Here is a 115,343-nt window from a genome sequence, read left to right on the forward strand (position 1 = left end):
CATAAAGCAGGCGTAATTTATACGGCTTCTCTGGGTTTTTAGTGTCTTCCGGGTAGGTAAATAAACCACCACGGCTAAGCACACGGTGTACATCGCCGACCATAGCGGCAATCCAACGCATGTTGAAGTTGCGACCACGCGGCCCGGTTTCACCGGCCAAGAGATCGGCAATATAGTTTTGCATCGCCGGCTGCCAGTGGCGCTGGTTTGACGTGTTAATGGCGAACTCTTTGGTGTGCTCAGGCACCTTGGCAAAGTCTTGCGTCAGCAAGAAGGTGCCTTGGGTTTTGTCCAGGGTATAAATACGTGTACCTTGGCCCGTGGTCAGCGCCAACATGGTCGATGGACCGTATAGCACATAACCTGCTGCCACTTGCTGGTCACCCTTTTGCAGGAAGATATTGGGATCCGCCGGATCCGCATCTTTGGGCGCGCGCATCACAGAGAAAATGGTGCCAACCAGTGAATTGATATCAATGTTTGATGAGCCATCGAGCGGATCAAATGCGACTATGTATTCCGCGTCCGGATTACCCGCAACCGTGCCTGGCTCTTCTTCCGAGGCAATGGCCTTCACATAACCAGACTCTAAAAGGATGTCTTTCAACAGCTGGTTGGAAAGTACGTCCAGTTTCTTTTGCGTTTCGCCCTGGATGTTCTCATCCAAGGTTGAACCAAGTACACCAGAAAGAGCACCTTGGCCAACACGGAAAGAGATTTCTTTACAGGCCGCTAAAATAGTACGGATAAGTGAAAGTAGGTCATGTGGGCAACCATCTTCAAGCAAGACTGGGGGGAGTCGTCGCATCTTAATTGTTCCTAAGTTTTATGGGGTCTACACGACATTTTAAAGTGAGAGCATGTCGTCTAGATTACGCTGTCTATTTATCGCTTTGTGGTTGTAGATTGTATACATCGGGATATACTCAATGCTGATTAATTCCACACCCAAGCAACGATACCAATAACAACAAAAGTGAGAATCATGCCAACTACGCAGATAATACGAATAGCACTGTTTCTTTTGTTCTTGCCTATGATAACCCAAGCGCAGGCAGCAATTAAGTCTATCAGCCAATTTACTCAAAATATGAGCAAGTATCCGGGCTATTTTACCTTCTACTATGCCAATGATGAGGGCAAACTTTATCTCGAAGTGGATAAGTTGAAGGCCCCCTTCCTGTTACAGCAAAGCTTACCCTATGGCGTGGGCTCCAATGATATAGGCTTAGACCGTGGCCAGTTGGGTAATACTTATTTGGCGCAGTTCGAGCGCATGGGCAACAAGGTGATGTTGCGCGCCTTGAACACCTACTACCGTGCCTCAAGCAGCAATAGTGCCGAGCAGCAAAGTGTTAATGAGGCCTTTGCCTCCAGTATTTTATATGGTTTGAAGTGCAGGCCAGCACGGATACTCGCGTACTGGTGGATTACACCCCTTATTTGTTAAGCGATGTGCACGGTGTTAGTCGTACCCTGGCGGCGCGCAAACAGGGTAACTTTAGTGTCGACACCAGCCGCAGTGCGGTGTTTATGGCGCGCAGCAAGTCATTTGTGAAAAATACCGAGCTGGAAGCGGTTATCACCTTTACCGGCACCAAGCCCGGCGAATTCGTTAAGCAGGTTAGCGCCGACCCTTACGCAATGAGCGTAAATATGCACCATTCCTTAATTGCCTTACCGGATGATAAATACCAGCCGCGAGCATTCCATCCGCAGTCTGGTTATTGGAGCGTAGAACACAAGGACTACTCGGCACCTTTGGGTGAGAGCATGCTGGTGCGTTATATTCCCCGCCATCGCCTGGCCAAAAAGCATCCTAACCAGGCTCTCAGTGAGCCGGTGAAACCCATTATTTATTACCTGGACCCGGGCGTGCCCGAGCCGGTGCGCACCGCTTTGCTTGACGGTGCCAAATGGTGGAATAACGCGTTTGAAAAAGCCGGCTATAAAAATGCCTTTCAGGTGAAAATGCTGCCCGAGCATGCCGACCCCATGGATGTACGCTTTAACGTCATTCAATGGGTCCATCGCGCCACCCGCGGCTGGTCATACGGAGGTTCGGTGATAGACCCGCGCACTGGCGAAATCATCAAGGGCCATGTGACCCTGGGGTCGCTGCGGGTACGCCAGGATATCCTGATTGCCGAAGCCTTGGCGGCTCCTTATAAAAAGGGTGATGAAGTTACCGCCGAGTTGCAGGCCATGGCGCTGGACCGCATTCGTCAGCTCAGCGCCCATGAAATTGGTCATACCCTGGGGATCGCCCATAACTTTGCCGCTTCACCTCAAGCACGGGCCTCGGTAATGGATTACCCTCATCCGTTAGTCAGCCTGGACGAGCAGGGAGTGCTGGATACATCGAAAGGCTATGCCAAGGGTATGGGCGTGTGGGATGAGCAGGTGATCAAATATGGTTATGGCGACTTCAGCCGCCAAAACGAAGCTCAAGCCCTGGCCAAGATCCTTGCCGAAAATAAAGAGCTAGGCCTCGAGTTTATTTCCGACAGAGACGCCCGTGCGCAGGGCGGTGCCCACCCTAGCGGCCATTTGTGGGATAACGGCGATAACCCAAGTGCCGAATTGGAACGCGTGATGAAGGTGCGAGCGAAAGCCCTGGCCCGTTTTGGTGTTGAGAATATCAAATCCGGCACCTCCTTATCTCAGCTTGAAGAAGTACTGGTACCCCTGTATTTGTTCCACCGCTATCAGGTGGAAGCCGCGGTCAAGCTGATCGCCGGTGTGGATTACAGCTACGAGGTACGCGGTAAAGAGCAGGTGCAGGGCGCGCAAGTGGTCGATGCCAACGTGCAGCGCCAGGCCTTGGCAGCGCTGTTGCTTACCTTAGATGCCAAAGAGCTGGTGGTACCCGAGTCGATTTTGGCCTTGATCCCGCCTAAAGCCTATGGCGAATACAGCACCCGTGAAAGCATAGTGGGTCGCACCGGTATTACCTTGGATGCCTTAGCTTTGCCTGAGGTGGCGGCAAATCACAGCTTGAGCCTGCTGTTACACCCGGAGCGCGTTAATCGCTTGGCACAACAGGGCGCCCGCTCCGAGCAAGCGTATAACCTAGATGTATTACTTGATACCCTGGTGAAGCGGGTATTCGACAACAACCATGGCAATGCCATGGAGGCAAAAGTGCAACACCGTATTCAATGGTTGACGGCGCAGCACTTCGCAACCCTGGTTGCCAGCGACAAGGTGGCGCCGGAGGTGCAGGCTCAGTTTAAATTTTACCTGCAGCGTGTGGCCGAGGATTACAGACAAAACAAGCTGCTAGGAAGCGTCAGCTCTGGGGAAAGCGCCTTTAAACAACATCTGGCCGATGCCATTAATCACTTTCTGGAAAACGGTCAATGGCAACAAAGCTTTAAGCCATTACCTTTACCGCCGGGCTCGCCTATTTAGGGAGACCCTAGGTAGATTGGTCAGGCTAAATTTGGCATCATATAAGGCCGCGCGATACTCACCTATTGCGCGGCCTTATTATTTAGCCCGAGTGCGGGTTAAGAACTTAGCTACCACGACACATATAATTCGCTCAAGACTGATATGTCTAGCCAGATAGCAGCCCAGGTTCGGGCTATTTAGGAAGTCATTATGCACATACATATTCTCGGCATTTGCGGCACCTTTATGGGCGGCATTGCGGCGATAGCCAAGGCGTTGGGCCACCATGTCACCGGCTCGGATCAAAACGTGTATCCGCCGATGAGCACACAGCTGGAAGAATTGGGCATTGAACTGGTGCAGGGCTACGATCCCGCGCAGTTAGAGCCGGCACCCGACGTGGTGGTGATTGGTAATGCCATGAGTCGTGGCAACCCTTGTGTTGAGTATGTGCTGGAAAAAGGCCTGCGCTATACCTCGGGACCTGAATGGCTAAAAGACCATATCTTGCGTGATAGTTGGGTATTAGCGGTGGCGGGGACCCATGGTAAAACCACCACCGCCAGTATGCTGGCCTGGGTGTTGGAATACGCCGGTCTTAAACCGGGCTTCTTAATTGGTGGTGTCGTACAGAATTTTGGGATCTCGGCGCGCGTGGGCGAAACCCCGTTTTTCGTTATCGAAGCCGATGAATACGACACGGCATTTTTCGACAAGCGCAGTAAGTTTGTTCACTACCTGCCAAGAACGCTGATCCTCAATAACCTGGAATTTGATCATGCGGACATTTTTGCCGATTTAGGAGCCATACAGACTCAGTTCCACCATTTACTGCGTACCCTGCCGGGCTCGGGCAAGGCGATTTACCCCAGCGATGATCAGGCTCTGGTCGAGGTGATCAATAAGGGCTTTTGGAGTGAACAAGAAGTCTTAGGCGCCGCGCAATGGGATTATCAGCTACTTAAGGCCGATGGCAGTGAATTTACCGTATTGTTTGCCGGTGAGCCACAAGGCGTGGTGCGTTGGCAGGCCATTGGCGAGCATAATGTTAAGAACGCCCTGATGACGATAGCCGCCGCACGCCATGTGGGTATTCCGGTGGCAACCAGCATCGCTGCGCTGGCGGAGTTTATCTCGCCAAAGCGCCGTATGGAGCACAAGGGTGAGGTGGCGGGTGTCAACGTCTATGACGACTTTGCCCATCACCCCACGGCCATTGCCACCACCTTAGCGGGTTTGCGTGCCAAGGTGGGTGATGAGTCAATTATTGCGGTGCTTGAGCCGCGTTCGAACACCATGAAGATGGGCGTGCATCAGGATACCTTACTGGACTCCCTGGCTGAGGCCGATCAGGTGTTTTTATTCGAGCCTCCCGAGCTGGGCTGGTCATTGCAAGCGCGTGCCGAGCAGGCTGGTGCCCGTTGTTTGGCAGATATGGACGCCCTGGTGGACGAGATAGTGGCTGCCGCCGCCAAGGGGAGTCATATACTGATTATGAGTAACGGTGGCTTTGGCGGCATTCATCAGAAGCTACTCGATGCCTTGGCACAAAAGGAAACATCATGAGTACATTCAAAGAACCTATCACTCTTGCCTTTAGCGGCGCCTCCGGCGCCCCATACGGTCTGCGATTATTGCAGGTGTTGATTGAGCAGGGCCACCAGGTGTTTGTGTTGATCTCCAGCGCTGCCCGGGTGGTGTTTGACACCGAATCCGGCATTAAGCTGTCGGGTAATGAAGAGAAAGCCACGCAGCAGCTGAGCGAGCTGGTTCATGCCCAAGACGGTCAACTTAAAGTATTCGGTAAGGACAACTGGTTTAGCCCGGTGGCGTCGGGCTCCGCCGCGCCGAAAAAAATGGTGGTCTGCCCGTGCAGTGCCGGCACCGTCTCGGCCATCGCTACCGGCGCCTCGGATAACCTGATGGAGCGCGCCGCTGATGTGGTGATTAAAGAACGCGGACAGCTGATTTTAGTACCCAGAGAAACCCCTTTTAGCGAAATTCACCTGGAAAACATGCTTAAACTGGCGCGCATGGGCGTCACCATTATGCCGGCGGCTCCGGGCTTTTATCATCAACCCGAGTCGATAGCCGATCTGGTCGACTTTATGGTAGCCCGTATTCTCGATCATCTCGGGATAGCGCAAACACTTACCTCGCGTTGGGGTTATGGAGAGCAAAAATAAATGACCATTGCATTGAATATTCAAGGGTTAAAAAAGACCTATAAAAACGGCGTTGAAGCCGTCAAAGGCATTGATTTACAAGTTCAGCAGGGCGACTTCTTTGCCCTGCTAGGCCCCAATGGGGCGGGCAAGTCCACCACCATAGGGGTGATCTCATCCCTGGTGAATAAAACGGCGGGCAAGGTGGAGGTCTTCGGTCATGATATCGATACCGACCTGGAAGCGGCTAAGTCGGAACTGGGCTTGGTCCCGCAGGAGTTTAACTTTAGCCAGTTTGAAACCCTGCAACAGATTTTAGTCAACCAGGCGGGCTATTATGGCGTGCCTCGTGCCGAAGCCCATAAACGCGCCGATAAGTACCTGGCACAGCTTGGTCTGTTAGACAAAAAAGACAAGGCCGCGCGCACCCTTTCCGGGGGGATGAAGCGTCGCCTGATGATCGCCCGTGCCCTGATGCACGAGCCCAAGTTGTTGATCCTCGACGAGCCAACCGCCGGTGTCGATATCGAATTGCGCCGCTCCATGTGGGATTTCTTACGTGAAATCAACAAACAAGGCGTGACCATTATCCTGACCACGCACTACCTTGAAGAAGCCGAGTTGCTGTGTAAAAACATCGCCATTATCGACCATGGCACCATAGTGGAGCACACCACCATCAAAGCCCTGCTGGCCAAGCTGGATAAGGAAACCTTTGTGCTCGATTTAAAACAACCGGTGCAACCGGTGAGTCTGGACGGCTATCAGTTTGCCCTGACCGACGAGCATACCTTGGAGGTTGAAGTAGCCAAGTCACAGGGCCTTAATGGTGTATTTAGTGCCTTGAGTGAGCAGGGGAATACGGTGCTAAGCATGCGTAACAAGGCAAACCGTTTAGAAGAGTTGTTCGTTGGCTTGTTAAATCAAGGGCGAGGGGAGTAAGCATGTTGAAATATGGCGTTGCGCTAAAAAGTATTTGGATCAAAGAGTGTATTCGGTTCTTGCGAATTTGGGTGCAAACCCTGGTACCCCCGGCAATCACCATGACCTTGTATTTCGTTATTTTTGGCAGCCTGATCGGCTCGCGTATCGGCGAGATGGGCGGTTTTAGTTATATGGAGTTTATCGTTCCGGGTCTTATTATGATGTCGGTGATCACTAACTCCTACTCTAATGTTGCCTCAAGCTTCTATTCCACCAAGTTCCAAAAGAGCATCGAAGAGCTGCTGGTGGCACCGGTGCCGAATTACATCATAGTGCTGGGTTACATGGGCGGTGGCATGGCACGCGGTATGCTGGTGGGCTTAATTGTGACCCTGGTATCGCTGTTTTTTGTGGATATCCAAATTCATAATATCTTCGTAATTGTGGCGACTGTGATCCTCACCTCGGCGGTGTTTGCCCTGGGGGGTTTGATCAACGCCGTGTATGCCAATAGCTTTGATGATATCAGTATTATCCCCACCTTTGTGCTGACACCGCTCACCTATTTAGGCGGCGTGTTTTATTCCATCTCACTCTTGCCTGAATTTTGGCAAGGGGTGTCGCAGATCAACCCCATTATCTACATGGTCAATGCCTTCCGTTTCGGCTTTTTAGGGGTGTCTGATGTGAACATCTGGTTCGCCTTTAGTGTGCTACTGGTATTTATCACAGTGTTATTTACGGTCGCACTGACATTAATTCGCAAGGGTGTGGGGCTGCGTCACTGATGAGCGAAGCAAATTCAAGAGCCATAGTTTCTAACCAGCCAAGCCTGCATGAAAAGCTTGATGAAGTGGTTAATAAGCACCTGACGGCGGAGTTTAAAAAGCCTATCGCCGCACATACACAAGCGGCCTTTGATGAGGTGAATGCCAAGGTGCAGGCCTTTAATGGCCCCATCATCCTCGACTCCTGCTGCGGCGTCGGGGAGAGTACCGCCAATTTGGCTAAGCTGCACCCGCAAGCCCTAGTGATCGGCATAGACAAGTCTGCGCATCGTTTAGATAAGCATGATGTGCAATATCGCCAGGACGAAAATGGTCAGTATATGCTGGTGCAAGCGGATCTGAACGACTTTTGGCGCCTGGCGGTACAGGCAAAATGGCAGCCAACACACCATTACTTGTTGTATCCAAACCCCTGGCCCAAGGCCAAGCATTTGCAACGACGCTGGCATGGCGCCGCGGTGTTCCCAAGCATAGTGCAGCTAGGTGGTCGGCTTGAACTACGTAGCAACTGGGATATTTACGTGCGTGAGTTTGCCCGCGCTCTGCAATTGGCGGGACACCCTACTGGGGTCAGTGAATATGCCAGTGACACAGCCATTACCCCGTTCGAACGTAAGTATTGGGCCAGTGGTCAACAAAGCTATCGTTTGGTGGTGCAACTGTAGTTATCAGGGCGCGCGGGAGTGTGAGCCTGTGGCGCCCATATCATTGCCATTTATAGTGAAAATGTCGCAAAAAGTTCATGCAAGGTTCTTAAATTTGACCAAAGCTGCAAGACTTTCTAAGGTGATTGCTATAAAGTGAGCGCAAGTAAATTGAACCGCTTGTAGCGATCCGTCATCGCCCTATACCAGTTCAGTGAATTGGTATCCAAGCCAACCCAATTAGGTATGTCATGAGTGATAAGCGTTTTGCCGTAGCATCAGAGCAAAGCTTGATGCGCGTCTTTACGGTGCCAGAGGCACCGGACTCAACGCTCAGCAAAATAGAAGCCGAAATCTCCAGTAACCTGGCCGGTTTTCTGAATGAGAACATCGCTGCGGTGGAAAAGCCGCTGCATGAAATTGAGCGCGATTTCGAATCGGCGCACATCCCCGAAGAACCTATGTTTGTCAGCGCTCACGCTCAGGACATCATGGATAAGCTGGTGGCGCATTCGGTGCACACCGCGGCCCCAAGCTTTATTGGTCATATGACCTCGGCGCTGCCACACTTTGTGTTGCCGCTTTCAAAGCTGATGGTGGGCTTAAACCAGAATCTGGTAAAAATTGAAACCTCTAAGGCCTTTACGCCTTTGGAGCGTCAGGTTATCGGCATGCTGCATCATATGGCCTATGGCCGTAAACAGGGGTTTTACGATAAGTGGATGCACAGTGCCAAGACCTCGCTCGGTGCCTTCTGCTCAGGCGGGACTGTGGCTAATATCACGGCGCTGTGGATCGCCCGTAACCGTTTACTCAAACCCGAGGGTGACTTTAAAGGCATAGGCGCTCAAGGCCTGGTAGCGGCCATGTTCCACTATGGTTATAAGGGTCTGGCGGTACTGGTGTCGGAGCGAGGCCACTATTCTCTGGGTAAGTCGGCAGATTTGCTCGGTATAGGTCGCGATCACTTTATTTCCATTCCCACCGACAAAGACAACAAGGTGGATGTCGAGGCCATGCGCAAAGAAGCACAGGCGCTGCAGGCCCAAGGAATTAAGGTGATGGCCATAGTCGGTGTAGCGGGGACCACGGAAACCGGGAATATCGACCCACTCAATGAGATGGCCGATTTGGCGGCGGAAATAGACTGTCACTTCCATGTTGATGCGGCCTGGGGCGGCGCGACCTTGTTGTCGCAAAATGCCCGCCACCTGTTGGCCGGTATCGAACGTGCCGACTCCATCACCATAGATGCACATAAACAAATGTATGTGCCAATGGGAGCCGGTATCGTGCTGTTTAAAGACCCCAGCGCCACCGATGCCATCGAGCATCACGCCGAGTATATCTTGCGTAAGGGCTCGAAAGACTTGGGCAGCCATACCCTGGAAGGAAGTCGTCCTGGCATGGCGATGCTGGTGCATGCCTGCTTGCGCATTATTGGCCGTAAGGGCTATGAAATGCTGATCGACAAGAGTTTGGACAAGGCCCGTTACTTTGCCGATTTAATTAAGGCGGAGCCGGACTTTGAACTGATCTCCGAGCCCGAATTGTGTTTGCTGACCTATCGCTACGTGCCAGAGGCCATCAAGACGCGCTTAAAAAGCGCCGATGAGCAAACCAAGCTGGATATCTATGCGGCGCTTAACCGCTTTACCGCCAGTATGCAGAAGCGTCAGCGTGAAGCCGGGCGCTCATTCGTCTCGCGGACCCGCTTAACACCGCCCGAGTATGGTTATCAGCCGACCGTGGTATTTCGTGTGGTATTGGCTAACCCATTAACTTCGAAAGATATACTTCAAGATATCCTGGCGGAGCAGCGTGAGTTGGCCTTGTCCGATCCCATGTATAAGAAATACCTGGCGAAATACTTAACCTGAGGTTTGGGTAAGGGGTGAGCTAACTTATTGTTTTTTTAAAGTTCACTATAAATACCCCCTTGTCTAGCCAGAGAGTTTTAGGGATAACCAGGCGAATTTACGCACTAATAGCTGGCTATTGGTAGTGAATTCAACGCCGTTAGCGCCAAAACTGGCTGCTAGAAAGGCATTAGCTATCCGAAGCTCAGGTTACTTATAACTGCTCACAAAAGTTGAGTAAATCGCGCAGCAGGGCTTTACGAATGGAGTCCTGCTCGCATAATAGCTCATGCCTCGCACCTAGGTAGGATTTTAATACCGCCTTGTGCTGCGCATGTACATAGTCTTGATAGGGCGAGGTATCGACCACGCTATCCTCCTGCGCCGCGGCAATAAACAAGGGCACCGGGCACTGACTCTGCCTGAGTTGAGCGATTGCCTTAAAGGCCGCATCCAGCCACTTATAGGTCACACCACCGAGCTGTAACTCCGGGCTTTGCTGATACAGGGCACGAAAACGCCGGTAACGCTCCTCGCTGTGAGTTAATTCATTTTCGTTAAATGGTACCGCCGCATAAGGGCCGTGCCCGGGCACATAGCCCTCGCCCTTAGTAAAGGTGCAGACCGAGCTGGCCCACAACTTGGCAAGCCAGGGGGCTGTTGAACCCGTGTTTATTTGCAACATGGGCGCACTTAAAAAGAGCCCGGCAAACTGCTCTGGGTGAGTGCAAACATAGTCCAGGGCAATGGCGCCGCCCATGGAGTGACCGAGCAGGATTTTTTTGCCCTGCCACTGAGGGTTCACTACCTCGGTGATAAACTGGTGCAGATCTGATTTATAGTCATCAAAGTGGCCGACATAGCCCTTGTGCACATCGGCGAGATGGCGGTAAGAGCGCCCCTGACCCTGATGGTCGACAATAAACACGGCGATATTGTTACGCGCCAACTCCCACAGCAACTCCTGATATTTTTGTGCCGCCTCGATGCGTCCCGAGCTGATCACTATGGCGTAATCGGCGCGATAGGGCAGATGATAGGCATAAAACAACTTGCCGTGCTTGGTTTCCAAAAAGCCTGAGCTCATCTCCTGGTGCCAAAAATGGGCGATGGCGTCATCGTTTTTATGGAGCAGGGCTTCGCTGGAATAAAACATTCAGTATTAAGTCGTAGGTAGCTTGATGGTGGCTACTAAACCACCTTGTGGATGATTTTGCAATACCAGCTCCCCCTGATGCGCGGCGATGGCTTTGGCGGCTATGGCCAAGCCCAGACCCGTGCCGCCGCTGTTGCGGGCTCGGGCACTGCCAACGCGATAGAAGGGCTCGGTAATATGGGCGAGCTCTTGCTCGGCAACGCCGGGTCCATCATCGCGAATGCTGAGTTGCCATTGTTGCTGCTCGTGTTTGAGCGTCACCTCGATATGGCTGTTGGCGTACTTAATGGCGTTGCGCAGCAAGTTTTCACAGGCGCTGGCCAACAGCATGGCATCGACTCGCAACAAGGGCTGATCCGGCAGTGAGGGTAAACTCAGGGTTTTGTCTTGCGACCTAGCCTCAAATTCGGCATCGGTAAAGACCGGGGTAAAGAGTTGCGCCGGTGACATCAGTTCGGTTTGCAGGCTTTGTTGGCGATTTTCCAAACGCGACAGGGTGAGAATGCGCTCTATCATCAGGTCTAATAATTGCGCTTCTTTTTCAATACGTTGTAACTGCACTAGCGTGTCTTTGTCGGCCTTGTCCTGGGCGATGGCGCAGGCGAGGGATAAACGCGTTAACGGTGAGCGCAGCTCATGGGAAATATCCCCGAGCAAGGTTCTTTGGGTATTGACCAGGGTTTCCAGGCGCTGCGCCATGGCATTGAATTCACGGGCGAGAATGCCAATTTCATCGCTTCGTTGCGCGGCCAGGGTGACACGGCTGTCGAGTTGCCCTTCGGCAATGGCCCGAGCGCTAAAGCGCAGCGAATTCAGTGGACCAATCAGGGTGCGGGTAAAGAGAAAGCTCAGCAATAAGGAGGCGCCAATGGCGACCGTGACCTTAAGCCAGTGCGGGAGCAACTTGAGACGCACAAACCAGGGTAGGGTGCGTTCTGGGCGCAGCTCATAAAGCTGGTACTGACCATCGGGCAGGTTGATTAGCAGCGGCCCCAGGGCGTGGAAATGCTCGTTAAAAATCATTTGCGGTGCCATATCGGGACGAAAGTTTAACAGGCTTAAATCCACCGCTTCGCCGGCATTAAAATTACTGTAAGCCAGGTCCTTGTCCGGCGAATATAAATACAGCTTGCGTTTTTTTAAGCGTCCCAGGTTGATCACCTCCTGCGCCGAGTGCTGATGCTTTTTTGCCGAGCGCTCAACCGCGTGACCCAGGCGCTTAAAATAGTGGGCATCGCTGCCTTGCAAGGGCTCGTAGCTGAGATCGCTGAAGCTGACCGAGCTCAGTGCAGCCATAAGTATGATGGTGGCCGCGAAGGTCAGCCAAAACCACAGAAAAATTTTTACATAGAGCTTGTTAACGGGATTACTCACTTAGGCATCTCCGATCAATACATAACCGGCACCGCGAACGGTGCGGATACGCTCGTTCTCTACATGTTCTGCTATTTTTTTGCGCAGATTACTGACATGCATATCGATGGAGCGATCATAGGGGGCTAGGCGGCGGCCTAAAACCTGTTCGCTGATCTGCTCTTTGCTGATCACCGCACCAGGCTCTTGCAGCAACAGATGTAAAATAGCAAACTCGGTACCGGTCAGGCTAAGGGGTTGTCCCTGTGCGCTGGCGCTGCGACTTTGCATGCAGATATTCAGGTTGGCAAATTCCAGCTCTTGTCGCGGTTGGCTGTTATTTATATGTTCTATGCGGCGGGTGATCGCCTTAATACGCGCGATCAGCTCGCGATGATTAAAGGGTTTAGGAATATAGTCGTCGGCGCCTAGCTCTAGGCCAAAGATGCGGTCGAAATCATCGCCTTTGGCGGTCAGCATGATCACCGGCACTAGGGACGTGGCACGCAGTTGTTTTAGTACTTCAAAGCCGTCCAGTTTTGGCAGCATGACATCGAGCAGGATCAGGTCGTGCCTGTTTTCCAAGGCCAGTGCTAGGCCTTGTTCGCCATCGTGGGCGCACTCTACCTCAAAGCCTTGCGAGTGAATATATTCACTCAGCATGGATGCCAGTTCAATGTCGTCGTCTATTAATAAAACCTTCATCGCCAATCTCAAAAACACGGGTTCTCAGTTCATACTAACTGATTGACTGTTTACAGCGCGACACCTTTACACAACCTTTACGTGCCCCTGACACTGCTTTGCGTAGCGCTTGCTAGAGTAAATAACGCACCCAGTTCACAACCAAGGACAACGTAGGAGTCCGTTATGAAATTAAATAAGTTACTTACAGTCGCCGTTATTTCTATCACCTTAGCGTCCACCGCCGCATTGGCCGGGCAAGGGGGTCACCACAAGCATGGTGAGCGCGGTATGCTTAGCGAGCGCATGATTGCACACCTACAGCTGAGCGAGCAGCAGCAAACGCAAATCAAAGCCATTATGGAAGCTAACAAACAGCTTAAGCCGCAACGAGGCTCACGCCACGAGAGTTATCAGGCCTTGCAAGCGCTGACCAATACCAGTGAAAGTTTTGATGAGCAGGCGGCCCGTGAAATCATTCAAACGCAGCAGAGCAAGCAAATGGAGCGCAAAATTGCGCATCTAAAAACCAAGCATCAGGTGTGGAATATCCTCACCGAAGAGCAGCAGCAAAAGTTTGCGCAAATGAAAGCAAAGCATAAAGAGCGTCGTGGTCATAAACGCGACAGCGACAAATAAGAAGGCTCGCTAAAGTCTTAACCGCAGCGTATCTCTGCGCAGCATTAATCAAGGGGGGAGTTTTCTCCCTTTTTTTGCCTAATGATCAGCTTGATATGGGGTGTAGTAGGCTAAGAGTGAACTTGTGTGAGAACACAGCAGAGATAAAACGTGAACAGCAGATAAAAAAGACGCGACCATATAGGTCGCGCTGACGGAATTTTCCAGCATCCTGCCGGTATTGAAGCAAGTTCAATTCCCTGTAATCACCGTGGTGATTAAGCCGCAACATGGCTGTTGCGGTGTCGTCCCTGTCCCCTTTTTCCTGTGACAACCTGTCGTACGGCATAGTGCTTCGCATGTAGTTAGCATTTTGAATTACTAAGCCGCTTTGGTTCTCTCCCCCACATCCTGTGATGCCTGCTTCCAGCTGGCGTTCCTTAGGCGAACCAATGCCTGCGTCCCCTTGCACATCCAGTGCCTGAGCATCCTGCTCTTTTTCCTTGCTCTTGGTTACAGTCCCTTGCGCCGTGCTTCCTGCCGCTAACCTTCCTGGTGCTGAGCACCTCCTGTACTCAAATCCCGGCAATCCCTGCTGTGGTTTCCTTAACTTTTACGCTCGTATGCCCTTACAAGCGATGAAGTTAGTATAAGGGAAAGTTTTAACCTAGGTCAGCCAGATAAACTCATACTAAATTCTGTAAAACCATAGTGACAATAAACATTTCTATTAATAATCAAGATGTTACTGTATTTACTGTTCGTTTTTTTAGCAGTGATTACGGTGATAACCCGGTGAACTGTGCGATATGTCTTACAAAGTTTCGGGCCAACCGGGAAATTATTCTTATGGCTTACTGGTTTAGCACTGTACTTTTGCATCTTAAACAGTATGATGCTTTTGAGAATTATTTTTATTTAAATTAGGAGCCTTTGGTGAAAAAAGCACTAGGATTTGCATTGGCATCGGTTGTTTCAGTTCTGTCTACAGCGCCGGCATGGGCGGCTGAAACCGTGAATATTTACTCATTTCGCCAACCTTTTTTAATTGAACCTATTTTAGAGAAGTTTACGGCGCAAACCGGTATCGAAACCAAGGTCGTCTTTGCCAAAAAAGGTTTAATCGAGCGCTTAAAGCGTGAAGGCAAACACACCCAAGCAGACTTGGTGTTGACGTCAAACTTCAGTGCCTTAATGCAACTCGAAGATATGGCGCTAACACAGACCATCAGCAGCGAACAGGTTGACGCTAACATTCCTGCAGGCTTTCGCGATCCCAATGGCCAGTGGGTGGCGCTGACTAAGCGTGTTCGTAATGTGTATTCGGCAAAAGACAGAGTGGGTAAACTTGATAGCCTGCGTTATGAAGACCTCGCCACAGACGCATACGCCAACAAGGTTTGTATGCGCCCGGGTAAGCACCCTTATAACCTAGGCCTGGTGGCATCCATGATAGCCCACCACGGTGAAGCCGAAACGAAAAAGTGGCTCGAAGGCCTTAAGGCAAACCTGGCCCGCAAACCACAGGGTAATGATCGTGCTCAGGTTAAAGCGGTTAAGGAAGGTCTGTGCGACGTGGCCATAGGCAACAGCTATTATTTCGGCAAAATGATGCAGGATGAGCAGCAAAAGGCCTGGGCAGATGCCGTCTATATTAACTTCCCTAATCAGCAAGATAGGGGCGCTCATGTAAATGTCTCCGGCGTGGTACTAACCAAGCACTCGAAAAACAAGGAAAATGCCTTGAAACTGATCGAGTTTATGACCGACAATACGGCGCAAAATATGTATGCCTCCGTCAATATGGAATATCCGGTTAAGCCCGGTGTGCCCCTGTCCGAGCTCGTGGCATCTTGGGGTGAGTTTAAAGAAGACACGCTGCCGTTAGCGGAAATAAGCAAGCACCGTAGCGCTGCGTTACGACTTCTTGACGAGGTTAAATTCGACCTTTAACTGATTAGTTTCAATGCAGTTTAAATTTTCGCTGTCCTCATGGCAGCTGATTGCGTGGACGACAGGCTTAGGCCTGTCGTTGCCGTTAGGCTTCCTGATTTTTGAATCTCTGCAAAGCGACCCCCAGGTGTTTGCGCACCTGTGGAATACCGTGCTGTGGGATTATATTGGCAACACCATCCTCTTGATCCTCGGTGTGGCCTTATTAAGCTGCGTGATTGCGCTGCCACTGGGGTGGTTGGTGGCCTACTGTGATTTTCCCGGCAAAAAACTCTTTTCCTGGGCGCTGATGTTGCCCTTGGCCATGCCCACGTATCTGATTGCCTACGTGTATACCGACCTGTTTGACTACGCCGGACCGGTGCAAATTGCACTGCGCGATGCCTTTGGCTGGCAATCTCCCGACGACTATTGGTTTTTCGATATCCGTACTCTGGGCGGTGCCATTGTTATGCTGGCCTTGGTGTTGTACCCCTACTTGTTTTTGATATTTAAAACGGCATTAAAAGAGCAGTCGCATAAGCTGGTGCAGGCCGCCGAAATCATGGGCAACACCCCGGCACAGAGCTTTTTTAAGATCAGCCTGCCTTTAAGCCAGGGCGCCATTGCTGCGGCGGTGGCGCTGATCAGCATGGAAGCCATGGCCGATTTTGCCACCGTAAGCTACTTTGCCGTTAGCACCCTGACCACGGCGGTGTACGACACCTGGTTTGGTTATTATTCTTTGACCGCCGCGGCAAAAATCTCCGGCATCATGCTGCTAATCCTGTTTGTGGCTATCATTATCGAGCGTTATTCCCGTCGTAATCAGGCGGTGTTTGAGCGACAAACTCAGCTCGGTGAAGAGTCTTTATATCCGCTTACAGGCGCCAAGGCCTTTGCTGCCAGCGCCTTTGCCAGCCTAGTCCTGTTAGTCGCGTTCGTGGTTCCCGTGCTGGTGTTAGGCGGCTACGCCATTGATTATTTCGATCAGGCCTGGAACAGCGAGTTCTTCCTATATGCCTGGCAAAGCCTGAAAATTTCCGCCTTGGTCAGTGTCCTGGCCATTGTTTTGAGCCTGCTGGTGGTTTATTTCCAGCGCCTGACACCATCGCCTGCCAGTCTCTGGCCAGGGCGCCTGGCAAGCACTGGCTATGCGCTGCCGGGCACGGTATTGGCCATCGCCGTGTTGCTGCCGCTGACCACCTTGGAAGAGGGCGTTAACCAGTGGCTGGAACCCTATGATAAGGCGCCTGGGCTGTTTTTAAGCGGTACCCTGTTTGCGATTATTTTTGCTTACGTGGTGCGTTTTTATGCCATTGCCCATGGCAGTATAGAGTCGAGCTTTAGCCGCATTAGCCCCAGCTTGGATATGGCCAGTCAGTCCATGGGCCGCAGTGCGAGACAAACCCTGACCAGCGTACATATACCCATTCTCAAGCGAGGTATTTTAACCGCGGCGCTGCTGGTGTTTATCGAATGTATGAAAGAATTACCGGCGGCCTTGCTGCTACGCCCCTTTAACTTTGAAACTCTGGCAACCCATGTTTTTCAATATGTGAGCGATGAACAGCTTGAGCTGGCCTCGGTGGCGGCCTTATTTATCGTCGTTGTGGGTCTAATTCCGCTCTATTTTATTAACCGCTCGATGGAGCAAAAACACTGATGACGGCACAGCTTCACTTAGACAATATCAGCTTTAACTATGGCGAGCGTGCCGTGGTGGATAACCTGAGCCTGCATTTAGGCGATAATGAAATCCTTTGCCTGTTAGGGGCCAGTGGTTGTGGTAAAACCACCACCCTCAAGGCTATTGCCGGTTTGCTGCGCCCGCATCAAGGGGTCATTCGTCTCGGCGAGACCATCTTATGCGACGATAACCGCTTTGTTGCGCCTCAGCATCGTAATATGGGCATGATGTTTCAGGATTATGCTTTGTTTCCACATTTGAATGTGGCCGACAACATTGCCTTTGGCCTCAAAGCCATGACCCGGGTCAACAAGGCCAAAAGGGTTAAGGAAATGCTGGCGCTGGTCCATCTCGAAGATTGTGCCCACCGTTATCCTCATCAATTATCTGGTGGCCAACAGCAGCGGGTGGCCATCGCTCGAGCTCTGGCCTATAAGCCCAGTCTGCTGTTACTGGATGAGCCTTTTTCTAATATCGACCATCAGGTGCGTTTTCAATTGATCGCCGATATTCGTCGCATTATAAAAGACCAACAGGTGTCGGCGATTTTCGTTACCCACTCCAAGGAAGAAGCTTTTGCTTTTGCCGATACCCTGGCGGTGATGCACCAAGGGAAAATTGCCCAACAGGGGACACCGCAACAGTTGTTTCACCATCCGCGCTCTAAGGTGGTGGCCGAGTTCCTTGGCACGGGCTTATACCTGGATGCCCAAAAGCAGGATGACTATCATTTTGAAACCCAGTTTGGGGTGGTTAAATCGCAGCAAGCGGTTGAGGGCAGTGAGCAGGTGGGACAGTTGTATGTGCGCCCCCATGATCTGCAGCTTATTGCCGATGAAAGTGGCCCGGTGACCGTGTTGTCGAAGCGATTTGTTGGTACCGAGTATGTGTATCGGGTGCAGGTCTTTGGCCAAGAGCTTGAAGTGCCGGTCAAGCAACCTGAACAAGAGTTTTTGCCGGGACAAAAGCTATCGATTACAATTACATCACATGCGGTAAACTTTTTTACCGCCTAAGCGCCCAGGCCCGCACCGCAGGAGGGCACAATCCAAGAATAAAAACATAGGAACTTAAATGGCCAAAGCGCAATCCGGCGTGTGCGCGCAAGCTAACTTACATGGCTTGCACCTTTTTTTTAATGTCCTTGATGGCCATGATGAAACCCTTAAGGTTAAGCTTGCTCGGCTCATTGATGTGCAGGCTGAGTTTGAGGAGCGTTTCTCCGAAGCCATGGTCGCCAGTTTTGTCGCCATCGGTGCCCAGTATTGGCCGCTCTTACACCCCCAACGTACACCATCAACACTCACGAATTTTCCGCGCGTGAGTCACAGCGATCACAGTGTCGGTGTCCAGCCGTTCGATTTATTTGTGCAAATACGCTCGGACCGAGAAGATGTGAATCATCTCTTTGGCCAGCAAGTCCTGCAGTTGCTGGCGCCCGATGTGGAGCTGGTTGAAGAGATAAGTTGTTTTCGTTTTCTTGATGGTCGGGATTTTAATGGCTTTGTCTATGCCCCAGATACGCCTCATGGGCGGCAAAAAATGCTTACTGCTTTGGTGAGCGACGAGGATTATTTTGCCCACGGCAGCTATATCCATGTGCAGCGTTTTACCCATAACCTGGTGGCCTGGCAAGCGCTGAGCCAAGAGGAGCAGGAGTTCGTGATGGGGCGAACTCGCCTCGACAGTGAGCTGTTGATGCCACTTAATGCCAATAGTCATGCGGTATGCACCGAGTTAAAAGATGAAAAGGGCCAGCCGCTACTGTTACACCAGGGTATGCCCTTTGCGAGTATGAATAAGCAAGGTTTGTTATCGGTGACCTGTGCCGCCAGCGGCACCGCTTTTGGACAGATGCTCAATAGCCAGCTGGGGAATTATCTGCATTATGATGCCTGGCTCGACTTCACCCAGGCGGATATGGGCGCGGCCTTCTTTGCGCCCTCGGTGGATTTACTGAAACGTTTATAAAAGAGGTGATAGCCTCTTTTATACGTTGTCGAACAGTTTGCGCACGCGCTCCAAGGTAACATCAATTTCTGACACCTTCGCGGGGGCGATAAAGATGGTATCGTCACCGGCTATGGTGCCCAGTACGCCATCGGCCTTGCCCAGTGAGTCGAGCAGGCGGGCGATCAATTGCGCCGCACCAGGGCTGGTGTTGATGATGATCATCATTTCGTTGTGAACTATATCAATAACCAGTTGGCGTAGTGGTGACTTGGCGGTTGGAACGGCGAGTTCGGCCGGCAAACAGTATACCATTTCCTGCTTGGCATTGCGGGTTCGTACCGCACCAAATTTACTGAGCATGCGCGAAACCTTGCTTTGACTGATATTGTCAAAGCCTTGCTCCTTCAAGGCGTCGACAATCTCACCTTGTGAACCAAAGTTTTCTTCTTTAAGAATTGCCTTAAAGGCTTTTACCAAAGCTTCTTGTTTTTCTTGCGCTTGCATAATGTCATTCTTCTTTGCAAATTGTTGTCAATATTCTACCTAAGAAGTCAGTGTATTTCATCTTAGTAGGGTCTGTTGACCTTTGCTGTTTGTTTCTGCAGCAGTTTGTAGTGTATTTATACAAGGCGGCACATGTGTGGTGTAGTTATTCTACATGAACATGTAACAACACAGTAGAAATGCGCTACAAGCGCTGCCCTACGGGTTCATCTAAACGCATCCTGCTCTGTGTTACTCGCTATGTACATAGAATGACTATGCACCATAACGAGCGTGGTGACCAGAATGCGTTTAGATTGAACATAAAGTAAACCTCAAAGATAAACAGACCCTAGAATCTTTACAGTTAAGTTTACGACTATGGTCGAGATTATCCTCAAAATAACGCGGATTAATTTGTCTTTATGGCCTATTTTCATTATCTTTAGGGCCATCTTTAGGTCTGATGACCCAAATCTCACATAACCTAGTCTCGTTATTTACGGAGAATTAAAATGAAAGTTGCCGTTTTAGGTGCTGCCGGTGGTATCGGTCAAGCGCTATCTTTACTACTAAAAAATAGCCTTCCTGCTGGTTCTGAACTGTCTCTATACGACGTAGCGCCTGTTGTTCCAGGTGTTGCCGTAGACCTATCACACATCCCTACTGCGGTAGCAGTAAAAGGTTTTGGTAAAGACGACCTTGATGCAGCACTAAGCGGTTGTGACGTTGTTTTGATTCCTGCAGGTATGCCGCGTAAGCCAGGCATGGACCGTGCTGACCTATTCAACGTAAACGCGAGCATCATTCAGACGCTTGCTGAAGGCATCGTTAAAAACTGTCCTAAAGCCATGGTGGGTGTGATCACTAACCCGGTAAACGGCACTGTGCCAATCGTTGCTGAAGTATTCAAAAAAGCAGGCACTTATGACCCGGCGCGCGTTTTTGGTGTAACAACGCTTGACGTTATCCGTGCAGAAACTTTCGTTGCCGAGCTTAAAGGCCTGGACGTAAGCCAGGTTAAAGTTCCAGTGATCGGTGGTCACTCGGGCACAACTATTCTTCCTCTTCTTTCACAAGTGGAAGGCGCTACTTTCTCTGATGAGGAAATCGCAGCACTTACTACACGCATTCAAAACGCGGGTACTGAAGTTGTTGAAGCTAAAGCCGGTGGCGGTAGCGCAACACTTTCAATGGGTGCAGCGGCAGCCCGTTTCTGCCTGTCACTAGTGAAAGGCCTACAGGGTGAAGACGTAATCGAGTACGCCTACGTTGAAGGTAATGGTGAAGATGCACAATTCTTCGCACAGCCAGTACGTCTTGGTAAGAACGGTGTTGAAGAACTTCTTTCTTACGGTGAGCTAAGCGCGTTTGAGCAAAAAGCAAAAGACGACATGCTTGCAACTCTGAACAAAGACATCCAAGAAGGTGTCGACTTCATGAATAAATAAGCTGACGCCTCTGGGCCGTTAGCGGCATCCAAGGAGAGCATCTCTGCGGATGCAAGAGCCTCTACACATTTGTTGTAGGGGCTTTTTTTATGCTTTTTTACATACTTCTAACTGGTATGACCATTTATTGGTGGACGAAAAATACTTTCACTTTTGTCCATATCTTACATACTGAAGTGAATAAAAATGGCGGCGCATAGCAGCAATTTTGACAGTCTAAGGGGAATCTGATACCTTATCTGCACTTTTTGGTATGACCAATTTACCCGAAGCTAAAAATAACCATGTCATTAAAAGTCAAAGCAGCGAAACTTTCGGATGTGATCCTAGCGCAACTTGAGAACATGATTCTCGAGGGCTCGTTAGCTCCGGGTGAAAAATTACCACCGGAGCGTGAGCTCGCCAAACAGTTCGAAGTTTCTCGTCCTTCGCTGCGCGAAGCAATTCAAAAACTGGAAGCCAAAGGCTTAGTCACTCGCCGTCAGGGTGGGGGCACCTTTGTCAAAAACCAGTTGGAGGAAGGGTTAAGCGATCCGCTGTTTGAGCTGATCAGCAAGCACCCGGAATCGCAATTTGACTTACTTGAGTTTCGTCATGCCCTTGAAGGAATTGCGGCGTATTATGCGGCCTTGCGTGGTACCCAAACTGATTTTGACAAGGTCAAAGAAAGCTTCGAAAAAATCGCCCACGCAAGTGACGATCTGGCGGCGAAGGCCAAAGCCATCAATGCCTTTCATTTTTGCATTGCTGAAGCATCACACAATGTAGTGTTGCTGCACCTGGTGCGTGGCATGCAAGCCTTGCTGGAACAAAATGTCCTGCAGAACCTGCAGGTACTGATGAAGAAAACAGAGGTGTCTCAGCAACTTGCTGAGCATCGACAAGTGTTAATGGATGCCGTTATTGAAGGGCGTCCGGAGCAGGCACGTTTAGCCAGTAATGCCCACTTAGCCTTTATCGAAGAAGCATTATTGGAAGCCACCAAAGAGCACTCGCGCATCGAGCGCTCATTGCGACGTACCCGCACACAATAAAATTCGCTATAAGCCCCTGTGGAGCCATGCTCGCACGGGGGCTTTTTGGCATTTTAAATTCGTATTTTAAACATAAGGAAAACTCCATATGTCTGAAGTCAATAAAGTTGACGTAGACGCATTAGAAACCCAAGAGTGGTTACAAGCCCTTGAGTCGGTAGTGCGTGAAGAGGGCGTTGAGCGAGCGCAATTCATTCTTGAGCAAGTGCTAGAGCAGGCGCGTTTAGACGGTGTTGATATGCCAACCGGCACCACCACCAACTACGTTAATACCATCCCAGCAGATCAAGAACCTGCATACCCGGGTGATGTAAATATCGAGCGTCGTATCCGCTCTATCATCCGTTGGAACGCGATCATGATTGTTCTGCGTGCGTCTAAGAAGGATCTTGACTTAGGTGGACACATGGCGTCTTTCCAGTCGTCAGCGGCATTCTACGAAGTATGCTTTAACCACTTCTTCCGCGCTCCAAACGAACAAGATGGCGGTGATTTGGTTTATTATCAGGGCCATATTTCACCTGGTATCTATGCCCGTGCCTTCGTTGAAGGCCGTCTAACCGCTGAGCAACTAGACAACTTCCGTCAAGAAGTGGATGGCAAGGGTCTTCCTTCTTACCCGCACCCGAAATTGATGCCTGAATTCTGGCAGTTCCCAACCGTATCCATGGGTCTGGGTCCAATTGCATCTATCTATCAAGCACGTTTCCTGAAATACCTTGACGGTCGTGGTCTTAAAGACACGTCTAACCAGCGCGTATATGCATTCCTGGGTGACGGTGAGATGGATGAGCCAGAATCACGTGGTGCTATCTCTTTTGCCGCCCGCGAAGGATTAGACAACCTATGTTACCTAGTAAACTGTAACCTACAGCGCCTAGACGGCCCGGTAATGGGTAACGGCAAGATCATTCAAGAGCTTGAAGGTTTATTCAGAGGTGCAGGCTGGAACGTAATCAAGGTTGTGTGGGGCAGTGGTTGGGACAAGCTACTGGCTAAGGACACAACAGGTAAACTACTGCAGCTGATGAATGAGACGGTTGACGGTGACTACCAAACATACAAAGCCAAAGACGGTGCCTACGTCCGTGAGCATTTCTTCGGTCGTTACCCTGAGACTGCAGCCCTTGTAGCTGATATGACCGACGAAGAGATCTTCGCCCTTAAGCGCGGTGGTCATGAGCCGTCGAAACTATTCGCAGCGTTTAAATCAGCACAAGAAACCAAAGGTCGTCCAACTGTAATCCTTGCAAAAACCGTTAAAGGTTATGGCATGGGTGATGCTGCTGAAGGTAAGAACATCGCGCACCAAGTTAAGAAAATGGATATGACCCACGTAGCGCACCTACGTAGCCGTCTTGGCCTCGATGACTTGGTATCTGAAGATGATTTAGCAAATCTTCCGTACCTGACTCTGGAAGAAGGTTCGAAAGAGTACGAATACTTACACGCTCGTCGTAATGCCCTACATGGTTACACACCGCAGCGTCTTCCTAACTTTAGCGAAGAGCTGGTATTACCTCAGTTAGACGCATTCAAGCCACTGCTTGAAGAGCAAAAGCGTGAAGTTTCAACGACTATGTCTTTCGTACGCACCTTAAACGTACTTCTTAAAGACAAGGGCATTGGTAAAAACATCGTGCCAATCATTGCCGATGAAGCCCGTACCTTTGGTATGGAAGGTCTGTTCCGTCAAATCGGTATTTATAACCCGCGCGGCCAGAATTACAGTCCAGAAGACCGTGACATCGTTTCTTACTACAAAGAAGATCAGGGTGGTCAGGTACTGCAAGAAGGTATCAACGAGCTAGGCGCAATGTCATCCTGGGTTGCTGCGGCGACCTCATACAGCACCAACGATCTACCTATGATCCCATTCTATATCTACTACTCAATGTTTGGTTTCCAACGTGTAGGCGATATGGCGTGGATGGCCGGTGACCAACAAGCACGTGGCTTCCTTCTAGGTGCAACGGCTGGTCGTACAACCCTTAACGGTGAAGGACTGCAGCACGAAGATGGTCACAGCCACATTCTTGCAAACACGGTTCCTAACTGTATCTCTTACGACCCAACGTTTGGCTACGAAGTTGCTGTAATTATCGAAGATGGTATCCGTCGCATGTACGGTGAGAGCCAAGAAAATGTCTTCTACTACCTGACTCTGATGAACGAAAACTACCATCAGCCGGCGATGCCAGAAGGCGCCGAAGAAGGTATCCGTAAGGGTATCTACAAGCTAGAGAGCTATGCTGGCAGCAAAGGCCAGGTTCAGCTTCTAAGCTCAGGTACGATCATGAATGAAGTGCGTAAAGCGGCGCAAATCCTAAGCGACGAATTCGGCATTGCTTCAGATGTATTCTCGGTAACCTCATTCAACGAGATCACCCGTGATGCGCAAGATGCAGACCGTTACAACATGCTACACCCAGAAGCAGAGGCAAAAGTGCCTTATGTAACTTCTGTACTAGGTGATGCTCCTGCGATTGCCGCGACCGACTATATGAAGAACTATGCAGAGCAAATTCGTGCCTTTATCCCGGCTGAGTCTTACCGCGTACTAGGTACCGACGGTTACGGTCGTTCGGATAGCCGTGAAAACCTACGTCGTCACTTCGAAGTGAACGCAGGTTACGTGGTAGTTGCCGCACTGACTGAGCTGGCTAAACGTGGTGATGTTGAGAAGTCTGTAATTGCTGAAGCAATTAAGAAATTCAACATCGACGCCGACAAGATTAACCCGCTGTACGCTTAAGAGGTTAGCAATGACTATTGAAATTAAAGTTCCAGACATCGGCGGTGATGAGGTTGAAGTTACCGAGATTCTTGTTGCCGTTGGCGACAAGGTTGAAGTTGAACAATCGCTTATCACCGTAGAAGGCGACAAGGCTTCTATGGAAGTACCTGCAAGCGAAGCGGGTGTGGTTAAAGAGATTAAAATCGCCGAAGGCGATACGGTTTCAACCGGCACCTTGATCATGATCTTCGAAGGTGAGTCGGCGACAGCCGAAGCAGCGCCTGCACAAGAAAGTGCACCTGCCGCCTCTGCGGCTGGCAGCGCGGCTGCGAGCGAGAGCGTTGATATTAATGTACCTGATATCGGTGACGACGAAGTTGAAGTCACTGAAATCATGGTCAGCGTGGGTGACACGGTAGCAGAAGAGCAATCAATCCTGAGCGTTGAAGGCGACAAGGCTTCTATGGAAGTACCCGCACCACAAGCGGGTGTGGTAAAAGAAATCAAGGTCAACGTGGGCGACAAGGTGAAAACCGGCTCGCTAGTGTTTGTTTTTGAAACCGCCGGCTCAGTGCCTGCTGAAGCAGCTCCTGCGGCAGCGGCCGCACCTGCGCAAAGCGGTGGTGTTGAAATCAAAGAAGTGGTTGTGCCAGATATCGGCGGTGACGAAGTTGAAGTAACCGAGGTTATGGTAAGCGCCGGTGACAGCGTCTCAGAAGAGCAATCAATTCTGAGCGTTGAAGGCGACAAGGCTTCTATGGAAGTGCCGGCTCCTTTCGCCGGTACGGTAAAAGAAGTTAAAGTGAACGTGGGCGACAAGGTGAGCACCGGCTCTCTTATCTTCACCTTCGAAGTGCAAGGCTCAGCGCCAGCGGCTGCAAGTGCAGCTCCTGCTGCTACAGCAACGCCAGCCGCTGCACCAGCTCCTGCACAAAAAGCAGGTGGCCCGGCGCCGGCGAAGCGTGAAGACTTCGTTGAAAACAGTGACTATGCACATGCATCACCTGTGGTTCGTCGTCTGGCTCGTGAGTTCGGCATCAACCTGGCGAAAGTGAAAGGCACGGGTCGTAAGAACCGCGTTGTTAAAGAAGACGTGCAGAACTATGTCAAAGAGCTAGTGAAGCAGGTTGAGTCTGGCAATGCCGGTAAAGGCGGCAATGGCGCAGGTGTAGACCTGATCCCATGGCCAAAAGTGGACTTCAGCAAGTTTGGTGAAGTGGAAGAGAAGAAACTTTCACGTATCCAAAAACTATCGGGCGCAAATCTGCACCGTAACTGGGTGCATATCCCTCACGTAACCCAATACGATGAAGCGGATATCACTAGCCTGGAAGCCTTCCGTAAAGAGCAAAATGCCCTTGCCGAGAAGAAGAAACTAGGCGTGAAGATCACCCCACTCGTGTTCGTAATGAAAGCGGCAGCGAAAGCGTTGGAAGAATTCCCAACCTTTAACTCATCGCTATCGGAAGATGGTGAAAGCCTGATCTTGAAGAAATACGTGCACATTGGTATCGCCGTAGATACACCAAATGGTCTGGTTGTACCGGTAGTGCGTGATGTAAACAAAAAAGGCATCATTGAACTATCTCGCGAGCTAATGGAAATTTCTGCCAAAGCGCGCGATGGCAAGCTGACCTCTGCGGATATGCAGGGCGGCTGTTTCACCATCTCTAGCCTAGGAGGCATCGGTGGTACGGCATTTACACCTATCGTGAATGCGCCAGAAGTGGCCATTTTGGGTGTATCTAAGTCTGACTTTAAGCCGAAGTGGAATGGTAAAGAATTCGAGCCGCGCCTGATGGTGCCACTAAGCTGTTCATACGACCACCGTGTAATTGACGGTGCCTTGGCAGCACGCTTTACTGTGACCCTGGCGAATTACCTAAGCGATATTCGTAACTTGGTAATGTAAGCTAAATAGATATAGAACTTTAATCCCAGTAAACGGTTTTTACTGGGATTTTTTTACTTTGCAATGATACAATCTTTGCACAATTTTTGTGAGCAATGACCGTTTAATGAAATTATTCGTTATTGCTTCCCGTTCGGACAAAATAAGGTAATAGCATGAGCAACGAAATCAAAACACAAGTCGTTGTACTAGGCGGTGGTCCTGGTGGTTATTCTGCAGCTTTCCGTGCCGCAGACTTAGGTTTAGAAGTAACTCTAGTTGAGTCACGCAGCACTCTTGGTGGCGTGTGCTTGAACGTAGGTTGTATTCCATCTAAAGCACTACTTCACGTTGCTAAAGTTATTGATGACGCAAGCGAAATGGCGTCACACGGTGTTTCTTTCGGCAAGCCTGAAATCGACCTGGACAAAATCCGTGGTTGGAAAGACTCTGTAATCGGCCAGCTAACTGGTGGTCTAGACGGCATGGCGAAGATGCGTAAAGTGAAAGTAGTAAACGGCTACGGTAAATTCACTGGCAGCAACACCATTGACGTTGATGGCACCACTATCACCTTCGACAATGCTATTATCGCTGCGGGCTCTCAGCCTGTTAACCTACCTTTCATCCCAGAAGATGATCGTGTAATCGATTCAACCGGTGCGCTAGAGCTTAAAGACGTTCCTGAGAAACTACTTGTACTAGGTGGTGGTATCATTGGTCTTGAAATGGGTACGGTTTACCGTGCACTAGGTTCACAAATCGACGTTGTTGAGTTTGCTGATCAACTAGTACCTGCGGCTGATAAAGACGTTATCAAGATCTACACGCGCTACGTAAAAGACAAGTTCAACGTAATGCTTTCTACTAAGGTAGTGGGCGTTGAAGCGAAAGACGATGGTCTATATGTATCGTTCGAAGGTAAGAACGCACCGGCTGAGCCAGTACGTTACGACAAAGTACTTGTTGCTGTTGGCCGTACTCCTAACGGTAAGCTGCTTGACGCTGACAAAGCGGGCGTTAATGTTGATGAGCGTGGCTTTATCAACACCGACAAGCAAATGAAGACCAACGTTGACCACATCTATGCAATCGGTGACATCGTAGGTCAGCCTATGCTTGCGCACAAAGCGGTTCATGAAGGTCACGTTGCTGCCGAGGTTATCTCTGGTCAGAAGCACTTCTTCGATCCTAAGTGTATTCCTTCAATCGCCTACACAGACCCAGAAATTGCATGGGTGGGTGTAACCGAGAAAGAAGCGAAAGAGCAAGGCCTTAACATCGAAACTGCGGTATTCCCGTGGGCAGCATCGGGTCGTGCTATTGCTTCTGCACGTACCGAAGGTCAAACTAAGCTTATCTTCGATAAAGACAATGGCCGTATCATCGGTGGTGCCATGGTTGGTATCAATGCAGGTGAAATGCTGGGCGAAATCGGCCTAGCGGTTGAGATGGGTGCAGACGGTGAAGACCTGGCGCTAACCATCCACGCTCACCCGACTCTAAACGAGTCTATCGGTCTAGCTGCAGAAATCTTTGAAGGTTCAATCACTGACCTGCCAAACAAAAAAGCAGTTAAGAAGAAGTAAGCACTTTTTCTAAGTAATAAAAAACCCGGCCTAAGCCGGGTTTTTTGTTTTTATGCTTCGCTATGATTGCGAATTAAACTGCTAGTTCACATGCTCGGCCCTGGCCAACTGCCTTTTTGGCACAGATAAACCAGTTGCTGGCATGCTTGAACAAAATCACGGCCGTTACGCTCTGCAAGCATGGCATTCGTGAGCTGTTCACGCGAGAGTTTTGGCGTTACTTCTTGCAGCGCTTCGAAGGTGTCTAACACCCTGTCGGCGAGCCCTTTTCGGTACTGCTCGATGTGAGCGAGCCATACCGGCATATATTCGTGTCGTACCTTGGCGCCATCGAGCGCGCCTATTGGCTGATGCCCCTGACATGCTACTAAGGTGCAGCTTAGTGCCATAAAGCTATTTATTTTATCCATATGCTCACCATACCTGTGTAAGCGCTCATACTAGAGACTTCAAAATATAGTCGCTTTTTTGCCTGGGTGTCATTACACTTGATTACAAAGTGAGCGGTTGATCGTCTTTTAATCCGGGTTAGAACTTGGTTAATCCCCTCTATTATTCGCCTATGGGTCTGATACTGTATGGCTTTTTTTTAATCAAAGAGTGCGAGTAAGGGGGGAAAGAAAGGGCACACATCTTAGTAATTATTTTTTAGCGGCACTTAACGCGCCGCCATTTCATAGTAGACCACGTCCCAATCACCCAGGGGATCATGATGCACATAATTGCGAACATACTCCATGCCCAGCTTTTTCATAATGGCCACCGAGCCCAGGTTGTCTTGCTCGGCAATGGCGCAAAAGTGGCTCACCTCACTCTGCTCACGCAAAGCCTGCACCACGGCCGCTGCGGCTTCAATAGCATAGCCCTTGCCCCAGCTAATTTGTTTAAATCGCCAGCCGAGCTCTAGGTTATGCCACTGAGGCTGCTCGCTAAAAAATTGGTAGGGGCGCACTAAGATCCAGCCGAGAAAGCGCTGCTCGGTTTTTTCTGTGACCTGCCACAGGCCCCAACCTTTTTCCGGATTGAGGTATTTGCTCAGGCGCGGCAGGGCGATGTTATCTATGTCTTCCCGGGTGCTGGGTTTGCCGCCATTAATGTATCTCATCACCGCCGGGTCCTGGTCGAGCTCGAAGAGCAAGTCGCCATCGTCCAAGGTCATCTGGCGGTAGCTTAGACGTTCACTGTCGGGGATCTTGATCATGTTATTTACTCCTTGTTTGCTCTACAATACGCGCCCGAATCAAACCAAGGCATAAACCCAAGGCGGAACCAGGTGACCAATTCTGTATTAAAACTGCGGAACCAGCAAATTGCAATGGCACAGCGTGAGTTTAAAGCCCGTGGCAGTAAGCTCAGCCGCTGTGAGTCTTGCCTATTGGCCCAGCCTTTGTGTATTTGTGCCGGGGTTGAGCAGGTTCCTTGTGACGTCGCCGTGTGTATGCTGATGTACCACAACGAAAGCTTTAAGCCTTCCAATACCGGTCGCTTAATTGCCGATATCGTCCCAGATAATCATGCTTTTCGTTGGGATAGAACCGAGCCGGATCCCGCCTTGCTGGCGCTTATCACGGATCCCCAGTATCAGGCTTATGTGGTATTTCCAAGCGAAGGCATGGCGCCAGAGCGAGTGTGTAACCAGGTTCAGCGGCAGGGGGATAAAAAGCCTTTGTTTATTTTCCTTGATGGCACCTGGCGTGAAGCCAAGAAGATGGTGCGCAAGTCGCCCTACCTTGATGAACTGCCCATCTTATCCATCAGTCCAGAGAAGCTCTCGGATTATCGTTTACGCGTTGCACCGCATGCACACCAGTTGGGGACCGCCGAGGTGGCCATCATGGTGTTGCAATTGGCTGGTGAAACCGAAGCGGCAAAAAAATTAGAGCAGCATTTTGTCGCCTTTCGCGGAGCCTACCTAAAGGGCAAGCGCTCTAAGTTGAGTGACTAGTCATGGGATGCCTTTTTCCCTTTGCTATTGCGCCGCTTTTACGCCCGGCTTAAGTACCTAAACTGTTCATTTAGTGGCTTGATTTTGCTAGACTCGGTGTTCCTTTTGATTCCAGTAGGGATGCCTTCCCAGCATGAATGCACGTTTATGTTTATTAGCCTGTGCGGTCGCTCAAAGCTTGAGTGTTAGCGCCTTTGCAGATGAAAGCGAAATTGAACGAATTATTGTCACCGGTGACTTTAAAAACGAGTCTATTCAAGAGCTAAGCGCCAGTGCCAGCCTTTTCTCCAAGGCCGAAATTGCCACCCGTGACGCCAAATACCTTGATGAGTTGTTAAACCAGGCGGCCAACGTTAACTTTACCGCTGGGGCATCTCGTGGTCGTTTTGTGCAAGTGCGTGGCATAGGCCTGCGTTCGCAGTTTGTTGATCCCATTAATCCTTCTGTTGGCATGATCATCGACGGCATCAGCTATTCAGGCTTGGGTGGTGCGGCCATGCTGTTCGATATCGACCAGGTGGAAATCTACCGCGGCCCTCAGGGTACGCGTTTTGGCGCCGATGCCCTGGCCGGGATGATCCATATGGAAAGTGCCGATCCTTCCATGGAGCCAAGCCTTAAGGTCAAATTGGGGGCGGGTAACTATAACTCATGGGACGCCGGTGTGGCGGCGGCCTCCGGGCTTGGTGAGCAAAGCAGTGTGCGCGCCAGCTTCTATCAGAATAAATCCGATGGCTATATGAAAAATGCTTACCTGGATCGTGATGATACCCAGAATATTGACGAGCAGGTCGGACGCATCAAGTTCCACTCGCAACTAACCCAGCACTGGCGTGCCGAGTTTGTTGCCCACTTTATGGATATAGATAACGGTTATGATGCCTTTACCCTGGATAACAGCCGTACCAGCGTTGCGGATCAGCCGGGTAAAGACACTCAGGAAAGTAACGCCTTTGGTCTGAGTAATATCTACACTGGCTTTGACTTTGCCGATATCGCCTTGAATCTGGCCGCGTTAGATGCGGATATGCTCTATAGCTATGATGAGGACTGGGTATGTAATGATCCCGAGCAGCCGGGTGTGTGTCAGGCGGGCTTGCATCCTTGGGGTTACAGCTCAACCGACAGCTACGAGCGCGAGCGCCAAGATCACAGTGCCGAGCTGCGCTTTAGCTCAAAAGCAGGTAAATGGGTCGGTGGTTTGTATTATCAATCCCGTGATGTGGATTTGCTGCGTCAGTATACCTGGAATGACGGTGATTTCACCTCCAACTATGACAGCGACAACCTGGCCATTTATGGTCAAGTCGAAACGCCTATCAGCGATAAAACCAGTTTAGTCACCGGCTTGCGTGTTGAGCGTAACGAAGGTGACTATGTGGATGCCCATGGGGTCAGCGAAACGGTAGAAGATACCATGATTGGTGGTAAGGTCGCCCTTGAATACCAAGTGGTACCACGCACCATGATCTACACCAGCATCAGCCGTGGCTATAAGGCCGGTGGTATCAATGCCGAGGCCATTGCCAAGGCTAACGACGAAGGTTTAAGCCAGGATGCGGAGTTTTTCCTTAACCACCGTACCTTCGACCCAGAATACCTGTGGAATGCCGAATTTGGTGTTAAGGGCAGCTCTGCCGATCAACGCTTGAACCTTCGTATTACCGCTTTTTACATGTATCGTGACAATATCCAGCTTAAAGCCTGGAAAACCGAAAATCAGCAATTTGCCGGTTACTTCGACAATGGTAACAGTGGTGAAAACTATGGCCTTGAAATTGAAGGCGAGTACGCTTACTCACCGCGTTTAATCCTAAGTGGTAGCCTGGGTTTATTGGAAAGCGAAATTGATGGCTTTGTTACCGCCGATGGCGTTGATCAAACCGATAGGGAGCAGGCACAGGCGCCTAAATATCAATACGCCGTCAATGCCCGTTTTAACATTACCGATGCCTTGTTTGTGAATGTGGGCATGGAAGGTAAGGACGAATATTACTTCTCTAACAGCCATGACTCGCAAGCACCTAACGTTAATCTGGTAAATGCCAGCATTGGTTATCAGGCGGATTACTGGGGCTTAAACTTCTGGGTGCGTAATGCCCTGGATGAAGATACCTATACTCGCGGTTTTGAGTTTGGTAACAACCCGGTGAATGAATACGCCACGCAAACCTATGTTCAGTACGGTGAGCCGCGTGTGGCTGGGGTCAGCTTCACCTATGAATTGTAAGCTTTAGGGCTTATGGTTAATGAGACATAAAAAACGCGAGCTAAGGCTCGCGTTTTTTGTGTCCAAAAAAAGGAGTCATTATTTCAATAATGACTCTGTTAGTACCGGACGAATTTCTCTTACAAGGGCTTGGGCCAGCTTAGGAGAACCACAGACAATATTGCCGCTCTTATCGTGATTAGCACCACCGGCAAAGTCCATCACCAAACCACCCGCTTCTTTAACTAGCAGTTGACCGGCAGCGGTATCCCAAGGCTTTAGACCAATTTCGAAGAAGCCATCGACACGACCAGCAGCCACATAGGCCATATCCAGTGCAGCAGAGCCAGCGCGACGAATATCCGAGGTATGTACGAATAGTGCTTTGAATGCTTCCAGGTAGGCATCCATATGGTGCTTTTGCTTGAACGGGAAGCCAGTTGCTAGCACTGTGCCTGAGAGATCTTTGGCATTGCTTACACGGATACGCTTGCTGTTTAGCTGGGCGCCTTGACCACGGCTGGCGGTGAAAAGCTCACCACGGATTGGATCGTACACCACGGCCTGTTCGATGCGGCCTTTTACCTTAAGGGCAATAGAAACAGCGAAATGCGGGATATCTTGAATAAAGTTAGTGGTGCCGTCGAGTGGATCGACAACCCATAGGTAATCTGCGTCTGAACCTTCGTGTTGACCTAGTTCTTCACCCACAATGCTGTGGTTTGGGTACGCTTTTAAGATGGTTTCGCGAATAACGGCTTCCGCCTCTTTGTCGACGTTAGTCACAAAGTCGTTGGTGCCTTTTTGAGTGGCTTCAACTTTTGATAAATCTTCACAGGCGCGCAAAATCACCTTACCTGCGTTTCGCGCAGCGCGAATCGCAATGTTTAACATTGGATGCATAGCATTACCTTTGGGTTGTAAAAGAACAATATTTTGAGCCGGCGTATTCTAACGGTTTTACTGCCAAAGTAAATAAAGTTCGCAAAAATAATTGGTGGTTTTTTGAGCTGGGTAGCAATTTGCTATTAAAGATGGACGAAATTTCAACTCGTAGCGCCCAGGCTTATGGTAAACTAGCGCGCAAATTGGTTATTGATAGAACAAGCACTTTACTATGGCGTTAGAGAATATTCGCATTGTATTAGTTAACACCTCACACTCGGGTAATATCGGCTCCGCTGCGCGAGCCATGAAAACCATGGGCTTTAGCAGCCTGTACCTGGTCGACCCGGCGTGTGAAATCGACAGTCATGCCAGTGCCTTGGCGGCCGGAGCCACGGATATTCTTGGCAGTGCAACCCAGGTTGCAACCCTGGAAGAAGCGCTGGAAGGTTGTAGTCTGGCCATTGGCACCAGTGCGCGCTCACGTACCCTAAGCTGGCCCATGGTTGACCCTCGTGGCTGTGGCGAAAAGCTGGTTAGTGAGTCTGCGCAAGGCCCAGTTGCCTTGGTATTTGGCCGTGAAAACAGCGGCCTGAGTAATGATGAGCTACAACTGTGTAATTTCCATGTCTGTATTCCCGCCAACCCAGAGTACAGTTCGTTGAACCTAGCCATGGCGGTGCAAACCCTGTGCTATGAAACCCGCATGCAGTTCCTAGACGGCCAGGACAAGGTGGTTGAAGAAGACGAAGCCGAATACCCGGCAACGAACAGATGCAGCGTTTTTATGAGCATCTGGAAAAAACCTTTGGCGACACCGGCTTTATCATTAAGCAGCATCCGGGGCAGGTTATGACCAAGCTAAAACGTCTGTTCAACAGAGCCCGTCCAGAGCAACAAGAGTTGAACATTCTGCGCGGCATGTTGACCTCGGTCGACAAACAAATGAAGGGCCCTAAATAAAGGGCTCAAGCCATCACTTTCAAGGCGCATAAATACTTGACTAAATCACTCAGGTATTTACAATGTGAATGAATACCCGAGTATTTCACTCAAGTACTAGTAAATACTTGACTCTAATACTCAGGTAATTAAAATTCACACTCTTGATGAGTATGGGGGCGTTATGAAGTTAACATCTAAAGGCAGATATGCGGTTACCGCAATGCTCGATGTTGCGCTACACACAGATGTTGGGCCCGTTCCCCTTGCCGACATTTCCGAGCGGCAAGAAATCTCGTTGTCTTATCTTGAGCAATTATTCGCACGCCTGCGTAAGCAAGGCTTAGTGACCTCGGTACGGGGTCCTGGCGGCGGCTATTTGCTTGGCAAAGAGGCCAGTGCCATTTCCGTGGGTGATGTGATTAGCGCCGTAAATGAGTCGGTGGATGCCACTCGTTGTCATGGCGCAGAAGGCGGCTGCCAAAGTGGTATGCGTTGCCTTACCCACACCCTGTGGTCTGAGTTAAGTCAGCGCATTGAAGAGTTTTTACATGGCATCACGTTAGCCGAGTTGGTCAATAAGTCCGACATTAAAGAAGTGGCCCAGCGCCAGGACAAAAACCTAAGTGATGCCCTAAGCCAGTTAGAGAATATAGAAGTCAGCTGTCAATTGTGAGCAACCTCAGGGTTGCCGTGAGCGGAGAAAGTATGAAGTTACCAATTTATTTAGATTATGCAGCAACAACGCCGGTGGATCCGCGCGTTGCCGAAGAAATGATGCAATGCCTGACAATGGAAGGTAATTTTGGTAACCCTGCATCGCGTTCGCACCGCTTTGGCTGGCAGGCCGAAGAAGCTATCGATCAAGCTCGTCACGACATCGCTGAGCTGATCAATGCCGATGCGCGTGAGATCGTATTCACTTCGGGTGCCACAGAGTCAAATAACTTGGCCATCAAAGGCGCCGCTAACTTCTACAAGAAGAAAGGCCAGCACATTATTACCGTGCGCACTGAGCACAAAGCGGTTATCGACACCTGTCGTGAGCTTGAGCGTCAGGGTTTTGAAGTGACCTATATGGATGTTGAAGCAAACGGCCTGCTTGATCTGAAAAAGCTTGAAGCCGCCATGCGCGACGACACCATCCTAGTAAGCGTAATGCACGTTAACAACGAGCTAGGTGTTATTCAAGACATCGCCACTATCGGTGAGATGTGCCGTGAGCGTAAGATCATGTTCCACGTTGACGCCGCACAAAGCGCCGGCAAGGTGAAGATCGACCTACAAGAGCTGAAAGTTGATTTCATGTCTTTCTCTGGCCACAAGGTCTATGGTCCTAAAGGTATCGGTGCCCTTTATGTGCGTCGTAAGCCACGTGCTCGCCTAGAAGCACAAATGCACGGTGGCGGTCACGAGCGTGGGATGCGCTCGGGTACATTGGCCACTCACCAGATCGTAGGCATGGGTGCGGCGTTCCGCATCGCTAAACAAGATTTCGATAAAGACCACGCTCATATCAGTGCCTTACGCACCCGTTTGATCGACGGCATTATGAACGATATGGACGAAGTATACTTCAACGGTGCCCCTGAGCACTCGGTGCCAGGCATAGTTAATATCAGCTTCAACTTTGTTGAAGGTGAGTCGTTACTGATGGCAGTAAAAGACATTGCGGTTTCTTCGGGTTCTGCCTGTACGTCGGCAAGCCTTGAGCCTTCATACGTATTGCGCGCACTAGGTCGTAACGACGAGCTAGCACACAGCTCAATTCGTTTCAGCATTGGTCGTTTTACCACCGAAGAAGAAATCGACTACACCGTTAAACTTATTAAAGAGTCTATTAGCCGACTTCGTGAGATGTCTCCACTTTGGGAGATGCATCAAGAAGGAATTGATTTAGAGTCGGTTGAGTGGGCACATCATTAAGCCTTGGTAGTAACAAGGTAGCGAGGTAAAAGTTATGGCATACAGTGATAAAGTAATCGATCACGTAGAGAATCCACGTAACGTTGGCTCTCTTGATAAAAATGATCCAAGCGTAGCGACGGGCATGGTTGGTGCCCCGGCGTGTGGTGACGTAATGAAGCTACAAATCAAGGTTTCTGAGCAAGGCGTTATCGAAGACGCAAAGTTTAAAACTTACGGTTGTGGTAGTGCCATTGCATCATCGTCATTGGTAACCGAATGGGTTAAGGGCAAGACTCTTGACGAAGCTGCGGAAATCAAAAACACCGACATCAGCGCCGAGCTGGAGTTGCCGCCGGTGAAAATCCACTGCTCAATCCTGGCAGAAGATGCGATCCAAGCAGCGATTAAAGATTACAAGAGTAAACACGACAAATAAGGCAGTAGTATGGCAATCACCTTAACAGATGCAGCGGCGGAGCGCGTTAAATCCTTCCTAGACAATCGTGGTAAAGGATTAGGTCTGCGTGTGGGTATTAAAACCACGGGCTGTTCGGGGCTTGCCTACGTTCTTGAGTTCGTAGATGAACTGAGCGAAGGTGATGAAACCTTCGAGCACAAGGGCGTAACGGTCGTTGTTGATGCCAAGAGCCTGGTATACATAGATGGCACCGAGCTGGACTTTACCAAAGAAGGTTTAAACGAAGGGTTTAAATTCAATAACCCGAACCAAAATGGTGAATGTGGTTGCGGCGAGAGCTTTACCGTATAACGGCACTTATTGGGCAAGGCGTTGCTCAGGATCAGGTATTGTATTCGCTTAAGCCCTACCTTATGTAGGGCTTTTCGTTATAAAGGTTTTTCATGCGTTATTTTGAATTGTTTTCGATCCCCGTAAATTATGACGTTGATCTCCAAGAGATCGGCGCGCGTTATTTAGAATTGCAACGGGCGGCGCATCCGGACCGACACAGCGGCGGCAGTGAGCGAGAAAAACTGCTGGCGGTGCAAAAAACGGCGGAAATTAATGACGCCCTGCAAACCCTTAAGCACCCGCTTAAGCGTGCCGAATATATGTTGGCCGAGTTAGGTCTGGAGCTTCGCGGCGAGCAGCAAACCCTGCAAGACCCTATGTTCTTGATGCAGCAAATGGAACTGCGTGAAGAGCTTGAAGAGGTCAAAACAAGTAGCGACCCAGATGCCGCCATTGCCAAGCTTGAGCAGCACATTAAAGAGTTAAACAGCGAATACAGCAATGAGCTGCAAAGTCTATTAGCCAGCCAAGAAGAAAATGACTGGCACAAAGCGGCGGATAACGTGCGAAAACTCAAGTTCGTTTATAAATTAAAAGACGAGCTAGAGCGCATTGAAGATGAATTATTTGATGACTAGCGACTTATCAGCATTGAGTAAAAAGGTTTTATAACACACATGGCATTACTGCAAATTGCTGAGCCGGGGCAAAGCACGGCACCTCATGAACACAAACTCGCGGTAGGTATCGACCTGGGTACCACCAACTCCTTGGTGGCCACGGTTCAAAGCGGTGAGGCGAAAACCCTGACCGATGAGCTGGGCAACGCCATGTTACCTTCTGTGGTGCGCTATTTAGAGCAAGGCCATGTGGTTGGTCAAGAAGCGGCAGTTCATGCCGCAGACGACCCGCACAACACCCTTATTTCCGTAAAGCGTTTCTTAGGTAAAACCCAGGCGGAAATTGAAGCCAGCTATGGTCAGTTGCCGTATGAATTCAACGATGAAAACGGCAGCCTGCACATTCATACCCGCCAAGGGGATATCAGCCCGGTTCAGGCATCGAGCGATATTTTGAACGCCCTGCGTGAGCGTGCCGAGCAAAGCTTCGGCGGCGATACCATCACAGGTGCGGTGATCACTGTGCCAGCCTATTTTGATGATGCCCAGCGTCACAGCACCAAGGATGCGGCGCAACTGGCTGGCATTAAGGTGCTGCGTCTTTTGAACGAGCCAACCGCAGCGGCGGTAGCCTATGGCTTGGACTCAGGTCAGGAAGGGGTGATAGCCGTGTACGACCTCGGCGGTGGTACCTTTGATATTTCCATCCTGCGCCTCAACAAAGGGGTGTTTGAGGTGTTGGCCACCGGTGGTGACTCAGCCCTCGGCGGTGATGATTTCGATGCCCTGCTGGTAGAGCATTTCAAGCAGCAAACCGGTGCTCATAACTTATCGGCCAATACTCTGCGTTTATTTATTAATAAGGCGAAAGCCTGTAAGGAAGCGCTCACAAACTACGCCAAGGTCAATGTCGGTCTAGAGTTCGATGGACAAACGCATACCGTGGAAGTGACCCGTGAGTTGTTCGCCGAATTGGCCATTCCTTTGGTGAAGAAAACCTTGCGCAGCTGTCGTCGTGCCCTCAAAGATGCCGGTATAAGTACGGATGAGGTGCTCGAAGTAGTGATGGTCGGTGGTTCGACCCGCATGCCTATCGTGCGTGAGCAGGTGGGTGAGTTCTTTGCCAAAGAGCCGTTAACCAGCATAGACCCGGATCGCGTTGTGGCCATTGGTGCCGCCATTCAGGCCGATATCCTGGTAGGCAACAAGCCGGAAGCGGATATGTTGCTTTTGGACGTATTGCCACTGTCGCTTGGTTTGGAAACCATGGGTGGCCTGGTCGAGAAGATTATTCCTCGCAACACCACCATCCCGGTGGCGCGCGCGCAGGAATTTACCACCTTTAAAGACGGACAAACGGCTATGGCACTGCATGTGCTGCAAGGCGAGCGTGAATTGGTTGACGATTGTCGTTCTTTGGCAAAATTCAGCCTTAAAGGTATTCCGCCTATGGCTGCCGGTGCGGCGCATATTCGCGTGACCTTTAATGTGGATGCCGACGGTCTGCTCAGCGTGACGGCGATGGAGAAATCCACCGGCGTACAGGCGGAAATTCAGGTGAAACCGTCGTTTGGCCTATCCGATGACCAGGTGGCCGAGATGCTTAAATCATCGATGAGCAACGCCAAAGAAGATATGCAGGCGCGTATGCTTAAAGAGCAGCAGGTTGAAGCCTTACGCGTACATGAAGCTTTGGAAGCGTCGCTTGCCACCGACAGCCACTTGCTTGATGAGCAGGAATTGGCAACGCTGCGCGATGCCATGGCACAGATGCAGGCGATCAGTGCCAGCACCACCGAGCCACAAGAAATTAAAGACGCCATCGAAAAGGTGGATGCGGCGAGTAGCGATTTTGCCGCCCGTCGTATGGATGCATCAATTAAAAAGGCCCTGACCGGCCAATCAGTAGATGAGGTATAAGCAATGCCACAAATTATCTTTTTACCCAATGAAGAGCTGTGTCCCGAAGGCGCGGCCATAGAAGCTAAGGCCGGTGAGACGGTATTGGATGTGGCGCTTAAAAATGGCATCAGCATTCCCCATGCCTGCGAAAAGTCCTGTGCCTGTACTACTTGCCACGTGGTAATTCGTGAGGGCTTTGACTCTTTGGAAGAAAGCGATGAGCTTGAAGATGACATGCTAGATAAGGCCTGGGGTCTTGAGCCTGAGTCACGTCTGGGTTGTCAGGCCAAGATTGCCGATGAGGATTTGGTGGTTGAGATCCCCAAATACAACCTCAATATAGTAAATGAAGAGCATTAAGCTTCCACACATGTAAATCAGAAAAAGCCGCTGTATCCTATATCCAGCGGCTTTTTTATTGGGAGAGTTTTATGAGTATGACCTTGTTATTTACCCAGTCCTTTATCGATGGCCAGTGGCGCCAGGGGGAAGGTGAGTTCACCGTCACCAACCCAGCCGACAACAGTGTTTTAACGAGCGTATCCCGTGTTACAGCGGCCCAGGTAGAGCTGGCCCTTAGTGCCGCCGAGCAGGCCTTTATCCGCCTTAAAAACAGCACTTGTGAGCATCGCGCCCAGGTGCTTGAGCGTTGGTATGATTTAGTGATGGCCAACCAGCAGGCACTGGCCGAGCTCATGACCATGGAGCAGGGAAAGCCCCTAGCGGAAGCGCTTGGGGAGGTTAAATACGGGGCCGACTATATCAAATGGTACGCCGAGCAGGCCAGGCGCAGTTATGGTGAGCTTATCCCTGCCAGCAATGACAAGCATAGAATCTCGGTCATTAAGCAGGGCGTGGGCGTGGTGGCGGGCATTACTCCGTGGAATTTTCCTATTGCCATGATCACCCGCAAGGTGGCACCGGCTTATGCCGCCGGGTGCAGCTTTATTTTAAAACCCTCCGAGCATACGCCTTTGTCGGCCTTGGCCCTGGCGCACTTAGCCCATGAAGCCGGCTTTGAACCGGGCGCTTTTAATGTGCTGCTGAGCGATCGCGCCAAGGAAGTGGGAGAGCAACTCTGCGCCTCAGAGGTGGTACGCAAATTCACCTTCACCGGCTCCACCGCAGTGGGCAGGCAGTTACTGGCCCAGTGCGCTCCGACGATAAAACGCACCTCTATGGAGCTTGGCGGTAATGCGCCGCTCTTGGTGTTTGCCAGCGCCGATCTGGATAAGGCCGCCGATGGCATTATTGCCAGTAAGTTTCGCAATGCCGGGCAAACCTGTGTCTGCGTTAACCGGGTTTTGGTGGATGAGCGCGTCGCCGACGCATTGACCGCGAAGCTGGCGGAACGAGTTCAGGCATTAAGGGTAGGTGATGGTTTTAGCGCCGGAGTGGATATTGGTCCCTTGATTTACCCTGCCGCCAAAGACAAGGTGTTGAAACTGGTTGAAGAAGCCCTTGAACAGGGAGCCAAGCAGGTTAACCAGGCGGCTTCCTTGGATGGCAACTATGTGGCGCCGCTGTTGCTTAGCAATGTGAAGGCCGAGATGCGGATCAGTCAGGAAGAGATTTTTGGCCCTGTGCTCACCGTCGCCACCTTTAGCGATGAGGCCGAGGCGATCACTCAGGCTAACGCTGTGCCCTATGGCTTGGCCGCCTATTTTTACAGTCAGGACATAGGCCAAATTTATCGTGTCGGCGAGGCGCTGGAATATGGCATGGTAGGGATTAACGAAGGGCTTATTTCCAACCCGGTTGCACCCTTTGGCGGCGTAAAGCAGTCGGGCCTGGGGCGCGAAGGCGGCCATCAGGGACTGGACGAGTATCTGGAAGAAAAGTACCTCTGCTTAAATATAGGTTAGCGCCATTGTAGTGGGTATGCTAACTCAGATATTTGCAGTGCCTGGGCGCTAGTCGTTACACTCTCACTTTTGCAGTAATGGAATAAGTGCGTGTGAATCCTCATATTAGTTTAGTCGTGCTGGCGGGCGGGTTAGGCAGTCGTTTTGGCGGCGCCAAGCAAATTGCGCCCCTGCCCGGCGTTAATCGCACCATAATGGAGCTGAGCATTGAAGATGCTTATAACGCGGGTATTCGCCATCTGGTGCTGGTGATTAACGCTGCCGTGCGCGCTTATATCGAGCAAGAGATATTGCCTAAGCTTCCCGAGGATCTGGAAGTCACCCTGGTTGAGCAGCGTCTTGAGGATGTCCCCGCCGAGTACGCACAGAGTGCAGCACAGCTTGCAGCCGAGCGGCAAAAGCCCTGGGGTACCGGCCATGCACTGCTATGCGCAAAAGAGGCGGTTGTCGATAAGGCCATAGTGATCACCGCCGATGATTATTACGGCAGCCAAGCCTATAAACAGCTGGTGCAACACTTTAAGCACAGTGACAACTGGGCCTGTGTGGCCTATCCGCTGCAACAAACCTTGTCGGAGCAGGGCGGTGTGAATCGCGGTATTTGTGCCCTTAACGAACACCAGCAGCTCGTGCGTGTGGATGAAGTGCTCAATATCCAATACCAGGACGATGGCTCTTTGCTTGGCTTCGACGATAAGGGGCAGGCGAGGACCTTGGCCTTGGATGCCCTTGCGTCCATGACCTGCTGGGGGATAGATAAGCGACTCTTTACGATTTTGGCAGAAAACTTTGCTCACTTCCTTGGTCACCATGACAAGGGATGCGCAAAGGAGTATTATCTTCCCGATCAAATCCAATATGGCATTGACCGGCACCTGACTGTGGTTGACGTATACACCGCTCAGCAGGCTTGGATGGGAATGACCTATAAAGATGAATTGCCCCTATTGGCACGGAATATCGCCGCGCTCAAGGGATTAAGCCATAAGTAACGGGGCTGCCAAAAATACACCTATGAATACAGATTATTATGCGCAGCTGTTAGCGCAGCAATACGGCTTTGCGCCGCCAGTGAGCTTAAAGGCCATAGGCAATGGCCATATTAATACCACCATGTTGTTAGGGCATCGCGACGGCAGTGTCGTGGTGCAAAAGCTCAATACCCAAGTGTTTCCGGCGCCGGAGCAGCTAGTCGCCAATGCCTGTAAAATTGAGCAGCACCTGATGCAAAAGCAGCAAGCAAGCCAGTATGATCTTGAGGTGATCAAGCATGTCCCTACTCGAGATGGCGCGTTTTTGGTAAGCCTTGAGGGCGAGCATTGGCGCGCCTTGGAATTTATCGGCAACAGCCGCAGTGAAGAGGTGGTGCAGTCGCCCTTGCAGGCTCAGGTTGCAGCCAGTGCCTTTGGCCGCTTTGCCGCCGCGCTGCAAGATTTCGATGCCGAGTCCTTGTATCCTGTGATCAAAGACTTTCATAATTTGGCCATGCGCATGGACATGCTGGAGCAGGCAGTGCAAGATGACAAACTCGGCCGCGTAAAGGATGTTCTGCAGCAGCTGGATTTTTGTCGCGAGCAAGCCTTTCTGATCGATGAAGTGGCGGCGGTTACCGCGCAAATACCTCTGCGTCCGTGTCATAACGACACCAAGATCAACAATATGCTGTTTTGCAATGACCAGGGTACGTCAGAGCCAAGGGCTGCGCCCGCGGCTGCACCCGCGGCTGCACCCGCGGCCAAGGCGGTGATCGATCTGGACACCTGCATGCCCGGTTATTGGTTATTCGATTTTGGCGACATGGTGCGCACCTTCTGCTCACCGGAAGAAGAAGACAGTATTAACCTGGCGAATGTGCGGGTGCGTGAAGAAATCTTTGCCGCCCTGGTCAAGGGCTATATTGAGCCTTTAAAGGCGCACATTACCGCCGAGGAAAAGGCCAGCTTTTGGCTTGGCGCCAGGGTAATGCCCTTTATGATCGGGGTGCGTTTTCTTACCGACTATATCGACGGTGACCATTATTTCAGCATTAAGCATGGCCGCCATAATCTCGACAGAGCCAATAATCAGTTTGCCCTGTATCGCAGCGTACTGGCGCAACAAGAAAGGCTTAAGAGCCTGATCAATAATGCTTAAACTACAGACCCAGCAAATAGCTGGGTTTTTTATCGCTTTCATTTGCCATTAATCTCGTTCCTTTTGCCTGCCTTGGTGCTTTACGCTAGCGTGCTATAAAGCCTGGAAAGGCATGACTGAGGAACAAGCAATGAAACAATTCAACAGACGCGATTTTTTAAAGGCGGCGGGCGCGGTGGCCGGTGCCGCCGCCACAGCGTCGATGGCGGGCTGCGCCGGTACCAGCGCTGGCGCTGCGGCTGCGCCAAAGGCTCAGGGCCAGTCGGTGATCGGGTTAATCGCCCCAAAAATGGATGTGGTGCGGGTTGGCTTTATCGGTGTGGGTCAGCGTGGCTATGGTCATGTAAAACGCATGAGCTACATTGAGGGCGCCGAGATCAAGGCCATTTGTGATACCCACCAAGAGGTATTGGATCGCGCCATCGACTTCCTGGTTAAAGAAGGCAAGGAAAAACCCACCGCCTATGGTGACAGCGAGCTGGCCTATAAAGACATGTTGGCCCGCGATGATATAGACATAGTGATTATTTCCACGCCCTGGCGTTGGCACGCACCCATGGCCATCGACACCATGAACAGTGGCAAGCACGCCTTTGTCGAGGTGCCACTGGCGCTGACGGTTGAAGAAATGTGGGACATAGTCGACACCGCCGAGCGCACCCAGAAAAACTGCATGATGATGGAAAACGTCAACTACGGCCGTGATGAGTTGATGGTGCTAAACATGGTGCGTCAGGGGCTCTTCGGCGAGTTACTTCACGGCGAGGCGGCCTATATTCACGAGCTGCGCTGGCAGATGAAAGAAATCGAGCACAAGACCGGCTCTTGGCGTACCGCCTGGCATACTCGTCGCGACGGCAACCTTTACCCCACGCACGGTTTGGGCCCGGTTTCGCAATACATGAATATTAACCGCGGCGATCGCTTTGATTACCTCACCTCCATGAGCTCACCTGCCCTGGGCCGCGCCGCCTACGCCCAGCGTGAATTCCCGGCGGAGCACGAGCGTAATCAACTGAAATATATTGCCGGCGACATGAATACCACCCTGATCAAAACCGTTAACGGGCGCAGTATCATGGTGCAACACGATACCACCACGCCGCGCCCCTATAGTCGTCATAACCTGATCCAGGGCACCAATGGTGTCTTTGCCGGTTTCCCTAACCGCATTGCCTTGGAGCATGGCGGCAACAAGAGCTTCCACGAATGGGAATACGATATGCAGCCCTGGTACGATAAATACGATCACCCCCTGTGGCAGAAAATGGGTGCTGAAGCCGAGCGCAATGGTGGCCACGGTGGCATGGATTTCTTGATGTTCTGGCGCATGATCTATTGTTTACGTAATGGTGAGCCTTTGGATCAAGATGTGTATGACGGCGCCGCCTGGTCGGTGATTTCGCCACTGTCGGCGCAATCGGTGGCCAATCGCAGTGAGTCCATCACGATTCCAGACTTTACCCGCGGCGCCTGGCGCAGTGCCACACCCCTAGGCATAGTGGGTGCCTAAATAAGGAATAACGAATAAAAGCGTGAGCGCAACGGTGGCGGTCACGCTTTTTTTATGCGCGATCGCCGATGGTCGGCACAGAGCACTTAGCCATTAAGTGTCCGGCCTTGGACACAGGAGTGTCCGTTCGCGGACGCTAATTTTGCGGTAAAAATAGAGGGGTAAAAACAAGTCATTGAATGTAAAGGGTATTTTATTTTGGCACGGTCGTTGATAGTAACTAAGGGACATTTACTTACTAGATTAACCCAAGGATACCATTATGAAATACTTACATGCAGTCATCGTTTCCAGCCTACTGTTGATGAGTTCATTGACCCATGCCAATACCCTGATGCAGGAAGTGGAGCTGGCCATTAAGCAGGCCACACAAGAAGCACTGGCTCAATTAGTGGCGGCGCAGAAAAAGGCCATTCAAGAGTCTATGACCGAGCTCTTGTTACAACCAACGAAGGCGGTGCCTAACGACAAGCCAGTTCCTGTAAAGCCTGTTCAGGAGTAACAGATGGTGTTTATCTGGGCTCGTCGCCTCGTGTTAGTAACACATATTTATCGGCGAGCTCAGCGAGTGTTTCCTTATGCTCGGGATCCGGCTTAATACAGTCGATAGGGCATACACTCACACAGGTGGGGTTATCGTAATGGCCGACGCATTCGGTGCATTTACTCGGCGCTATCTGATAAATTTCCGCCCCCATATAAATGGCGCCATTCGGACACTCGGGTTCGCACATATCGCAGTTAATGCATTTGTCATTGATTAATAAAGCCATACGTCCCCCTAAAAATAGGGTCGCGATAGTACACAAAATTCCCTTGTGACTCACTAGCAAAGGTGAGGTTATTTCGCCTTAGTTTGATCTAGAACAAAGAATGGCTGGCATCAAGGTCACGTGACTGTGCTTAGTGTTGCACCAAACTGGTGCTAAACAGCAAGCTGGAGTTAATAACCTGCTGTTTTATAATGTACTTATATTCTGGCCCGGGGTATGCAAAGAGGCTAGGTACGGTAACACAAGGAGCGCAAAGATGGATACAGCGGCATTTTTATCCCGTCATGAACTGCCACCTCAGTATGCAGCACAAATAACTCACTACTTTACGCCCTTAGCGCAGCAAATAATGACAGTTAAAAAGCCGGGGCTGCCGCTGGTTGTGACTATCAACGGCGCCCAAGGCTCGGGTAAAAGCACACTGGCCGATTATTTGGCCTGCTACCTGCGCGAGGAGGGCAGACTTAATGCCTGTGCCAGCTCCTTGGACGACTTTTATTATTCCCAGGCTCAGCGCAATGAGCTGGCGCAGCAGGTGCATCCCTTATTGGCGACCCGGGGTGTGCCCGGGACACATGATATCGCCCGTTTGCATAAGCTGGTGGAGGGGGTCCATGAGGGGCTAGCTCCATTGAGCGTGCCGCGCTTCGATAAGGCGATGGACGAGCCCTGTGCCAGCGCTGAATGGCAGCACTTCTCTCGGCCCATTGAGGTGCTTATTGTTGAGGGCTGGTGTGTGGGCACGCCACCGCAAAGTGAAGAGGCCTTGCGCGTTCCCATCAATGAGCTTGAACAACAACAGGATGTGGATGGGCGCTGGCGGCGCTATGTAAATACCTGCCTGGAGCAGCATTATCAGCCGCTTTTTGCCAGTGCCGATATCAGTATTATGCTGAAGGCGCCAAGCTTCGATGCGGTGCTGGCCTGGCGCTGGCAGCAGGAGCAAAAACTAATTGCCCGCGTGGGTCATACCGCTCACACCATGAGTAAGGCGCAAGTCGCCGACTTTATCGGTTACTTTGAACGCCTGACTCGTCATGCCCTGAGCCAGTTACCGCACCGTACTCAGGTGGTGCTGGAACTGGACTTAGAGCGCCATATTACCGCCTATCATAATGCCCTCTAGCCTCAAGCGGGGAAGGGGTTGCGGGTGTCTTGGCCCGGCATTAAGTTGCGCAGCAGAATGGCTTTGTCTAACTCAACGTCTTGGGGCAGAGGAATACGAACTATATGGCCCGAGCCCTTGGCATCATCGATGCGCTCGCCCTTTTTATTCTCCATATGCTCCAAATTGAAGTTGATATTGCCCTGTGGCGTCATCAGCTCCAGCGAGTGGCCGGTACAGAATTTGTTTTTCACATCAATTTCCACCAGGCCATTGTTGGTGCGCCCTAACACCTCACCAACAAACTGCTGCGAGTCGGATACCGAATGACCATAGTCATAGTTTTGATAATCCTGATGTGCATGACGCTTTAAGAAGCCTTCGGTATAGCCACGGTGTGCCAAGTGCTCGAGCGTTTTCATCAGCGTTGGGTCGAACGGTTTGCCGGCCACCGCATCGTCGATGGCGCGACGGTACACCTGAGCAGTGCGCGCCACATAATAGAAGGACTTGGTACGGCCCTCGATTTTTAAACTGTGCACGCCCATACGCGTCAGCGCATCCACATATTGCACCGCGCGCAGGTCTTTCGAGTTCATGATGTAGGTACCGTGCTCGTCTTCAAACGCCGGCATGTATTCCCCCGGTCGGCCTTGCTCTTCGAGCATAAAGACTTCTTTGGTCGGCTCACCCAAACCCAGGGTTGGGTTAATTTTATGCACCACATCACCGGTTTCGGTTTCTTCGCCGGGTTTTACATCGTAGCTCCAGCGACAGGCATTGGTGCAGGTGCCCTGGTTCGGGTCGCGCTTGTTGATATAACCGCTGAGCAGGCAGCGTCCAGAATAGGCCATACACAGGGCGCCGTGCACAAACACTTCCAGTTCAGTATTCGGGCAAAGCTCGCGGATTTCACCAATTTCTTCCAGTGACAATTCCCGGGATAAAATAACCCGCTCTATGCCTTGCTTAGCCCAGAACAGCACGCTGGCATAGTTCACCGCATTGGCCTGCACGCTCAAATGAATGGGCATATCCGGCCATTTTTCTTTTACCAGCATGATCAGACCCGGATCGGACATGATCAGCGCATCCGGTTTCATGGCGATAACCGGCTCGATATCACGCAAATAGGTTTTTACCTTGGCATTATGCGGAGCGATGTTAGACACCACGTAAAGCTTTTTATTTTGCGCATGGGCTTCGTTGATACCCAGCTCTAAGTTGGCGAGATTAAATTCGTTGTTGCGCACCCGTAAACTGTATCTGGGTTGTCCGGCATAAACCGCATCGGCGCCATAGGCAAAGGCGTAGCGCATGTTTTTTAAGCTGCCCGCCGGGCTAAGTAATTCAGGAGTAAAGATAGACATGGTTAATTCCTTGGCTGAGTCCGAGTCAACTGAGGTAAAAAATAGCGGCGGATTCTAGCGCGTGTGCCCGCTAGGGATTTTGATTTGGATCAGGGTTTGGGTGAGCTGGTGGAGCTGCATCCGGTCTATGGCCCGGGTTCCGTGAGGCCCATTAGTCAAAGCGTCACAAAAATTTGTTAGTCTTGCCTGGGTCACAATGTAGTAGGATTTTCATGCTAAAGCGCGTATAATTCGCGCCCGGTAAAGTTTAACACTTAAATTTAACGTTATTTGGAGCAACACATGGCTTTAGAGCGCACTTTCTCTATCGTTAAGCCTGATGCGGTAGCTAAAAACCACATCGGTGCAATCTACAACCGTTTCGAGTCTGCTGGTCTTAAGATCGTAGCATCTAAAATGGTTCACCTTTCACAAGAGCAAGCTGAAGGCTTCTACGCTGAGCACAAAGAGCGTCCTTTCTTTGGTGCCCTTGTTTCTTTCATGACTTCTGGCCCAGTAATGGTTCAGGTTCTTGAAGGTGAAGATGCAGTACGTAAAAACCGCGAAATCATGGGTGCTACTAACCCAGCTGAAGCGGCTGCTGGTACTCTACGTGCTGACTATGCTGACAGCATCGACGAGAACGCGGTACACGGTTCAGACGCTCCTGAGTCTGCTGCTCGCGAAATCGCTTACTTCTTCGCTGAAGAAGAAATCTGCCCACGTACTCGTTAATTTCGAGTTGTAAGCAGAACCAGGGAAGGGCCTTCAGGCCCTTTTCTTGTCTCATGCAATTCCTTAGTTTATTTGCTCTGCGCTGAGTGAACTAAGAAATTGCTATAATGGTTAAATTGTGTACAATTGCCGCCTTCGTTTTATCCGTCACCTGATAGAGGTTTATTCATGGCCACGACTGAGAAAAAAATCAATTTACTCGATTTTAATCGCCAAGGTATGCGCGACTATTTTGCATCCATTGGTGAAAAGCCGTTTCGTGCCGATCAGGTTATGAAGTGGATCTATCACTTTGGTGTCGATAACTTCGAAGAAATGAGCAACCTTAACAAGAAACTAAAGGCTCGCCTGCAAGCCGAATGTGAAATTCGTGCGCCGGAGATCTCGGTAAAGCAACCTTCTAGCGACGGTACCATCAAGTATGCACTTATCCTTGATGGTGGTCAGGAAGTTGAAACCGTGTGGATCCCGGAAAAAGACCGCGCCACCTTGTGTGTGTCTTCTCAGGTAGGCTGTGCCCTTGAATGTACCTTCTGCTCGACGGCGCAGCAGGGCTTTAACCGTAACCTTAAGGTGTCGGAAATCATCGGTCAGGTGTGGCGTGTGGCCAAAGATATCGGCCTGCATGGCGATAGCACCCGCCGTCCTATTACCAACGTGGTAATGATGGGCATGGGTGAGCCATTGCTTAACCTTAAAAATGTCGTGCCTGCGATGGAACTGATGATGGACGATTGGGCCTTTGGCCTGTCGAAGCGTCGCGTTACTTTGAGTACCTCAGGCGTGGTGCCGGCCCTTGATTTGCTTAAAGAACAAATTGATGTGGCGTTGGCTATTTCATTGCATGCACCTAATAACCCCTTGCGTGATGTGCTGGTACCTATTAACAAGAAGTACCCGATCGAAGAGTTCCTGGCTGCGTGTCGTCGTTATATTGATGGCTCAAAGGCGAATAAGGAAGTGACGGTAGAATACGTGATGCTGCAGGAAGTAAACGATAGCACGGATCATGCCCATGAGTTGGTGCAAACCCTAAAAGGTACGCCCTCTAAGGTTAACCTGATCCCATTCAACCCTTTCCCGGGTAACGAATATGGCCGTTCAAGTAACTCACGCATCGATCGTTTCTCCAAGGTACTGCAAGCCGCCGGCATCACCACCATTGTTCGACGTACGCGTGGCGATGATATTGATGCCGCCTGTGGCCAGCTGGTGGGGGACGTGGTCGATAGGACCAAGCGACTCGCCAAGCGCCAAGAGCGAGAAAAGAACGCAATCGCGGTAAATGTCTCTCAGTAACATAAAAATAAGCCCTTTTTTCAAATAATTGATGAAACAAAAGGGCTTTTCAGTAATGATAGGTGTAATAACGGAATAAACGAGGCTAAGCCATGCGCAAGCTGTTAGTGACCAGTATAAGCTTACTCGCCCTTGGTGGGTGTGTAACCGAAAGCACGTATGTGGGCAGTGACAAGCCCGTTGTTGAAAAGAAAATCAATAACGTAGAAGCCGCCCGCACCCGAATCTCCCTTGCCTTAAATTACCTTTCTCAAGGCGAGAGCACGCAAGCAAAATATAACCTAGAACGCGCTGCTAAATTCGCCCCGGAACTACCTGAGGTGCATTATTCAATTGCGTATTACTACCAGCAGGTTGGTGAGAAGCAACGGGCCAAAGACGCTTATGAAAAGGCGCTCAGTCTAGAGCCGAACGATCCTAACACCCTAAACAACTACGGGGTGTTTTTATGTGATATCGGTGAGTATGATCTAGCGGTCGATAAGTTTATGGCTGCCATTGAGATTCCCAGTTATCTGCGCGTTGCCCAAAGTTATGAAAACCTGGCGCTGTGTGCCTTGGAGTTTGATAAGTTCGATGCCGCAGAGACCTTCTTAGAAGACTCCCTGCAACACAGTTCATTACGCCCATCAAGCCTAATCAACCTGGCTGCTGTAAAGTATGCTAAAAGTGACTTTTATAATGCTCAGCAGGTGTTAAATCGTTATGAGCGCACTGGCCGGGTATCTTCCCGCTCCTTGCTGCTGGGTTATTTGATCCAGGAACGCATGGGCCATATTGAAGATGCCCGCAAGTTGGCAGAGACCATTACCGTCACTTACCCCTCGTCGTTAGAAGCGCGTATTATTCGCGAGCAACGCTATAGTGCCAGTGAATTTGAACAATTACGTGAAAAGTATCGCCGCATTAAGCTCAATGAGTTGCAAGAGAGTATGGACGGCAATGTTATTGTTGCCAAACCTAAGATTAAGGTAGTGAAGAAAAAGGCGAGCACTAAGTCAGACGCCAGTGCCGTCGTCTTGGCTACGGCCGCGCCGGCGACTGAATTTGTCGAAACCTCGGTTGTTAAGGCAGCTGCTAAGGCTGCCGATGCGGTAGAGGTTACTACAGAAGGCAAGCCTGATTCTGAACCGCAAGCCCAGCCAGAACAAAAGCAAGATTCGGCTGAGCCTTCAGTCGAGCTATCAGCTGAGCTATCAGCCGAGCCAAGCGGTGCAGACAAACCAGCAGAACAACCAGATGCGAGCGTCGAGGTGGCGACAGAGCCGACTGCTGACCCTGTAAATGAGGCAACGACCGAGCTTGTCGGCGAGCCTGCGAAGGAGTCATCAGTTGCGTCTCCAGAAGAGTTTTCAGCACAGCCAGTGGCACAGCCCTTGGCACAGCCAGCATTAGAAAATCAGCTTGTAGAGCAAGTCGATAACGTTGAAACTAAGGCCGAAAAAATAGCCGAAGCGGCCAATGAGGCAGTAACGGAACAGTCAGTTACGCCTGCAACGTCAGCTGCTGACGAGCCAAAGGATACGCCTGAAGAAAAAGCAAAGGCAGAGTCTACCGAGAGCGCGAATGTGAGCGAAGGTGAGGGTGTTAGCACGGTAGCTGAGCAAAAGAATGAATTGCAATCAGAGTTGGCCCGTGAATTTGCATCAATGCAGTTGGCCACGGATGTTGCAACAGAAGACCAGCCGGTTGTCGAGGACATTGCCGAGGACGTTGCCGAGGACGTTGCCGAGGACGCTTCTGAGCAGCTTGCTGCTAATGCAGAGCAGTTAGAAGAGACTACCAACCCCAATGAGTTGGATGAAGATCTGAGCCGCACAGCCGAGGTGGTGGCGTCAAACACCAAGGTGATTGAGCAAATGGCCATTGCCGAGACCGCAGGTAAAAAAGAAATCCCTTATCACGTGATGCAAAAGGGTGAAAACCTGTTTAATGTTTCGACACGCTACAATATTCGCCTAAGCACATTGCGTAAGTGGAACAACCTCGCAAGTGCCGACCACGTGCAAATTGGCCGTAAGATTTACTTACAGCGCCCGTACAATTATCATACCGTTGCTGAGGGCGATACCTTGTTTGAAATTTCCAAGAAATACAATGTCCTTATGCAAAAACTTATGGAGTGGAACCAGATTGAGGAAGACAGCAAGCTGGTTCCTGGCGATAAAATTTATATAGCAGATCCTAAGAACTATCGATTATGAGTGACACTGGTGAAGTAGCACAGCAGGCTGAAGAGGAATCAGCGTCTATTGCCATAGGCAAGAAGTTAGCCGGTGCTAGGGAACAACAGGAGTTAAGTCAGCAAGAGTTGGCTCGCAAGCTTAACCTGACGGTGCGTAAGCTTGATGACTTGGAGCATGGGCGTTTTGAACAGCTGGGAGCCGTTATCTTCGTGCGTGGCTATATCAAGGCTTACTGTAAAATAGTGGCTTTGGACCCGGCTCCCTTGTTATCCGCTTTTGAGCCTGAACCTCAGGCACAAGAGCAAGCCAGCATGCAGAGCTTTTCGCGACGCACTGAAAAAGAAGCCCATGATAATCGCCTGATGCTTTTTAGTTATGCCATCCTCGCTATTATTCTAGGCTCATCCCTGTTCTGGTGGTGGCAAGACAGCGACGAACCGGTTGTGGAAACCACACCGCTGGCTGCGGATATAGTGGCGGCGCCAGCACAAGAAACAGAGCAACCTAGTCTTGTTGAAGATAACTCCGAAGCTGTGTCAGAGAAGGAGTCTGAGCAATCTCAACAGGAAAACCCGCAACAAAGCGCCTCCGAGCCGTCAGAGACTGCCGATACACCCAGGCCAAACCAGGACGTGGTGCCAGTCGATAATGACGACACTGCCCAATCAACCTCCCCAGCTGAGGAGCCCCTGGCTAAAGCGCCGCTGGCTGAAGCACCCCTGGCCGCCGGTGAGCAAAGAGTGGTGATGCGTTTTAGCGGCGAATGCTGGGTCGAAGTGCATGATGCCAAGGGTCAGCGTTTGGCCTATGACATTAAACAAGCGGGGCAAGAGTTAGAGTTAGTGGGTTTGGCCCCCTTTGCGGTAACCCTGGGAAAGCATGATGTGGTAAGCATTAGTGTTAATGGGCAAGCCGTGGATATTTCGCAATTTCCAAAAAACCGTTTAGCTAAATTTTCATTACCGTTAACAGAGTAAGTAGTATGTTTTCAGAGTCACCAATCAAGCGCCGCAAGTCTACGCGTATTTATGTTGGCGATGTGCCGATTGGCGATGGTGCCCCCATTGCCGTGCAATCCATGACCAATACCGACACCATGGATGTAGATGCCACGGTGAAGCAAATTCAGGATATCGCCCAGGCCGGTGCCGATATCGTGCGCGTTTCGGTGCCAACCATGGCGGCCGCTGAAGCATTTAAAAGCATCAAAGAACAGGTCGACATTCCCCTGGTCACAGATATCCATTTTGACTATCGCATCGCCTTAAAAGTCGCGGAATATGGCGCCGATTGCTTGCGCATTAACCCGGGCAACATAGGCAGTGAAGACAGAATTCGTGCCGTAGTCGATGCCGCAGGCGCCCGTAATATTCCTATTCGCATCGGTGTTAATGGCGGCTCATTAGAGCGTGACCTGCAGGAAAAGTATGGCGAACCGACTCCCGAGGCCTTACTGGAGTCAGCCATGCGTCATGTGGAAATTCTCCAGCGTCTTAACTTTGACCAGTTTAAGGTGTCGGTTAAGGCCTCCGATGTATTCCTTGCGGTGGGCGCTTATCGTCTGCTGGCTAAAGAAATCGATCAACCTCTGCACCTGGGCATCACCGAGGCCGGCGGTTTCCGCTCCGGTTCGGTTAAATCCGCGGTGGGCTTGGGTATGTTGCTGGCCGAGGGCATTGGCGATACGCTGCGCGTGTCGCTTGCCGCCGATCCGGTGCAAGAGATCAAGGTGGGTTTCGATATCCTAAAATCCCTGCGTATTCGTTCGCGCGGAATTAACTTTATCGCCTGTCCGAGCTGCTCACGCCAGGAGTTTGATGTGGTCAGCACCATGAATGAGCTGGAAGAGCGTTTAGAAGACGTGATCACGCCGATGACGGTGTCGGTGATCGGTTGTGTCGTGAATGGCCCGGGTGAAGCCCTGGTCAGTGATATCGGTTTGGCCGGTGCTAACCGTCGCTCAGGCTTGTATATCAATGGTGAGCGTCAAAAGACCCGTGTTGATAATGATAAAATTGTTGACCAGCTGGAGCAGCATGTACGCGACTACCTTGCCAAGCAAGAGCAACAGCAGCCAATCGACATCAAATTAGTTGATTAAGGCCGGCGCCGGTACTTGGTGGTAGCGGCGCAAAAGGCTATAATAGCGCGCTTTATCGACGCTTTTTCACGGGCTCAGAGCAGCCTATAACAGAATTTTGGGATTATCAGTGGCAAAACAAATTCAAGCAGTTCGCGGCATGAACGACATCCTTCCGGGCGACACGCAAGTTTGGCAAAAAGTGGAAGACACTTTGCGTCAATGTGTGGCTTCATTTGGTTATCAAGAAATCCGTTTCCCCATTGTTGAGTCGACCGACCTGTTTAAGCGCTCTATTGGTGAAGTCACCGATATCGTTGAAAAAGAAATGTATACCTTTGAGGATCGCAACGGCGACAGCCTGACTTTGCGCCCAGAGGGGACGGCCGTGTGTGTGCGTGCCGGCAATGAAAACGGCCTGCTGTATAACCAGGAGCAGCGCTTGTGGTATATGGGTCCTATGTTCCGCCATGAGCGTCCGCAAAAGGGTCGTTATCGTCAGTTCCACCAGTTTGGTCTGGAAGTGTTCGGTATTGCCAGTGCCGATATCGATGCCGAAGTGATCATGCTGACGGCGCAGCTATGGCAGCAGTTTGGTATTAGCGAACATGTGCATCTTGAGCTGAACTCTTTGGGTTCAAATGAAGCGCGTGCCGCCTACCGTGATGCCCTGGTCGCCTACCTTGAGCAGCATGAAGACAAGTTGGACGAAGACTCCAAGCGTCGTATGCACTCAAACCCGCTACGCGTGTTGGACAGCAAAAACCCGGACGTACAAGCCATATTGGTTGATGCGCCTAAGCTATCCGAGCACCTGGATGAAGAATCACGTGCCCACTTTACTAATTTATGTGAACGTTTAGACGCCGCAGGTATCGAATACCAGGTTAACGAAAAGTTGGTTCGTGGCCTGGATTATTACAACCGTACCGTGTTTGAATGGGTCACCGAGAGCCTGGGCGCTCAGGGAACCGTATGTGCCGGTGGTCGTTATGACGGCCTGGTCGAGCAGTTAGGCGGTAAGGCCACCCCTGCGGTTGGTTTTGCCATGGGGATGGAGCGCTTGGTATTGCTCTTACAAGCCCTTGAATGTGTTGGCGACATACGCCGCAATGCCGATGTCTATGTGGCGGCCATGGGTGAGCAGGCCAGCATTCAGGCTCCTGTGATCGCCTCTAAACTGCGTGCCGACGTACCAGGCCTGCGTGTCTTGGTGCATGCCGGTGGCGGCAACTTTAAGAAACAATTAAAACGTGCTGATAAAAGCGGTGCCGAAGTGGCATTGATTTTAGGCGAAGATGAACTCAACCAGGGCGTGGTAACGGTAAAATACCTACGCGAAGAAAAACCACAGTTAACACTGACCTTGGATGAAATTACCCAGCTGTTGGCTGACATGATTTAGACCCGAGTCTAAGAGGTAATGATGGAAATTTATTCAACAGAAGAACAACAAGCAGAAGCGATTAAAGGCTTTTTTAAAGAACACGGCGTCTCAATCGCCCTTGGTATTGTTATTGGCCTCGGTGGCTTGTATGGCTGGAAAGCCTACAACCAGCACCAGATCAGCAGTGCAGAAGAAGCGTCGGATGCATTTAACCTGGTTGCCCAAAGCACCGAGGTTGAAAACGCCGATGTGATCGCGCAAAGCGAAGCCCTGATGAAGGACTATGAAGACTCAAGCTACGCCGTATTGGCCGCCTTTGTTGCCGCCAAAGAAGCGGTAGATGCCGAAAAGCTGGATGTGGCCGCCGAGAAGCTAATTTGGGCACAGCAACATGCACTGACGAAAGAGCTTAAAGCCATTGCCACCACGCGTTTAGCGCGCGTGCAATTGGCGCAGCAAAATTATGATGCAGCGCTAGCGACTTTAGGCACTGAATTACCGGCAAGCTATGAAGCCGCCGTTGCCGAATTAAAAGGTGATATTTACCTGGCTCAAGGCGACAAAGAGCAGGCTCGCATCGCTTATCAAAGCGCGGCGGACAAAGGTGGCTTAGAAAGCAACCCGCTATTGCAAGTTAAATTGGACGATTTGGCAGCACAAACGCCAGCTGCGTAGGGAGCGGGTACGATGAAAAAGGTTACTCTAGCAGGGATTGCCTTATGTATGGCGACCTTGGTGGGTTGTTCGTCTAACGACGAAGACGAGCTGGTATTACCGGAAATTAATAACCAGTTCGAAACCCAGGTATTGTGGCAAGAAACGGTAGGCGATGGCGTTGAACATTATTTTTCGCGCTTACAGCCGGCGTTTTATAAAGACCGTGTGTTTGTGGCCTCGCGCAATGGTGAGGTTGAGGCCTTATCCCTAGCCGATGGTGATACCCTGTGGCAGACCGATGTTCGTGATGACACCGGCTTTTGGCCGTGGAGCGGCGAAGAAAGTGCCAAGCTTTCCGGCGGCATTCTGCAGGCCTACGGCAAAATCTTTATCGGTTCCGAGCATGGCCAGGTGGTGGCGCTGGATCGTGAAACTGGTGAGCTGGTGTGGCGCAAGAGCGTCCCGGGTGAAGCCCTATCTCGACCTGCTGCTGGCGATGGCCTAATTTACGTCAATCTGGGTTCGGGTCAATTACTGGCACTGCACCCGGACACGGGTGAAGAGCGCTGGCGCTATGAGCAAGAAGTGCCGCCGCTAACGCTGCGTGGTTTAAGCTCGCCGACGGTTGCCAACGGTGGTGTGTTAGTCGGTGAAGAAACCGGTAAGCTGACCGTGTTGATTGCCGACAGTGGTTTCTCTGCCTGGCAGGCGGAAGTAGCGCAGCCAAAAGGCGCCTCAGAGTTTGAGCGTCTGGTCGATGTGGATACCGAGCCTAAGGTGAGTGGTGCCATGGTTTATACCCTGGCCTACAATGGTAACCTGGCGGCGGTGGATATCCGTTCCGGCAACGTCGTGTGGAAGCGTGAATATAGCAGCTATCGTGAATTTAGCATTGTTGGCGACACCATTTATGTGGTCGACAGCGACGGCGTTATCTATGCTTTGGATAAGAGTTCGGGTATCGAACGCTGGTCACAAGCGGCTTTACGCGGTTGGTATATTACCGGCCCGGCGGTATTGGGCAGCTACCTGGCGGTGGGTGACCAAGAAGGTAACCTGCATTGGATTGACCGCAATAGCGGTGAGTTGGTAGCGCGTCATGAGTTTGATGGCTCGGGCTTTTATGTTGAGCCTATCGTAGCCGATGATCGTCTGATTGTTATCACCCGCGACGGTGAAGTCAGCGCCATTAAAGCGCAGTAATTAGTTAATTAGGCTATGCCCTAAGATAGGCTTCGCCTTAAGCCATTTGGCTGCGGCGGAGCTTTTTTGTTATTTGAAGAGGTACATTATGCTTCCTGTGATCGCCTTAGTTGGGCGACCTAATGTCGGTAAATCGACATTGTTTAACCGCTTAACTCGCACCCGCGACGCACTTGTTGCGGACTTCCCTGGCCTGACTCGAGATCGTAAATATGGCCAGGCGAGTTATGATGGTTTTGACTTTATCGTTGTTGATACCGGCGGTATCGATGGCTCCGAAGAGGGTATCGAAACCGAAATGGCCGAGCAGTCTCTGCTGGCGATCGAAGAAGCGGATGTGGTGCTGTTCCTTGTTGATGCCCGTGCCGGTATGACGGTGGCCGATCAGGCCATTGCCCAGCACTTGCGTAAGCAAGAGAAAAAGGTGTTCCTGGTTGCCAATAAGACCGATGGCATCGACGCCGATTCCAACTGTGCCGAGTTTTATCAACTGGCCATGGGTGAGGTGTATCAGATCGCTGCCGCTCATGGTCGTGGCATTACCGGCCTGCTAAGCAGCGCCTTACAGCCGGTGATCGAGCAAATTGCCAAAGAGCGCCAACAACTCATCGAAGAAGACCCGTTTGCCGCCTATGATGACGAGCATGGTCCTCAGGGAGAGGGGGATGAAGAAGGTGAGCATGAAGACCTTGCCGATAAGGCCATTAAGCTGGCCATTATCGGTCGCCCTAACGTGGGTAAGTCGACGCTGACCAACCGTATTCTCGGTGAAGAGCGGGTGATAGTGTACGATATGCCGGGCACCACGCGAGACTCGATTTATATCCCCATGACCCGCAACGACCGCGAGTATGTGTTGATCGACACCGCCGGTGTTCGTAAGCGTAAAAAGGTTAGCGATGTGGTCGAGAAGTTCTCGGTGATCAAGACCTTGAAGGCCATCGAAGATGCCAACGTGGTACTTTTGGTGATCGATGCCCGTACCGGTATTTCGGATCAGGACCTGAGTCTGCTGGGCTTTGCCCTGAATGCCGGCCGCTCTCTGGTATTGGCGGTCAACAAGTGGGATGGCCTGGACAGTGATGTAAAGGACCGCATTAAGTCGGAGCTTGACCGTCGTTTAGGTTTTGTCGATTTTGCCCGTATCCACTTTATCTCTGCCTTGCATGGCACTGGGGTAGGCCATCTGTTTGAGTCGGTGGAAGAAGCCTATGACTCGGCCACCAAGCGTATCAGTACCGCCATGTTGCGTCGTATCATGGATATGGCCCAGGCCGATCACCAGCCGCCGCTGGTGCGTGGTCGTCGGGTGAAGCTGAAATATGCTCACGCCGGTGGTTACAACCCGCCACGCATAGTGATCCACGGTAATCAGGTGCATGAGCTGCCAGACAGCTATAAGCGTTACCTGATGAACTACTACCGCAAGGCCCTGGATATCATGGGCACGCCGATTAAAATCGAGTTCCGTGAAGGGGATAACCCTTATGCCGGTCGCAGCAACAAGATGACCCTGTCTCAGCGTCGTCGTATTAGAAAGATTGGCCAGGAGAGTAAGGGCAAGTAACCCAAGCTTAAAGATAAAAAAGGCGCTAATGAGCGCCTTTTTTGTTTGCGAAGTATTGGTAACGAGCAAAAAAAATAGCGCCCTTTGGCGCTATTTCTGAAGCTAAACTCTGGCTTATTCCAGACCTAACACCTTTTTACCCTGAGTAAAGTCAACGTCTACCGGGATATTAGCCTGGCTTAGTTTTTCCAGGTCGGCCGCTAGCTCAGGCTTGATCTCGCCCATAGAGGCAACCAGTTGATCCACCTTTTGATAATCGCCGTTACCCTGCAGGGTGAGGATCAGGTTAGAAAGCTTGGCCATGGCCGCTCCCATCTTATCCATATTGACGCGGTAAAGACCCTTGTCGTCTTTAGAGAAGGCACCTTCTTGCTTAAAGAAGTTAAAGCGGATCATGTTCGCTTTACCGTGGGCACTGGAAGCGCCAAAACGCACCGAGCGGAAAATACCGGCCATAAAGGTCACGTAGTAATCTTCCAGCGTACCTTCGGTGATCTCACCCTTGTTTAGCAGCTGCTCAACCATGTACAGGCCAAGGATATCGGCTTTGCCTTCTTCCAGAGCACTGGCATGCTCTTGCAGCGACTGACGCACCGTACCCTTACCGGTAATGGTGTTTTTAATGCCCAGGCCGTGTGCCACTTCGTGGAACATGGTGTTGGCAAAGAAGGCATCGAAGGTGATGTGCTGACGCTGCTCTGGCACGATAAGCTCGGCGGCGATAGGCATCAAGATCTTATCAAACTTGGCACGCATGGCGTTTTTAAGTTGCAGGCGACGGGTACCTTTTTCCAGCTGCACCTGCTCATCGTTAGGCAGGTTGATGGCGATGGTCTTGCTGCCGGCATTTGAGTGACCCGCGTAGTAGATCACATCGTAGGCATTCAGATCCGCATCCGACCCCGGTACTTCTTGCTTATACTCATCGGCAACCGGCAGGCCTGTTTGCAGCTCAGGGAGGAACTGGGCGAACTTGGCCAGGCGCTCACTCCAGGCCATGTCTTTTACCAGGACATAGGCTTCGAAAGCGGCGCGGTAACCGAAAAGCTGATCTTCGTAGGTTTCGATGGGGCCAATCACCACATCAATAGGGTTATTTTTCATATCCATCCAGGCGAAATCAGAGGCCTGGTAGTCGTCGCTTAATAGCGCATCGGCGCGCATGCTTAGGTAGTTGGCGAATTCTTTGTCTTCGGCCAGCTCGCTGGCTTCGCGCAGCAGCTTGGCGGCGGCCTGTAGCTCATTCGCGTATTCCTTTGAGTAGGCTACGCTGAAGAGTTTGCCCTCGGCATCGCGTTTGATCACCGAGTAAAGGCCAGCTTTATCGGCAAGCTCGGCACTCTCTAACTCTTCTTTGCTCATATCCGCAGGGTAGAATTGGGCGCCGGCCGACTTGGGCTCAAAACCAGAGAGGAATACCTGGTCGCCATTAAGGCGATCCCAAGGGCCATAGTTGATTTTTGCGAAGTGGCGTACTTTTTCATCGCTCAGGGCGCTAAGGAACTCGGCTCTGTCACCACCAAAGGCCTGGCGCCAGAACAGCTCATCCATAATCTTTGCAGCGTCGATTAGTTTCGCCAGCATTTTCTTCTGGTTGCCGCTTAAGTGCGTTAGATCTGTGTTCAGCTCAAAGTCGGTGTAAATATCCAAACGGCTGGGAGCGATGTTGATCAACTCTACCGCAGCATTGCTAGGGGCTTGCTCAACAACGGCTTCGTTGCTGCTTTGAGGCTGTTGTTTTGAACAGCCGCTTAGGGCCACTAAACCACCGAGCATGATGGCTTGAGAGATTTTCGACAGTTTACGCATGAGAGTCCTCGTTAATTGATCATGAGTCTTGTTATGCGGATAAGACTCACAAAATGAGTGAATGCTGGCTTAGGGGGGTGGTCCGTGCCGAGCGTGCCTTCTGTTGGCATTAGTGCCCATTGGTCGAGCTGTTAGCCGCCGTAGGCACTGATTTTAGTCGTCTTATTTAACCAATTCGTTGCTTCGCTGACAACGGTAAATAACAGGATAGGGTCGACAAATTTCTAAAATTAATGGTTTTTTACGCTATCTCTTTTGAAACTTTCTCGGTAACTTATAGGCAGATATAAGAAGAACGCTCAGCGTTGCTGAAAAAGGATACCGCGATAATGTCTACCGAAAATGCCTTGCTCACTATCTTAGTTGATCGCATCAAGAACGATACCCTGGTACTGCCAACTCTGCCCGAAGTGGCCTTAAGAGTGCGTAGTTGTGCCGATGATCCTGATATTACCCTGCATACCATGGCCGAAGTGATTGCCACCGATCCGGCGTTGGCGGCGCGGATGATCAAGGTCGCCAACAGTGCCTTGTTGAGCCGCTCGGTTAAGGTGACTACGGTTAACCAGGCGGTGACGCGTATCGGCCTCAGACAAATCAAGAATATCGCCACGGCTATGGCCATGGAGCAGCTGTTTGTGTCGCAAAATACGGTGATCAAGGGGTACATGGATAAGGCTTGGCAAAAGACCATTAGTGTCGCCTGTCATGCCATGGTGCTGGTGCAGCAGTTTCGTGAGCAGCAGCGCCACGATACCATTAACACCGAAACCATTACCCTGGCGGCATTAACCTATAACATAGGGATTCTGCCTATTTTAACCGAGGCGGAGAAACACCCTGAGGTGTTTGCCAACCCAAGTTTTTTAGCCCATGCCATTCAAAAGCTGGCTGGTCGTATTGGCGCCGCGATTTTAACCGCGTGGGATTTTTCCGAGGAATTCGTCCAGGTTGCTAAGCTGTGGTCCGATCCTAACTATCGCCCCGAGGAGATTGAGTTTGTCGACTTTATTCGCATGGGAGCGATTCTAGAGGGAATTCTGCAGGTCTCCGATAAGACGGCGGCCTTGCAGGTGTATGTGGATAAAGGAATTATTCCGTCCTTGGCACTGTTTGCCGAGAGCGATTATCAGAACCTGGTAAAAGACACCCAGGCGGTGTTCAGCTAAGCAAAAAGGCATTAAAGGTCGGCCTTCGGCAATGTGCTCCTGCATTGCTCTGCTACCGCCATCCCTGGCGGCCAAGGTCGACCTAGTATGGAGTTACAGGTCTTCGGCGTCGCCCAGTTCGCTGGTTAAGGCCTCAAGTAATTCCTTGATTTCTTCCGATGCCAGAATAAAGTCGGCGTCCAGTTTGACCGCCATATCTTCCTTCGGAATATCGGCATTTTCTTCTTTTAACACATCGGCGTAGCTTACACGTTTAATAGAGCCGTCGTTTTGCAGCATAAACTTCACGCGCTCATGGTATTCAAGGGCAAGTTTCGTCACTTCTTTACCATTGTCGAGGTGATTTTTAACCTCTTCACTGGCTAGGTCGTGGCCCTTCAGTTTTACTTGAGCACCATTGTCATCCGGCTCTTGCAACTCGGCGTCCAGGCCAATGGCAAAGCCTTCTGGAGCATTGAATTCTTTTAACCAAGAAGTCAGGAACAGGCCCAGATCATAATTGGCAAAGGCGGGCACGACGGGCAGGGTACCCAAAGACTTACGCAGCAGCGCTAATAATTCTTCTGCTTTATTAAAGCTGGCGCTATTAACAACCACCCAGCCATTTTCCATATCGATAAAGGCATATTGCAGGCTCGACTTTTTGAAGGCCTGAGGCAACAGGGTGTTAAGGATATTCTCTTTGAGTTCATCCTTTTCTTTTTTGTTTACTCGGCGGTTTTCCTGTACTTCCAGTTGCTCTACCTTCTCTTGCAGCATATCGTTGACGACCGCCGCAGGCAGCACCTTCTCTTCGCGCTTGGCACACACCAGAATTGAGTTTTTAGAAAAGTGGCTTAATGTTTGGCCATGCTTACCCAGGGCTTTGGTCCAACCGAAGGTGTGCAGATCCTGACTGCCACAGGGGCGAAAAAGGTCCTGCTCCAGGGCTTTGTCAAAGTCTTCTTGTTGATAGCTGATCTCTTGCTTAAAACGATAGCAAATTAGGTTACTAAACCACATAAATATACTTCCATGGAGCGCTTTGGGCGCAAATTTATAGTGCCGTCATCATAACGGAGTGGCGCCGCTAATTAAACATTTGCATGGGTTTTGGCAGGTCTTTCGGAAGCGAAATGAAATACTGCAACCCCTTATTGGGCTTGCTGCTGACCGCTATTTCGCCGCCCAGGGTTTGTTTTACCAGGTTAAAGGTAATATGGGTGCCCAGGCCGCTGCCTCCCTGGTCCCGTTTAGTAGTGAAATAGGGATTAAAGAGCTGTTCCAATTGTGCCGCGTTGACGCCGCAACCATCGTCACTGTATTCGATTAATACCCGCTCATCCTGGTCTCGGATCAGGATATCGATATGGCCGTGCTGAACCCCTTCAAAACCATGGATCAGTGAGTTCATTATTAAATTGGTAAAAATCTGGCTTATCGCCCCAGCGGGTAAGTTAAGCACCAGATCATCCGGACACTGGATATTGATTTCATGCTCGGTGTGTTTCAGTTTTGGATGCAGGGAGCGGATCACTTCGCCAAGGTATGCTTTTAAGTTGATGGTGCGCACCGCTTCACTGGCTTGATCTACGGCTATTTGTTTGAAACTGGCGACCAGCTCGCTGGCACGGGCCAGGTTGCTGCTTAGCAACTCGGTGCTTTGTTTCGCCTCGCTAATAAATTGTGCCAACTCAGCCGGGGTCAGTGTTTCCTTGCTGTGCGCTTGCTCCAGCTCCTTAAGGCGCTCCTGTAAAAACGAGGTGGCGGTAACCCCTATTCCTACTGGGGTATTGATGTCATGGGTGATGCCGGCAACCAGCCCACCCAGGGCCGCCATTTTCTCCGAGCCCAATAAGCGCTCTTGAGTCACGTTCAGCTCGTCCACGTAGCGCTGCATTTCTCTTTGCTTGGTGAGTAGCTCTTGCTCGGTTTGGCGTCTGAGCTCAATTTCTTCGGTCAGACTCAGTTTTTGTTTTTCCAGCTCATATTTTTGCTGCTGCAGGTCCATCATGGCCTGGCTTAGGTTGGAGGTCTTACGGGCTACTTCCTGCTCGAGTTCTATATTCTGTTGGTCGAGCTTTTCATTGCTTTTGAGTAACTCTTTTTGCGTGCGTCTAAGTTTGTCACGGTATTCGACGACCTTGGCAATTAAATTATTAAAGGCCTGGGCCATGACGTTGAGCTCATTTTGCTCTTGATTGTCGAGCCTAATTCGCGTGTCTTCGATGGCGTCCGGCTCAACGGTCTCGATTTGCTCCGTTAATTGCTGCAATGGCCGAGTCAGGTGTTTTCTAAAGGCCAGTAAAAACAACAGGATCAAAAACGTGGTCTTGATCATGGCGTTACCCGCGAGCAGATAAATGGAGACGATAATGCGGCTGACGACTACATCGCGACTGGAAAATAGGGTGACATCGCCCACCTGGGTTTCACGGCCAGAAAATTCGAAAATAAGCGGAAAGGTATAACCAAACAGGCCCGACGGAGTGTCTTCAATCATGGCTGCGTCTTGCACCAGTTGCTTTGAGTAGAGCTCGCGGATATCTAACGAGCGTCCAAGCTGCGAGATCACCTCACCGCTGTCGTCGCGCACTATGATGCCCTCAACCATGGGAATGGCGAGTAGGCCTTCGGCAATGGTGATGCTTTGATCGGTATTCAGTTCCCAGATGGCGCGGGTCAGGCTACCGCTAAAGGTTTGTTGCAGGGTTTGCAATTCATTGCGAATATAGCTTTTTGTATTGAAATATTCGGCAAATATTTGCGCGCAGGTCACCACAAAGGTCAGCACAAAGTACACGGATAAAACACTAGTAAGGAGTTTTTTCGATAAACTATTATGCAACATGTATGTACTTGGCCCTGTGCAACTAAAAAAGGCGGTGAGAAAACTCCGAGTTTGAGTTTATATTTTTGCCATTAGGCAGAAATAGCGCTAAGAATTTTAAAAAACCACACAAAATAATAGCTTATTGACCGGCGTTTAACAAAAGCTAATATTTATTCCTAGAGGCACATTGCGTCTCGTTTACCGACTAACTTGCCATTTAATATATTAAAACTTAGCAGGTTAGCGCGTTTTGGCATTGCAATGATTCGTCCAGGCCCACTCTAGTCCAATTTTTCAATTTGCATAAGTATTTCTACGTATTGTTTCAGATAGAAGAAAAAAGCATATTATTTGTTAAATTTTGCTGTTGACAGAAATAGTCATTTTCGGGCAGTCTAAAAGCATGAATACAAATTACGCAACACTGATCACCATTATTACCACCACCATCCTTAGCGGATAGTGGCATGGGTCGGTGCGCGAAGAAAAAAAGGCCTATGCTTTATTGCATGGGCCTTTTTTTTGGCCTAATTGGACGCCACCACGCAGCGGAATAATTGCGATCAAAACGGGAATGAGGAAATTATGCAGGTATTGAAATTTGGCGGTTCATCACTGGCCGATGCGGATTGCTTAGCACGGGTGAGTGCCATAGTGCGCGCCGAGCTTAAAGAGCAAATGTTACTGGTATTGTCGGCACCGGGGGGCATGACCGATGCCTTGGTGGCCTTGAGTGAGCTGGCTAAAACGGGACAGGATTACAGTATTCCCTGGCAGGCGTTATGCGCCCGAGCCGAGGGCTTAAAATCTGAGGTTACGAATCTGGCGCAGGCGCCCAGCGCTTGGCCTGATTTTCAGGATTTGAAACGGCGTCTTGACGGCGTAGCCTTGCTTGGCCAGTGCCCAGATGCGGTGTACAGCTACATCATTAGCTTTGGAGAACGCATCAGCGTGGCCTTGATGCAGGCCTTATTGGCCGACTTGGGTGCGCACAATGTGCCTGCCGAGCAGGTGGTACGCTCGCATGGAGGCTTTATGGACGCCGAAGTCGATCTTGATGTGTCAAAACAACTGCTGCGGGAGTATTTGCATGCTAACCCGGCAAAAGTATATATCATGGCCGGTTTTACCGGTGCCGATGCCCAGGGCAATTTGACGACCCTGGGGCGCAATGGCTCCGATTACTCCGCCGCGGTGGCGGCCGCCTGTTTAGAAGCCGAGCTCTGCCAAATTTGGACCGACGTGGATGGTGTGTATAGCGCCGACCCCCGTTACATAAAGGGCGCGACCAAGGTTGATCACCTTTCCTATAAAGAAGCCATGGAGCTGTCTTACTTTGGTGCCAAGGTGTTGCACCCTAAGACCATCATGCCTTGCGCAAAAGCGGGCGTGCCCTGTGAGATAAAAAATACCCATGATCCCATGTTACCTGGTTCGCTGATCAGCGATGAGGCCAGATCCTCACAGCCGGTGAAAGCCATTTCCAGTTTGCAGGATTTGGCCATGCTAACGGTGTCGGGGCCGGGCATGAAGGGCAAGGTCGGTATGGCGGCCAAGGTGTTTACCGCGCTGGCTACCGACAATGTCTCTATCGTGCTTATCACCCAATCCAGCTGTGAGTTCAGCATTAGTTTTTGTGTTTATCAGCAAGATCTTGCATTGGCGCTGCATGCCCTTGAGCAAGCCTTTGAACTTGAGGCCAAAGCCGGGTTGATAGAGCCGGTCCAGGTGCAGCGCCACTTGGCTATTGTGACCCTGTGGGTGACAAGATGCGTGCCCACAAGGGCCTGGCGGCCAAGTTTTTTGCATCTTTGGCCCAGGCCCAGGTGAATATCGTTGCCATTGCCCAGGACTCCACCGAAAGCTCCATTTCCGCGGTGATCGACGGCGAGCTGTGTAACGATGCGGTGAAGGTGTGCCATGAAAACTTCTTTACCCATATGCCATCTATCGATGTTTTCCTCTTGGGTTGCGGCCTAGTGGGCAGCGAATTGCTTAGCCAGGTGGAGAAGCAGCAAGACTGGCTTAAGGCCCGCAATATCAAGTTGAAGGTGCGCGGCATCGCCAACTCGCGGCAGATGCTGCTAAATAGTGAAGGGGTCGATTTGCAGCAATGGCCAACGCAGTTGCAGCAAACGGCACAGGAGTTTGACCTGAATTATCTGGAACAATTCGTAAAACAGCATCACCTGATCAACCCGGTAATTGTCGACTGTAGTTCAGCGGCGGCGCTGGCGGATCAATACGTTAATTTCTTAAATGCCGGTTTCCACGTGGTCGCCGCCAATAAAAAGGCCAATACCAGCTCGCAAGCCTATTATTGGCAGTTAAAAGAAGCGGCGCAGCGCAATAACCGACGCTTCCTTTATGAAACCAACGTTGGTGCCGGTTTGCCCGTACTCGATAATCTTCAGTCGCTGTTTGGCGCCGGCGATCAGCTGTTGCACTTTAGCGGCATTCTGTCTGGTTCCTTGTCGTATATGTTTGGGGTGCTGAGCGATGGCTTAAGCCTGTCCGAGGCCACCATCAAGGCGAAAGAAAGTGGCTTTACCGAGCCGGATCCCCGTGATGATTTGTCCGGTACCGATGTTGCTCGCAAGTTGTTGATCATTGCCCGTGAAGCCGGATTGGAACTCGAACTTGAAGATATAGAAGTTGAGTCTGTCTTGCCGCCTGGCTTTGCTAATGGTCTCAGTGTCGATGAGTTTATGGCTAAGCTGCCCGAACTCGACAGCGATTTTGCCGACAAGGTGTCCTCCGCCAAGGCCGAAGGCAAGGTGCTGCGTTACGTTGGCAGCATAGACAAGGGGCGTTGCAAGGTCGGTATTGAAGCGGTGGATAGCAATCATGCCTTATTCGATATTCGCGATGGTGAAAACGCGCTGGCCATTTTAAGTCAGTATTATCAGCCAAAACCCTTTGTGATCCGTGGTTATGGGGCCGGCGCCGAAGTTACGGCGGCGGGGGTTTTCGCCGATATTCTTAAAACATTACCGCGATAAGGACATCTGATGATTCAAGTATATGCTCCGGCTTCCATAGGTAATTTTGCCGTGGGTTTTGACGCCCTTGGTGCCGCCATTGCGCCCACCGATGGCAGTTTGCTCGGTGATCTGGTTAAGGTCAGTGCCAGCACGACCACCGAGTTTGTCTGCTCCGGCCCTTATGCCCATAAGCTACCGGCGCAGGCAGAGCAAAATCTGGCCTATATGTGTTTGCAGCATTTTAAACAGGCGGTGGCCCCGGATATGCCAGCGGTGCGTTTAGAGCTGGTAAAAAACCTGCCCGTGGGTTCGGGATTGGGCTCCAGTGCCTGCTCCGTGGTGGCAACCATTGCTGCATTGGATAAGTTTGCCGGCACAGGGCTCAGTGATGAGGCATTGATCGAGCTAATGGCCGACTTTGAGGCCAAGGTCAGCGGCGGCCGCCATTACGACAATATCACACCTTGTTATTTGGGTGGCCTGCAACTGACGGCGGAGCTTATTCCCGGTAAGTCTCTGGCCATTATGACCCCGGATAACTGGTATCCGGTGGTGGCCTTTCCCGGGTTTACGCTTAACACCGCCAAGGCGCGAGCCGTGCTGCCAAAGCAGCTGGATATGCACCACAGTGTTGAATTTGCTCAGCGCCTCAGTGCTTTTTGTACTTTGATGCTGCAACAGCGCAGCGAAGAGGCGCTGTCGATCATGATAGATACGGTGGCCGAACCCTATCGAGCGCAACTCATTGAGGGCTTTAGCGCGGCGCAACAGGCGCTGTTACAGCTAGGCGCCAAAGCGGTCAGTATTTCTGGCGCTGGGCCGACACTGTTTGCGCTATGCGACAACCTGGCCAGCGCCGAGCTGTGCCAGCAGTGGCTCAGCGACCACTATATTAATGAACAAGGTTTTAGCCATATTTGCCAACTCGATTGGGCCGGCACCAGAGAATTGAATGAGGAACTAGGGTAATGCAGTTATATAATTTGCAAGATAATGAGCAAGTGGTGTCTTTTGTTGAGGCGGTAAAAACTGGCCTAGGTCGCAATCAAGGGGTGTTTTTCCCTACCGAGCTGACGCCCTTGGCGGATGTTGATGCCTTACTGGAACTCGACTTTGTTACCCGCAGTGCCAAGGTATTGCGTCATCTGTTAGGGGATGAATTGAGCGATGACACCCTGGCGCACATGGTCGCGGGGGCCTTTACTTTCCCTGCGCCCTTGGTCAAGGTAGCCGATAACCTCCATTGTTTAGAGCTGTTTCATGGCCCAACCTTGGCCTTTAAAGATTTTGGTGGGCGTTTTATGGCTCAGTGTCTGGCGCAGTTTAGTCAAGGCGAGAAGGTCACCATTTTAACCGCCACCAGTGGTGACACCGGGGCTGCGGTCGCTCATGCCTTTTATGGTAAAGAGAATGTCGATGTGGTGATCCTCTACCCCGAGGGCAAGATCTCCGAAGCACAGCAAAAACTCTTTACCACGCTCGGCGGCAACGTGCATTGTTACAGTGTTAAAGGTTCCTTCGACGATTGTCAGGCCATGGTGAAGCAGGGCTTCTTGGATGAAGAACTGAAATCGCGTCTCGGCCTTAACTCGGCAAACTCCATCAATATAAGCCGCCTGGTGGCGCAGGTTTGTTATTACTTTGAAGCGGTCGCGCAACTACCGAAAGAGCAAAGGGCACAGGCGCATATTTCCGTGCCCAGCGGCAACTTTGGTAACGTCTGTGCGGCCATGATAGCGGCGGTGATCGGCTTGCCTATCAGCAAGTTGTCGGCCACCACTAATCAAAACGATACCGTGCCGCGCTACCTGGAGTCCAAGCAGTGGCAACCGAATGAAACGCAAGAGTCCTTGTCCAATGCCATGGATGTAAGCCGACCAAACAACTGGCCGCGAGTGCAGGTGATGCTGGACAGTGGGCAGTTTGGCTATAACGACTTTTTCTCTCACAGTGTGGACGAAGCCACCACTGCGGCGGCGATGCGCGAGTTGCAGGAGTTGGGCTATATGGCCGAGCCCCACACTGCGATTGCCTACCAGGGGCTAAAGGCGGATTTGGCTTCGGGTGAGCAGGGGATCTTTTTGGCCACCGCTCATCCGGCCAAGTTTAAAGACAGCGTGGAAGATATTTTGGGTATTTCTTTGGATATGCCTAAGGCGCTCGCCGATGCCCTTGCCAAGCCCTGCTTAGCCGAGCCCATGGATGCCGATTATCAGCAATTGCGGGAGGCGATGCTGGCGAAACTCGGTTAATTTGGTAAGCTAGCTTTAGCATTAACAAGACGGCTTCGGAGCCGTCTTTTTTATTCGAGAGCTTATATGACATCCTGGTCCGATTTATTGGCAGCGCAAAAGCAGCAGGCCTATTTTCAAGAGACACTAGATTATGTGCAGCAACGCCGCGATGCGGGCGTTGCCGTGTATCCGCCCAAAGAACAGGTCTTTGAGGCATTTCACGTCACCGAGTTTGACGACGTTAAGGTGGTGATTTTAGGCCAGGATCCATACCATGGCCCAAACCAGGCTCATGGCTTATGTTTTTCTGTGTTGCCCGGGGTCAAGCCGCCCCCGTCCTTGGCTAATATGTACAAGGAATTGGCGCAAGACGTTAATGGTTTTAATATTCCAGAGCACGGGTACTTACAGTCCTGGGCTGAGCAGGGAGTGTTATTGCTCAATACCGTGCTTACGGTGGAGCAGGGTCAGGCCCATTCTCACAAGCACTTGGGTTGGGAGCATTTTACCGATCAGGTGATCGCGGCACTGAACGAGCAAGGTGAAGGCATTGTCTTTTTACTTTGGGGCGCGCACGCTCAAAAGAAGGGCAAGCATATCAACACCAATAAGCATTTTGTGCTTAAAGCGCCGCACCCGTCTCCCTTGTCTGCACACCGAGGCTTTTTTGGCTGTGGCCACTTTTCAAAGGCCAACACCCTGCTTGCAGAGCAAGGAAAACAGCCTATCGACTGGACCTTACCCAGCTAAACTAACACCATAAAAAAAGGAGCAATCAAATTGCTCCTTTTTATTAGAAATCGAGTTCTTCTAAGGCGATATCATCGCTGAACAGATCGAGTTCCTGCAGTTCTTTACGAAGACGCTGTTTATCTTTTAGTGCTTCTATTTCGCGCCATTTACGTTTTTTATTACGACCGGAAGTTTTTCTGGTCTCTGGACCTTCTATTATTTTTATTAGTTCATTCAGACTATCCATGACACTCTCCTGTATAACTAACGCAATCAATCTATACCATAGAAAGTGCAAAAATAAAACGAAATTGTTTATTTTAAGTTACAGAGAAGTGATGTTTTTATTACCGTTGAGGTGGGGGTAACGCCAGCAGTTTGCTGGCGTTATATTTTGGAAGAAAATTAGAGGGAAGAGAAACGACGTTCGAGCTCCTCTTGCGCTTCGGCGAAGGCGCGTATGCCCTCTGCTAGTTTCTCGGTGGCCATGGCATCTTGGTTATGTAGCCAGCGGAATTCGCTTTCACTTAGGGCTGCAGGTTTAGGCGCCACACAAGTCGGTGGCGTTAGCTGGTATTCCTTGTTTTCCGGTAACTGCGCTAACTCTTCAAGCAGGGCCGGGCTAATGGTTAGGCGGTCACAGCCGGTCAATGCCAGGATCTCGCCGGTGTTTCTGAAACTGGCACCCATGACGATGGTTTCATAACCATGGCCTTTGTAAAATTCATAAATGCTGCGCACCGATTGCACTCCGGGATCTGCCAGCGGATCGCTTGGCTTTTCCATGCCATTGGCCACATGCCAGTCGAGAATACGGCCAACAAAGGGAGAGATCAAATAGACGTTAGCATCGGCACAGGCGCGGGCCTGGGCTTCACTAAAGAGCAGAGTCAGGTTGCAACGAATGCCTTCCTTTTCCAATTGCTCGGCGGCTTTAATCCCTTCCCAGGTCGACGCTATCTTAATTAAAATCTTTTCGCGACCCACGCCCTCAAGTTCATACAAACTTAGAAGTTGTTTCGCTTTCACTATGCTTGCTTGGGTATCGAATGACAGACGCGCATCGACTTCGGTAGAAATATAACCGGGAACGATCTCGGCGATTTCCTTGCCAATCAATACGGCGAAGTAATCACAGGCGAGTGCCAGTTGGGCGCCGGTATCATCACTTTGGCTGCGAGCATATTGCCAGGCCTTCTCTAGATAGGGTTGATAGGCTGGGATTTCGCTAGCCTTAAGTAAGAGTGATGGGTTGGTGGTCGCATCCTGGGGTTGATGCTTACGTATCGCTTCAATATCACCGGTGTCGGCAACAATCGTTGAATGTTGTTTCAACTCTTGTAGTGCTGTAGTCATGTGCTTTCCTCATTCCAAGCATATAGCGTCTACGGAGTTTATCGTCTGTGCCTATGGCAAATAGATAAACACTTATAGGTTATGTAGTTAATGTTGCACCTTAGTGACAACCATGGGGAGGTCAATTGTCCGTGCCAGGGGATTGATGTTACTTAAAAAACATCAAAGTGAACCGGTCGCCGCCGATTAGGCGAGAGCGTATGGCACGCAGACCGATTAAGAGTCAACAGACCCTTTAATAAAGCGTGATCTTTGCTTTATTTAATGTTGAAATTGACACTATTACAGAGCCAAGTCAACAGCAATTATGATCACAGTTATTTCCCCTGCAAAAAACCTTGATTACGAAACCGCAGCCCCGGTTGCAACGCATAGCCAACCCGAGTTGCTGGCCCACAGTGAAGAGTTGATTTCTGTGTGTCGCGATTTGACACCGCAACAAATCGGCAGCCTGATGAAGATAAGCGATAAGCTTGCCGGTTTAAATGCCGCCCGCTTTAGTGAATGGTCTCGGCCGTTTAACAGCGACAATGCCAAGCAGGCCATTTTTGCCTTTAACGGTGATGTCTACACTGGATTGGAAGCGAGCAGCCTCAGTGATGATGCGCTTGATTATGCACAAGGGCATTTACGCATTCTCTCCGGTTTGTACGGGGTGCTTAAGCCGCTCGATTTAATGCAGGCCTATCGCTTGGAAATGGGCACTAAACTGGAAAACCCCCGAGGCACTAATCTATACCAATTCTGGGGCAGTATCATTGCCGAAAAGCTCAATGAAGCCCTGGCTCAAAGCGGTGCTAAACAACTTATCAACCTTGCCTCGAACGAATATTTTAAGGCGGTGGACAAAAAAGCACTGAACGCCGACATTATTACGCCGGTATTTAAAGACTGTAAGAATGGTCAATATAAGGTGATCAGCTTTTACGCGAAAAAGGCCCGTGGCATGATGGCCCGTTATATCATGGAAAATAAGGTGGATTCCCTGGCGCAACTAAAGCAGTTTTCCAGCGCTGGTTATTACTTTAGTGCCGAAGCCACGGCCAAGGAAAATGAGCCGGTGTTTTTGCGTGAAGAGCAAGGGTAAGAAATCCGAACAATAAAAAAAGCGCTTCAGGCGCTTTTTTTATTGGCTAATTGCAGCTTACGGCGTAAGGCCGTGCCTTATTGGCGGGCGTAATTGGTAAATTCGCGTAACGACAATTTGCCGTCTTTGTCTTGATCATAGCTGCTAAAGCGTGACCACAAAGCCGGTTCTTGTGCGGCTTCCGACTTGCTGATAGCGCCGTCGCGGTTTCGGTCTAACTCTTTAAAGCGCGACTCGATACTGCCTGCCTGCACCGCGATGGTGAAGAGGGCAAGCATCAAGGTGCTTAAAATCAGTACTGCAATTTTGTTCATGTAAAAATCCTAGCGTACAGGTTACGCATCTTATGTTTTTAGCCTAACCAAGTTTATCACCTTGTCCAAGGAGAATAAGATTAACTGCCTAATTGTTGAGACTAAGCTGGCCCTCGGCTGCTTGCGGCTTAGGTGTCGGTTGTGAATTGTCAGGCCTTGCTCGTGTTGGGTCAACCGACAGATTAGCTGGAAGGCTCATTGCCGAGCTCGACTTCGGTGGCTGTTTAGCGCTGACTAGGGTAACACATAAGATTAAAGCTACGACTAAAACTACACGTCGCACGGTATTCTCCAATTCATAGTGGCTTAATTGAAACTCATTTATATATGTATGTGTAAGGTCTTTAGACCGCAGGGCCGCTTTCCTAACAAATTCAGTGCCAATTTTTAAAATTCATATTTTTCAATTGGTTATATTTTTAGGTTGCGTAATTACGCGGACAGGTTGTAGCTATTTTGCAACACTTTATGGTTTCCATTATTTTTTTTACTAAATTTCAGTTAGTTAGTTTTTCGCTTTTTGGCAACAAGGAGTCTCGGTGATTTTTCGTATGCTGCACTGGCGCCCAAGCCTGTTTGCCCAATTCTTTATCGGCGTGGCCATTCTTCTGGTGCCATTGGCGCTGGTGGTCGTGGTTTTTTTACAAGCCCTTGACGAGCATATGGTCAATACCCAGCAGATGGTATTAAGCAGTTATCAAAAGAATGAACAATTCAATGAGTTTAAGCAGCTGTTCCAGTCCTTGGAGCGGGCTACGTTGCAAAACTGGGTATTAAAAAGCGAGCAGCTGAGTAAGGCGGTCAGTGAGCAATGGCAGAAGGCCGATGCGCTGTTGGCACAACAGACGGAGGCGGCCAATACAAAGAATGAACTGGCACGGTGGCAGCAGCTGCAGTCCACTTTTGTGGCCACCAGAGAAAATATAGAGCAGCAAGAGCAGGCCAATGCCGAGTTATTCGCCCCGCTACGCCAACAATTAAACAGCCATGGCAATTGGCTTCATAGCCATACCAAGGAGCAAATTGACCAGGCGCAGCAGGCGCTCACGGATCTGCAGCAAAGTTTTATTAATTGGCTGGTGGCCCTGGTGCCCATTGTGCTGTTGCTCGGCGGTGGCTATTTATGGCGTTTAAGCAGCAACCTGGGATATTTATCCCGGGTGATAAGCCAATTAGGTCGCGGTGATTGGGATGTGGATATCCAGCTGACCGGTGCCAAAGAGCTGCGAGAGTTGGGACAAAAACTCAATTGGATGCAGCAACAATTGCAAAGTTTAGAGCAGCAAAAAGACACCTTCTTACGTCATGTAACTCATGAACTAAAAACGCCCTTGGCCTCTATGGTTGAGGGCTGTGATTTATTGCAAGAACAGCTGGTGGGTCCTATTAACGAGCAGCAGCAAGATGTATTACAGCTCATTAGTCAAAGTACCGAACGACTTCATGAGATGATTAAAAACCTGCTTAATTACAATGCCATTAAGGCGCGAACCCTGAGTACCAAGGGCTGCCAACTGGATGCCTTGCGAGCTCAGGTGCAGGAGCATTTTGCCGAGCGCCTGCACCTGGCCAAGCAAACCCTGTTATGGCGTTGTCCGCCTGAGCTAAAAGAGTTACCGCTTGATGGTGAATTGCTGCAAATGATCTTGGTGCAACTGGTATCAAACGCCATTAAGTTTTCACCGACCGGGGCGCAAATTGAGGTTCATATAGAGCGTTCTAAACAGGAGCTGGAAATAGCCGTGGTCGATCAGGGCCCGGGTATAAAAGAGGCCGAGCGCGAACGTTTGTTTGATGCCTTTTATCAGGGACAGGCGGCCAAGGGAAGTAGCGTCGCCGGCAGTGGTTTGGGTTTGTCCATCGTCAAGGAATGCGTCAATCAGCTCAATGGCGAGGTGCAGATCCATTCAGGCTCACCTCAGGGCAGTTGTTTTAGGCTTAAGTTTAGTTGCTAGTGGAGTCGAAATGTTGAAATTTTCCAAGTGTGTGGTCGTGCTACTGGTGCCTTTGTTGAGTCTGGGCTGTCAACTGCCTGGCCCAAGAACGACGGAGGCCGGTGGTCAGTTAGGTGAGCTTGAAAAGCAGGCCCCCAACCCTAAACCCAGACCCAAGCAACAGCCCATCTATCCCAGTGCAGAGCAACTGGTGCAGTGGCATGCACAGCAGTGCGGTGGTTTTACCTCGGCCACTGAGTTACAGGAATATGTGGCGGCACCCAGGCTGAAGCAGTTCTTCGCCCGATTGTGTTTGCGCGGCCAAAGTAGCCCGGATGAGCTGCTTAGCGAGCTCGAGGTGATCAGCGGTCAGTATTACTGGCCCGAGTCCAGCGCCCGGTACTTTTGGCTGCTGAAGCAACAGCTTCAGGCCAACAGCCAACAACAGCAACAACTTACTAAGCTGCGTCAAGAGCAGCAGCAAATGCAGGAAAAAATGCAAAAGACCCTGTCGTCGCTGGCGGCCATCGAGCAGCAGTTGCTGCAACGTGCCTCTCAGCAGGAGGATAACAATGAGTTCTAAAGCACGGGTTTTACTCGTTGACGATGATGTCAGTTTATTAAAACTACTGACCATAAGGCTGATGGCCAATGACTATGAAGTGATCACGGCCAATAGCGCTCCCCAGGCATTGAGTGAGCTGCAACAGCAAACCTTTGATGTGGTGTTGACCGACTTGCGCATGGATGACATGGACGGCATGCAACTGGCCGAGCAAGTGCAACAACTTTACCCCAGCCTGCCTGTGGTGATGATGACAGCTCACGGGTCCATTCCCGATGCGGTGCGCGCCACCAAGCAAGGTATTTTTGCGTTTTTGACCAAACCTATCGACAAGGATGAGCTGATCGACACCCTGGCAAAAGCGGTGCGTCTGCATGGCCAGGGACATGGTCAATCGCAGCAAGCCAGTCACCCCTATATAGTGACCCGTAGCGCCACTATGTACCACCTGCTGGAGCAGGTACGTATGGTCGGCGCAACTGATGTGAATGTATTGATTTCGGGGGCCAGTGGTACGGGTAAAGAGCTGTTGGCCAGGGCCGTGCATGAGAGCAGTGCAGTCAGCAATGGCCCCTTTGTCGCCATTAACTGCGGCGCTGTGCCTGCCGAGCTCTTGGAATCCCAGTTGTTTGGTCATAAAAAGGGCGCCTTCACCGGGGCCACCGCCGATCACGTGGGGCTATTTTCCGAGGCCCAAAATGGCACCCTGTTTCTGGATGAAATAGGGGATATGCCATTGAACTTGCAGGTTAAACTGCTCCGCGTACTGCAAGAGAAAAAGATTCGTCCAGTCGGTCATAGTGAGGAAATTCCGGTTAATGTCAGAGTGGTGTCGGCCACCCACAAGGATTTGCCGGCGGCGATCCGCGAAAACAGCTTTCGTGAGGATCTCTACTATCGTTTAAACGTGGTGAACCTGCGTTTGCCACCGCTGAGCGAACGTCGCGAGGATATCTCCCTATTGGCGCATCACTTTTGTGAGCAAATTGCCGCCCGTCAGCAACAAGGGGTGAAGCGTTTCAGCGATGATGCCATGGACTTGCTATTACGCCACGATTGGCCCGGTAATATTCGCCAACTGCAAAACGTGATAGAACAAGTCGTGGCACTGAGTCCCGGGGTGTTGATAAGCGCCCAGCAGGTGGCCATGGCCTTGCAGTGTGAGCTCGAGGCCAGCTCTCCCATTGCTTTAAACGAGGCTAAGCGTCAGTTTGAACGTCAGTACTTGATCAATGTCCTGAAAATGGTGGATGGCAATGTGGCCCAGGCGGCCAAACTGGCCAAACGCAATCGCAGCGACTTTTATAAGCTGATCAAAAAACATGAGATCGACGTGGAGCAATTCAGCCGCGACTGATTACCCGTTATAATGCCGCCAGCACAATTCAAAAGGAGTGAGCGATGCAATTATTTATGGTTTATCTCGGCGGGCGTATTGAGGGCTGTCATATCGAGATGCACGACGTGCGTTTTGTCGTTGGCGAGCGCATAGAAGATTGCTACGGCAAGCTCAAAGCCCAGTGGGTCGGCAATAAAAACAGCGTGCATATGGACAGCTATATGGCAGTGCGCCATATCGACGGTTACGCGGTGAGCCTGGGTGATGCGCCGCAACAGCGCAGTGAGCGCCTCTATTTCGTAAATTTAGGTGGTTATCGTGCCGATGACATGGCCGAGCAACATGCCTTTACCCTGACCGTGGCATCCAGCGCCGAGCAGGCAAAGCAACGAGTTAAACAGCGTTTGCTCACCGACATGAGTCATCAGCATAAAGATGATTTACATGAGGTGGATGATTGCTTTGCCCTGGATCTGCTCGACGGCCAGTATCATATTCACCTTACCCCCAGTAATCAGGCACAAGCCATGCATCCGGACTGGTTCGGCTACCATGTACTTTAGTCGTCGCTTTGCTCTTGCTTGATAGCGATGCGGATGGCGAGGATCACCAAGGCGAACAATGCAAAAGGCAAGGCTGCCAGTGCATATTCCACCAGGTTGCTATCTTGATAATTGGGCTGTAAAACGAAATGCCCGCCGACGCACAGGGCGATGGCGATAAATAGAATGGGCAGCAGGGCGAGCTCTTTTTTGGCCTGATGTTTTTTCACAAGCGACTTCACGTGCGGATAAAGAGCGTTATTGTAATTAAGCCTCGTCCTGAGATTCAAGCTTTATCGATGCCGAGACACCTTCCTCGGTGCCGCTGTCGTGCTCGCGAAACAGCGCCATAATATATTCAAGCTCTTCAGGTAATAGGACTTGGCCTTGCATATGCAATCCGTGAGTAATGACTAACTTACCACTAAGGCTACACTCCCTTTGGTTAATCGATTCTGAATCAGCACAAGGGAATATCAACGCGCAGGGTGACGCCGCGACCATCCTCGCGGTTGCTGGCGCGTATCTGTCCATGATGAAAATCAACAATCAGACGAGCAATGTACAGGCCTAACCCCAGGTGTGGCTGTTGCTGCTTGTCCTGCTCGCGCACCGAGACCATGGAATCGAAAATATGTTCACCTATGTCCTTGGGCAGCTGCGGCCCTAGGTTGCTAATGCAGAGTTGGGCCTGATTGCTCTCTTGTGCCAAGGTGACCTCAATCTCACTATCGGGCTCGGCAAATTCCAGGGCATTGTTGATTAGCTTATCAAGCAACTGCGCGAAAAAGTCGGCAGCGCCTTGTACCGGGAGCGCTGCCGAGGTGATGTCCACGGCGAAGTGCGCCTGTGGGTAGGCCAACTGATAGCCCTGCATACAGCCTTGCAGCACCTGGGTGAGATCATAGTGCTCTCGCGCCGAGGTGTTGATACTCTGTTCCAACCGAGTGGCCTCACTCATGGTGGTGATCAGCTTATTCAGGCGGGCGACCCCCTCCTGGGCGCGGAGCAGGTATTTTTGTTGCTGCGGTTCATGGGCGATCAACTGCAGGTTTTCCAGCGAGCTGCGCACCACGGCCACCGGAGTACGTAGCTCGTGAGAAAGGCGCGACGACATATTTTCCAAATAATGGGTATAGCCGCCAAGGCGATTAACGATATTAGCGAAGCTACGTGAAAGGTCGCCGATTTCGTCACTGTCGTTACTCACGCTCAGTTGCGCGCGCACTCGGCCCTGTTCATCAATGGCCTGCTCGGCACTGTCGCGTAAGCGGCGAATACGTGAGGAAATGCGCGAGGCAAAGAAAAATAGCGAGATGGTGCCCACCAACATCACCGCGATAATCACGTTAAAGAGTTTCTCCAGCGCCTTATTGCGTAAGGTTCGCACGCCATTGGTGGTCTCTTCTGCGATAACCGCCCCTAACACCTGATCGTTACCCCAAATGGGGTAGGCGGCGGAGAGGATCACCGCTTTATTGTCCGGCGTCAGGCGCCAATTTGAGGCGGGCTCACCGCGCAGGGCACTGGCGATATGACTGCCTTGCAGCGCCGCCACATCATGCAAAATATCAAGAAAATCACTGGGTGGCCTGGTCAGGATTTGGTAATACAGTGGGTGCAAAAAGCGCCGCTCGAAGCGCTGCCACATGCCCTCTTGATCTTGCTCCTGTAAAGAGCTGGACCAGACTCCGTCGGCATGTTGAATGGTGCCCGATTGCGCCAGCACCCTGTGGTGTTTGTCGACCACCCAGATGCGACTGCCACTGTGGCCCATGCCCTTGATAATGCGTTTAATCTCCGGTGAGGGCAGCAGCACAGTGCCTAGAGTATTGGCATCGTCAATATTCGAGGTGGCCATTAAATGACGCTCTTGCTGGCCATCATCCCAATCGCTGATGGCAAAGCCGAGCTTGTTGCCAAGCATGGACAGCGGCATACGCAGTTCTATGTTATAGCCTTGCTCGGTCTGGCGAAAATAGCCCTGAATATCCTTATAAGGAGTCAGCTCGGGCAGGCTAAAGGCATTTACCCAGCCATCCTCACGGGTGGCGACTATGTAATTTTTCAGCTCGCCATCGGGAGACTTAATGGCGATTTTTAAATGGTCGTTACGCTCCAGACTAAGGGCATTTTTCGGCCGCAGGCGAACCTGGTTATCCTGCACCGCAAACACCGCATACAGGTGCTGTCCATACTTGCCAACCATGTGCTCGAAGGACAGGTTGCTGTCATCATGCTCCGGGTTTGGAGTTTGCAGGTAATTACCCTGGTATTGCCACATCAGGCTTTGATAGGGTGCCCAGTCGCCAAGCTCGCCATCAAGACGGATAGCATTGTTGATCTGGTAGGCGTAGAGATCGCGACCCTTTTCCACCTTGGCGGTAAACTCACTGGCGTTTTCAAATAACGCGGGTCGCTCATGCAGGGCGGTTGCCAGCGCTCGGGTGGTTCCGACCAGGGTTTTTTCCTGGCCCTTGCGCAGATACTTTTCCATTTCCCAGACATATTCATAGCCGAGCCAGGGCAGCACCAGTAAAAAGCACGACAGCAAAACAACCTTGCTGCGTAGTCCCAAACCCAAACGTGCCATTTATTTGCTTTCCCAGCGATAGCCCATGCCATATACGGTGTTGATACAATCGAATTGGGCATCGAGCGCCTGAAATTTACGGCGAATACGTTTTACATGGGAGGTGATGGTGCTGTCGTCGACGTAAATTTTGGCGTCGCTCATAAGCTCATCCCGGCTCTTTACATGACCTGGGCGCTTGGCTAAGGAGTGCACCATCCAAAATTCGGTGACGGTTAAATCCACGGCCTGGCCCAGCCAGCTGGCGCGTAACCGTTTTAGGTTCAGTTCCAGCTTGTCCTGTACCAGGGTGTCGTCCTGTTCACTGGGTGAGTCTTGCGCTTCGACGCGACGAAACAAAGCACCGATGCGTGCCGCTAGGTGGGCCATGCTGATGTCTTTGGTGAGGTAATCATCGGCGCCCATGCGCAGTCCGCACACGGTATCGATTTCACTGTCGCGGGCGGTCAAAAAAATAATCGGCAGGGTTTGTGAGCGCGCGCGCAAGCTTTGGCACAGCATAAAACCGCCATCGATTTCATTGCCCAAACCAATATCGACGATGGCCAGATCCGGCAAGCGTTCGCTCAGCGCCAGCTCGGCACTGGGCCTGTCGGCGAAGCCCTGGACTTCATAGCCTTGTCCTTGCAGCATTTCTACATAGTTGTCACGGATGGCGGCTTCGTCTTCAATAATGGCAATTCGTTTCATCTTCGGGCTAATTAAGGGCTAACAAGGTGATTTTGTTAACACTATACCCTGATTTGCTAGCCCTGTGATGAACGAGGTGGTAATTGCCATAATTGATCATAATTCCCCAAAGCTGAACCTAAAAAAGTGAGCGCGATAATTACAAAAGTTGAATTATTGTTGCGATAAACTGCATGAGTACAAAATGGTACCTTAATGCACACTTTGGTACATGTTTGCTCATGCCTTGTATAGCAAGGCATGTAGAGCAGCGATTTGGTCATAACTTATTCCTAGGGGTTATAGCCGTCTGTTTACATATTGTTTTCTTTGTCCGGCGCAACGTACCCTACTGCGCTAGCGCAACATGTGCGCAAATCTTTATCAAGGAATACAACATGTCCAACAAGAATAGAAACTTAAAGGGGTTGGGTCGCAAAAGCACCATTGCGATGCTAACCGCTATGTACGTGGCTGGGGGAGCCGCGTCCGCACAACCGGGCTTTGAAAAAGCGCCTGCCGGCTCTTTTTACACCCCGGTATTTACCGCTGAAGACCTAGCGAATTACAAAGAGTCAAAAGAAGCGCAAACCCTATTTGGTTCTGTGGGTCAGCTAAACAGACATTATCAGGATAATTCACCTAAGAATGTCTTCACACCTAAAGATGGGGTGACCGGCAAGCGTACCTACATAGTACAGCTACAAAACGATGCCGTGGTTAACTATCAAGGCGATATACAAGGTCTTGAGGCCACGGCCCTGACGACCACTCGTACCATGGTGGGTCGCTCAACCTTGAATGTGCGTTCACCCGAGGTGAAAAGCTACCGTCGTTACTTGCAAGACCAGCAAAACAAGGTACTTAGCCGCGCTCAATCGAATGGCGCCAATATCGAAATGAAGCAGCAATTGACGCTGGCTAACAACGCGATGATCGTGACCATGACGCAAGAAGACGCCATGGTGCTGGCCAAGCAAAGCGGCGTTAAGCGTATTACCGAAAACCGTATTTTCGAATTGCGTACCGATCGTGGCCCAGAATTCATCGGTGCCGATAAACTCTGGCAGGGTCAGGTTCCGGCCTCATCGCTAAGCGTTAAGGGTGAAGGCATGGTTGTGGGTATCCTGGATACCGGTGTTAACACCGACCACATCGCCTTTGCTGGCGACGAAGAATACGCTAAGACCAACCCATTTGGTGCTGGTAACTTCATCGGTGACTGTGTTGAATCGCCAGAGTTGTGTAACGATAAGTTGATTGGTGTGCGCTCTTACCCGGAGATCACCGTTGCCAACAGCGATTATATTTTTGGTTATAAAAATCGTCGCCCAGAAAACGGCGAAGACTACAATGGCCACGGCTCTCATACCGCCAGCACTGCTGCGGGTAATGAGTTGCTAGATACACCACTGCAAACCATAGATGGTTCAGTGACCAGCGATGGTATCGACCTGCCTTTCACGTTTGAAAAGACCAGCGGTGTTGCGCCACGTGCCCATATCATCTCTTATCAGGTCTGTTGGCCTGGCAGTGGTGGCGATCCTTATGCGGGCTGTCCAGAATCAGCGATTCTATCTGCCTTTGAAGATGCCATTGCCGATGGTGTAGATACCATTAACTTCTCAATCGGTGGCGGTGAATCCTTCCCTTGGGAAGATCCCATGGAACTGGCATTCTTAAGCGCTCGTAAGGCGGGTATTTCGGTTGCAGCTGCGGCTGGTAACTCGGGCCCTTATTACATGTCAGCGGACCACACCTCACCTTGGGTAACCACCGTAGGTGCATCAACCCATGACCGTGTTATGTCATTGGGTGACAAGGTTATCAATAACTTCCAGGGTGCGCGTGCACCGTTTAATGGCGAATATGCGGGTAAAAGCCACTCGGGTGGGATCACAGGTCCTGTGGTATTAGCGGAAAACTTTGAAGATCCTAATCCGAATGATGCCTATACAGCGGCCAGCTGTAACGTACCTTTCCCTGCGGGAACCTTTACCTCAGATCAAATCGTTGTCTGTGAGCGCGGTGACATTGCCCGTGTAGCGAAAGCCGAAAACGTGGCGGCCGGTGGTGCCGGTGGTTTTATCCTGCAAAATACCAGTTATGGCGATAATGTGGTGGCCGATAACTATGTTATACCGGGGATCCACCTGTCCGCGCAAGCGCGCTGGGCCATTCGTAACTGGGTTAACGCCAACCCGGTAGGCGAAGCGATCGCCACCATAGGTGAGCCGGTGAATACCTACGAGTTTGACCCAGAGAAGGGCAATGAGCTGGCTATCTTCAGTTCGATGGGTCCAAGTCGTTATATCAACAACCTGGTACCGGATGTAACCGCACCGGGCGTTGATATTTACGCGGCTAATGCCGATGATCAGCCGTTTACGGCCAACCCGACCGCTTCGGATTGGACCTTTATGAGCGGTACCTCGATGGCGACTCCGCACGTAACCGGCGCCATGACCTTGTTGATGCAGATGCACCCAACATGGACACCGGCAGAAATTCAATCGGCATTGATGATGACGGCCAATAAGGTTCAGATCTTCAACGGCGTGGTAATGGTTGACCCTTACTACAACTTTATGGCCGGTGGCGGTTCTATCGATGTGGCGCAGGCAGCCAATGCCGGTCTGGTGATGGACGAAACCATTGAGAACTATCAAGAAGCTAACCCGCGCAATGGCGGTTTGGTTGAATGGTTGAACCTACCTTCTTTGGTTAATCAAGACTGTGAGCTTGAATGTTCATGGATGCGTACCGTCAAAGCCACCAAAGATGGTTCATGGCAGGCTAGCGGCTTCGGCTGGGGCGTACAAGGTGAAGACCAAAGCGCTGGCGTTGAGGTGGAAGTATCACCAAGCAGCTTCACATTGAAAGCCGGCGAAACTCAAGATGTCATGGTAACCATGAAGTTGCCAAACATCATCGAGCATAAGCTAGATGCACCAGAGCCTGGTGCGCCTTGGGAAAACACCCTAAATAAAGACACCTGGTTTAACGGCAAGGTCGTGTTTAACAATCTTGATGGCCAATCGCCGGATGCACATTTTACCCTGGTAGCGAAAAACACCTTGGATGAGTTGCCGCAATCCGTGGATATCGATATGGCGCGCAATAAGGCCTCTGAGTCGATTGTTGTTAACACCGACAGCTACAGCCAGCTGACGCCAACCTATTATGGTTTGGTGAAACCAACCACCATCGAAGCGGACGTAATCGGTGTAGGCCCTTATGTGACTAAGGACCGTGTTGAGCGCGCTTGGGACATCCAGTCAATTACCGTTCCTGAAGGCACTAAACGTCTAATGGTGAAGGTAGCCTCTACGGAGCAAACATCAAACCTAGGTGATGTTGTTGAGCCACGCTGGCAGACCAAGAAAGCCCACCTTATCGTTGGTTTTGATGCCAACAACAGTGGTTCTTTCATGGTCAGCGATGAAGAGATTGCAGAAGATCCACAAGCCCTGATCAAGGCGCTTAATGCGGAAATGATCTGTTATTCATCAAGCAGCGTTGAAGACAACTACTGTAACATTATTGACCCTGAGCCAGGCCAGTACTGGTTTGCTACTGCTGCTTTAGCTGCGCCGCGTGATTATGAATATCGCACCAAAACGCACTATGCGGTAATCGGCAATGAATATAATGGTGGCTTTGATGTGTCTGCGCCAGAACAACACAGTGGCAACGGCAACTATGAAATCGCCATTAACTGGGATCTGCCTGAATCGCAAATGGGTGATGTTTACTACGGTGGCTTTGCTCTAGGCAACGCACCGGGTGCCGAAGGCACACTGGGCTTTACCTCTTTGAACTTTAATCACGACAGTGAAGCACTGACCCTAAACGTGAGCCAAGATGCTGCTCGTGCCATGGATGTGCTTGATGTGAACGTGAAGTTGAAGGCGAACTACGAGTCTCAAGAGCGTGATTACAACTTTGAGTTGACTATTCCTGAGGGGATGCAGCTTTGGTCTGAAACCATGACTTCGAACAACGAGCAAGTTGCCGAGATGATTAAGGTTGAAGGCAACAAACTGACTATTGCAGGTACTCAGCAGGCAACCCGCAATGTTAAGCGTGACTATAAAGTGACCAATAACATCACCGATGCCAGCTGTAAGACTCCGATGATCGACGAGTTCTCTACCGGTGGTTACATCGACCTTCAGGGCGAGTTCCGTCTACAGCCGACCACACCTTGGTATGAAGGTGGCTCTAACGTGTACTTTGATGTGCCAATTGACTGGTTATTCTATAAGCAAGGCGCGAAGTTTGAAGTCTACAACCAGGCAAACAACAACGAAGTGCGTTTACACCCAACCGGTGCCATGCAGTTTACACCTCTGTGGTGGATGATGAGCCAACACCGTGGTCCTGGTTTCCTGGTTGAAGCCCTGGCCCCATTCTGGCGTGGCTCGTTCGAAATCGCTAACAAGCGTGACCCTTACGACCCTACCGGTCTAACCATAGCATCACAGTATGCCGAAGAGCGTCCTGACCTAGGTGACCTGTTGTTTATGGAATTCGATAACGTGACCGACAAACGTACCGGTGAAACCTATGACTATGAGGTGATCCTGCGCAGCGGTATCGATGACCATAAGGATAAGTTCGAGGTTATATATGCCTATGACAACCTGGGTGCCAATGTTGATGAGGGTGTGATCATGATCGAAGGCGGTGACAGTGCTTACTCGGGCACGGCTGGCTTCAAAGATGGTGCCCTTTACAATGTGGTTGGTTACAACGACCTAGGCAAGGTGCTTAAAGACGATCTAGTGATCTGTTTCGACTATGTGGGTCCTGAGCAAAGTGAAGTGGAATTCTCTTTCAAAGCGACCGTTAACCCAGAGTCGGCGGGAACCGATAAGGAGATCACCTTAGCCTATGAGCTCGGTGGCGAAGCGAAAACCTTAACTCATACCATTGGCGTTAAAGGTAACCTGAAAATGTCAGCCCTTGATGATATGGCAGTAGAAGAAAACGGCCGTATCGATGGTATCGAAGTGGTGGTACTTGATGCGGACCAATCACCAAACGAACTTTTGGTGAGCGGCGATAACATCAGCGCTGAAATCGATGGCATGTCATTTAACCTTATCCCGAACGCGAACTTCCACGGTGACACGGAAGTAACGGTAACCGTACGTGATAAGGCCAACACCAGCGACAGCGTATCGCAAACCTTTATTCTGAGTGTGGCTTCCGATGGCGTCGAGCCTGAGGTTGTGACTCCAGAGCCTGAGGTTAAGAAATCTTCTGGCGGTAGCACCGGCATCTTTATGTTGATGTCACTGCTGGCCCTGTTCGGCGTACGTCGAGTTCGCGGCTAAACAAGGTTTCTCTGCTAATTAGCTGCCTGAGCGCAGCAAGGAAAAAAGCCCCTAATTAGGGGCTTTTTTATTGCCTGGAATGTGTGAATCCAGTTTATGCAATGACGGGCGAACAGTGAAAGAGGATAAAAGTCACGGCGAAATTTTGGCAACGCTCGGGTTCAGGTTACAATAACGACATTCTTTATTATTAGTGACATGCCCATGAAACTGACCGTTGAAATCAGTAAGTACCCGCTTCATCAAGACTATATTCCCTTTATTAAAGACTTTATCGACCGTCTTAATGAACACAAAGAGCTCAAGGTGATCACCAATACGCTCTCAACTCAAGTTTTTGGTGACTATGATACCGTGATGGCGGTGCTTAGCGCCGAGATCAAACGCTCCTATGAGCAATTCGGTAAGGCCATCTTTGTTTGTAAGTTTTTGCATGGCGATCTGTCGCCTCAAGACTAACTCTTGGAACGCCTTTAGGAACACCTTATGGACGCCTTAAATAGTACCTTATCTGGCTTTGCCGCCATGTCCGGCTGGGAATATGCGGCGGTAGCGCTTTCCGTGGCCTATTTGTTGTTGGCCATGCGCGAAAGTCTATGGTGCTGGCCCGCGGCCTTTTTCAGTACGCTGATCTACACCCTGATGTATTGGCAGGGCGCCTTGCTGATGGAATCCCTGCTGCATTTTTATTATATGGGGATGGCCATTTATGGCTGGTGGGCATGGCGCTATGGCAAGGAGCGTAGCGAGAGTCAGGGCATTGTCAGCTATCGCCTGAGGACGCATGTCTGGCTAATTGCTGCGACCGCGCTTATCGCTGTATGCATAGGCTATGTGATGGATAATTACACTCGTGCCGACTATGCCTACCTGGACAGTTTAACCACCTGCTTTGCGGTGTTAACCACTTACTTTGTTGCGAAAAAGGTGTTGGAAAACTGGCTCTATTGGGTGGTTATCGATGCCGCTTCCATCTATTTGTATCTGGCCAAGGGCTATTATCCGACCGTGGTGCTATTTGTTTTTTATACCTTTATGGCGATTACTGGCTACCTACGCTGGCGCCAGCAATATCAGCAGAAGGAACAGGGAGTGCCGGCCTATGCCTGAGTCGGTGGGTCGCATCCATGCCTTGGTTACGGCATTTAAAGCCGATGCGGTGATTGACCAAATTACCTTTTTGCCACAAGGGGTAAGCAACGAGAACTATCGCGTTGATACGGAGCAGGGCACTTTGCTGGTGAAGCTTTATGGTAAGCCGGTCCCCGCTGCCGCCATCGATGCCCAACGAGCTTTGGCTCAACAAGGCGTTTGTCCCGCACCTGTGTATGTGGATAACGACCATCGCTGTGCCATTTTCGCTTATGCACCGGGGCAGATGCCCGGAGATTTCGATGGCGAACAGGCTCTGTTACGCCTGGTGCAAATTCATGGTCTGCCAAGCGGTGGCACGGCGTTAGACTTGCATGCCGAGCTTGCCGGTTACGCCAATGATCCCTGCTATCGCCCCTACGCCCAGGCGCTGCAAGAGGTAATAGCACTGACGCAGGCTGTAGCCGAAGATTATTGCTTTTGCCATAACGATCTGATCAAAGAGAATATTATTAGCCACCGTGGGCAGTGGCAGTGCATCGACTTTGAATATGCCCAGCATGGTGACCGCTACTTCGATTTAGCCATGTTAACCCTGAGCTTTAAGCTCTCCGCGGGTCAACAGCAGAGTTTGTTTAGCAATTACTTTCGCACGATGAAGCTGCAGGGCAACTGGCAGAAATTTAAGGCCATGCAAAAGCTGGTGGCGGCCCTAAATTACTTTTGGTATGTGCGCCATAAGGTGCAGCATCGTATCGATGAGGCTAAGCTCAGCCTGGATGCGCTCATGGCCTAACTCTTATCTACCAAGGCCTCATATTGGCGCTGATAATGGCGCCAAAAGCCAATGGACGCCTTATTGAGTGGGCGGCGAATTTGTAACTTGCTGGCGGTGGCACAGGCGCTGGGCTTGGTATAAAACTGCAAGCAGTCGTCCTGCCAAGGCAGCTGACAAAACGAATATAATCGGCGCAGTGCCGGCTCACCTTCGCTGACCAGGTCTTCATAGCTTTGCAAAATCACATTCTCCGGATATTTAGCGGCAAAGTGCCGCGCTAAGCGCTCATAATCATCATAAAACGCGGCGATATCCCAAAGCGTAAAGGCATAATGATGGAAAGGGCTGTGCACCTGATAGGCCTGGCGAAAGTTGGCGATGCAGGTGTCTTCTTTGGCGCGCAGCATAAGCACGATTTTCGCTTGGGGCAGGGCATGGACGATAAAGTCGATATAGTAAAAGTTAAACGGCAGTTTATCGCAGCCGCGCTCGGCGTCTCCCTTTAATCCCCTGTAACGACCGAGGTACTCCTTTGCCAAGGTAGCCACATCTCCCTGGCCTGCTCTAGTGATGACCTCGGGCGTCAGAATGGCGGCACCGCTTTGCCCACTTAAGCGCTTGACCCCCTGAGGGAAGTCCTGCAACTCACCTAAAGACGCCAAGTGTGGGCTTTGGCACAGTAACTGGGCTACTAAGGTGGTGCCTGAGCGAGGCATGCCCGCCACAAAGACGGCTTCAGCATCATTATCCTGTTGCGATATAAGCTGAGGCGGTGTCGAGATCAACTGCTGGCAAAAGGCCCTGTGCTTGGCGGCATCAAAGTGAATACGTTTGGCCACCGCTTCCTTGCTGTTTGCAAAGGCGTTAAAGGCCTCGGCATAGTCCCCCAGTAGTTCATGCTCTAAAGCCAGGGCATGGAACAGGTGTTGGCGGGCGATGGCATTTTGCTCTTGTGCCAATAGGGCGGTGAGCTGCTCTATATGCGCCTGCGCTTCGGCCATGGAGCTTTGCTCGGCCAGGGCATAATGGGCGCGATAGTGATTGGGGGTGAGCTGAAGCGCCCGTTGCAACAGTTCTTTGGCTTCGCTGTTAGCGGCCATAATGTTATGGCTGATGGCGGCGTTAACCAGAATATCGGCGTTATCCGGGGCGTATTGAGCGGCGCGCAGATGATAGCCATGAGCGTTGTGATAGTCGCCGAGACGACTATAGAGGTTCGCCAGGGTGTCCAGTTGCCCGGCGTCCGTGAGTGATTCCTGATCTAGGGTTTGCAGCGTCTGGTGGCACTCTTCGCTGCGCCCAAGCAGGTATAAAAACTTGCCGCGGTTAAGGACATACTCCGGCTGCGCCGAAATTGTCAGTGCCTTGTCCAGGAGTTTAACCGCCTTGGTCAGGTCGCCGGCCTGGGCGTTGACCTCGGCCATCAGCGACCAGGCAAGGTGATCTTCAGGATTTTGCTGCAACCGAGTGACCAGATCCTGATGAGCCTGGGTGAGCTGTTGCTGGCGTAACAGGTGCTGAATGTGGTGGCGCAATGTGGAGTCGGTCATATCAATAAAAAAAGGGGGCAACCTTGGTTGCCCCTTAGTGTATTACAGCTCGAAGTTATAGGTAAACTTCATGCCAATGGTCCGTGGAGTGGTGATGTAGTGACCATACACCCGTTGCAATTCAGGCAGCTCATGGTTTTGGTCGGCATAGCGCCCCATACCCGCCCAGGATTTATCACGACGAGTCGAGGTGAAGGCGTACTTGTCGAACAGGTTGTCGACATACAGGGTGGCCGACCACATATCTCCGGAGATCTTGGCGGACAGATTGCTAAGCGCATAGCCCGGCAGCACTTCGCCGTCGGCCTTCAGACCCACCTTGGTATAGACATCGCTTTGTGCGGTCAGGCCATAGTTGATGTTTAACAACTTGTCGCCAAACACTTCATTTTCGTAGCTGACCCCGAGCGATGCTTGATGCTCTGGCGAGCCAGGCAGGCGGTCGCCGTCGGCACCGTCGTAATACGCCTGGTCCGGCTCATACACATCAAAGAGCATAGGGGCATCTTCGGTCAGTTCAGCCTTGGCATAGGAATAGGTGGCATACACAGTCCAGTTATCGCCTAACAGCGCACGGGTCGATAACTCAACGCCTTGGGAGCGGGCCGAGCCAGCGTTGGCGGTAATGATCTCCTGACCATTGACCGTGGTCGACTGAATTTGTGCATCGTCCCAATCAACGCTAAAGAGCGCGGCATTGAAGTGCAGTTTGTTACGTAACCAGGTTGATTTAATACCTAGCTCATAGTTGGTGGTGGTGTCCGGCTTATAGGCCATTTCATTGGGCAGGGCACAGATAATTTGTTGTTCTGGCAGCTGCTCGGGGCACGACTCCAGGCCATTACTACCGCCGATGCGAAAGCCTTCACTGATGGTGAAGTAGGTGACCAAACCATTGTCAAAGGTGTAGTTGGCGTTGAACTTAAACAGGCTGCCGTCATCTTCGGCACTGCTTGGTTCCAGGTCGACATCCGCTCGCGAGGCATAGAATACATCATCCCAGGCATCGAATAAGGGCGTGGCCGAACCGGATTTGGAGTCGATTTCATACTCGTAAAAACGTGCGCCCAGGGTGATGTTGAACTGATCGGTAAAGGCATAGCCCACCTCACCAAACAAGGCTTTTTCCGTGGTATCTGACTCGGTGATAGCAATGTACTCTAGGTCCGGTTCGATATTGGGAATGTCGCTGCCATAGTCGAAGTTATCGAAGCCCGGGGCATATTCCCTGTCGTCCGATTTGCTTTCAAACTTGTTGTAGTAAGCGCCAACAATCCAGTTCCAGGGCCCATCATGGCTGGAAACCAGGCGCAGCTCCTGGGTAAAGCTGTCTTGCTCACTGGTGTCCTTGGTGTAATCGACAAAGGCCGGGAAGTTGGCGTAGCCGGTCCAGATATCGTAAAGCAGATCGGTTTGATCGCGCTGACCTTCTTGTTCATAGCTCGACCAGCCCGAGGCCGAAACCAGCTCGGCAAAGCCTAAATCGGCTTTTAGCTCCAGGCTAAGCAATTCATCTTCTTGCTCATTGGGCTCTTCAACACGGTAGGCTGAGTCGTATTTGCCGACCAAGTCGTGAATGGGGTTATCCGGGCTGATGCTGCCGTATTGGGTGATCGAGTTGCCGCCGTGTTCCTGCTTTTGATAGAAGTAGTTGAGGGTGCCCTCGAACACTTCATTGGGAGCCCAGCGCAGTGACAGACGCGCCGTGGTAATGTCTTCATCATTGGCGTCTTCGACCTGTTTAAGGTTCGCTTTGACCTCGTCGGCATTGTTCCAATCCGGGTCGGGTAGGGATACACCTGGCTCGCGCACCACGAAATTGTAATCCATATATCCTGGATTATGGTAGTAGTTTACGCTGGCACGGACCGCCAGTTCGTCTTCTATGATAGGGGTATTAAATACAAAACCCCCTTCGCCGCCCATGCCATCGCTTTGTGACAAGGTAAACAGGTCGCCGCTGATTTGCCCTTCTGTGATGTCCAGTACCGGCGCCTTAAGCATATAACGAATGGCGCCACCGAGCGTACCGGCACCGTACAGGGTGCCTTGTGGGCCGATCAGCACCTCGACGCGCTCCACGTCGGTAAGACGTAAATTGATATTAAGGGGGATCTCACCCAAATAGGTGGCCACGGTACCACTGTCGGAGGCACGCTCCGACGAGTTGGTGTTTAAGCCGCGCACTATGATAGGCGAGCCTTCACGTCCGCCCTGATCGGTAATGGTCAGGCCTGGTACCCAGCGCGCCACGTCTTCGAGCTGAGCAATATTTTGATCTTTCATCACGTCGGCATCCATGGCGGTGATGTTGAGCGGCGCCTCTTGCGCCGAACCGCTGCGACGAGTCGCGGTAATTTGAATGACTTCCAATGCCTTTTCTTGCTTGATTTCGCTATTGGCTTGCTCGGCGTTGGCGTAGCCACATAAGCAGCCGGCAATGGCCGTAGCCAGTAGTGTTGGCTTAAATTTACCCATGTTGTATTACCCTGTGATTTTGATATAGCAATGCAATCTGCCATTCAATAAAAAGCATGTTAACAATAATTAAACAACCCCCTAAAAAAGGGACGGAAATTAATATTCAATCATTGCGCTTTTTTATTCTCTATTTGCCGGGTCACGTGCATTTTTGTGCAAAAATATTCGCTATTTTTTTGCGTGATATTGCTCTAAAGGCGGACTTTTGATGTTAGGAACTAATTTCTATATTTCCCATCCAGCCGGGCATTTTGACTCGGAAATAAAGGTTTTCTGAATTTAAATGCAAGTATAGGGAATTTAAATTCAATTTATAGGTTTTTCTAGTCAATATATTGTGGTTATTTTGTTGTTTTTTTGTAGCTGCTCTGATCTGGTGCATAAAAATGCTGGAAGTGCGTTTACTCTGCATATATAAGCTGTTGTTTTTATGCCAATAATGGCTGTTGTCTACGCTTTTTATCCAGAGCTTTGAACAACTGGGCAGCGCGCAAAAAGACAGGCGGGAGCCTCCCCTTGTTTAAGTCTGAAATCTCAGTCGATAAACTGGATGAGTCGGCTACTTTGTCACTGCATAAATTATCGCCATCCGATTAGCGAGGGCTGGTATTTCCTCAGGGATGCCATTACTATAGGCGCAGTTGGCGCTATCCCATGCTGCCGACTCCGCTGCTCTCGTGGTGAAATGGATATCACGTGGCCCTCCGGAGGCCAAGTTCTAGGTTCGATCCCTAGCGAGAGCGCCATTACTGGCCAATCAGTAAGTTATATTTTTATTCCTTCACCCCGCTTCATTTTTGTTTGGTTGTTTCGGTGCTTATAAATTTGCCCCCCCGGCTAGGCGTTAACCCTTAGTGGACTGTGTTGTCATTAATCCGCAAAATTATTTCACCTCTCCTTATCGTGAATATGCCTATAAAACAGGCGGTAAGCTGTGTTTTCTTGCATGATTTTAGCGACCGGTTAGCACCTTGTTTACGCCTGAAACAGCCTGTTATTGAGTGCTAATTTCGGTGAATAAGTTAGTTTATTTTGCTATTTGCTGTTACCAAAACGGCTACGTATGATTGCCTCCTTTTTTATCACCTAGTTCCAGTATTCGGGGGATTTTCATGACAATTACAACCAAGCACCTGGCTTTAAGTCTGGCTATCGCATCGGCATTGGGCAGTGCGCCAAGCCTTGCCACCAAGGCGCAAAACGACAACGCGGCAGAGCAAGATATGGAAGTGATTGCCGTGACCGGTACTCGCCGCAGCCTGCGTAGCCTGGGAGAGAGCACGGTGCCCGTCGATGTGATCACCAGTGCTGACATGACCAGCACCGGCCAGTTGGAAATCAGCCAGGTGTTGGCTTCTCAGGTGCCGAGCTTTAACTACCCCAGTGCCACCCTGGCGGATGGTACGGATCACGCCCGTCCAGCGGTATTGCGCGGTTTGGCCCCGGACCATACCCTGGTACTGGTTAATGGCAAGCGTCGTCACGCCGGTGCCCTGTTAAGTCTAGGTGGCGTAGTGGGTCGCGGCTCGACCGCGGTGGATTTAAATATGATCCCCGTTGCCGCCATTAAGCGCGTGGAAGTGTTGCGCGACGGTGCCGCCGCTCAGTACGGCTCAGATGCCATAGCCGGGGTGATCAATATAGTGCTAAAGGACGCCGATGAAGGCGGTAGCATCAGTGCCACCTACGGCGAGTACGATACGCAAATGGCTGGTGCGCCTCAGCTGGAGCGTGTCTATGCCGACAACAATGGCGACTTGGCTTTTGTAACCGGTGATGACCGCCGGATCAACGATGGTGCCAACCGCACCTTCAGTGCCAACACGGGTTTAGCCTTGGGCGATGATGGCTTTGTGAATATCGCCCTGGAGTATCGTGACCATGAGCCAACCCTGCGCTCTGGTTTTGATCCTCGCGAACAATATGCCCGTCTTGACGACGGCAGCCTGGACCCGCGCGAATTTACCATAGAGCGTTACAATCACCGCTTTGGTAAGGCGGCACTGGAAGATGTCGCCTTGTTTATCAATAGCGGCTATGAGCTGGGTCAGGGCTATCGCTTGTATGCCTTCGGCAGCTACTCCGAGCGTGAAGGCAATTCCGGCGGTTTCTATCGCCGTGCCAAAGACAGTCGCAACGTGCTCGCGCTTTATCCCGATGGCTTCTTGCCGCAGATTGATACTGACGTACAGGATTATGCCTTGGCCCTTGGTCTGGAAGGGGAGAGCGGCGACTGGAGCTGGGATATCAGTAGCAACTATGGCCGCAATGATTTTGCCTTCGGCGTCAGCAACAGTCTGAATACCTCGCTAGGCATTAATAGCCCGAGGGAGTTCGATAACGGCGCCCTGGTGTATGACCAATGGTTGTTAAACGCCGATGCCAGTACCGTGCTTGATTTAGGTTTAAACGATGATGTGTTTTTCACTATCGGTGTCGAGTATCGTCGTGAGGGCTACCAAATAGAGCCGGGTGAAGAGGCCTCCTATATTACCGCCGTCGATAGCAACGGCGCTCCGTTAGGAGCCGGAGGTGCCCAGGTATTGCCTGGTTTTAGCCCCGCCAGTGTGACCGATGAAAGTCGCTACAATATGGCGCTGTTTGCGGAATTCGATACCTATCTCAACGAGGATTGGAACCTGGTTTTGGCCGGTCGCCTGGAAGACTACAGTGATTTCGGCAGCACCTTTACGGCGAAACTGGCAAGCCGCTATAGCATTAGCGACAACCTAAGCCTACGCGGTGCAATCAGCAGCGGTTTCCGGGCGCCCTCTTTGGCACAAAGCTCATACCGCCAGATCTCTACCGTGTTGGAAAACAACCAGCCATTTGAAGTTGGTTTGTTCCCCGCCGATACCGCTGCGGCACAGGCCTTGGGAGCTAAGCCGCTGGAGGCCGAAGAGTCGGTCAATATCACCGCCGGCTTTATCTATAATCGCGGCGCCTTCAGCCTGACCCTGGATGCTTATCGTATCGATATCGACGATCGCATCGTGTTGTCGGAAAACCTCGAGGGCGACGAAGTGGCGGCGATTCTTGCGGCGGCCGGTGAGACCAATGTTGAGAGCGTGCGCTATTTCACCAATGCCATCGACTCGCGTACACAGGGCGTGGATATTGTCGCTACCTACCAGCTTGATTTGGCAACCTGGGGTGATATGCGCTTAAGCGCGGCGGCCAACTTTAACGACACCGAGATCACCGCCGTTAAAGACAATCCGGCGCAGTTGGATTCATTGGGTGAAAGCTACCAGTTGTTTGCCCGTCGTGAAATCGGCCGTTTTGAAGAGGGCACCCCGGATAGCAAATTAAACCTGGCGGCGACATGGGATTTGGGTCAGTGGCAAACCACTTTAAGAGTGACCCGTTATGGGGAAGTGGCGGACATTTCCTCACAGCCGGAGCGTGACGAATACCTGGATGCCAAATGGCTGACCGATCTGGAAGTAGCCTATCATCCTGATGCTAGTTGGAAGCTGGCGTTAGGCGCCAATAACCTGTTCGATCAATACCCGCAGGCGACGGTGGACAATGTCGGTCAGTCTGATTTTAACCAGATTTTCCCTTATACGCCGTTTGCGCCTTATAGCCTGGACGGGCGCTTTATCTACGGCAATATTACCTATCGTTTTTAGTGAACTAAAAGCAATTACCCGGGGCTCAATGAGCCCTTTTTTTAGCGCTATGCTATAAGACAAGAGTGCATTTGTTTTAAAGGAGGGGAAGTGGATGACCTATACGCCGATTTCCTGCGAGCAGCATGACCTAATTGAGATTTTTTGTATGCGCCACAATAAGGTGGCGGTGACACTGCACAGCGGCGAGCAATTTTTTGCCCGTGCAGAAGATGTGGGGATCATCAGTGGCCAGGGTGAGTGGCTGCACTTTAGCAACCACAGCAGTGTGCGCCTGGATCAGATCAAAGCCATTTCTTTAGCTTAAAATAAACGGCAATCAAGGCGGTCAGAGCCACCAGGGCAATGACGAAAATGGCAAAAGCCGCATCGGACTCGGTGCCCGGTATGCCGCCTATATTGACTCCCAGCAGACCGGTCAAAAAGCCCAAAGGCAAGAAGAGCGCCGCCACCACAGACATCACATACATACGTTTATTTAACTGGTCAGAAACCTGGCTAGAGACCTCTTGTTGAATAATTTGTGCACGCTCTATATTCATATCCAACTCTTCTAAATAGCGCACCAAATGGTTGATGGTCTCGCTAAGGCGCGAGCAATCATCGTCTTGGAGCCAGCTTGGCTGTTGGCTTAACAGGCCGCGCAGCGCGTCTTTTTGTGGGCGGATATAGCGTTTGAGGCCTATGGTTTGTCGGCGCACCTGAGAGAGCGCATTGTGATCATGGGGCTTGGCACTGTCGACCTGCTCCTCAAATTGATCGAGCTTGTCTTCGAGTTCATCGATGACGTCTTGCATCCGCGAGGTAAGGTTTTCGCTCAGTTGGCAGATAAGCGAGGATGCATCCTTGGGGCCCTTGCCTGCGCGCAGTGTATCCGCTAGAGCGCTGACCGATAGCAGGCGGCGATGACGGGTCGACACTATCAGGCGTTCGCTCACATAGAGGCGAATTGACACCATGTCGTCCGGCGTTTGTGCCGGGTTAAGGTTCACCCCACGCAAAAACATCAGCGTACCTTGGCCCTCGGACACCATGCGTGGACGAGTTTCTTCGGCCAGCAGTGATTGGTAGGCAAAATCACTGAGGTTAACGCCGTCAAGGTAGTCCTGAGCTTCATCAAAGCAATAATCGAGATGCAGCCATAGAAGCCCGTCACTGCTTTGCCAGGCGCTAATTTGTTCCTTATTGGTTAGCTCCTTGCTAACACCACCTTGGCCGTCGAGCACTAAAGCATGGATTAATGCACTCATGGGGAATTCCCTTTTTGTTGTCATTATTTTCTTCTATCCTTGACTACAACCTCGTGAAGATCAATTAATTATATTAATCGACGCGAGTAAATTAATTCACTGTTCTTTACAGTGAATTGCCGTATAAAGCGGATTTTTAACAACTTGCTCCCGTCGGAGCACTGAGCTGGTAGCCATTATGGAAAACAGAATATTAGTTGGTTGGCGCGAGTGGGTAGCGCTACCTGAGTTAGGGATCGAGCAGATCAAAGCCAAGGTAGACACCGGGGCTCGCACCTCTTGTATTCACGCGTTTAAGGTCGAACCTTATCTGCAGGATGGCGAAAAATGGGTTCGTTTTTGGGTGCACCCCAACCAAGACGATGTCGAAACCGAAATCCAGTGCCAAGCTAAAGTAAAAGATGAGCGAACCGTCACCGACTCCGGTGGTCATCGTGAAATGCGTTATGTTATTGAAACCTTGTTGAGTATTGATGGCCAGCAATGGCCAGTGGAGGCGACACTGACGAACCGCGATACCATGAAGTTTCGGATGCTGCTAGGGCGCACCGCCATGGTGGGCCGCATTGTGGTTGACCCTGAGCTCTCACACCAAACAAAGTTATAAGGATAACTATGAAAATTGGTATTTTATCGCGCAACAAAAATCTCTATTCCACTCGTCGCCTGATCGAAGCGGCGGAAAAGCGTGGCCATGAGGTGCGCGTATTGGATGCGTTGCGTTGTTATATGAACATCAACTCGCAGGAGCCGGAAATTCATTATCGAGGTGAAAAGCTCGAGGGTTTTAATGCCATTATCCCGCGTATTGGCGCCTCAGTTACCTTTTATGGCTGCTCGGTGTTACGTCAGTTTGAAATGATGGGTGTGTATCCGGTCAATGAATCGGTCGCCATTACCCGCTCGCGCGATAAGTTGCGTTCATTGCAGCTGCTATCGCGTAAAGGTGTGGGCATGCCGGTCACCGGGTTTGCGTCAAAGCCCGATGATGTAAAAGACCTGTTGGAAATGGTTGGCGGTGCGCCTGTGGTGATCAAGTTGCTTGAGGGTACCCAGGGCATTGGTGTGGTGCTGGCGGAAACCCGCAAGGCGGCAGAGAGCGTGATCGAGGCCTTTATGGGTTTGAAAGCCAACATCATGGTGCAGGAATACATTAAGGAAGCCGGCGGTGCCGATATCCGTTGTTTCGTTATCGGCGATCGGGTTATTGCGGCAATGAAGCGTCAGGCCCAAGAGGGTGAATTCCGCTCTAACCTGCACCGCGGCGGCAGTGCCAGCCTGGTTCGTATTACACCAGAAGAGCGTAAAACCGCAGTGGCGGCGGCCAAAGCCATGGGCTTGAACGTGGCCGGCGTTGATCTGTTACGATCCGAGCGTGGTCCCTTGGTGATGGAAGTGAACTCGTCGCCGGGCTTAGAAGGCATTGAAGTGGCGACCGGCAAGGACATTGCCAGCATGATCATTCAATTTATTGAAAAGAATGCGAAAGAAAAAAGGACGAGAACCCGTGGCAAGGGCTAAGAAAAATACGCCATTTACCATGTTAGGGGAGCAGGTAGCTCCCGGAGAGCGCCGCGTCTTTGAACTGGAAGCGGCCAAGTTGTACACCCACTCGCCCTTAACCATCAGTATTGAGGTGGTTAATGGCGTTGAGCCTGGGCCCACCCTGTTAATTTGCGCTGCCATTCACGGCGACGAACTTAACGGGGTGGAAATAGTGCGGCAAACCCTGGCTAAGGTGGATGTCGCCAAGCTGCGTGGCACCCTGATCGCGGTGCCCGTAGTGAATGTGTTTGGCTTTATTCATAAGTCCCGTTATTTGCCGGATAGACGCGATTTAAATCGTTGCTTCCCCGGCTCAATACGTGGCTCTGTGGCCGGGCGCATGGCCAATACCTTTTTCAACGAGGTGGCGGTGCACTGCAGTCATATTATCGATTTGCATACCGGCGCCATTCACCGCACTAATTTGCCGCAAATTCGCGCCGACTTGAGCAATGATGAAACCACGAAGATAGCCAACGCCTTTGGTACTCCGGGGTGATCAATGCCTCTTTGCGCAATGGTTCACTGCGCTCCGAAGCGGCGGCCCGAGGTATTCCGGTGATCACCTATGAAGCAGGTGAAGCGCTGCGCTTTGACCCGATAGCCATCGCCGCCGGCGTGCAAGGGGTGGAAAACGTGATGCGTAAGCTACGTATGATGCGTGGTAAGCGGGTGCGCAAGCAGGCCGAGCCGGTCATTGCCTCGGCCACCAGTTGGATCCGTGCGGAAACCGATGGCATCATTCGCGCCCAGGTCTCTTTGGGTGAGCGGGTGCGTCAGGGTCAGGTATTGGCCTATATTAACAGCCCCCTTGGCGATACCGAGTGTGCCGTAGTGGCACCACGCAGCGGGATTGTGATTGGGCAGCAAACTCTGCCACTGGTGAACGAAGGCGATGCGGTGTTCCATTTGGCCTATTTTGCCCACGCCAATTCCATCGTTGAGCAGCAACTCGAAACGTTTATCGATGAGATCAGTGACATGGATGACGAGCTTAAAACCGCAGAGCTCAACAATTAATTAAATGAATAAAAATAAGCGCCTTGAGGCGCTTATTTTTTTGGTCCGAGTATTTTGCGTATCGGTTTGGCTTTTTGTGGCGGCTTGTTCAGCACCATGACCGGGCGGGTAACAAACAGGTTATTGGGGTAGAGCACCCTGTGACCGTCGACATGCTCCAACACCACATTCATCAAGCCCATTTCAATAATGCGCCCCTCGACAAAGTTGGCGCCATCGATCACCTTGACCCAGTAGCCTACGCGGCAATCGTTTTGCGCAAACATCAATAAGAAAGAGGTCAGATTAGACAGCAGTGACCAGCCGGCAAATAGGGCGACGCCAAGCATGGCAAAGAGGCTTGAACCTAACACCAGCAGGCCCCGTAATTCTATGCCCAAAAAACCAGCAACATACAGGTCAGCACTATGGCCAGCAGGATTTTCAGCAGCAAGAGTGCCCGCTGTTTACGATGGGGATCGACGCGCCCGCGTATGGTTTTTTCAAATATCTTTTGCTGTAAACGCACTAGCAAAGGGAACAGCAGCAGCAGTCCCAGGGTGATAATCCATTTATAGTTTTGGCTGACTAATTCCAGTAGCGACACCGTTTTTTTCCTACCAATAAAGGAAGCATTAAAAGCTGCTATATAGCATGGAATATTGACGTAACAAAGGGGATTAGAAAGATTTTTTTACACTGACCAGCCACTGTAGCGGGTCGACATCATCACTGCGATTGATAGGGCGGGCGACATCCAGATGGATCACCGCACCGGCGTTGGCGCGACTCGGCGCCAGGCGTAAGCCGAAGCCAAGGTTATGGCGAAAATGGGCGTTTTCCTGGTTGTCATGAAACCAGGCTTGGCCGGCATCGTAAAACAAGGCGCCGCCGACCCTGAATAGCTGCCAGAGATTATATTGCCAGTAATAGCGTTTTTCGATGCTAAACAGCGCGCGCCTGTCGCCAAGCTGGTAGTGATGGGGGTAGCCCCGCAGGCCGGTGTCACCACCCAGAGGAAGTTGCTGATCTGCGGTCAACCCCTCGGCGGCGTCCACTTGCCCCTTCACATACCAGGACTGGGCATCGTCACTGTTATACAGGTATTCGGCGTGAGCGCCGAAAAAGAGGTTCTCCGCTTCAAAATCTTGCTCACGGATAGTGCCATCTATGCCGAGCGACCAACGCCATAAGCTGCGTTGGCTGATATAGTGGCTGCGATGGACATTGAGCTTAAGTATATAACGACTGGCATCGTCGCTTAAGGTGCTCGGCGAGTAACCGAATTGCGCATGGATCTGCCAGCCCAGATTAAGGTCTTCGGTGCGGCTAATGGTGTCGATATTATGCACCTTCACAAAATCGTCTTCGAGCCAGCTAATGTCGATATAGGGATAAGACAAGGTGCGCTCCGTGGCGATGGGCAGATAGGTTTCTGGCAGCTCGTAAAAACGCTCGTTTTGGTAACGGTAGCCCAGGCGGATGCGCTGGGTCCAATGCTCCGCCGGGCGTCGGGCGAGGCCGAAAAACACCTCGCTGATACTGGTATCCTGAGAGAACTCGCTGATGGTTTTACCCTTGTTATAGAGCTTTTCATCGCGGCGATTACTGCCGTTGGCAAAGCCGTAACTATAGGGCGTGTCGAGAGAGTAGAAGGGGTAACTCAGGGCCAGCCAATGACGCTCGCCATCACTGTTATCGGCATACTCGAGACGCCCCTTGTAACGACTGCCGAAGACATTGGGATCGGCGTAGGTAAATTCGTAGCCGCTGCGGTCATCATCATTGGTACGTACCAAGGACAGGTGTTTCCCCCAGCCTAAAAAGTTACCGTCGCGAAAGCCGAAGGTGGAGCGGTTTTCACCGCCGCTGCGGCTAAAGCTGATCTCCGGCAGTAAGGTCCAGAGTTCACGGGTGGTGATCACCACATCAATGTATTCTTCACAGCGCTCGCTGGCGCTGATTTGGGCATCATACAAATAGCCTTGTTGGCGCAGCAGGCGCTCTGATTCCTTCAGTAACTCTGGGTCATAAGGGTCGCCTTCGCCAAACAGCAGAATGTTTTTCAATACCTGGGGCTCGGTCATGATGTGCATCTTGTTGGCAAGGTGAAACAGCCAATTGTCTTCGCTTGGCAGGTCGGTATTGAAAATATTGTTTTGGATAAAGTGAATATGGCCTATTTGCCGGGTGCCGTCGGCTTCGGGGAGTGGCTGTTTATCGGCGAGTTGTCGCGATAGCAACTGGTCTGTATCATTCTCTAGGTGCTCGCCGCTGCACTGCGCCAGAGCTTGTCCTTGTGCCGCCACTAAGATCCCTAAAGTCACTACCAGCCGCTTCATTTAACTCACTATTTTTTATCTCCCGTCATTTCAGTCTAATGCACAAAGTGTCAACTTGCGCTTAAATAATGTGTTAATTTTTCAAGAAGCAGCTCGGACTCGGCGCCGCTCGCGGCGATCCACAGATTATCGCCATAATGCTCAAAATGCAGTTCAAATGGGCAATTGCAATAATGAAAACGCAGCATATGACGGTCCGCGCCCTGAGAAAATTCACCTAAGCTAATCTCGTCCTGATGCAGGAAAATACGTCCCCAAAAATCGAATTCATCGGCTTCAGGCATTACGTCGGGATTAATGATGATCACCTGATGATCTCGGTCTAGACTTAGAGTGGTCACTTTTTTTCTCTCTATGTATATGAAATATAGTTACTTCATCTTGATTTTATTGCTGGCTTTTGAAGTTAATGCCGAGCCTTTGGCGGCCCGTTGCCAAGGTTGTCATGGGCTCGATGGTATCGCCCGGAATGCCTCAACGCCGCACCTGAAGGGTCAGAATATTGCTTATTTACGCCAGCAGTTACTGGATTATCGTGCCCGTAAGCGCCGTCACGCACTGATGTCGGCCATGGCCACCTCGTTAAGCGAGCAGCAAATAGATAAACTGGCTAAGTTTTATGGTCAGCCCCATAGTCAGGGCGCGCAACAAGCGGACTACTCCGCCGATAAATAGTTGCGAATTAAGGTCATAAAGGCGCCACCATATTTAGTTAATTTGCTAAAACCGACTCCGGAGACCTTTAAAAACTCGGTGTCACTGGTGGGCATTAACTGCGCCATTTCCGCCAGCGTCTTATCGTTAAAGACCACATAGGGCGGCACATCGTCTTCATCGGCCAGTTGTTTACGCAAGGCACGCAATTTGGCGAATAGCTTCTTGTCATAGTTAAACTGCGCCAATTTATCCTGGTACACGTGTTTGGCCTGCAGCCGCGGCTCGGCCAGCTGTAATTGATACTCACCTTTGAGCACCGGGCGCGCCGCCTCGGTCAGGCACAATACCGAGCCCTGACTGATGTCCTGATGCAACAAGCCCTGGTGCACCAGCTGACGCAAGATACTGAGCCAGTATTCGCTACTGTGTTCCTTACCAATGCCGTAGGTACTCAAGGTGTGATGATTTAAATCGCGAATGCGCTGGGTGTTGGCGCCGCGCAGCAATTCAACAATATAGCCTAAGCCAAACTTCTGCCCGGCGCGGTAGACACAGGACAGCGCCTGCTGTGCTACTAAGGTGCCGTCGAAGCGCTGCGGCGGGTTGAGGCAAATATCGCAGTTGCCACAGGCTTCGCGCTGGTATTCGCTAAAGTAATTGAGCAGGATTTGCCGGCGGCAGGTTTGCGCCTGGGCAAAGCTGGCCATGGCATTAAAGCGCTGCTCTTCAACCCGGCGTCTCTGTTCGTCTTCGATATCTTCAAAAAAGCGTCTAACCCTGGGCACATCGGCGGGATCGAAGTACATAATGGCTTCGGCGGCGAGACCATCGCGTCCGGCACGGCCGGTTTCCTGATAGTAAGACTCGATATTCTTCGGAATATCGTAATGCACCACAAAGCGCACATTGAGCTTATTGATGCCCATGCCGAAGGCGACCGTGGCGACCACGATTTGAATATCGTCCTTGGCAAAGGCGTTATGGACGAAATGGCGGGACTCGTTGCTCATGCCCGCGTGGTAGCCGGCGACGTTAAATCCGGACTCGCTCAGCTTTTGTGCCAGGTCATCGACCCGTTTACGGCTGGTGCAATAGATGATGCCACTTTGTCCGCTTTGGGTGCGCAGATAACGCAACAGCTGAGCAAAGGGCTTGAATTTTTCTTCCAGGGTGTAGCGAATATTAGGGCGGTCAAAACTGCCTATATGGATATAGGGGGAAGTCAGCCCAAGCTGATTGACGATATCCACGCGCGTGGCGCTGTCGGCGGTGGCCGTTAACGCCATCATGGGCACCTGAGCAAAGCGCTGCTTCAGCTCGCTTAAACGGAAATAGTGAGGACGAAAATCGTGCCCCCAATGGGAGACGCAGTGGGCTTCATCGACGGCGATTAAACTTAGGCGCAAATAACTGAGGCGCTCAAGAAACTCGTATTGCAGTGCCTTTTCCGGTGCTACATACAAAAGCTTTAGCTCGCCCTCGTGAAGCTGCTGATACACCAGTTGCTGCTCTTCACGACTTAGGGAGTTATTAATAAAGGCGGCCTTAACGCCCTGGGTATTGAGCTGAGTCACCTGATCCTGCATCAGTGAAATCAAGGGGGAGATCACTAGGGTGAGCCCAGGCAATAACATGGCCGGTACTTGATAACACAGGGATTTGCCGCCGCCGGTGGGCATCAAAACGAGCGCGTCCTGGGCCGCCAGCACGGCGTTTATCACCTGCTGTTGACCGTCGCGAAACTGGCTATAACCAAACACCTGCTGCAGAATTTGCTCGGGTGTTGGCTCGTTGAATAATGCGGATACAGTGCTCATGGCGGGCTATTTTAGAGCCTTTTATCGACCTTGTCTGTAGTCGCCGTATGAAAGGCGAGAACTTTGCTTAAAAACTAAACTCGCGCTAGGATGAACTCATCTTACCAGTTTGGTCGACCTAGAGAGTGCCATGGATAAATCCTTCGCCTATGAACAATTAGCCCAGCTTTTTTCGCAAATGCCGTTTAACCAGTTACTGGGTATAGAGATCACTCACCTGGATGGTGACTCGGCACGCATCCATATGCCATGGCGAGATGAGCTCATAGGTAATCCCCATCAGCGTATTTTGCATGGTGGGGTGATCTCCACCTTGTTAGACACGGTGGGCGGTCTGCTTGCGGCGGCATCCGTGGTGGATAAGCTCGATGGCGAGCCAATCGCCAGTTTAAAAAACCGCTTGGCTACCCTGGGTACCATAGACTTGCGCAGCGATTATTTACGTCCGGGTAAGGGCGAGCGTTTTAGCGCCAGCGCCGTGTTGATCCGCTCCGGTAACAAGGTATGTGTGTGTCGGATGGAATTGCACAATGAGGTGGGGGTGCAAATCGCTTATGGCACCGGTACTTATTTAGTCGGATAGGGCTAGCCCTGGGCTTGGGGGAAACGTAGAATACGCCTTTTAGTCACTGTGGTTCCCCTATGTCATCCCATCCCGAACAAAAAAAAGGCATGCTCTTTGCCGCGTTGGCCTTTGTTATGTGGGGTTTTGCCCCGGTTTATTTTAAACAGCTGTTGGCTGTGCCGGCGCTGGAAATATTAGCGCATCGCATTATTTGGTCTGTGTTGTTTTTGGTGGTGATCGTTGCAGTAGTCAAGCAGTGGCATAAGGTGCAGGCGATTATAGCTAAGCCCAAATACCTGAGTATGTTGTTGCTGAGCGCGTCGTTATTGGGATTTAACTGGGGGCTGTTTATCTGGGCGGTGAATAATGACCATATGCTGGATGCCAGCCTGGGTTACTATATTAACCCCTTACTCAATGTACTGCTTGGGGTAACGTTTTTAGGTGAACGCCTGCGCCGCTGGCAATTGCTCGCCGTAGCCCTGGCGGTAACCGGGGTACTGATCCAGGTGCTGAGCTTCGGCTCTTTCCCCGTGGTGGCGTTTGCCCTAGCCGGGTCTTTTGCTATTTATGGTTTGATCCGTAAGAAAATGCCGGTGGAATCCTTACCAGGTTTGCTGCTGGAGGCGCTTATCTTGTTACCGGCAGCGATCGGCTACTGGTATTTAATGACTCCCACTCCCAGTTCGAATATGACCAGTAACGACTGGCATTTGAATTTACTGCTGATCAGTGCCGGTGTGGTGACCACCTTGCCATTACTGTGCTTTACCGCCGCCGCTAAACGCCTGCAATACACCACCATAGGCTTTTTTCAATATATCGGCCCCAGTCTGATGTTTATGTTAGCGGTGCTCTTTTATGGCGAAGTGTTCGACATGGAACGCGTCGTTACCTTTGCCTGCATCTGGGTAGCGCTGGCCATTTTTAGCTATGACTCATGGCGCTTTAGCCGTCGTCGCCCAGCCGTATAAGGGTACTGGGGCGCTGTAGCACCCACCCGCACAGCGGGTGTAAGGCTTAAGGCGCCCATGAGCCAAAAATACCGAGCAAAAAAAACCTGGAGTTAATCCAGGTCATCCGTATCGGTTTCAACTTCCACCTCAGGCGCATCGTAGCTGCGCTTGCGGCCAAACAAGGTAAAGAACCTTGCTTTGCTGGTGGTGAGCTGAAGGTATTTAATCCAGGCTTTTTCAATCGGGTTGATCGGGGTGGATAGCCCGGTCGTAGCCGCGACGAAATGCGCTTGGGTATCGTTGCTGGGTTCGATGGTTTTTTCTTGCAACGCTTTTAATAAACGACCATGCTGTTCGAGGATTTCTGACTCGAGCAAGGTGAAGTTGCCACTGCGACTAAAGCCACGAGGAAACTTTTCGTCGTTATAAAATTTATGATCACATGGGAACGCTTTGCGTAACTCGACAAGTTGATTGGCCGTCATAGCGGACTCCTTTTTACAAGAGATTTCGGCTGGAGTATGGTACAGAAGCTTGGTTTTATTAAACAAAAAATTTTTATCGTGAGGATAAAAACGAGTGGATATCGATTTACTTAAAACCTTTATCGAAGTAGCACGCACCCGCCATTTTGGCCGGGCCGCGGAAAACCTCTACATTACCCAGTCTGCGGTGAGCTTTCGCATCCGCCAATTGGAGCAAAGCCTAGGGGTTAACCTGTTCTTGCGCCAGCGTAATAATATTCAACTGACGCCGCCGGGAGAGCGCCTATTGCCACACGCCAAACTGATCGTCACCGGGGTGCAGCGGGCTAAGCTGGATGTGGCTTTGGCCGACAATATGCGCCGCCAGCTAGCGCTCAGCGGTACCGCCAATATTTGGGATGCGTTTTTGCAATTTGGTATTGCCCATGTGGTCTCGGCCATGCCGGGGATCTCTCTGGTGGCTGAGGTGAAAAACCAACAAGAAAGCACGCGATTGCTACTCGAGCGCACCCTGGATTTGGCGGTGTTGTTCGACCTGCCTAAGGTGGACGAGCTCTGCGTGGAGCCCATTTGTACCTTGGATATTATTCCACTGTCGAGTTACCCGGATGCCACCGCAGAGACGTTTTTTAATAACCAATATGTGTTTGTGGATTGGGGCACGGCCTTCTCACTGTGGCATGCACGTAACTTTGCCAACTCGGCGCCCCCCTATTTTCGTACCAGTACCGGGCGTATCGCCCTGGAGCTGATCCTTCGCTGTGGTGGCAGTGCCTTTGTGCCCAGGGTGCAGGCGCAGCAGTATTTGGAGTCCGGTGAACTGTTTTTAGTTGAAGGTGTCCCCCAGACATCTCGGGATATTTTTATTGCCTTTCATAAAGATAATGAACAAAAAGATCTCATTGAAAAATTGCAGCTGCAACTGCAACTATTGGGCGAAGAAGTCACCTAAAAAAGAGCAATTCAAGACAAAAGCATGACGCTTTAGTTTCATCCTCGTGATGATTTATTGAACATTAAGTTTCAGCTGTCATATTTTTGTAATTTACCGCTGGCAGACTGCACGCATTGAAACACATGTTGCGATTTTTAATTGAGGAAACAACTATGCGATTTGCTCCTTCTGCTTTAGTAGTAGCGGTACTATCAGGTCTATCATTCAACGCGCTTGCCGATGTAAATATCTATGGTAAAGCCAATGTAACCATGCAGTCATCTGACGAAGGTGAAGGTTCATTCACTGAAATCAAAAGTAATGCGTCACGCCTAGGCTTCAAAGGTACTGAGAACCTAAGCGATGGCCTGGATGTAGTTTATAAGTTTGAATTTCAGGTAGATGTTTCTGATGCCGACTCAAAAGGCGACGATGACAACATTACTGCTCGTAACCAATATGTTGGTTTGAAAGGCAACTTCGGTCAGGTAGTCGTTGGTCGTAACGACACGGCGCTAAAGCAATCTCAGGGTAAAGTTGACCTGTTCAGCGACCTTGAAGCCGATATCAAAAACATCTTTAAAGGTGAAAATCGTCTAGGTAACTCGGTTACTTATACTTCAAACAGTTACGGTGGCGTTAAGCTAATCGCCAGCTACATCGCTGAAGATGACCTGGATGCTGAGGACGGTTACTCTGTAGCGCTTACTTACGGCGACCAAGGTCTTAAAGAAACTAAGTTGTTTGCCTCTATTGCAGCCGATAGTGACGTTAAAGGTTATGACATTGTTCGTGCTACGGTACAAACTAAGCTAGCTGGTTTTAAACTAGGTGCCATGTACCAAACTCAAGAGCCTGCCGAAGGCGGTGAAGACGCAGATGGTTTCCTAGTAAGCGCGGCTTACGCAATCGATAAAACTGTGCTTAAAGCTCAGTACCAAACCATGGACTTCGATGGTCTAGATCGCAATGGTATCACTGCGGGTGTGGACTACAAGTTCAACAAAAACACTAAGCTATTCGGTTTCTACACCAAGTTTGAAGACGATGCGTCGGAAAACGATGAAGATTACCTAGGCCTAGGTATCGAATACAAGTTCTAAGCCGAACTTAAAATTGATAAGCCCCGACAACCTTGGTTGCCGGGGCTTTTTTATGCCTGGGCGTAGCTGGAACGGCCGGCTAGCCAACGTTGGCTTAATGCCATGGCGGCTTGCGGGTGTTCGTGCAGTAGTCGCTTGGCCAAGGGGCGCAATTGCCCAATGAGGGCTTTATCGCGCTCTAAATCGGCAATTTTAAAGTCGGTCATGCCGGTTTGCTTGGTGCCCAACACCTCGCCGGGACCGCGGATTTCCAGATCGCGCTCGGCAATCACAAAACCGTCATTGCTGTCACGCAGCACCCCTAGGCGCTGTTGTGCCGTGTGTGACAGGGGCGCATGATACAGCAGCAAGCAGTGAGATGCGGCGGCACCTCGGCCGACCCGACCTCGTAGCTGATGTAACTGGGCCAAGCCTAAGCGTTCCGGGTTTTCAATAATGATCAGGCTGGCGTTGGGCACATCGACACCCACCTCTATTACCGTGGTCGCAACCAATACATCCAGCTCGCCATTTTTAAAACGCGCCATAATATTCTGCTTTTCATCCGCCTTTAAACGGCCATGTACCAGGCCGATGCGCAATTGCGGCAGGCGCTCGCTCAGCTCTTCGGCACTGAGTTGCGCCGCTTGGCATTGCAAAGCGTCGGACTCTTCAATCAGGGTACAGACCCAATACACCTGGCGGCCATGCTCTTGCACCGCGTGGCGCACGCGCTCGATAACATCGTCACGGCGGCTGTCGGGCACAGCTACCGTGGTCACAGGTGTGCGACCCGGCGGTAATTCGTCGATAATGGAGGTTTCCAGATCGGCATAGGCGGTCATCGCCAGGGTACGCGGGATGGGGGTGGCGGTCATGACCAGCTGGTGCGGGTAACAGTCGCCAAATTTGCCTTTTTCTCGCAGCGCCAGGCGCTGATGCACACCAAACCTGTGCTGCTCATCGATAATAATCAGCGCGAGATTGTTAAATTGCACTTGCTCCTGAAACAGGGCATGGGTGCCGATAATCATTTGCGCTTGACCACTTGCGATATCTGCGAGAATTTGCTCCCGCGCCTTACCCTTGGTTTTGCCGCCGAGCAGGGTAACCGTCAGGCCAAGCTCGTTAAACCAGCGACCAAAGTTGAGGGCATGCTGCTCGGCCAGGATCTCGGTCGGGGCCATCAGTGCCACCTGATATCCGGCGGCGATGGCGCATAAGGCGGAGAGTGCCGCTACCAGGGTTTTACCCGAGCCTACATCGCCTTGGACCAGGCGCATCATGGGGTAGGGCTGCTGCAAATCGGTTTTTATCTCGGCGACCACCCGTTGTTGGGCACCCGTAGGAGTAAAACCCAGGGAGGCCAAAAAGGCTTGCTCCAGCGCATGGCAGGGCGCCAGGGTGACGGCCTTGTGCGCTTGTGCTTTTTGCCTTAACGCCAGCAAGCTCAGGTTATGGGCGAGCAGCTCTTCAAAGGCGAGGCGCTGCTGCGCCGGATGCGAACCGAGATCCAGTGCCTGAATATCCGCGTCTATGGGAGGCTCATGGAGATAACGCACCGCGTCATTCAGGGCCCAGCCAGCGGGGCGGTAATTTTCCGGCAGTAATTCTTCTATGGGCGCGCGGGCCAAGACCTGCAACGCCTGCTCGACCAGGTTGCGTAAGGATAACTGTTTAAGCCCCTCTGTGGTTGGATAAACGGCGCTGAGGTGGCTTTGTGTGGGTAAAGAGTGGGCACTGTCGCTAATGCTGTATTCCGGGTGAGCCATTTCCAGCCCCGCCTTGCCACGACGCACCTCGCCAAAGCAGCGCATGATCTTACCGCTTTGCATGGCATTCTTTTGTGCCGCCGAAAAATTGAAAAAGCGCAGGGTGATGCGACCGGTGCCATCGTTTAGCTGACAGATTAACATGCGTCGTCGGCCGAAGGTGATACTGGCGTTTTCTATCGTGGCCACAATACAAACATGAGTGTGAGGCAAGAGCTCATTGATAGGAACCACACGGGTTCTGTCTTCATAGCGCAGTGGCAGGTGCAGCAGCAAATCCTGCACGGTTTTGATGCCGAGCTTATTGAGGCGCTCGGCCATTTTCGGGCCCACGCCCTTAAGCTCGGTGATCGGGTAGGTATTGAGGCTCGACAATGGGCACGTCCTTGAATCGGTAATGACCTAAGTGTACTGATCCAAGGGGCTGCCTTTCAAGTAGTTACCCTTTTCGCTTGTAACGTAAAGTATTCCAGAAGGTGTCATCAGCGATGATTTCGCCCTCGTCGTCCAGCATGGGGTAGGCGAGACCCTTTTCCTTACATTGCTGGGCTATGATGGGGTGGCAGCCTTCAAACAACAAGCGGTGTTTAATGCTGGGGTCGAGCATATCGCGCTCGTAGCAATTTTTGGCTTCGCGTTGACGCTGCGCTTCATACAGGATCAGCGCCGCGGCCACTGATACATTCAGGGATTGCACCATGCCGCGCATGGGGATCACTATGTGCTTATCGGCATGGGCCAGGGCTTTATCCGAGATGCCATCGCGCTCCTGACCGACAATAAAAGCGGTGGGCAAGGTGTAATCGATATCGCGGTAGTCGACGGCGTCATCACTTAAGTTGGTCGCCAGCAACTGTACTCCAGGGATTTGCGCGCGAATGTTCGCCACCGCGGTGTCGATATCATCGTGCATATGCGTTTCCACCCAGTTTTTACTTCCGCCGGAGGTATTGTTGGTAAGACGACGCTCCTCTCTTGGCCAGACCGCGTGAACATGATGACAACCCACGGCATCTGCGGTGCGCACAATGGCAGAAAGATTATGGTGCTTATGCACCTCGTCTAAACACACGGTGAGATCGGTTTGTCGTCTGTCTAATACCTGTTTTACTCGGTGGTAACGCTTGTTGGTCATGGCCCAATTCGACTGCAATAAAAAAGTGACGGGATTATACGCTAATCTGGCAAGTGCAATCCAGCAGCATCAATGGGCCCTAGGGGGCGACGCTGCGATTAATGGGGTTTTGTAAGGAGATCAGGGTTTCCGTGGACTGAATCGCCTCAATGGCCTGGATCTTATTGATCAGCACGTCTTGCAGGTGCTCGATAGAGCGGGCCATCACCTTTATAAAAATGCTGTAGTTGCCCGTAGTGTAATAGGCCTCGACCACTTCTTCGAGCTCGCGCAGGCGTTCCAGCGTTTGCGGGTAATCGCGGGCGTTATTGAGATTAATGCCGATAAAACAGCAGACATCGTAGCCCAAACGTTTGGCGTCGACGCTGACTTGAGTACCGGTGATCACCCCGGCCTGACGCATTTTTTCGATGCGCACATGAATGGTGCCGGCGCTCACCCCACACTGTTTTGCCAATTCCGCATAGGGAGTACGGGCGTTGGTCATTAGGGCGCCAAGTATGGATCTATCGAGATTATCGAATCGATAATTTGTCATGGTAAAAAACGCCTTTATTTGAATGAAATCTAATATTTTTAAGTTAAATTGATTTTTATTTTTAAGTAAAGCTATTTCTTTTAGATGGTATTGAATGTTTGTTTGGTTGGAGTATTGTTTTTACTAACGAAGCAACTGTAGCAATGGGAACGAGGACCATGAGCCAAGAATTTATTCAACATCAACAAAGAATTAGTGCGGTTAAACAGATTTTTTCACAACAACTGGCCACCGCCTTAAACCTGGTCGAGGTGCAGGCGCCTATTTTGGCTGAGGTCGGTGATGGCCTGCAGGATGAACTGAGCGGCCATGAAAAAGCGGTCGCGGTGCAAGTGAAAAGCCTGCCGCAACAAAGCTACGAAGTGGTGCACTCCCTGGCCAAGTGGAAGCGCAAGACTTTAGGGGACTACGGCTTTAGCGTCGGTACCGGTATTTACACTCATATGAAGGCGCTGCGCCCCGATGAAGATCGTCTCAGCCCCATCCATTCCGTATATGTGGATCAATGGGATTGGGAAAAGGTCATTTGTGAGCGCACCGAGCGAAGTCTGGCCTCACTAAAAGAGACAGTGAGAAGCATCTATGGCGCCATTAAGGCCACCGAGGAATTTGTCGGTCGCGAATTTGGCATCGCGCCGCAACTACCACAGCAGATCCACTTTGTGCATGCCGAAAAGCTGCGCCAGGAATACCCGGACCTCAGTGCTAAAGAGCGCGAACGCGCTATTTGCCAGCGTTTGGGGGCGGTATTTTTGATTGGTATCGGTGGTCAACTGGCCGATGGTCAACGCCATGATGTGCGGGCGCCGGATTATGATGATTGGTCGACTACCGCTGATGAAGGATTGCCGGGGTTAAACGGTGACATCCTGGTATGGAACAAGGTGCTTGAAGACGCCTTTGAGATTTCTTCCATGGGTATTCGTGTGTGTCCCGAGTCTTTATTAACTCAGCTTGAGCTCAGCGGACAAAGCCACAAAAGCACCATGCCTTGGCATCAGGCGTTATTGGCGAAGAAGCTGCCGCAAACCATAGGCGGCGGTATAGGCCAATCGCGACTAGCCATGTTGCTCTTACAAAAAAGCCATATAGGTCAGGTACAAGTAGGTGTGTGGCCACAGGAGGTGAAGCAACGCGAGGCACTGCTGTAATTTCTCCCTAACAGGTCACGCCAGCAACGACCTACGTGCTGGCGTGACCATCATTATGGAGCCGAGTTTTCAAAAAACTCTTTGGCACGGTGCATCTCAGATTGCTTTGGTTTGTAAAGAATCCAAGGTCCTTCAGCATCTTTTTTGTAGCGCAGAACCGAGTTTTCAATGTCAAACTGGTAATAAGGGAATACTTCCCTGAGGTTAAAGAACATAGCTGGCGCAAAGAAAATGATATCAGCGGCTAAGTAACCACCATTAAATTTTAGGGGTAGGATACCGTAAAATGGTTCTTTTCCTTTTTGTTCCGCCTTAAATTCATATTGGCCGAAACTGGTGGTGCTAAAAGTGTGTTGTTCATCGGCATCAACTACAAAGCTTGAATTCGTATCTATGCTAAGGGTCACGTCATTTTGTAGGGCTTCAAATTGCGTACTGGCCGAGCAGCCAGCCAGGGCAGATAGTACCGCCATTAATGCAAGTTTCTTCATTTTTATAATTCCGTTTTGAAGTAAGTTTCTAAGTTATTGAACGCTCTTCTGTATAAATGGAGGCAGGATTAACTGGTTTTAAACTCAATCTCTATTTTACTCTTTGCTATCTTTAGCACACAGGGTGGATATTGCCGCGCCGTTTTCAATGCCTTATCAAAAATCTGAATGGCAACCCCTGGGTTTAGCTTATGATGGGCGATAAGCTGGGCGTTATTTACCAGCGTGTTAAGCGCGTTATCCAGGGCGCTAAGTCTGGTTTCTAGTTCATCGGCCTGTTGCACCAGAGCCAGTTGCGTGGCACCGATTTTTTCGATTAACTGTTTTTTCTTGTCTTTATCTTTGAGGGCTTCGGCTTTTTCTAGCGCCTCCTGCAAGGTACGCAGCTTGGTGTCGTTTTCGTTTAAGTGTTGCACGTGGGTGTCATGCTCGGCGGTAATATCGGTGCCGCGGGCAAGCAGGTTAATGCGCATCTTGGCTCCCGACTCATTGCCGATTTCCCCAGCCTCCAAGCGACAGGCATCCAGGACTTCGCCGCCGAACAGTTTGCCATTGGGGTTATCGAGAGCGCCGACGATAATGCTGGCCATTGCCTTTAGTTGACAATGACTGGCCTGACGTTCGATATGTATATCATTGCCTTCGATATAGGCGTACTGGGCATGACTAAGATAAACGCCATTAGCGGCGCTGATTTGGCAGGTCAGCTGTTGCTCATCCTGCTGATGGTTGGGGTGACCAAACGCCCCTTGTTTAATGCAGATATCGCCACTGGCGCTGAGTATGGCCGACTCCACCGTGCCGAGCACGGTAATATCGCCCTTGGCGGTAACGCGCATGCCGGGCGCGACCCCCTGAGTGATCAATACCGAGCCGTTAAAATCGATATGGCCACTTTTCACATTGACTTCGCCTATGGTGAAGATGTCATCGACGCGCATGCCCTGAGCCGTTTCTACCGGCACGCCGCTGATGGTGGCGACTAGTTCTAAGGGGTTAGTGGGATTGAGTTTAGCACCTTCACCCGGAATTAACTTTGATTGTTTCCCCGGTTTTGGGGAGAGGGTGTCGCCGGTGACCGTGTAGCCTTCTTTGCCCACAGTGGCGGGCTGCTGCGTCATCAGTAAGGCGCCCGGCTCAACGCTGGCGAGCTTACCGAAGTCACGCATATCGACGGTGCCATCGTCTCTGTGTTGCGGCCTGTTAATGCGATCTTTAAGGGTAGCGGTTTCTTTTACTAGCGTAC

At 51.0% G+C, this 115,343-nt stretch carries 95 protein-coding genes, 1 tRNA gene and 5 pseudogenes (2 of these 101 running past the window's edge); 68 read left to right on the forward strand and 33 right to left on the reverse strand.

Annotated elements, in window-relative coordinates; genetic code table 11:
* A protein-coding gene (locus C2M36_RS03770; RefSeq protein ID WP_105253757.1) for a class 1 fructose-bisphosphatase crosses the window boundary here: on the reverse strand, window positions 1–808 show its 5' portion. It extends 161 nt beyond the left edge of the window; the window shows 808 of its 969 coding nt (coding positions 1–808); its start codon is at window positions 806–808; its stop codon lies beyond the left edge, outside the window.
* Window positions 809–985: 177 nt separating this feature from the next.
* Between C2M36_RS03770 and C2M36_RS03775 the strand changes: the two are divergent.
* The 7 genes and pseudogenes from C2M36_RS03775 to panP all read left to right on the forward strand — a co-directional run bounded on the left by C2M36_RS03775 (window position 986) and on the right by panP (window position 9,797).
* A pseudogene (locus C2M36_RS03775) lies at window positions 986–3,414 on the forward strand (zinc-dependent metalloprotease).
* Window positions 3,415–3,606: 192 nt separating this feature from the next.
* A complete protein-coding gene (mpl, locus tag C2M36_RS03780; RefSeq protein WP_105253758.1) occupies window positions 3,607–4,962 on the forward strand; it encodes a UDP-N-acetylmuramate:L-alanyl-gamma-D-glutamyl-meso-diaminopimelate ligase in 1,356 nt (451 codons plus the stop codon).
* Window positions 4,959–5,582, forward strand: a complete 624-nt coding sequence (locus C2M36_RS03785; RefSeq protein ID WP_105187868.1) for a flavin prenyltransferase UbiX — start codon at window positions 4,959–4,961, stop codon at window positions 5,580–5,582. Before mpl ends, C2M36_RS03785 begins: the two co-directional genes overlap by 4 nt.
* Window positions 5,583–6,503 (forward strand): ABC transporter ATP-binding protein, encoded by a 921-nt coding sequence (locus C2M36_RS03790; RefSeq protein ID WP_105187867.1) that lies wholly within the window; start codon window positions 5,583–5,585, stop codon window positions 6,501–6,503.
* A 2-nt stretch (window positions 6,504–6,505) separates the two neighbouring features.
* Window positions 6,506–7,273 carry an ABC transporter permease gene (locus tag C2M36_RS03795; protein ID WP_105187866.1) on the forward strand — a complete coding sequence of 256 codons (768 nt, stop codon included), beginning with the start codon at window positions 6,506–6,508 and terminating at the stop codon, window positions 7,271–7,273.
* The gene (gene trmB, locus C2M36_RS03800) at window positions 7,273–7,938 is read left to right on the forward strand and encodes a tRNA (guanine(46)-N(7))-methyltransferase TrmB (RefSeq protein ID WP_105253759.1); all 666 of its coding nucleotides are present in this window, start codon (window positions 7,273–7,275) and stop codon (window positions 7,936–7,938) included. The genes C2M36_RS03795 and trmB overlap by 1 nt, the downstream gene beginning before the upstream one ends.
* Before the next feature lie 230 nt (window positions 7,939–8,168).
* Window positions 8,169–9,797 carry a pyridoxal-dependent aspartate 1-decarboxylase PanP gene (panP, locus tag C2M36_RS03805; RefSeq protein WP_105253760.1) on the forward strand — a complete coding sequence of 543 codons (1,629 nt, stop codon included), beginning with the start codon at window positions 8,169–8,171 and terminating at the stop codon, window positions 9,795–9,797.
* 193 nt (window positions 9,798–9,990) lie between these two features.
* On the opposite strand, the gene C2M36_RS03810 is transcribed toward panP, so the two are convergent.
* Genes C2M36_RS03810 through C2M36_RS03820 form a run of 3 tightly spaced genes read right to left on the reverse strand, consistent with a single transcriptional unit; the run spans window position 9,991 to window position 12,990 of the window.
* On the reverse strand, window positions 9,991–10,932 hold the full coding sequence (locus C2M36_RS03810) for an alpha/beta fold hydrolase (protein ID WP_105253761.1): 942 nt from the start codon (window positions 10,930–10,932) through the stop codon (window positions 9,991–9,993).
* 6 nt (window positions 10,933–10,938) lie between these two features.
* Entirely contained in the window at window positions 10,939–12,306 is a 1,368-nt protein-coding gene (locus tag C2M36_RS03815; RefSeq protein WP_105253762.1) for an ATP-binding protein, read from the reverse strand.
* Entirely contained in the window at window positions 12,307–12,990 is a 684-nt protein-coding gene (locus C2M36_RS03820; RefSeq protein ID WP_105253763.1) for a response regulator transcription factor, read from the reverse strand.
* Window positions 12,991–13,155: 165 nt separating this feature from the next.
* Here C2M36_RS03820 and C2M36_RS03825 point away from each other — a divergent pair, with 165 nt between their 5' ends.
* The 5 genes from C2M36_RS03825 to C2M36_RS03850 all read left to right on the forward strand — a co-directional run bounded on the left by C2M36_RS03825 (window position 13,156) and on the right by C2M36_RS03850 (window position 19,180).
* Window positions 13,156–13,608, forward strand: coding sequence for a Spy/CpxP family protein refolding chaperone (locus C2M36_RS03825; RefSeq protein ID WP_105253764.1), 453 nt, complete (start codon window positions 13,156–13,158; stop codon window positions 13,606–13,608).
* Window positions 13,609–14,523: 915 nt separating this feature from the next.
* A complete protein-coding gene (locus tag C2M36_RS03835; protein WP_105253766.1) occupies window positions 14,524–15,540 on the forward strand; it encodes a Fe(3+) ABC transporter substrate-binding protein in 1,017 nt (338 codons plus the stop codon).
* A gap of 13 nt (window positions 15,541–15,553) precedes the next feature.
* Complete coding sequence (locus C2M36_RS03840; protein ID WP_105253767.1) at window positions 15,554–17,185, forward strand: ABC transporter permease; 1,632 nt, start codon at window positions 15,554–15,556, stop codon at window positions 17,183–17,185.
* Window positions 17,185–18,225: an ABC transporter ATP-binding protein gene (locus C2M36_RS03845; protein ID WP_105253768.1), complete on the forward strand. Its 1,041-nt coding sequence runs from the start codon at window positions 17,185–17,187 to the stop codon at window positions 18,223–18,225. Before C2M36_RS03840 ends, C2M36_RS03845 begins: the two co-directional genes overlap by 1 nt.
* Window positions 18,226–18,283: 58 nt before the next feature.
* The gene (locus C2M36_RS03850; RefSeq protein ID WP_105253769.1) at window positions 18,284–19,180 is read left to right on the forward strand and encodes a Dyp-type peroxidase; all 897 of its coding nucleotides are present in this window, start codon (window positions 18,284–18,286) and stop codon (window positions 19,178–19,180) included.
* Window positions 19,181–19,198: 18 nt separating this feature from the next.
* Here the strand turns inward: C2M36_RS03850 and argR are convergent, their stop codons facing one another.
* Window positions 19,199–19,666 carry a transcriptional regulator ArgR gene (argR, locus tag C2M36_RS03855; RefSeq protein ID WP_105253770.1) on the reverse strand — a complete coding sequence of 156 codons (468 nt, stop codon included), beginning with the start codon at window positions 19,664–19,666 and terminating at the stop codon, window positions 19,199–19,201.
* Between the two features lie 494 nt (window positions 19,667–20,160).
* On the opposite strand from argR, the gene mdh reads away from it, so the two are divergent.
* The 5 genes from mdh (at window position 20,161) to lpdA (ending at window position 28,347) form a co-directional block, all read left to right on the forward strand.
* The gene (gene mdh, locus C2M36_RS03860) at window positions 20,161–21,096 is read left to right on the forward strand and encodes a malate dehydrogenase (RefSeq protein WP_105200191.1); all 936 of its coding nucleotides are present in this window, start codon (window positions 20,161–20,163) and stop codon (window positions 21,094–21,096) included.
* A gap of 284 nt (window positions 21,097–21,380) precedes the next feature.
* The gene (pdhR, locus tag C2M36_RS03865; protein WP_105253771.1) at window positions 21,381–22,130 is read left to right on the forward strand and encodes a pyruvate dehydrogenase complex transcriptional repressor PdhR; all 750 of its coding nucleotides are present in this window, start codon (window positions 21,381–21,383) and stop codon (window positions 22,128–22,130) included.
* Between the two features lie 88 nt (window positions 22,131–22,218).
* Complete coding sequence (aceE, locus tag C2M36_RS03870) at window positions 22,219–24,885, forward strand: pyruvate dehydrogenase (acetyl-transferring), homodimeric type (protein WP_105253772.1); 2,667 nt, start codon at window positions 22,219–22,221, stop codon at window positions 24,883–24,885.
* Between the two features lie 10 nt (window positions 24,886–24,895).
* Window positions 24,896–26,779, forward strand: a complete 1,884-nt coding sequence (gene aceF / locus C2M36_RS03875) for a pyruvate dehydrogenase complex dihydrolipoyllysine-residue acetyltransferase (RefSeq protein ID WP_105253773.1) — start codon at window positions 24,896–24,898, stop codon at window positions 26,777–26,779.
* Window positions 26,780–26,934: 155 nt separating this feature from the next.
* Entirely contained in the window at window positions 26,935–28,347 is a 1,413-nt protein-coding gene (lpdA, locus tag C2M36_RS03880; RefSeq protein WP_105187848.1) for a dihydrolipoyl dehydrogenase, read from the forward strand.
* A gap of 86 nt (window positions 28,348–28,433) precedes the next feature.
* Here lpdA and C2M36_RS03885 read toward each other — a convergent pair whose 3' ends face one another.
* Complete coding sequence (locus C2M36_RS03885) at window positions 28,434–28,757, reverse strand: hypothetical protein (RefSeq protein WP_105253774.1); 324 nt, start codon at window positions 28,755–28,757, stop codon at window positions 28,434–28,436.
* A gap of 248 nt (window positions 28,758–29,005) precedes the next feature.
* Complete coding sequence (locus C2M36_RS03890; protein WP_325050523.1) at window positions 29,006–29,548, reverse strand: GNAT family N-acetyltransferase; 543 nt, start codon at window positions 29,546–29,548, stop codon at window positions 29,006–29,008.
* Window positions 29,549–29,620: 72 nt separating this feature from the next.
* Here C2M36_RS03890 and C2M36_RS03895 point away from each other — a divergent pair, with 72 nt between their 5' ends.
* Both C2M36_RS03895 and C2M36_RS03900 read left to right on the forward strand, forming a co-directional pair.
* Entirely contained in the window at window positions 29,621–30,292 is a 672-nt protein-coding gene (locus tag C2M36_RS03895; RefSeq protein ID WP_105253775.1) for a tRNA-uridine aminocarboxypropyltransferase, read from the forward strand.
* A gap of 133 nt (window positions 30,293–30,425) precedes the next feature.
* Entirely contained in the window at window positions 30,426–32,522 is a 2,097-nt protein-coding gene (locus tag C2M36_RS03900; RefSeq protein ID WP_105253776.1) for a TonB-dependent receptor, read from the forward strand.
* 78 nt (window positions 32,523–32,600) lie between these two features.
* Here C2M36_RS03900 and suhB read toward each other — a convergent pair whose 3' ends face one another.
* A complete protein-coding gene (gene suhB, locus C2M36_RS03905; RefSeq protein WP_105253777.1) occupies window positions 32,601–33,404 on the reverse strand; it encodes an inositol-1-monophosphatase in 804 nt (267 codons plus the stop codon).
* Between the two features lie 214 nt (window positions 33,405–33,618).
* On the opposite strand from suhB, the pseudogene trmJ reads away from it, so the two are divergent.
* From trmJ to C2M36_RS03970, 13 genes and pseudogenes are all read left to right on the forward strand, one after another.
* Window positions 33,619–34,349, forward strand: a pseudogene (gene trmJ / locus C2M36_RS03910) (tRNA (cytosine(32)/uridine(32)-2'-O)-methyltransferase TrmJ).
* A 163-nt stretch (window positions 34,350–34,512) separates the two neighbouring features.
* Window positions 34,513–35,004: a Fe-S cluster assembly transcriptional regulator IscR gene (gene iscR, locus C2M36_RS03915; RefSeq protein WP_105253778.1), complete on the forward strand. Its 492-nt coding sequence runs from the start codon at window positions 34,513–34,515 to the stop codon at window positions 35,002–35,004.
* A gap of 32 nt (window positions 35,005–35,036) precedes the next feature.
* Window positions 35,037–36,254 (forward strand): IscS subfamily cysteine desulfurase, encoded by a 1,218-nt coding sequence (locus tag C2M36_RS03920; protein ID WP_105253779.1) that lies wholly within the window; start codon window positions 35,037–35,039, stop codon window positions 36,252–36,254.
* 34 nt (window positions 36,255–36,288) lie between these two features.
* Window positions 36,289–36,672: a Fe-S cluster assembly scaffold IscU gene (iscU, locus tag C2M36_RS03925; protein ID WP_105187841.1), complete on the forward strand. Its 384-nt coding sequence runs from the start codon at window positions 36,289–36,291 to the stop codon at window positions 36,670–36,672.
* A gap of 9 nt (window positions 36,673–36,681) precedes the next feature.
* Window positions 36,682–37,005: an iron-sulfur cluster assembly protein IscA gene (gene iscA / locus C2M36_RS03930; protein ID WP_105200210.1), complete on the forward strand. Its 324-nt coding sequence runs from the start codon at window positions 36,682–36,684 to the stop codon at window positions 37,003–37,005.
* 92 nt (window positions 37,006–37,097) lie between these two features.
* The gene (gene hscB, locus C2M36_RS03935) at window positions 37,098–37,625 is read left to right on the forward strand and encodes a co-chaperone HscB (RefSeq protein WP_105253780.1); all 528 of its coding nucleotides are present in this window, start codon (window positions 37,098–37,100) and stop codon (window positions 37,623–37,625) included.
* 39 nt (window positions 37,626–37,664) lie between these two features.
* Window positions 37,665–39,527: a Fe-S protein assembly chaperone HscA gene (gene hscA / locus C2M36_RS03940; RefSeq protein WP_105253781.1), complete on the forward strand. Its 1,863-nt coding sequence runs from the start codon at window positions 37,665–37,667 to the stop codon at window positions 39,525–39,527.
* Between the two features lie 3 nt (window positions 39,528–39,530).
* Window positions 39,531–39,869: an ISC system 2Fe-2S type ferredoxin gene (gene fdx, locus C2M36_RS03945; RefSeq protein WP_105187837.1), complete on the forward strand. Its 339-nt coding sequence runs from the start codon at window positions 39,531–39,533 to the stop codon at window positions 39,867–39,869.
* 71 nt (window positions 39,870–39,940) lie between these two features.
* On the forward strand, window positions 39,941–41,374 hold the full coding sequence (locus C2M36_RS03950) for an NAD-dependent succinate-semialdehyde dehydrogenase (RefSeq protein ID WP_234399081.1): 1,434 nt from the start codon (window positions 39,941–39,943) through the stop codon (window positions 41,372–41,374).
* 92 nt (window positions 41,375–41,466) lie between these two features.
* Complete coding sequence (locus tag C2M36_RS03955; RefSeq protein ID WP_234399082.1) at window positions 41,467–42,366, forward strand: NTP transferase domain-containing protein; 900 nt, start codon at window positions 41,467–41,469, stop codon at window positions 42,364–42,366.
* A 22-nt stretch (window positions 42,367–42,388) separates the two neighbouring features.
* Window positions 42,389–43,507: a phosphotransferase enzyme family protein gene (locus tag C2M36_RS03960; protein ID WP_105253782.1), complete on the forward strand. Its 1,119-nt coding sequence runs from the start codon at window positions 42,389–42,391 to the stop codon at window positions 43,505–43,507.
* A gap of 130 nt (window positions 43,508–43,637) precedes the next feature.
* Window positions 43,638–45,020 carry a Gfo/Idh/MocA family protein gene (locus C2M36_RS03965; RefSeq protein ID WP_105253783.1) on the forward strand — a complete coding sequence of 461 codons (1,383 nt, stop codon included), beginning with the start codon at window positions 43,638–43,640 and terminating at the stop codon, window positions 45,018–45,020.
* A gap of 262 nt (window positions 45,021–45,282) precedes the next feature.
* Window positions 45,283–45,522, forward strand: coding sequence for a hypothetical protein (locus C2M36_RS03970; RefSeq protein WP_105253784.1), 240 nt, complete (start codon window positions 45,283–45,285; stop codon window positions 45,520–45,522).
* A 10-nt stretch (window positions 45,523–45,532) separates the two neighbouring features.
* On the opposite strand, the gene C2M36_RS03975 is transcribed toward C2M36_RS03970, so the two are convergent.
* Window positions 45,533–45,793 carry a YfhL family 4Fe-4S dicluster ferredoxin gene (locus C2M36_RS03975; RefSeq protein WP_105253785.1) on the reverse strand — a complete coding sequence of 87 codons (261 nt, stop codon included), beginning with the start codon at window positions 45,791–45,793 and terminating at the stop codon, window positions 45,533–45,535.
* Between the two features lie 256 nt (window positions 45,794–46,049).
* Between C2M36_RS03975 and C2M36_RS03980 the strand changes: the two genes are divergently transcribed.
* A complete protein-coding gene (locus tag C2M36_RS03980) occupies window positions 46,050–46,919 on the forward strand; it encodes a kinase (RefSeq protein ID WP_105253786.1) in 870 nt (289 codons plus the stop codon).
* A gap of 2 nt (window positions 46,920–46,921) precedes the next feature.
* On the opposite strand, the gene trhP is transcribed toward C2M36_RS03980, so the two are convergent.
* A complete protein-coding gene (trhP, locus tag C2M36_RS03985) occupies window positions 46,922–48,268 on the reverse strand; it encodes a prephenate-dependent tRNA uridine(34) hydroxylase TrhP (RefSeq protein ID WP_199883011.1) in 1,347 nt (448 codons plus the stop codon).
* A gap of 282 nt (window positions 48,269–48,550) precedes the next feature.
* On the opposite strand from trhP, the gene ndk reads away from it, so the two are divergent.
* The 9 genes from ndk to der all read left to right on the forward strand — a co-directional run bounded on the left by ndk (window position 48,551) and on the right by der (window position 59,361).
* Window positions 48,551–48,982: a nucleoside-diphosphate kinase gene (ndk, locus tag C2M36_RS03990; RefSeq protein WP_105200219.1), complete on the forward strand. Its 432-nt coding sequence runs from the start codon at window positions 48,551–48,553 to the stop codon at window positions 48,980–48,982.
* A gap of 168 nt (window positions 48,983–49,150) precedes the next feature.
* Window positions 49,151–50,281, forward strand: a complete 1,131-nt coding sequence (locus C2M36_RS03995; RefSeq protein WP_105253787.1) for a bifunctional tRNA (adenosine(37)-C2)-methyltransferase TrmG/ribosomal RNA large subunit methyltransferase RlmN — start codon at window positions 49,151–49,153, stop codon at window positions 50,279–50,281.
* 92 nt (window positions 50,282–50,373) lie between these two features.
* Window positions 50,374–52,485: a type IV pilus biogenesis/stability protein PilW gene (pilW, locus tag C2M36_RS04000; protein WP_105253788.1), complete on the forward strand. Its 2,112-nt coding sequence runs from the start codon at window positions 50,374–50,376 to the stop codon at window positions 52,483–52,485.
* Entirely contained in the window at window positions 52,482–53,444 is a 963-nt protein-coding gene (locus C2M36_RS04005; RefSeq protein ID WP_105253789.1) for a RodZ domain-containing protein, read from the forward strand. The genes pilW and C2M36_RS04005 overlap by 4 nt, the downstream gene beginning before the upstream one ends.
* A 5-nt stretch (window positions 53,445–53,449) precedes the next feature.
* Complete coding sequence (gene ispG / locus C2M36_RS04010) at window positions 53,450–54,568, forward strand: flavodoxin-dependent (E)-4-hydroxy-3-methylbut-2-enyl-diphosphate synthase (RefSeq protein WP_105253790.1); 1,119 nt, start codon at window positions 53,450–53,452, stop codon at window positions 54,566–54,568.
* A gap of 109 nt (window positions 54,569–54,677) precedes the next feature.
* Window positions 54,678–55,952, forward strand: coding sequence for a histidine--tRNA ligase (gene hisS, locus C2M36_RS04015; protein ID WP_105253791.1), 1,275 nt, complete (start codon window positions 54,678–54,680; stop codon window positions 55,950–55,952).
* Between the two features lie 21 nt (window positions 55,953–55,973).
* Window positions 55,974–56,609 carry a YfgM family protein gene (locus C2M36_RS04020; RefSeq protein ID WP_105253792.1) on the forward strand — a complete coding sequence of 212 codons (636 nt, stop codon included), beginning with the start codon at window positions 55,974–55,976 and terminating at the stop codon, window positions 56,607–56,609.
* A gap of 12 nt (window positions 56,610–56,621) precedes the next feature.
* Complete coding sequence (bamB, locus tag C2M36_RS04025) at window positions 56,622–57,794, forward strand: outer membrane protein assembly factor BamB (RefSeq protein ID WP_105253793.1); 1,173 nt, start codon at window positions 56,622–56,624, stop codon at window positions 57,792–57,794.
* A gap of 88 nt (window positions 57,795–57,882) precedes the next feature.
* Entirely contained in the window at window positions 57,883–59,361 is a 1,479-nt protein-coding gene (gene der, locus C2M36_RS04030) for a ribosome biogenesis GTPase Der (RefSeq protein WP_105253794.1), read from the forward strand.
* A gap of 114 nt (window positions 59,362–59,475) precedes the next feature.
* On the opposite strand, the gene C2M36_RS04035 is transcribed toward der, so the two are convergent.
* Window positions 59,476–61,170 (reverse strand): dipeptidyl-peptidase 3 family protein, encoded by a 1,695-nt coding sequence (locus C2M36_RS04035; protein ID WP_105253795.1) that lies wholly within the window; start codon window positions 61,168–61,170, stop codon window positions 59,476–59,478.
* Window positions 61,171–61,499: 329 nt separating this feature from the next.
* Between C2M36_RS04035 and C2M36_RS04040 the strand changes: the two genes are divergently transcribed.
* Window positions 61,500–62,339, forward strand: a complete 840-nt coding sequence (locus C2M36_RS04040; protein ID WP_105253796.1) for an HDOD domain-containing protein — start codon at window positions 61,500–61,502, stop codon at window positions 62,337–62,339.
* 93 nt (window positions 62,340–62,432) lie between these two features.
* Here the strand turns inward: C2M36_RS04040 and rdgC are convergent, their stop codons facing one another.
* Both rdgC and C2M36_RS04050 read right to left on the reverse strand, forming a co-directional pair.
* Window positions 62,433–63,341, reverse strand: a complete 909-nt coding sequence (gene rdgC, locus C2M36_RS04045) for a recombination-associated protein RdgC (RefSeq protein WP_105253797.1) — start codon at window positions 63,339–63,341, stop codon at window positions 62,433–62,435.
* Between the two features lie 67 nt (window positions 63,342–63,408).
* Window positions 63,409–65,169, reverse strand: coding sequence for a sensor histidine kinase (locus C2M36_RS04050; protein WP_105253798.1), 1,761 nt, complete (start codon window positions 65,167–65,169; stop codon window positions 63,409–63,411).
* Window positions 65,170–65,736: 567 nt separating this feature from the next.
* Here C2M36_RS04050 and thrA point away from each other — a divergent pair.
* The 4 genes and pseudogenes from thrA to ung all read left to right on the forward strand — a co-directional run bounded on the left by thrA (window position 65,737) and on the right by ung (window position 71,119).
* Window positions 65,737–68,153, forward strand: a pseudogene (gene thrA, locus C2M36_RS04055) (bifunctional aspartate kinase/homoserine dehydrogenase I).
* Window positions 68,154–68,162: 9 nt separating this feature from the next.
* Window positions 68,163–69,104, forward strand: a complete 942-nt coding sequence (gene thrB, locus C2M36_RS04060; RefSeq protein WP_105253799.1) for a homoserine kinase — start codon at window positions 68,163–68,165, stop codon at window positions 69,102–69,104.
* On the forward strand, window positions 69,104–70,387 hold the full coding sequence (gene thrC, locus C2M36_RS04065) for a threonine synthase (RefSeq protein ID WP_105253800.1): 1,284 nt from the start codon (window positions 69,104–69,106) through the stop codon (window positions 70,385–70,387). Before thrB ends, thrC begins: the two co-directional genes overlap by 1 nt.
* A gap of 66 nt (window positions 70,388–70,453) precedes the next feature.
* A complete protein-coding gene (ung, locus tag C2M36_RS04070; protein WP_105253801.1) occupies window positions 70,454–71,119 on the forward strand; it encodes a uracil-DNA glycosylase in 666 nt (221 codons plus the stop codon).
* 43 nt (window positions 71,120–71,162) lie between these two features.
* On the opposite strand, the gene C2M36_RS04075 is transcribed toward ung, so the two are convergent.
* Both C2M36_RS04075 and tal read right to left on the reverse strand, forming a co-directional pair.
* Window positions 71,163–71,348, reverse strand: a complete 186-nt coding sequence (locus tag C2M36_RS04075; RefSeq protein WP_105253802.1) for a DUF3545 family protein — start codon at window positions 71,346–71,348, stop codon at window positions 71,163–71,165.
* A 158-nt stretch (window positions 71,349–71,506) separates the two neighbouring features.
* Entirely contained in the window at window positions 71,507–72,457 is a 951-nt protein-coding gene (tal, locus tag C2M36_RS04080; protein ID WP_105253803.1) for a transaldolase, read from the reverse strand.
* Window positions 72,458–72,764: 307 nt separating this feature from the next.
* Here tal and yaaA point away from each other — a divergent pair, with 307 nt between their 5' ends.
* Window positions 72,765–73,544, forward strand: coding sequence for a peroxide stress protein YaaA (gene yaaA / locus C2M36_RS04085; RefSeq protein ID WP_105253804.1), 780 nt, complete (start codon window positions 72,765–72,767; stop codon window positions 73,542–73,544).
* A 77-nt stretch (window positions 73,545–73,621) separates the two neighbouring features.
* Here the strand turns inward: yaaA and C2M36_RS04090 are convergent, their stop codons facing one another.
* On the reverse strand, window positions 73,622–73,858 hold the full coding sequence (locus tag C2M36_RS04090; protein WP_105253805.1) for an EF-hand domain-containing protein: 237 nt from the start codon (window positions 73,856–73,858) through the stop codon (window positions 73,622–73,624).
* Window positions 73,859–74,397: 539 nt separating this feature from the next.
* On the opposite strand from C2M36_RS04090, the gene C2M36_RS04095 reads away from it, so the two are divergent.
* The 4 genes from C2M36_RS04095 to C2M36_RS04110 are packed head-to-tail and all read left to right on the forward strand — an operon-like array spanning window position 74,398 to window position 78,259.
* Window positions 74,398–75,813, forward strand: a complete 1,416-nt coding sequence (locus C2M36_RS04095; protein WP_105253806.1) for a sensor histidine kinase — start codon at window positions 74,398–74,400, stop codon at window positions 75,811–75,813.
* Window positions 75,814–75,823: 10 nt separating this feature from the next.
* Window positions 75,824–76,375, forward strand: a complete 552-nt coding sequence (locus C2M36_RS04100; RefSeq protein WP_105253807.1) for a hypothetical protein — start codon at window positions 75,824–75,826, stop codon at window positions 76,373–76,375.
* Window positions 76,365–77,714 (forward strand): sigma-54-dependent transcriptional regulator, encoded by a 1,350-nt coding sequence (locus tag C2M36_RS04105; RefSeq protein WP_105253808.1) that lies wholly within the window; start codon window positions 76,365–76,367, stop codon window positions 77,712–77,714. Before C2M36_RS04100 ends, C2M36_RS04105 begins: the two co-directional genes overlap by 11 nt.
* A 44-nt stretch (window positions 77,715–77,758) precedes the next feature.
* Entirely contained in the window at window positions 77,759–78,259 is a 501-nt protein-coding gene (locus tag C2M36_RS04110) for a DUF1543 domain-containing protein (RefSeq protein ID WP_105253809.1), read from the forward strand.
* Here the strand turns inward: C2M36_RS04110 and C2M36_RS04115 are convergent.
* The 4 genes from C2M36_RS04115 to pdsR form a co-directional block, all read right to left on the reverse strand.
* The gene (locus C2M36_RS04115; RefSeq protein WP_105188086.1) at window positions 78,256–78,468 is read right to left on the reverse strand and encodes a hypothetical protein; all 213 of its coding nucleotides are present in this window, start codon (window positions 78,466–78,468) and stop codon (window positions 78,256–78,258) included. The two genes, C2M36_RS04110 and C2M36_RS04115, sit on opposite strands and share 4 nt — an antisense overlap.
* 37 nt (window positions 78,469–78,505) lie before the next feature.
* Window positions 78,506–78,631 carry a hypothetical protein gene (locus tag C2M36_RS17060; protein ID WP_267894653.1) on the reverse strand — a complete coding sequence of 42 codons (126 nt, stop codon included), beginning with the start codon at window positions 78,629–78,631 and terminating at the stop codon, window positions 78,506–78,508.
* Window positions 78,632–78,698: 67 nt separating this feature from the next.
* Entirely contained in the window at window positions 78,699–80,831 is a 2,133-nt protein-coding gene (gene pdsS, locus C2M36_RS04120) for a proteobacterial dedicated sortase system histidine kinase (RefSeq protein ID WP_105253810.1), read from the reverse strand.
* Window positions 80,832–81,521, reverse strand: a complete 690-nt coding sequence (gene pdsR, locus C2M36_RS04125; RefSeq protein ID WP_105253811.1) for a proteobacterial dedicated sortase system response regulator — start codon at window positions 81,519–81,521, stop codon at window positions 80,832–80,834.
* Window positions 81,522–81,898: 377 nt separating this feature from the next.
* On the opposite strand from pdsR, the gene C2M36_RS04130 reads away from it, so the two are divergent.
* The 4 genes from C2M36_RS04130 to C2M36_RS04145 all read left to right on the forward strand — a co-directional run bounded on the left by C2M36_RS04130 (window position 81,899) and on the right by C2M36_RS04145 (window position 88,730).
* The gene (locus C2M36_RS04130) at window positions 81,899–86,842 is read left to right on the forward strand and encodes a S8 family serine peptidase (RefSeq protein WP_105253812.1); all 4,944 of its coding nucleotides are present in this window, start codon (window positions 81,899–81,901) and stop codon (window positions 86,840–86,842) included.
* A gap of 204 nt (window positions 86,843–87,046) precedes the next feature.
* On the forward strand, window positions 87,047–87,301 hold the full coding sequence (locus tag C2M36_RS04135; protein WP_105188085.1) for a YkoF family thiamine/hydroxymethylpyrimidine-binding protein: 255 nt from the start codon (window positions 87,047–87,049) through the stop codon (window positions 87,299–87,301).
* 27 nt (window positions 87,302–87,328) lie between these two features.
* Window positions 87,329–87,952 (forward strand): nicotinamide riboside transporter PnuC, encoded by a 624-nt coding sequence (gene pnuC, locus C2M36_RS04140; RefSeq protein WP_105253813.1) that lies wholly within the window; start codon window positions 87,329–87,331, stop codon window positions 87,950–87,952.
* Window positions 87,945–88,730: a phosphotransferase gene (locus C2M36_RS04145; protein WP_105253814.1), complete on the forward strand. Its 786-nt coding sequence runs from the start codon at window positions 87,945–87,947 to the stop codon at window positions 88,728–88,730. The genes pnuC and C2M36_RS04145 overlap by 8 nt, the downstream gene beginning before the upstream one ends.
* On the opposite strand, the gene C2M36_RS04150 is transcribed toward C2M36_RS04145, so the two are convergent.
* The gene (locus C2M36_RS04150) at window positions 88,727–90,283 is read right to left on the reverse strand and encodes a tetratricopeptide repeat-containing sulfotransferase family protein (protein ID WP_158678849.1); all 1,557 of its coding nucleotides are present in this window, start codon (window positions 90,281–90,283) and stop codon (window positions 88,727–88,729) included. The genes C2M36_RS04145 and C2M36_RS04150 overlap by 4 nt on opposite strands.
* A 21-nt stretch (window positions 90,284–90,304) precedes the next feature.
* On the reverse strand, window positions 90,305–92,740 hold the full coding sequence (locus C2M36_RS04155; RefSeq protein ID WP_105253816.1) for a TonB-dependent receptor: 2,436 nt from the start codon (window positions 92,738–92,740) through the stop codon (window positions 90,305–90,307).
* Between the two features lie 674 nt (window positions 92,741–93,414).
* Here C2M36_RS04155 and C2M36_RS04160 point away from each other — a divergent pair.
* From C2M36_RS04160 to C2M36_RS04170, 3 genes are all read left to right on the forward strand, one after another.
* Window positions 93,415–93,489: transfer RNA gene (locus tag C2M36_RS04160), tRNA-Arg, on the forward strand.
* 366 nt (window positions 93,490–93,855) lie between these two features.
* Complete coding sequence (locus C2M36_RS04165; RefSeq protein ID WP_105253817.1) at window positions 93,856–96,378, forward strand: TonB-dependent receptor plug domain-containing protein; 2,523 nt, start codon at window positions 93,856–93,858, stop codon at window positions 96,376–96,378.
* A 94-nt stretch (window positions 96,379–96,472) separates the two neighbouring features.
* A complete protein-coding gene (locus tag C2M36_RS04170; protein ID WP_105253818.1) occupies window positions 96,473–96,685 on the forward strand; it encodes a Rho-binding antiterminator in 213 nt (70 codons plus the stop codon).
* On the opposite strand, the gene zntB is transcribed toward C2M36_RS04170, so the two are convergent.
* On the reverse strand, window positions 96,663–97,628 hold the full coding sequence (zntB, locus tag C2M36_RS04175) for a zinc transporter ZntB (protein ID WP_105253819.1): 966 nt from the start codon (window positions 97,626–97,628) through the stop codon (window positions 96,663–96,665). The genes C2M36_RS04170 and zntB overlap by 23 nt on opposite strands.
* Before the next feature lie 178 nt (window positions 97,629–97,806).
* Here zntB and C2M36_RS04180 point away from each other — a divergent pair, with 178 nt between their 5' ends.
* The 3 genes and pseudogenes from C2M36_RS04180 (at window position 97,807) to C2M36_RS04190 (ending at window position 100,193) form a co-directional block, all read left to right on the forward strand.
* Window positions 97,807–98,235, forward strand: coding sequence for an ATP-dependent zinc protease family protein (locus C2M36_RS04180; protein WP_105253820.1), 429 nt, complete (start codon window positions 97,807–97,809; stop codon window positions 98,233–98,235).
* Window positions 98,236–98,243: 8 nt separating this feature from the next.
* Window positions 98,244–99,149, forward strand: a complete 906-nt coding sequence (gene rimK / locus C2M36_RS04185) for a 30S ribosomal protein S6--L-glutamate ligase (RefSeq protein ID WP_105253821.1) — start codon at window positions 98,244–98,246, stop codon at window positions 99,147–99,149.
* Window positions 99,136–100,193 (forward strand): annotated as a pseudogene (locus tag C2M36_RS04190) (succinylglutamate desuccinylase/aspartoacylase family protein). The gene rimK and the pseudogene C2M36_RS04190 overlap by 14 nt, the downstream one beginning before the upstream one ends.
* 32 nt (window positions 100,194–100,225) lie before the next feature.
* Here the strand turns inward: C2M36_RS04190 and C2M36_RS04195 are convergent.
* The 3 genes and pseudogenes from C2M36_RS04195 to C2M36_RS04205 form a co-directional block, all read right to left on the reverse strand.
* Window positions 100,226–100,779, reverse strand: a pseudogene (locus C2M36_RS04195) (mechanosensitive ion channel domain-containing protein).
* A gap of 73 nt (window positions 100,780–100,852) precedes the next feature.
* Complete coding sequence (locus tag C2M36_RS04200; protein ID WP_158678850.1) at window positions 100,853–102,514, reverse strand: POTRA domain-containing protein; 1,662 nt, start codon at window positions 102,512–102,514, stop codon at window positions 100,853–100,855.
* Between the two features lie 50 nt (window positions 102,515–102,564).
* Window positions 102,565–102,855 carry a DUF3630 family protein gene (locus C2M36_RS04205; RefSeq protein WP_105253822.1) on the reverse strand — a complete coding sequence of 97 codons (291 nt, stop codon included), beginning with the start codon at window positions 102,853–102,855 and terminating at the stop codon, window positions 102,565–102,567.
* A gap of 13 nt (window positions 102,856–102,868) precedes the next feature.
* On the opposite strand from C2M36_RS04205, the gene C2M36_RS04210 reads away from it, so the two are divergent.
* Window positions 102,869–103,189 carry a c-type cytochrome gene (locus tag C2M36_RS04210; RefSeq protein WP_105253823.1) on the forward strand — a complete coding sequence of 107 codons (321 nt, stop codon included), beginning with the start codon at window positions 102,869–102,871 and terminating at the stop codon, window positions 103,187–103,189.
* Here C2M36_RS04210 and recQ read toward each other — a convergent pair.
* The gene (recQ, locus tag C2M36_RS04215) at window positions 103,171–104,988 is read right to left on the reverse strand and encodes a DNA helicase RecQ (protein ID WP_105253824.1); all 1,818 of its coding nucleotides are present in this window, start codon (window positions 104,986–104,988) and stop codon (window positions 103,171–103,173) included. The two genes, C2M36_RS04210 and recQ, sit on opposite strands and share 19 nt — an antisense overlap.
* Window positions 104,989–105,118: 130 nt before the next feature.
* Here recQ and C2M36_RS04220 point away from each other — a divergent pair, with 130 nt between their 5' ends.
* Window positions 105,119–105,571, forward strand: a complete 453-nt coding sequence (locus tag C2M36_RS04220) for a thioesterase family protein (protein ID WP_105253825.1) — start codon at window positions 105,119–105,121, stop codon at window positions 105,569–105,571.
* Between the two features lie 59 nt (window positions 105,572–105,630).
* Window positions 105,631–106,527 carry an EamA family transporter RarD gene (rarD, locus tag C2M36_RS04225; RefSeq protein WP_105253826.1) on the forward strand — a complete coding sequence of 299 codons (897 nt, stop codon included), beginning with the start codon at window positions 105,631–105,633 and terminating at the stop codon, window positions 106,525–106,527.
* Between the two features lie 92 nt (window positions 106,528–106,619).
* Here the strand turns inward: rarD and maoP are convergent, their stop codons facing one another.
* Entirely contained in the window at window positions 106,620–106,994 is a 375-nt protein-coding gene (maoP, locus tag C2M36_RS04230; RefSeq protein ID WP_105253827.1) for a DUF413 domain-containing protein, read from the reverse strand.
* A 94-nt stretch (window positions 106,995–107,088) separates the two neighbouring features.
* Between maoP and C2M36_RS04235 the strand changes: the two genes are divergently transcribed.
* Entirely contained in the window at window positions 107,089–107,946 is an 858-nt protein-coding gene (locus C2M36_RS04235) for a LysR family transcriptional regulator (protein WP_105187786.1), read from the forward strand.
* Window positions 107,947–108,101: 155 nt separating this feature from the next.
* The gene (locus tag C2M36_RS04240) at window positions 108,102–109,031 is read left to right on the forward strand and encodes a porin (protein ID WP_105187785.1); all 930 of its coding nucleotides are present in this window, start codon (window positions 108,102–108,104) and stop codon (window positions 109,029–109,031) included.
* Window positions 109,032–109,081: 50 nt separating this feature from the next.
* On the opposite strand, the gene recG is transcribed toward C2M36_RS04240, so the two are convergent.
* The 3 genes from recG to asnC all read right to left on the reverse strand — a co-directional run bounded on the left by recG (window position 109,082) and on the right by asnC (window position 112,455).
* Entirely contained in the window at window positions 109,082–111,157 is a 2,076-nt protein-coding gene (recG, locus tag C2M36_RS04245; protein ID WP_105187784.1) for an ATP-dependent DNA helicase RecG, read from the reverse strand.
* Between the two features lie 64 nt (window positions 111,158–111,221).
* Entirely contained in the window at window positions 111,222–111,917 is a 696-nt protein-coding gene (gene trmH / locus C2M36_RS04250; protein WP_105253828.1) for a tRNA (guanosine(18)-2'-O)-methyltransferase TrmH, read from the reverse strand.
* A gap of 79 nt (window positions 111,918–111,996) precedes the next feature.
* Window positions 111,997–112,455, reverse strand: coding sequence for a transcriptional regulator AsnC (gene asnC, locus C2M36_RS04255; RefSeq protein ID WP_105187782.1), 459 nt, complete (start codon window positions 112,453–112,455; stop codon window positions 111,997–111,999).
* Window positions 112,456–112,613: 158 nt separating this feature from the next.
* On the opposite strand from asnC, the gene asnA reads away from it, so the two are divergent.
* On the forward strand, window positions 112,614–113,606 hold the full coding sequence (gene asnA, locus C2M36_RS04260; RefSeq protein WP_105253829.1) for an aspartate--ammonia ligase: 993 nt from the start codon (window positions 112,614–112,616) through the stop codon (window positions 113,604–113,606).
* Window positions 113,607–113,659: 53 nt separating this feature from the next.
* On the opposite strand, the gene C2M36_RS04265 is transcribed toward asnA, so the two are convergent.
* A complete protein-coding gene (locus C2M36_RS04265; protein ID WP_199774837.1) occupies window positions 113,660–114,097 on the reverse strand; it encodes a hypothetical protein in 438 nt (145 codons plus the stop codon).
* A gap of 68 nt (window positions 114,098–114,165) precedes the next feature.
* Window positions 114,166–115,343, reverse strand: partial view of a DUF342 domain-containing protein gene (locus C2M36_RS04270; protein WP_105253830.1) — the 3' portion only. Its footprint extends 442 nt past the window's final position; 1,178 of the gene's 1,620 nt are visible here — the last part of the coding sequence; the start codon falls outside the window, past its right edge — the gene reads right to left on this strand; it ends in the stop codon at window positions 114,166–114,168.

This window comes from Pseudoalteromonas sp. T1lg75, assembly GCF_002964705.1.
Lineage (GTDB): Bacteria > Pseudomonadota > Gammaproteobacteria > Enterobacterales > Alteromonadaceae > Pseudoalteromonas.

Excerpts from the sequence above, each read along its gene's own strand:
- mpl (WP_105253758.1), top strand. The coding sequence starts at position 3,607 with ATGCACATACATATTCTCGGCATTTGCGGCACCTTTATGGGCGGCATT.
- C2M36_RS03785 (WP_105187868.1), top strand. The coding sequence starts at position 4,959 with ATGAGTACATTCAAAGAACCTATCACTCTTGCCTTTAGCGGCGCCTCC.
- C2M36_RS03790 (WP_105187867.1), top strand. The coding sequence starts at position 5,583 with ATGACCATTGCATTGAATATTCAAGGGTTAAAAAAGACCTATAAAAAC.
- C2M36_RS03795 (WP_105187866.1), top strand. The coding sequence starts at position 6,506 with ATGTTGAAATATGGCGTTGCGCTAAAAAGTATTTGGATCAAAGAGTGT.
- trmB (WP_105253759.1), top strand. The coding sequence starts at position 7,273 with ATGAGCGAAGCAAATTCAAGAGCCATAGTTTCTAACCAGCCAAGCCTG.
- panP (WP_105253760.1), top strand. The coding sequence starts at position 8,169 with ATGAGTGATAAGCGTTTTGCCGTAGCATCAGAGCAAAGCTTGATGCGC.
- C2M36_RS03810 (WP_105253761.1), bottom strand. The coding sequence starts at position 10,932 with ATGTTTTATTCCAGCGAAGCCCTGCTCCATAAAAACGATGACGCCATC.
- C2M36_RS03820 (WP_105253763.1), bottom strand. The coding sequence starts at position 12,990 with ATGAAGGTTTTATTAATAGACGACGACATTGAACTGGCATCCATGCTG.
- C2M36_RS03825 (WP_105253764.1), top strand. The coding sequence starts at position 13,156 with ATGAAATTAAATAAGTTACTTACAGTCGCCGTTATTTCTATCACCTTA.
- C2M36_RS03840 (WP_105253767.1), top strand. The coding sequence starts at position 15,554 with ATGCAGTTTAAATTTTCGCTGTCCTCATGGCAGCTGATTGCGTGGACG.
- C2M36_RS03845 (WP_105253768.1), top strand. The coding sequence starts at position 17,185 with ATGACGGCACAGCTTCACTTAGACAATATCAGCTTTAACTATGGCGAG.
- C2M36_RS03850 (WP_105253769.1), top strand. The coding sequence starts at position 18,284 with ATGGCCAAAGCGCAATCCGGCGTGTGCGCGCAAGCTAACTTACATGGC.
- argR (WP_105253770.1), bottom strand. The coding sequence starts at position 19,666 with ATGCAAGCGCAAGAAAAACAAGAAGCTTTGGTAAAAGCCTTTAAGGCA.
- mdh (WP_105200191.1), top strand. The coding sequence starts at position 20,161 with ATGAAAGTTGCCGTTTTAGGTGCTGCCGGTGGTATCGGTCAAGCGCTA.
- pdhR (WP_105253771.1), top strand. The coding sequence starts at position 21,381 with ATGTCATTAAAAGTCAAAGCAGCGAAACTTTCGGATGTGATCCTAGCG.
- aceE (WP_105253772.1), top strand. The coding sequence starts at position 22,219 with ATGTCTGAAGTCAATAAAGTTGACGTAGACGCATTAGAAACCCAAGAG.
- aceF (WP_105253773.1), top strand. The coding sequence starts at position 24,896 with ATGACTATTGAAATTAAAGTTCCAGACATCGGCGGTGATGAGGTTGAA.
- lpdA (WP_105187848.1), top strand. The coding sequence starts at position 26,935 with ATGAGCAACGAAATCAAAACACAAGTCGTTGTACTAGGCGGTGGTCCT.
- C2M36_RS03885 (WP_105253774.1), bottom strand. The coding sequence starts at position 28,757 with ATGGATAAAATAAATAGCTTTATGGCACTAAGCTGCACCTTAGTAGCA.
- C2M36_RS03890 (WP_325050523.1), bottom strand. The coding sequence starts at position 29,548 with ATGATCAAGATCCCCGACAGTGAACGTCTAAGCTACCGCCAGATGACC.
- C2M36_RS03900 (WP_105253776.1), top strand. The coding sequence starts at position 30,426 with ATGAATGCACGTTTATGTTTATTAGCCTGTGCGGTCGCTCAAAGCTTG.
- suhB (WP_105253777.1), bottom strand. The coding sequence starts at position 33,404 with ATGCATCCAATGTTAAACATTGCGATTCGCGCTGCGCGAAACGCAGGT.
- iscR (WP_105253778.1), top strand. The coding sequence starts at position 34,513 with ATGAAGTTAACATCTAAAGGCAGATATGCGGTTACCGCAATGCTCGAT.
- C2M36_RS03920 (WP_105253779.1), top strand. The coding sequence starts at position 35,037 with ATGAAGTTACCAATTTATTTAGATTATGCAGCAACAACGCCGGTGGAT.
- iscU (WP_105187841.1), top strand. The coding sequence starts at position 36,289 with ATGGCATACAGTGATAAAGTAATCGATCACGTAGAGAATCCACGTAAC.
- iscA (WP_105200210.1), top strand. The coding sequence starts at position 36,682 with ATGGCAATCACCTTAACAGATGCAGCGGCGGAGCGCGTTAAATCCTTC.
- hscB (WP_105253780.1), top strand. The coding sequence starts at position 37,098 with ATGCGTTATTTTGAATTGTTTTCGATCCCCGTAAATTATGACGTTGAT.
- hscA (WP_105253781.1), top strand. The coding sequence starts at position 37,665 with ATGGCATTACTGCAAATTGCTGAGCCGGGGCAAAGCACGGCACCTCAT.
- fdx (WP_105187837.1), top strand. The coding sequence starts at position 39,531 with ATGCCACAAATTATCTTTTTACCCAATGAAGAGCTGTGTCCCGAAGGC.
- C2M36_RS03950 (WP_234399081.1), top strand. The coding sequence starts at position 39,941 with ATGAGTATGACCTTGTTATTTACCCAGTCCTTTATCGATGGCCAGTGG.
- C2M36_RS03960 (WP_105253782.1), top strand. The coding sequence starts at position 42,389 with ATGAATACAGATTATTATGCGCAGCTGTTAGCGCAGCAATACGGCTTT.
- C2M36_RS03965 (WP_105253783.1), top strand. The coding sequence starts at position 43,638 with ATGAAACAATTCAACAGACGCGATTTTTTAAAGGCGGCGGGCGCGGTG.
- C2M36_RS03970 (WP_105253784.1), top strand. The coding sequence starts at position 45,283 with ATGAAATACTTACATGCAGTCATCGTTTCCAGCCTACTGTTGATGAGT.
- C2M36_RS03975 (WP_105253785.1), bottom strand. The coding sequence starts at position 45,793 with ATGGCTTTATTAATCAATGACAAATGCATTAACTGCGATATGTGCGAA.
- C2M36_RS03980 (WP_105253786.1), top strand. The coding sequence starts at position 46,050 with ATGGATACAGCGGCATTTTTATCCCGTCATGAACTGCCACCTCAGTAT.
- trhP (WP_199883011.1), bottom strand. The coding sequence starts at position 48,268 with ATGTCTATCTTTACTCCTGAATTACTTAGCCCGGCGGGCAGCTTAAAA.
- ndk (WP_105200219.1), top strand. The coding sequence starts at position 48,551 with ATGGCTTTAGAGCGCACTTTCTCTATCGTTAAGCCTGATGCGGTAGCT.
- C2M36_RS03995 (WP_105253787.1), top strand. The coding sequence starts at position 49,151 with ATGGCCACGACTGAGAAAAAAATCAATTTACTCGATTTTAATCGCCAA.
- pilW (WP_105253788.1), top strand. The coding sequence starts at position 50,374 with ATGCGCAAGCTGTTAGTGACCAGTATAAGCTTACTCGCCCTTGGTGGG.
- C2M36_RS04005 (WP_105253789.1), top strand. The coding sequence starts at position 52,482 with ATGAGTGACACTGGTGAAGTAGCACAGCAGGCTGAAGAGGAATCAGCG.
- ispG (WP_105253790.1), top strand. The coding sequence starts at position 53,450 with ATGTTTTCAGAGTCACCAATCAAGCGCCGCAAGTCTACGCGTATTTAT.
- C2M36_RS04020 (WP_105253792.1), top strand. The coding sequence starts at position 55,974 with ATGGAAATTTATTCAACAGAAGAACAACAAGCAGAAGCGATTAAAGGC.
- bamB (WP_105253793.1), top strand. The coding sequence starts at position 56,622 with ATGAAAAAGGTTACTCTAGCAGGGATTGCCTTATGTATGGCGACCTTG.
- der (WP_105253794.1), top strand. The coding sequence starts at position 57,883 with ATGCTTCCTGTGATCGCCTTAGTTGGGCGACCTAATGTCGGTAAATCG.
- C2M36_RS04035 (WP_105253795.1), bottom strand. The coding sequence starts at position 61,170 with ATGCGTAAACTGTCGAAAATCTCTCAAGCCATCATGCTCGGTGGTTTA.
- C2M36_RS04040 (WP_105253796.1), top strand. The coding sequence starts at position 61,500 with ATGTCTACCGAAAATGCCTTGCTCACTATCTTAGTTGATCGCATCAAG.
- rdgC (WP_105253797.1), bottom strand. The coding sequence starts at position 63,341 with ATGTGGTTTAGTAACCTAATTTGCTATCGTTTTAAGCAAGAGATCAGC.
- C2M36_RS04050 (WP_105253798.1), bottom strand. The coding sequence starts at position 65,169 with ATGTTGCATAATAGTTTATCGAAAAAACTCCTTACTAGTGTTTTATCC.
- thrB (WP_105253799.1), top strand. The coding sequence starts at position 68,163 with ATGATTCAAGTATATGCTCCGGCTTCCATAGGTAATTTTGCCGTGGGT.
- thrC (WP_105253800.1), top strand. The coding sequence starts at position 69,104 with ATGCAGTTATATAATTTGCAAGATAATGAGCAAGTGGTGTCTTTTGTT.
- ung (WP_105253801.1), top strand. The coding sequence starts at position 70,454 with ATGACATCCTGGTCCGATTTATTGGCAGCGCAAAAGCAGCAGGCCTAT.
- C2M36_RS04075 (WP_105253802.1), bottom strand. The coding sequence starts at position 71,348 with ATGGATAGTCTGAATGAACTAATAAAAATAATAGAAGGTCCAGAGACC.
- tal (WP_105253803.1), bottom strand. The coding sequence starts at position 72,457 with ATGACTACAGCACTACAAGAGTTGAAACAACATTCAACGATTGTTGCC.
- yaaA (WP_105253804.1), top strand. The coding sequence starts at position 72,765 with ATGATCACAGTTATTTCCCCTGCAAAAAACCTTGATTACGAAACCGCA.
- C2M36_RS04090 (WP_105253805.1), bottom strand. The coding sequence starts at position 73,858 with ATGAACAAAATTGCAGTACTGATTTTAAGCACCTTGATGCTTGCCCTC.
- C2M36_RS04100 (WP_105253807.1), top strand. The coding sequence starts at position 75,824 with ATGTTGAAATTTTCCAAGTGTGTGGTCGTGCTACTGGTGCCTTTGTTG.
- C2M36_RS04105 (WP_105253808.1), top strand. The coding sequence starts at position 76,365 with ATGAGTTCTAAAGCACGGGTTTTACTCGTTGACGATGATGTCAGTTTA.
- C2M36_RS04110 (WP_105253809.1), top strand. The coding sequence starts at position 77,759 with ATGCAATTATTTATGGTTTATCTCGGCGGGCGTATTGAGGGCTGTCAT.
- C2M36_RS17060 (WP_267894653.1), bottom strand. The coding sequence starts at position 78,631 with ATGCAAGGCCAAGTCCTATTACCTGAAGAGCTTGAATATATTATGGCG.
- pdsS (WP_105253810.1), bottom strand. The coding sequence starts at position 80,831 with ATGGCACGTTTGGGTTTGGGACTACGCAGCAAGGTTGTTTTGCTGTCG.
- pdsR (WP_105253811.1), bottom strand. The coding sequence starts at position 81,521 with ATGAAACGAATTGCCATTATTGAAGACGAAGCCGCCATCCGTGACAAC.
- C2M36_RS04130 (WP_105253812.1), top strand. The coding sequence starts at position 81,899 with ATGTCCAACAAGAATAGAAACTTAAAGGGGTTGGGTCGCAAAAGCACC.
- C2M36_RS04135 (WP_105188085.1), top strand. The coding sequence starts at position 87,047 with ATGAAACTGACCGTTGAAATCAGTAAGTACCCGCTTCATCAAGACTAT.
- pnuC (WP_105253813.1), top strand. The coding sequence starts at position 87,329 with ATGGACGCCTTAAATAGTACCTTATCTGGCTTTGCCGCCATGTCCGGC.
- C2M36_RS04145 (WP_105253814.1), top strand. The coding sequence starts at position 87,945 with ATGCCTGAGTCGGTGGGTCGCATCCATGCCTTGGTTACGGCATTTAAA.
- C2M36_RS04155 (WP_105253816.1), bottom strand. The coding sequence starts at position 92,740 with ATGGGTAAATTTAAGCCAACACTACTGGCTACGGCCATTGCCGGCTGC.
- C2M36_RS04165 (WP_105253817.1), top strand. The coding sequence starts at position 93,856 with ATGACAATTACAACCAAGCACCTGGCTTTAAGTCTGGCTATCGCATCG.
- C2M36_RS04170 (WP_105253818.1), top strand. The coding sequence starts at position 96,473 with ATGACCTATACGCCGATTTCCTGCGAGCAGCATGACCTAATTGAGATT.
- zntB (WP_105253819.1), bottom strand. The coding sequence starts at position 97,628 with ATGAGTGCATTAATCCATGCTTTAGTGCTCGACGGCCAAGGTGGTGTT.
- C2M36_RS04180 (WP_105253820.1), top strand. The coding sequence starts at position 97,807 with ATGGAAAACAGAATATTAGTTGGTTGGCGCGAGTGGGTAGCGCTACCT.
- rimK (WP_105253821.1), top strand. The coding sequence starts at position 98,244 with ATGAAAATTGGTATTTTATCGCGCAACAAAAATCTCTATTCCACTCGT.
- C2M36_RS04200 (WP_158678850.1), bottom strand. The coding sequence starts at position 102,514 with ATGAAGCGGCTGGTAGTGACTTTAGGGATCTTAGTGGCGGCACAAGGA.
- C2M36_RS04210 (WP_105253823.1), top strand. The coding sequence starts at position 102,869 with ATGTATATGAAATATAGTTACTTCATCTTGATTTTATTGCTGGCTTTT.
- recQ (WP_105253824.1), bottom strand. The coding sequence starts at position 104,988 with ATGAGCACTGTATCCGCATTATTCAACGAGCCAACACCCGAGCAAATT.
- C2M36_RS04220 (WP_105253825.1), top strand. The coding sequence starts at position 105,119 with ATGGATAAATCCTTCGCCTATGAACAATTAGCCCAGCTTTTTTCGCAA.
- rarD (WP_105253826.1), top strand. The coding sequence starts at position 105,631 with ATGTCATCCCATCCCGAACAAAAAAAAGGCATGCTCTTTGCCGCGTTG.
- maoP (WP_105253827.1), bottom strand. The coding sequence starts at position 106,994 with ATGACGGCCAATCAACTTGTCGAGTTACGCAAAGCGTTCCCATGTGAT.
- C2M36_RS04240 (WP_105187785.1), top strand. The coding sequence starts at position 108,102 with ATGCGATTTGCTCCTTCTGCTTTAGTAGTAGCGGTACTATCAGGTCTA.
- trmH (WP_105253828.1), bottom strand. The coding sequence starts at position 111,917 with ATGACCAACAAGCGTTACCACCGAGTAAAACAGGTATTAGACAGACGA.
- asnC (WP_105187782.1), bottom strand. The coding sequence starts at position 112,455 with ATGACAAATTATCGATTCGATAATCTCGATAGATCCATACTTGGCGCC.
- asnA (WP_105253829.1), top strand. The coding sequence starts at position 112,614 with ATGAGCCAAGAATTTATTCAACATCAACAAAGAATTAGTGCGGTTAAA.
- C2M36_RS04265 (WP_199774837.1), bottom strand. The coding sequence starts at position 114,097 with ATGAAGAAACTTGCATTAATGGCGGTACTATCTGCCCTGGCTGGCTGC.